This is a genomic window from Streptomyces tirandamycinicus (assembly GCF_003097515.1).
In the GTDB taxonomy this organism is placed as follows: Bacteria; Actinomycetota; Actinomycetes; order Streptomycetales; family Streptomycetaceae; genus Streptomyces; species Streptomyces tirandamycinicus.
This window is the reverse complement of record NZ_CP029188.1, coordinates 4,597,948-4,713,290: the sequence shown is the minus strand read 5'-3', so window position 1 is coordinate 4,713,290 and position 115,343 is coordinate 4,597,948. Positions and strand designations below refer to the sequence as shown.

The 115,343-nt window shown below is 72.3% G+C and carries 93 protein-coding genes, 4 pseudogenes and 1 riboswitch; of the genes and pseudogenes, 57 read left to right on the top strand and 40 right to left on the bottom strand.

The features are described from left to right. Window positions 1-32: 32 nt before the first annotated feature. The 10 genes and pseudogenes from DDW44_RS20930 to sbnA all read left to right on the top strand — a co-directional run. A pseudogene (locus DDW44_RS20930) lies at window positions 33-224 on the top strand (DNA-binding protein); the annotation flags it as partial. Between the two features lie 310 nt (window positions 225-534). After that, on the top strand, window positions 535-1,281 hold the full coding sequence (locus DDW44_RS20925; protein WP_244224075.1) for a DsbA family protein: 747 nt from the start codon (window positions 535-537) through the stop codon (window positions 1,279-1,281). 114 nt (window positions 1,282-1,395) lie between these two features. Then, window positions 1,396-1,509 (top strand): annotated as a pseudogene (locus tag DDW44_RS32885) (DNA-binding protein); the annotation flags it as partial. A gap of 335 nt (window positions 1,510-1,844) precedes the next feature. Then, complete coding sequence (locus tag DDW44_RS20915; protein ID WP_108907357.1) at window positions 1,845-3,200, top strand: DUF2254 domain-containing protein; 1,356 nt, start codon at window positions 1,845-1,847, stop codon at window positions 3,198-3,200. Window positions 3,201-3,570: 370 nt separating this feature from the next. Then, a complete protein-coding gene (locus DDW44_RS20910; RefSeq protein WP_108907356.1) occupies window positions 3,571-4,182 on the top strand; it encodes a hypothetical protein in 612 nt (203 codons plus the stop codon). 664 nt (window positions 4,183-4,846) lie between these two features. Next, window positions 4,847-7,423 carry a Pls/PosA family non-ribosomal peptide synthetase gene (locus DDW44_RS20905; protein ID WP_108907355.1) on the top strand — a complete coding sequence of 859 codons (2,577 nt, stop codon included), beginning with the start codon at window positions 4,847-4,849 and terminating at the stop codon, window positions 7,421-7,423. 12 nt (window positions 7,424-7,435) lie between these two features. Then, a complete protein-coding gene (locus tag DDW44_RS20900; RefSeq protein WP_108907354.1) occupies window positions 7,436-11,077 on the top strand; it encodes a non-ribosomal peptide synthetase in 3,642 nt (1,213 codons plus the stop codon). A gap of 22 nt (window positions 11,078-11,099) precedes the next feature. Further along, window positions 11,100-12,107 carry a TauD/TfdA family dioxygenase gene (locus DDW44_RS20895; protein WP_108907353.1) on the top strand — a complete coding sequence of 336 codons (1,008 nt, stop codon included), beginning with the start codon at window positions 11,100-11,102 and terminating at the stop codon, window positions 12,105-12,107. After that, window positions 12,104-13,219 (top strand): 2,3-diaminopropionate biosynthesis protein SbnB, encoded by a 1,116-nt coding sequence (gene sbnB, locus DDW44_RS20890; protein ID WP_108907352.1) that lies wholly within the window; start codon window positions 12,104-12,106, stop codon window positions 13,217-13,219. The genes DDW44_RS20895 and sbnB overlap by 4 nt, the downstream gene beginning before the upstream one ends. A gap of 140 nt (window positions 13,220-13,359) precedes the next feature. After that, window positions 13,360-14,451: a 2,3-diaminopropionate biosynthesis protein SbnA gene (gene sbnA / locus DDW44_RS20885; RefSeq protein ID WP_027734533.1), complete on the top strand. Its 1,092-nt coding sequence runs from the start codon at window positions 13,360-13,362 to the stop codon at window positions 14,449-14,451. A gap of 252 nt (window positions 14,452-14,703) precedes the next feature. Here sbnA and DDW44_RS20880 read toward each other — a convergent pair whose 3' ends face one another. Then, entirely contained in the window at window positions 14,704-15,789 is a 1,086-nt protein-coding gene (locus DDW44_RS20880) for a mandelate racemase/muconate lactonizing enzyme family protein (protein ID WP_017950064.1), read from the bottom strand. A gap of 106 nt (window positions 15,790-15,895) precedes the next feature. Next, the gene (locus DDW44_RS20875; protein WP_108907351.1) at window positions 15,896-17,155 is read right to left on the bottom strand and encodes a hypothetical protein; all 1,260 of its coding nucleotides are present in this window, start codon (window positions 17,153-17,155) and stop codon (window positions 15,896-15,898) included. Window positions 17,156-17,332: 177 nt separating this feature from the next. On the opposite strand from DDW44_RS20875, the gene DDW44_RS20870 reads away from it, so the two are divergent. Genes DDW44_RS20870 through DDW44_RS20860 form a run of 3 tightly spaced genes read left to right on the top strand, consistent with a single transcriptional unit; the run spans window position 17,333 to window position 19,979 of the window. Continuing rightward, a complete protein-coding gene (locus tag DDW44_RS20870) occupies window positions 17,333-18,466 on the top strand; it encodes a DegT/DnrJ/EryC1/StrS family aminotransferase (RefSeq protein WP_244224074.1) in 1,134 nt (377 codons plus the stop codon). Further along, complete coding sequence (locus tag DDW44_RS20865; protein ID WP_108907350.1) at window positions 18,463-19,239, top strand: amidohydrolase family protein; 777 nt, start codon at window positions 18,463-18,465, stop codon at window positions 19,237-19,239. The genes DDW44_RS20870 and DDW44_RS20865 overlap by 4 nt, the downstream gene beginning before the upstream one ends. Continuing rightward, window positions 19,239-19,979 (top strand): amidohydrolase family protein, encoded by a 741-nt coding sequence (locus DDW44_RS20860; RefSeq protein ID WP_108907349.1) that lies wholly within the window; start codon window positions 19,239-19,241, stop codon window positions 19,977-19,979. Before DDW44_RS20865 ends, DDW44_RS20860 begins: the two co-directional genes overlap by 1 nt. Window positions 19,980-19,998: 19 nt before the next feature. On the opposite strand, the gene DDW44_RS20855 is transcribed toward DDW44_RS20860, so the two are convergent. Beyond that, window positions 19,999-20,967, bottom strand: a complete 969-nt coding sequence (locus DDW44_RS20855) for a dihydrodipicolinate synthase family protein (RefSeq protein ID WP_108907348.1) — start codon at window positions 20,965-20,967, stop codon at window positions 19,999-20,001. An 83-nt stretch (window positions 20,968-21,050) separates the two neighbouring features. On the opposite strand from DDW44_RS20855, the gene DDW44_RS20850 reads away from it, so the two are divergent. Continuing rightward, window positions 21,051-22,019, top strand: coding sequence for an LLM class flavin-dependent oxidoreductase (locus DDW44_RS20850; RefSeq protein ID WP_108907347.1), 969 nt, complete (start codon window positions 21,051-21,053; stop codon window positions 22,017-22,019). A gap of 114 nt (window positions 22,020-22,133) precedes the next feature. Here the strand turns inward: DDW44_RS20850 and DDW44_RS20845 are convergent, their stop codons facing one another. From DDW44_RS20845 to ku, 4 genes are all read right to left on the bottom strand, one after another. Beyond that, complete coding sequence (locus DDW44_RS20845; protein ID WP_108907346.1) at window positions 22,134-23,036, bottom strand: carbohydrate ABC transporter permease; 903 nt, start codon at window positions 23,034-23,036, stop codon at window positions 22,134-22,136. After that, a complete protein-coding gene (locus DDW44_RS20840; RefSeq protein ID WP_108907345.1) occupies window positions 23,036-24,085 on the bottom strand; it encodes a carbohydrate ABC transporter permease in 1,050 nt (349 codons plus the stop codon). Before DDW44_RS20840 ends, DDW44_RS20845 begins: the two co-directional genes overlap by 1 nt. Next, the gene (locus DDW44_RS20835; protein ID WP_018892100.1) at window positions 24,082-25,344 is read right to left on the bottom strand and encodes an ABC transporter substrate-binding protein; all 1,263 of its coding nucleotides are present in this window, start codon (window positions 25,342-25,344) and stop codon (window positions 24,082-24,084) included. Before DDW44_RS20835 ends, DDW44_RS20840 begins: the two co-directional genes overlap by 4 nt. A gap of 543 nt (window positions 25,345-25,887) precedes the next feature. Then, complete coding sequence (gene ku / locus DDW44_RS20830) at window positions 25,888-26,991, bottom strand: non-homologous end joining protein Ku (protein WP_108907344.1); 1,104 nt, start codon at window positions 26,989-26,991, stop codon at window positions 25,888-25,890. 50 nt (window positions 26,992-27,041) lie between these two features. Between ku and ligD the strand changes: the two genes are divergently transcribed. The 8 genes and pseudogenes from ligD to DDW44_RS20790 all read left to right on the top strand — a co-directional run bounded on the left by ligD (window position 27,042) and on the right by DDW44_RS20790 (window position 37,547). Then, window positions 27,042-27,926 carry a non-homologous end-joining DNA ligase gene (ligD, locus tag DDW44_RS20825; protein ID WP_018892098.1) on the top strand — a complete coding sequence of 295 codons (885 nt, stop codon included), beginning with the start codon at window positions 27,042-27,044 and terminating at the stop codon, window positions 27,924-27,926. A 90-nt stretch (window positions 27,927-28,016) separates the two neighbouring features. Then, window positions 28,017-28,916, top strand: coding sequence for an ATP-dependent DNA ligase (locus DDW44_RS20820; protein ID WP_108907343.1), 900 nt, complete (start codon window positions 28,017-28,019; stop codon window positions 28,914-28,916). Window positions 28,917-28,985: 69 nt separating this feature from the next. Then, complete coding sequence (locus tag DDW44_RS20815; RefSeq protein WP_108907342.1) at window positions 28,986-29,417, top strand: nuclear transport factor 2 family protein; 432 nt, start codon at window positions 28,986-28,988, stop codon at window positions 29,415-29,417. A gap of 258 nt (window positions 29,418-29,675) precedes the next feature. Further along, window positions 29,676-31,772 (top strand): HEAT repeat domain-containing protein, encoded by a 2,097-nt coding sequence (locus tag DDW44_RS20810; protein ID WP_108907341.1) that lies wholly within the window; start codon window positions 29,676-29,678, stop codon window positions 31,770-31,772. 471 nt (window positions 31,773-32,243) lie between these two features. After that, a complete protein-coding gene (locus tag DDW44_RS20805; RefSeq protein WP_108907340.1) occupies window positions 32,244-32,957 on the top strand; it encodes a hypothetical protein in 714 nt (237 codons plus the stop codon). After that, a pseudogene (locus tag DDW44_RS20800) lies at window positions 32,954-34,285 on the top strand (ATP-binding protein); the annotation flags it as partial. The gene DDW44_RS20805 and the pseudogene DDW44_RS20800, both read left to right, overlap by 4 nt. A 326-nt stretch (window positions 34,286-34,611) precedes the next feature. Then, complete coding sequence (locus DDW44_RS20795) at window positions 34,612-36,081, top strand: FtsW/RodA/SpoVE family cell cycle protein (RefSeq protein ID WP_108907338.1); 1,470 nt, start codon at window positions 34,612-34,614, stop codon at window positions 36,079-36,081. Further along, window positions 36,078-37,547 carry a penicillin-binding transpeptidase domain-containing protein gene (locus DDW44_RS20790; protein ID WP_108907337.1) on the top strand — a complete coding sequence of 490 codons (1,470 nt, stop codon included), beginning with the start codon at window positions 36,078-36,080 and terminating at the stop codon, window positions 37,545-37,547. Before DDW44_RS20795 ends, DDW44_RS20790 begins: the two co-directional genes overlap by 4 nt. Window positions 37,548-37,658: 111 nt before the next feature. Here DDW44_RS20790 and DDW44_RS20785 read toward each other — a convergent pair whose 3' ends face one another. Both DDW44_RS20785 and DDW44_RS20780 read right to left on the bottom strand, forming a co-directional pair. Then, window positions 37,659-38,267, bottom strand: a complete 609-nt coding sequence (locus DDW44_RS20785; RefSeq protein WP_108907336.1) for a Uma2 family endonuclease — start codon at window positions 38,265-38,267, stop codon at window positions 37,659-37,661. A gap of 136 nt (window positions 38,268-38,403) precedes the next feature. Continuing rightward, on the bottom strand, window positions 38,404-39,564 hold the full coding sequence (locus DDW44_RS20780; RefSeq protein ID WP_108907335.1) for a ferritin-like domain-containing protein: 1,161 nt from the start codon (window positions 39,562-39,564) through the stop codon (window positions 38,404-38,406). Window positions 39,565-39,693: 129 nt separating this feature from the next. Between DDW44_RS20780 and DDW44_RS20775 the strand changes: the two genes are divergently transcribed. The 4 genes from DDW44_RS20775 (at window position 39,694) to DDW44_RS20760 (ending at window position 43,315) form a co-directional block, all read left to right on the top strand. Next, the gene (locus DDW44_RS20775; protein ID WP_017950043.1) at window positions 39,694-40,629 is read left to right on the top strand and encodes an AurF N-oxygenase family protein; all 936 of its coding nucleotides are present in this window, start codon (window positions 39,694-39,696) and stop codon (window positions 40,627-40,629) included. Between the two features lie 287 nt (window positions 40,630-40,916). Continuing rightward, window positions 40,917-41,648: a TetR/AcrR family transcriptional regulator gene (locus DDW44_RS20770; protein ID WP_018892087.1), complete on the top strand. Its 732-nt coding sequence runs from the start codon at window positions 40,917-40,919 to the stop codon at window positions 41,646-41,648. Window positions 41,649-41,762: 114 nt separating this feature from the next. Then, window positions 41,763-42,038 (top strand): hypothetical protein, encoded by a 276-nt coding sequence (locus DDW44_RS20765; protein WP_027734513.1) that lies wholly within the window; start codon window positions 41,763-41,765, stop codon window positions 42,036-42,038. A gap of 389 nt (window positions 42,039-42,427) precedes the next feature. Next, window positions 42,428-43,315, top strand: coding sequence for a coiled-coil domain-containing protein (locus DDW44_RS20760; RefSeq protein WP_108907334.1), 888 nt, complete (start codon window positions 42,428-42,430; stop codon window positions 43,313-43,315). A 276-nt stretch (window positions 43,316-43,591) separates the two neighbouring features. On the opposite strand, the gene DDW44_RS20755 is transcribed toward DDW44_RS20760, so the two are convergent. The 5 genes from DDW44_RS20755 to DDW44_RS20735 all read right to left on the bottom strand — a co-directional run bounded on the left by DDW44_RS20755 (window position 43,592) and on the right by DDW44_RS20735 (window position 49,726). Beyond that, the gene (locus DDW44_RS20755; protein WP_018892086.1) at window positions 43,592-44,833 is read right to left on the bottom strand and encodes a styrene monooxygenase/indole monooxygenase family protein; all 1,242 of its coding nucleotides are present in this window, start codon (window positions 44,831-44,833) and stop codon (window positions 43,592-43,594) included. A gap of 64 nt (window positions 44,834-44,897) precedes the next feature. Continuing rightward, window positions 44,898-45,521 carry a GTP-binding protein gene (locus DDW44_RS20750; protein ID WP_017947052.1) on the bottom strand — a complete coding sequence of 208 codons (624 nt, stop codon included), beginning with the start codon at window positions 45,519-45,521 and terminating at the stop codon, window positions 44,898-44,900. Then, window positions 45,502-45,915 (bottom strand): DUF742 domain-containing protein, encoded by a 414-nt coding sequence (locus DDW44_RS20745; protein ID WP_017947053.1) that lies wholly within the window; start codon window positions 45,913-45,915, stop codon window positions 45,502-45,504. The genes DDW44_RS20750 and DDW44_RS20745 overlap by 20 nt, the downstream gene beginning before the upstream one ends. Beyond that, complete coding sequence (locus tag DDW44_RS20740; protein WP_026165155.1) at window positions 45,912-46,394, bottom strand: roadblock/LC7 domain-containing protein; 483 nt, start codon at window positions 46,392-46,394, stop codon at window positions 45,912-45,914. Before DDW44_RS20740 ends, DDW44_RS20745 begins: the two co-directional genes overlap by 4 nt. Continuing rightward, on the bottom strand, window positions 46,391-49,726 hold the full coding sequence (locus tag DDW44_RS20735) for a sensor histidine kinase (RefSeq protein ID WP_108907333.1): 3,336 nt from the start codon (window positions 49,724-49,726) through the stop codon (window positions 46,391-46,393). The genes DDW44_RS20740 and DDW44_RS20735 overlap by 4 nt, the downstream gene beginning before the upstream one ends. A gap of 373 nt (window positions 49,727-50,099) precedes the next feature. Between DDW44_RS20735 and DDW44_RS20730 the strand changes: the two genes are divergently transcribed. Further along, on the top strand, window positions 50,100-50,915 hold the full coding sequence (locus tag DDW44_RS20730; RefSeq protein ID WP_108907332.1) for a protein phosphatase 2C domain-containing protein: 816 nt from the start codon (window positions 50,100-50,102) through the stop codon (window positions 50,913-50,915). A 59-nt stretch (window positions 50,916-50,974) separates the two neighbouring features. Here DDW44_RS20730 and DDW44_RS20725 read toward each other — a convergent pair whose 3' ends face one another. Together DDW44_RS20725 and DDW44_RS20720 are read right to left on the bottom strand one after the other, a co-directional pair. Then, window positions 50,975-51,484, bottom strand: a complete 510-nt coding sequence (locus DDW44_RS20725) for a MarR family winged helix-turn-helix transcriptional regulator (protein WP_018892083.1) — start codon at window positions 51,482-51,484, stop codon at window positions 50,975-50,977. A gap of 185 nt (window positions 51,485-51,669) precedes the next feature. After that, entirely contained in the window at window positions 51,670-54,513 is a 2,844-nt protein-coding gene (locus DDW44_RS20720) for a M4 family metallopeptidase (RefSeq protein WP_108907331.1), read from the bottom strand. 150 nt (window positions 54,514-54,663) lie between these two features. Here DDW44_RS20720 and DDW44_RS20715 point away from each other — a divergent pair, with 150 nt between their 5' ends. Next, window positions 54,664-55,692 (top strand): helix-turn-helix domain-containing protein, encoded by a 1,029-nt coding sequence (locus DDW44_RS20715; protein ID WP_108907330.1) that lies wholly within the window; start codon window positions 54,664-54,666, stop codon window positions 55,690-55,692. 464 nt (window positions 55,693-56,156) lie between these two features. Here DDW44_RS20715 and lon read toward each other — a convergent pair whose 3' ends face one another. Next, entirely contained in the window at window positions 56,157-58,559 is a 2,403-nt protein-coding gene (gene lon, locus DDW44_RS20710) for an endopeptidase La (RefSeq protein WP_108907329.1), read from the bottom strand. A gap of 512 nt (window positions 58,560-59,071) precedes the next feature. Here lon and DDW44_RS20700 point away from each other — a divergent pair. From DDW44_RS20700 to DDW44_RS20685, 4 genes are all read left to right on the top strand, one after another. After that, on the top strand, window positions 59,072-59,767 hold the full coding sequence (locus tag DDW44_RS20700; protein ID WP_108907327.1) for a spermidine synthase family protein: 696 nt from the start codon (window positions 59,072-59,074) through the stop codon (window positions 59,765-59,767). Between the two features lie 83 nt (window positions 59,768-59,850). Then, a complete protein-coding gene (locus tag DDW44_RS20695; protein ID WP_017947063.1) occupies window positions 59,851-60,594 on the top strand; it encodes a response regulator transcription factor in 744 nt (247 codons plus the stop codon). Further along, window positions 60,591-61,682 (top strand): HAMP domain-containing sensor histidine kinase, encoded by a 1,092-nt coding sequence (locus DDW44_RS20690; RefSeq protein WP_108907326.1) that lies wholly within the window; start codon window positions 60,591-60,593, stop codon window positions 61,680-61,682. Before DDW44_RS20695 ends, DDW44_RS20690 begins: the two co-directional genes overlap by 4 nt. Window positions 61,683-61,973: 291 nt before the next feature. Further along, window positions 61,974-65,807 carry a multifunctional oxoglutarate decarboxylase/oxoglutarate dehydrogenase thiamine pyrophosphate-binding subunit/dihydrolipoyllysine-residue succinyltransferase subunit gene (locus DDW44_RS20685; protein WP_108907325.1) on the top strand — a complete coding sequence of 1,278 codons (3,834 nt, stop codon included), beginning with the start codon at window positions 61,974-61,976 and terminating at the stop codon, window positions 65,805-65,807. Window positions 65,808-66,004: 197 nt separating this feature from the next. Here DDW44_RS20685 and DDW44_RS20680 read toward each other — a convergent pair whose 3' ends face one another. The 3 genes from DDW44_RS20680 to DDW44_RS20670 form a co-directional block, all read right to left on the bottom strand. After that, window positions 66,005-66,775: a class I SAM-dependent methyltransferase gene (locus tag DDW44_RS20680; RefSeq protein WP_208647990.1), complete on the bottom strand. Its 771-nt coding sequence runs from the start codon at window positions 66,773-66,775 to the stop codon at window positions 66,005-66,007. Continuing rightward, window positions 66,772-68,244 carry an asparagine synthetase B family protein gene (locus DDW44_RS20675; RefSeq protein WP_208647989.1) on the bottom strand — a complete coding sequence of 491 codons (1,473 nt, stop codon included), beginning with the start codon at window positions 68,242-68,244 and terminating at the stop codon, window positions 66,772-66,774. Before DDW44_RS20675 ends, DDW44_RS20680 begins: the two co-directional genes overlap by 4 nt. 472 nt (window positions 68,245-68,716) lie before the next feature. Further along, window positions 68,717-68,944 (bottom strand): hypothetical protein, encoded by a 228-nt coding sequence (locus DDW44_RS20670; protein WP_244224073.1) that lies wholly within the window; start codon window positions 68,942-68,944, stop codon window positions 68,717-68,719. Between the two features lie 149 nt (window positions 68,945-69,093). Between DDW44_RS20670 and DDW44_RS20665 the strand changes: the two genes are divergently transcribed. Continuing rightward, on the top strand, window positions 69,094-70,434 hold the full coding sequence (locus DDW44_RS20665) for a tetratricopeptide repeat protein (RefSeq protein WP_244224072.1): 1,341 nt from the start codon (window positions 69,094-69,096) through the stop codon (window positions 70,432-70,434). A gap of 422 nt (window positions 70,435-70,856) precedes the next feature. Next, window positions 70,857-71,039 carry a DUF6104 family protein gene (locus DDW44_RS20660; RefSeq protein ID WP_018892073.1) on the top strand — a complete coding sequence of 61 codons (183 nt, stop codon included), beginning with the start codon at window positions 70,857-70,859 and terminating at the stop codon, window positions 71,037-71,039. A 30-nt stretch (window positions 71,040-71,069) separates the two neighbouring features. Here the strand turns inward: DDW44_RS20660 and DDW44_RS20655 are convergent, their stop codons facing one another. Beyond that, window positions 71,070-71,843, bottom strand: a complete 774-nt coding sequence (locus tag DDW44_RS20655; protein ID WP_108907323.1) for a hypothetical protein — start codon at window positions 71,841-71,843, stop codon at window positions 71,070-71,072. Between the two features lie 140 nt (window positions 71,844-71,983). On the opposite strand from DDW44_RS20655, the gene DDW44_RS20650 reads away from it, so the two are divergent. Both DDW44_RS20650 and DDW44_RS20645 read left to right on the top strand, forming a co-directional pair. Continuing rightward, on the top strand, window positions 71,984-72,832 hold the full coding sequence (locus DDW44_RS20650; RefSeq protein ID WP_017947073.1) for a DUF4097 family beta strand repeat-containing protein: 849 nt from the start codon (window positions 71,984-71,986) through the stop codon (window positions 72,830-72,832). Between the two features lies 1 nt (window position 72,833). Then, window positions 72,834-73,772: a PadR family transcriptional regulator gene (locus tag DDW44_RS20645; RefSeq protein ID WP_108907322.1), complete on the top strand. Its 939-nt coding sequence runs from the start codon at window positions 72,834-72,836 to the stop codon at window positions 73,770-73,772. Window positions 73,773-74,134: 362 nt separating this feature from the next. On the opposite strand, the gene DDW44_RS20640 is transcribed toward DDW44_RS20645, so the two are convergent. Then, window positions 74,135-75,100, bottom strand: coding sequence for a zinc-binding dehydrogenase (locus tag DDW44_RS20640; protein WP_018892069.1), 966 nt, complete (start codon window positions 75,098-75,100; stop codon window positions 74,135-74,137). A gap of 405 nt (window positions 75,101-75,505) precedes the next feature. Beyond that, complete coding sequence (locus DDW44_RS20635; RefSeq protein WP_018892068.1) at window positions 75,506-76,726, bottom strand: NAD(P)-dependent malic enzyme; 1,221 nt, start codon at window positions 76,724-76,726, stop codon at window positions 75,506-75,508. A 564-nt stretch (window positions 76,727-77,290) separates the two neighbouring features. Here DDW44_RS20635 and DDW44_RS20630 point away from each other — a divergent pair. From DDW44_RS20630 to DDW44_RS20620, 3 genes are read left to right on the top strand one after another with little or no spacing between them, the layout of a single operon-like run. Further along, complete coding sequence (locus tag DDW44_RS20630; protein WP_108907321.1) at window positions 77,291-78,262, top strand: ABC transporter substrate-binding protein; 972 nt, start codon at window positions 77,291-77,293, stop codon at window positions 78,260-78,262. Window positions 78,263-78,309: 47 nt separating this feature from the next. Continuing rightward, a complete protein-coding gene (locus DDW44_RS20625; protein ID WP_017947078.1) occupies window positions 78,310-79,254 on the top strand; it encodes an amino acid ABC transporter permease in 945 nt (314 codons plus the stop codon). Continuing rightward, window positions 79,251-80,012 carry an amino acid ABC transporter ATP-binding protein gene (locus tag DDW44_RS20620; RefSeq protein WP_017947079.1) on the top strand — a complete coding sequence of 254 codons (762 nt, stop codon included), beginning with the start codon at window positions 79,251-79,253 and terminating at the stop codon, window positions 80,010-80,012. Before DDW44_RS20625 ends, DDW44_RS20620 begins: the two co-directional genes overlap by 4 nt. Window positions 80,013-80,093: 81 nt before the next feature. On the opposite strand, the gene DDW44_RS20615 is transcribed toward DDW44_RS20620, so the two are convergent. Further along, window positions 80,094-80,861: a class I SAM-dependent methyltransferase gene (locus tag DDW44_RS20615; RefSeq protein ID WP_108907320.1), complete on the bottom strand. Its 768-nt coding sequence runs from the start codon at window positions 80,859-80,861 to the stop codon at window positions 80,094-80,096. A gap of 91 nt (window positions 80,862-80,952) precedes the next feature. On the opposite strand from DDW44_RS20615, the gene DDW44_RS20610 reads away from it, so the two are divergent. Further along, window positions 80,953-81,582, top strand: a complete 630-nt coding sequence (locus DDW44_RS20610) for a CGNR zinc finger domain-containing protein (RefSeq protein WP_017947081.1) — start codon at window positions 80,953-80,955, stop codon at window positions 81,580-81,582. Here DDW44_RS20610 and sodX read toward each other — a convergent pair. Next, entirely contained in the window at window positions 81,486-81,905 is a 420-nt protein-coding gene (sodX, locus tag DDW44_RS20605) for a nickel-type superoxide dismutase maturation protease (protein ID WP_018892065.1), read from the bottom strand. The two genes, DDW44_RS20610 and sodX, sit on opposite strands and share 97 nt — an antisense overlap. Before the next feature lie 149 nt (window positions 81,906-82,054). Between sodX and sodN the strand changes: the two genes are divergently transcribed. After that, window positions 82,055-82,450 carry a superoxide dismutase, Ni gene (gene sodN / locus DDW44_RS20600; RefSeq protein WP_017947082.1) on the top strand — a complete coding sequence of 132 codons (396 nt, stop codon included), beginning with the start codon at window positions 82,055-82,057 and terminating at the stop codon, window positions 82,448-82,450. 286 nt (window positions 82,451-82,736) lie between these two features. Here sodN and DDW44_RS20590 read toward each other — a convergent pair whose 3' ends face one another. Next, a complete protein-coding gene (locus tag DDW44_RS20590; RefSeq protein ID WP_018892058.1) occupies window positions 82,737-83,648 on the bottom strand; it encodes a LysR family transcriptional regulator in 912 nt (303 codons plus the stop codon). A gap of 132 nt (window positions 83,649-83,780) precedes the next feature. On the opposite strand from DDW44_RS20590, the gene DDW44_RS20585 reads away from it, so the two are divergent. Both DDW44_RS20585 and DDW44_RS20580 read left to right on the top strand, forming a co-directional pair. Next, complete coding sequence (locus tag DDW44_RS20585; protein WP_108907318.1) at window positions 83,781-85,049, top strand: pyridoxal phosphate-dependent aminotransferase; 1,269 nt, start codon at window positions 83,781-83,783, stop codon at window positions 85,047-85,049. Window positions 85,050-85,267: 218 nt separating this feature from the next. Next, the gene (locus DDW44_RS20580) at window positions 85,268-85,678 is read left to right on the top strand and encodes a hypothetical protein (protein ID WP_108907317.1); all 411 of its coding nucleotides are present in this window, start codon (window positions 85,268-85,270) and stop codon (window positions 85,676-85,678) included. Between the two features lie 103 nt (window positions 85,679-85,781). On the opposite strand, the gene DDW44_RS20575 is transcribed toward DDW44_RS20580, so the two are convergent. From DDW44_RS20575 to DDW44_RS20565, 3 genes are all read right to left on the bottom strand, one after another. Beyond that, on the bottom strand, window positions 85,782-86,228 hold the full coding sequence (locus DDW44_RS20575) for a hypothetical protein (protein WP_244224071.1): 447 nt from the start codon (window positions 86,226-86,228) through the stop codon (window positions 85,782-85,784). Window positions 86,229-86,434: 206 nt separating this feature from the next. Continuing rightward, on the bottom strand, window positions 86,435-86,881 hold the full coding sequence (locus DDW44_RS20570) for a DUF6304 family protein (RefSeq protein WP_208647988.1): 447 nt from the start codon (window positions 86,879-86,881) through the stop codon (window positions 86,435-86,437). A 214-nt stretch (window positions 86,882-87,095) separates the two neighbouring features. Then, the gene (locus tag DDW44_RS20565; RefSeq protein ID WP_108907314.1) at window positions 87,096-87,680 is read right to left on the bottom strand and encodes a dihydrofolate reductase family protein; all 585 of its coding nucleotides are present in this window, start codon (window positions 87,678-87,680) and stop codon (window positions 87,096-87,098) included. A gap of 164 nt (window positions 87,681-87,844) precedes the next feature. On the opposite strand from DDW44_RS20565, the gene DDW44_RS20560 reads away from it, so the two are divergent. Further along, window positions 87,845-88,420 (top strand): TetR/AcrR family transcriptional regulator, encoded by a 576-nt coding sequence (locus DDW44_RS20560; protein ID WP_018892052.1) that lies wholly within the window; start codon window positions 87,845-87,847, stop codon window positions 88,418-88,420. A gap of 168 nt (window positions 88,421-88,588) precedes the next feature. On the opposite strand, the gene DDW44_RS20555 is transcribed toward DDW44_RS20560, so the two are convergent. The 3 genes from DDW44_RS20555 to DDW44_RS20545 form a co-directional block, all read right to left on the bottom strand. Beyond that, window positions 88,589-89,230, bottom strand: a complete 642-nt coding sequence (locus DDW44_RS20555) for a GNAT family N-acetyltransferase (protein WP_166802770.1) — start codon at window positions 89,228-89,230, stop codon at window positions 88,589-88,591. 87 nt (window positions 89,231-89,317) lie between these two features. Then, window positions 89,318-90,367, bottom strand: coding sequence for a family 2 encapsulin nanocompartment cargo protein polyprenyl transferase (locus tag DDW44_RS20550; protein ID WP_108907312.1), 1,050 nt, complete (start codon window positions 90,365-90,367; stop codon window positions 89,318-89,320). A gap of 121 nt (window positions 90,368-90,488) precedes the next feature. Beyond that, a complete protein-coding gene (locus DDW44_RS20545; protein WP_134407425.1) occupies window positions 90,489-91,922 on the bottom strand; it encodes a family 2B encapsulin nanocompartment shell protein in 1,434 nt (477 codons plus the stop codon). Window positions 91,923-92,158: 236 nt separating this feature from the next. Here DDW44_RS20545 and DDW44_RS20540 point away from each other — a divergent pair, with 236 nt between their 5' ends. After that, complete coding sequence (locus tag DDW44_RS20540; protein ID WP_170812724.1) at window positions 92,159-92,749, top strand: N-acetylmuramoyl-L-alanine amidase; 591 nt, start codon at window positions 92,159-92,161, stop codon at window positions 92,747-92,749. Between the two features lie 36 nt (window positions 92,750-92,785). On the opposite strand, the pseudogene DDW44_RS20535 reads toward DDW44_RS20540, so the two are convergent. Continuing rightward, a pseudogene (locus DDW44_RS20535) lies at window positions 92,786-93,052 on the bottom strand (IS110 family transposase); the annotation flags it as partial. A gap of 137 nt (window positions 93,053-93,189) precedes the next feature. Here DDW44_RS20535 and DDW44_RS20530 point away from each other — a divergent pair. Continuing rightward, complete coding sequence (locus tag DDW44_RS20530) at window positions 93,190-94,104, top strand: 1-aminocyclopropane-1-carboxylate deaminase/D-cysteine desulfhydrase (RefSeq protein ID WP_108907310.1); 915 nt, start codon at window positions 93,190-93,192, stop codon at window positions 94,102-94,104. Here the strand turns inward: DDW44_RS20530 and DDW44_RS20525 are convergent. Beyond that, a complete protein-coding gene (locus DDW44_RS20525; RefSeq protein ID WP_108907309.1) occupies window positions 94,083-95,681 on the bottom strand; it encodes a Na+/H+ antiporter in 1,599 nt (532 codons plus the stop codon). The genes DDW44_RS20530 and DDW44_RS20525 overlap by 22 nt on opposite strands. A gap of 43 nt (window positions 95,682-95,724) precedes the next feature. Here DDW44_RS20525 and DDW44_RS20520 point away from each other — a divergent pair, with 43 nt between their 5' ends. From DDW44_RS20520 to DDW44_RS20510, 3 genes are all read left to right on the top strand, one after another. After that, a complete protein-coding gene (locus tag DDW44_RS20520) occupies window positions 95,725-95,985 on the top strand; it encodes a UBP-type zinc finger domain-containing protein (protein WP_026165167.1) in 261 nt (86 codons plus the stop codon). A gap of 241 nt (window positions 95,986-96,226) precedes the next feature. Beyond that, the gene (locus DDW44_RS20515) at window positions 96,227-96,640 is read left to right on the top strand and encodes an ATP-binding protein (RefSeq protein WP_017947099.1); all 414 of its coding nucleotides are present in this window, start codon (window positions 96,227-96,229) and stop codon (window positions 96,638-96,640) included. Then, window positions 96,637-97,656, top strand: coding sequence for an RNA polymerase sigma factor SigF (locus DDW44_RS20510; RefSeq protein WP_018892044.1), 1,020 nt, complete (start codon window positions 96,637-96,639; stop codon window positions 97,654-97,656). Before DDW44_RS20515 ends, DDW44_RS20510 begins: the two co-directional genes overlap by 4 nt. Window positions 97,657-97,725: 69 nt before the next feature. Here DDW44_RS20510 and DDW44_RS20505 read toward each other — a convergent pair whose 3' ends face one another. Continuing rightward, a complete protein-coding gene (locus DDW44_RS20505; RefSeq protein WP_108907308.1) occupies window positions 97,726-98,160 on the bottom strand; it encodes a hypothetical protein in 435 nt (144 codons plus the stop codon). Between the two features lie 106 nt (window positions 98,161-98,266). Between DDW44_RS20505 and DDW44_RS20500 the strand changes: the two genes are divergently transcribed. Beyond that, window positions 98,267-99,235 carry a diacylglycerol/lipid kinase family protein gene (locus DDW44_RS20500; protein ID WP_108907307.1) on the top strand — a complete coding sequence of 323 codons (969 nt, stop codon included), beginning with the start codon at window positions 98,267-98,269 and terminating at the stop codon, window positions 99,233-99,235. Between the two features lie 315 nt (window positions 99,236-99,550). Then, on the top strand, window positions 99,551-99,808 hold the full coding sequence (locus tag DDW44_RS20495; protein WP_003953983.1) for a WhiB family transcriptional regulator: 258 nt from the start codon (window positions 99,551-99,553) through the stop codon (window positions 99,806-99,808). A 226-nt stretch (window positions 99,809-100,034) separates the two neighbouring features. On the opposite strand, the gene DDW44_RS20490 is transcribed toward DDW44_RS20495, so the two are convergent. Next, complete coding sequence (locus tag DDW44_RS20490; RefSeq protein ID WP_017947103.1) at window positions 100,035-101,501, bottom strand: sensor histidine kinase; 1,467 nt, start codon at window positions 101,499-101,501, stop codon at window positions 100,035-100,037. A gap of 743 nt (window positions 101,502-102,244) precedes the next feature. Here DDW44_RS20490 and nagB point away from each other — a divergent pair. Further along, on the top strand, window positions 102,245-103,030 hold the full coding sequence (gene nagB, locus DDW44_RS20485) for a glucosamine-6-phosphate deaminase (protein WP_018892042.1): 786 nt from the start codon (window positions 102,245-102,247) through the stop codon (window positions 103,028-103,030). A gap of 347 nt (window positions 103,031-103,377) precedes the next feature. Here nagB and DDW44_RS20480 read toward each other — a convergent pair whose 3' ends face one another. The 4 genes from DDW44_RS20480 to DDW44_RS20465 all read right to left on the bottom strand — a co-directional run bounded on the left by DDW44_RS20480 (window position 103,378) and on the right by DDW44_RS20465 (window position 108,129). Beyond that, on the bottom strand, window positions 103,378-104,889 hold the full coding sequence (locus DDW44_RS20480; protein ID WP_108907306.1) for a glycoside hydrolase family 3 protein: 1,512 nt from the start codon (window positions 104,887-104,889) through the stop codon (window positions 103,378-103,380). An 8-nt stretch (window positions 104,890-104,897) separates the two neighbouring features. Then, window positions 104,898-105,761, bottom strand: a complete 864-nt coding sequence (locus DDW44_RS20475) for a carbohydrate ABC transporter permease (protein WP_108907305.1) — start codon at window positions 105,759-105,761, stop codon at window positions 104,898-104,900. Next, window positions 105,758-106,774 (bottom strand): carbohydrate ABC transporter permease, encoded by a 1,017-nt coding sequence (locus DDW44_RS20470; RefSeq protein WP_108908894.1) that lies wholly within the window; start codon window positions 106,772-106,774, stop codon window positions 105,758-105,760. The genes DDW44_RS20475 and DDW44_RS20470 overlap by 4 nt, the downstream gene beginning before the upstream one ends. Window positions 106,775-106,848: 74 nt before the next feature. Further along, the gene (locus tag DDW44_RS20465; protein WP_108907304.1) at window positions 106,849-108,129 is read right to left on the bottom strand and encodes an extracellular solute-binding protein; all 1,281 of its coding nucleotides are present in this window, start codon (window positions 108,127-108,129) and stop codon (window positions 106,849-106,851) included. Window positions 108,130-108,422: 293 nt separating this feature from the next. Between DDW44_RS20465 and DDW44_RS20460 the strand changes: the two genes are divergently transcribed. The 5 genes from DDW44_RS20460 (at window position 108,423) to DDW44_RS20440 (ending at window position 115,292) form a co-directional block, all read left to right on the top strand. Then, the gene (locus tag DDW44_RS20460) at window positions 108,423-109,190 is read left to right on the top strand and encodes a GntR family transcriptional regulator (protein WP_108907303.1); all 768 of its coding nucleotides are present in this window, start codon (window positions 108,423-108,425) and stop codon (window positions 109,188-109,190) included. 394 nt (window positions 109,191-109,584) lie between these two features. Next, window positions 109,585-111,780, top strand: coding sequence for a carbon starvation CstA family protein (locus DDW44_RS20455; RefSeq protein ID WP_206307305.1), 2,196 nt, complete (start codon window positions 109,585-109,587; stop codon window positions 111,778-111,780). 14 nt (window positions 111,781-111,794) lie between these two features. After that, window positions 111,795-112,001, top strand: a complete 207-nt coding sequence (locus DDW44_RS20450; protein ID WP_206307306.1) for a YbdD/YjiX family protein — start codon at window positions 111,795-111,797, stop codon at window positions 111,999-112,001. A gap of 89 nt (window positions 112,002-112,090) precedes the next feature. After that, window positions 112,091-112,591: a GNAT family N-acetyltransferase gene (locus DDW44_RS20445; RefSeq protein ID WP_108907301.1), complete on the top strand. Its 501-nt coding sequence runs from the start codon at window positions 112,091-112,093 to the stop codon at window positions 112,589-112,591. A gap of 54 nt (window positions 112,592-112,645) precedes the next feature. Continuing rightward, window positions 112,646-112,788, top strand: a riboswitch (cobalamin riboswitch). 125 nt (window positions 112,789-112,913) lie between these two features. Continuing rightward, entirely contained in the window at window positions 112,914-115,292 is a 2,379-nt protein-coding gene (locus DDW44_RS20440) for a ribonucleoside-diphosphate reductase subunit alpha (RefSeq protein ID WP_108907300.1), read from the top strand. Window positions 115,293-115,343: the final 51 nt, after the last annotated feature.

Here is a 115,343-nt window from a genome sequence, read left to right as displayed (position 1 = left end):
AGCGAGCAGACACGGCGTCGAGCGAGCGCCGCGTGACCCGGTCCCCCGCAACCCCCGGCGGCGCTCTGGTCCTCGACAGCGAAGGACCGGCCAGAGCCGTGCCGCGCGACCGTATGGTCACCGGCCGGCTCACCCTGGGCCGCGCCGACGACCTGCGCGTGATCATCTCCGCGACCACCCTCGTTGAAGTGGCCCACTCCCGTATCAACCGCCCGGCCCTGGAATAGGCGCTCTCCCGTGTGGTCATCGAACCGATCACCGAACCGTGATGAGAATCCTTGCAAACGGCCAGGGCTGCTCTTCGCCCCACTCGTTCCGGTGTTCAACGGAGTGGCGAGCTTCACGCGCCTTGTGAGCCGGGGCCGCCTGTGCTGTTCCCAAGCCCTGGAGAGAGCACTCCGGTGAACCGATGAGTGAGAAGGAGCGTGCTCGGCGCGCCGACAACCCAAAGCCTGGTCCAGCGGCCGAATTCGCTGTTCGATTCGTGACCTGGAGCGTCTAGAGTCTGCGCGGTCAAGGGGAGGGAATCCGCAGGTGAGAAACGTAAGAGGGCTGGCCGCTACAACGGCGGTCGGAGTTGCTGTGCTCATGGTGGCGGGCTGCGCACCGAAGGCACAGTCTACGGATGGCAAAGGCGCTGGCGCACCTCGGCCAGCGTCCTACGCAGGTGTCGAGGAACTGCCGGAGAATCTGGCTGCCGACGGCACGACGATCGTGGTGGGCGACCCGGCCGCGGCAACCACGGTTCGGCTGTACGAGGACCCACGCTGCCCGGTCGTCGAGGAGTTCGAGGCGACCGGTGCCCCGGCGCTGCGCGAGATGACGCTGCGCCGCGAGGCCAAGACCGAGTACACCTTCGCGTCCTTCAGGGATGACCGCATGGGAGGCGACGGCTCGAAGAGGGCAGTCAACGCCCTTCGTGCGGCGCTGGACGCGGGCAAGTTCACCGAGTACCACGCCGTGCTCTTTGACAGCATGGCCGAGAACGAACTCGCAGGCGGCTACACCACTGCCTCCCTGCTGGAACTGGCCGGCCAGGTCGAGGGGCTGCGGAGCGAGACCTTCGACTCCGCCGTGACGACGATGAAGTACAGAGACTTCGTCACCGCATCTGAAAGGACGTACGAGGCAGCCGGTGGCGACGATCCACGCGGCCCCGGCACCCCCACGGTCGCCATCAACGGCACCCAGATCACGGGTGACCAGTACGGCTGGCTCTTCGAGGAGAAGTTGTTCGGCCTGCTCCTGAACTCAGCTCACAACCAGCCACAGACCGGGTGACACAGGGCGGGGCCGCCCCTCGGGGCTGCCCTCCCTGTGGGTGGGGAGATCCACTGAGCAGGTGTGGGGTCAGCCTCGAGTAGGGCATGGTCGTTCTCAATGAGCGCCATCAACGTGGCCCGTCACGCCGCCGCTCTCCTCGCCGACGCCGGTCTCCACGGTCACAAGCACGCGATCGACGCCATGCTCGCGGCCACCGCCCTCGCCGCGCCGGGGCCGGTGCAGGTTTGCGGACGGGAGCGGACACGGTCGGGTGCGCGACGAGCGGAGCGCCCTCGGCCCTGGCGATGCCCCAGCCTCCGCCGCCAGAAGCACGGACGGTGACTGCCATCCGCAGTTCGGTGCCCCGCGTTCCCCGGCGACGGCCATGCCGGGCGCTTCTGCAACACCTGCGGAGCCGCTCCTGCCGCAGAGCGTGAAGATGCGGCCAGAGAGCAGAAGGTGCCCCATTTGCCGTATTCGGTAGCCTGATCTTGTGCTGATGCCGAAGCGCTCCACCCGTCTCCACGCATCGGGGACCTGCTCCGCCCCGGTCGGCTCCCCCGCCCGCGGGTGTCGCACCGATGCGTGACAAGCTCCGGGTCCAGCTGTGGCCGCTGCCGACACTGGGCGTCGCAGTCGCCGTCGTCGCCGGTGTGGGGCTGCCCCTGCTGGACGGGCGGTTCCAGGGCGACATGCCGTCGTGGCTCAGGACCTACCTGTACAGCGGCACCTCGGACTCCGCGCGCTCGGTCCTGGCGGCGATCGCCGGCTCGCTGGTCACGGTCACGGCGCTGACGTTCTCGCTCACCGTGCTGACGCTGCAGCTGGCGAGCAGCCAGTTCTCCCCGCGTCTGCTGCGCACCTTCACCGCGGACCGGTACGTGCAGACGACCCTGGCGCTCTTCCTCGCGACGTTCACCTTCGCCCTGACCGTGCTGCGCAGCGTCCGCACCGGCGAGGAGGACGGGCGGAGCGAGTTCGTCCCCCAGGTGTCGGTCACCGTGGCCCTCGTGCTCACCCTGGCGAGCCTGCTCGCCCTGGTGCTGTTCCTGTCCCACCTGGCCCGCGAGATCCGGGTCGAGACGATGATGACAAGCGTCCACTCCGATGCGGACCGCACCCTTCACCGGCTCCTCCCGGAGAAGCGGGAGGCCGACTCCGGGGACCCCGCAGCCGGGAACCCCCCGGTCGCACCACCGGAACCGCCCGCGAGCGCGCTCACACTGACCGCCGGTGCCTCCGGCTTCCTCACCCAGGTGGACGAGGCGGCCCTGCTGAACCTGGCCGTCGAGACCGACGCCGTCGTGGTCGTCGACCGCCACCCCGGAAGCTCGCTGATCGCCGGCACACCCATGGGTGCCGCCTGGCCTCGCTCCGGAGAGCCGTTCTCCCCCGGCACACGGACGCGTCTGGCCGAAGAGGTCTCCGGGGCGGTGCGGACCGGTGCCGAACGCACAGACCTCCAGGACGTCGGCTTCGGGCTCCGGCAGCTCACCGACATCGCCGCCAAGGCGCTCTCCCCCGGGATCAACGACCCGACCACCGCCGTGCACGCCCTGTCCCACTCCTCCGCCCTGCTGTGCGAGATGGTGGGCCGCGACCTCGGCCCCCGGCTGCTGCGCGACGACCACCAGCAGGTCAGAGTGGTGCTGCGGCGCCCGGACCTGGGCGACCTGCTGGGCCTGGCGGTGGACCAGCCCCTGCGTTACGGCGCCGCCGAGCCCGCCGTGCTGGCCCGCATCGCGATGCTGCTGCGCGAACTCGCCTGGTGCAGCACCCCCGAGCACAACCCGCCGATCACCGCCGCACTCGCCCGGCTGCGCGCCACCATCGACGCCGGGGACCTGGACGCGACCGAGCGCCACCGGCTCGCCGGGCTGACCGAGTCCGTCGGCGAGGCCCTGGCCGGACGATGGGCTCACGGCCGCGGGCACTGACCACGGACGCTGACCCCCGGCACTGACCGCGGGTCGGCCTGCCGCGACCACTTTCCCGGTCCCGCGCTGAGCCGAGGACGTGACCGGGTTCAGCGCCGGAACCACCGCGCTGCCGCCGGTCCGCGGGCAAGGATCGTCCACGGCGGTCACGGCTCCGTGGCCCGTTCGGATCCCGGAGCCGCTGTCAAGTCCCGAAACCCCCCTGCCACGCGATCTCGGGTCATGACGTCCGCCGGCCGTCCCGGCGTAATGGAGGTGCGGGCCCAACCGGGACGGATGGACCGCTCGGCCCGTCGGTCGGCGCTTCGCCGACCGCCCCGGGTCGCTTCCGACTCGTCCCTCGCCACCCCTCCCGACGGAAGTGATTCTCATGTCCCCCACCATCCGGAGCGGGCGCCTGCTGGTGTCCGCCCTCGCGGCCGCCGCGGTCACCGGAGGCGTGGTCGCGTCCTCCACCGCCGGCGCCGCTCCCGTCACACCGCGTGCCGGTGCCGTCACCGAGATCCGGGCCGAGCTTCGCGCGGGGTGGGTGAAGACCACCGACGCCCCCACGGGGATCACCGTGGACCTGCCCGGCAAGGCGACCGTCGAAAAGCACACCGAGCGCGTTCTCGGCCACGACGTGACCAGCCGCGGGTACCTGGTCCAGACCGGGGAGGGCTTCGTGGTCTTCGCCGTCACGGATGTCCCGGACTCCTACGACATACGGCTCGAGGCCGAGCTCCAGGCCTTCGTGGAGGGGATGAAGCAGGAGACCGGTGCCTCGCTGATCAGCACGGGCGCCGAGATGACGACGGTCGAGGGCCGGCCGGCGCTCGATGCGCGGATCGCCACGGACGAAGGGGAGCGGATGACCGGGTCCACCCTTCTCGTCGACGGCGACCGGTACCTCGTCCAGGCCGTGACCGTCGGCCCGGAGGCGAACGAGAAGGCACTGGACAAGACGCACCGGGAGATCGTCGACAGTATGCGGATTCCCTAGGCGCCCCCGGTCGGCGGCCGCTCAGGGCCGCGGTACGCCGTTCGTGCGACGGCCGTCAGGGGCTTCCTCCGGCAGGTGGCCGATGCCGGGGTACGCAGTGTCCCCCCCTCGCCCCCCTGGTACGCCCCGGGGGCAGGGGCGCCCGAGCCTGAGTGTCCGGCCTCCTCCCCACCCCGGGTGCGCCTCACTCGACCCGGCCGGCTCGTCTCCCACCCGGATCTCACCCGTCCGGCCGAAATCCTCCCCGAAACTTCGAAGACATTTGATTGAAAAATTTCCCATCCGTTCGGGTGCTGGTGCCGAATACCAGACGGGTGCGATTCAAGCGCCTCCGGGGCGGCCGTGACCAGCGGTCGGCACGGGAGACGTCGCCTCCTGCCGACGATGACAACAGCTTTGATGCGGTGACCGGACTGCCGGTCACCGGCGGTTCCGTGGCCGGGAGTCATCAGCCTTTCCGTCATGTCGAGGGCAGTCCGCCGAGAGCAAGTCCAAGTGGCAGCACCGTGATACACGGCGGAGACTGTGATCGTGATTGTGACCGGAGAAGAGCTCACGACCGCGTGACTTCCGGATTGCTCGCTCCGGCCATCCACCGGAGCGTGAGGACAACGAGTGCCGGGCGCAGGGACGATGGCGACCGGCATTTCCTCAAGGAGCTCGCATGGTGGAAAAGTCTGTCGAGGTCCTGACGCCCGAGCCGGATGATTCGGCGCTCACCCAGCGCCGATTCGACGGCCCGGCGACGGGAACGGGAACGGCAGGTGCCGAGAAGGACTTCGCCGAACTGCTGGCCGGCCTGGTGAAGGCCGAGCGGATATCGGTCGACAGCCACTTCTTCGAGGACCTGTGTGCCAACTCGCTGGTCATGGCACAGTTCTGCGCCCGGGTCAGGAAGTGCGACGGCCTTCCCTCGGTGTCGATGAAGGACATCTACCGGTACCCGACGATCCGCAGTCTGGCGACCGCACTGGTGGACGAGGCGCCCGCGGCCGAATCGATGCCGGCGTCCGAACCAGCCGAGACCGTCACACCGGTGAGCAGGAAAGCGTACCTGCTGTGCGGTACGGCGCAGACCCTGGTTTTCCTCGGCTACTGCTTCGCCATGGGCACCGTCACCGTCCGCGGCTTCGAGTGGGTTTCCCGGGGCTCCGGCCTGCTGCACCTCTATCTGCGGTCCCTGGTCTTCGGCAGCGCCGCGATGCTGGTGCTCTGCCTCTTCCCGATCGCCGCCAAATGGATCCTGGTCGGCCGCTGGAAACCACAGGAGTTCCCCGTATGGGGACTGGCCTATCTGCGGTTCTGGACCGTCAAGGTACTGGTCAACGCGAACCCGATGAGGTTCTACGTCGGGAATCCGCTGTATGTGCTCTATCTGCGTGCCCTCGGCGCCCGTATCGGAAAGGGCGTCACCATTCTCTCCCAGAGCGTTCCGGTGTGCACCGATCTCGTGACGATCGGTGCGGGCACGGTCATCCGCAAGGAGTCCCACTTCGCCGGCTACCGCGCCCACGCCGGACGCATCCAGACCGGCCGGGTCGCGATCGGCCGGGACGCGTTCGTCGGTGAGAAGACCGTGCTCGACATCGACACCTCGATGGGCGACCGCAGCCAACTGGGTCACGCGTCCGCCCTGCAGAGCGGTGACGCGGTCCCGGACGGCGAGCGCTGGCACGGTTGCCCGGCCGAGCGCACCGACGTCGACTACGTGCGCGTCCCGGCGGCGCGCTGCGGCAGCCTGCGGCGGACGCTGTTCGGACTCGGCAGCGTGCTCCAGCTGTTCGCGTTCTCGATCCCGCTGGCAATCGGCGGCGCGTACATCGTGGTGACGGAGATCCCGTTGCTGAGCCGGCTGCTCGACCCCGGCGCACAGCTCACGTCGTCGACCCTGTACGTCGACGCCCTGATCCTGTCCGTCGTCCTCTTCTTCGGGGCGATCGTCCTGGGCCTGGTCTGGCAGTTCACCGTGCCGAGGCTGCTCAGTCTGACGATCAAGCCGGACAAGGTCTATCCGCTGTACGGCCTGCAGTACTCGCTGCACCGGATGATCGCGCGGATGACGAACGTCAAGTTCTTCGGCTGGCTCTTCGGAGACAGCTCGTACATCGTCCACTACCTGCGCTTCCTGGGCTACGACCTGTCCAAGGTGGAGCAGACGGGGTCCAACTTCGGCACCCATGTGCAGCACGAGTCCCCGTACCTCACCACCGTCGGCAGCGGCACGATGGTCGCCGACGGGTTGTCCGTCATGAACGCGGAGTTCTCGGGGACCTCGTTTCGCGTCTCGCGGGCCGTCATCGGCCCGCGCAGCTTCCTCGGCAACAGCATCGCGTATCCGGCGGGCGGCAGGACCGGTGGGAACACCCTGCTCGCGACGAAGGTGATGATCCCGCTCGACGGCGAGGTCCGCGAGGGCACCGGCCTGCTGGGCGCGCCGTGCTTCGAGGTCCCGCGGACCGTCGAGCGCGACACCCGCTTCGACCATCTGCGAACCGGCGAGGAGTTCCGCCGCAACCTGGCCGCGAAGAACCGGTACAACCGCCGCACCATGGCCTTCTGGCTGTTCCTGCGCTGGGTGCACGCGTTCGTGCTGACGGTGTGCGGACTGGCGACCCTCGATGTGTTCGGCGTGTTCGGCTCGGTGGTGATCGCTCTGTATCTCGCGATCGCCCTGGTGTTCACGGGGTGCTACTTCACCCTGTCGGAACGACTCATCACCCGCTTCCGCCCGCTGGAGCCCAAGATCTGCTCCATCTACGACCCGTACTTCTGGTGGCACGAGCGCCTCTGGAAGGTTCCCGAGCAGTACCTCAAGCTCTTCAGCGGCACGCCGTACAAGACGCTGCTGTGGCGGATGCTGGGCGTGCGCATGGGCAAGCGGGTCTTCGACGACGGCGCGGGCTTCACGGAGCGGACGCTGACCACGGTCGGCGACTTCTGCACGCTCAACCAGGGGAGCACGATCCAGTGCCACTCGCAGGAGGACGGCACGTTCAAGTCCGACCACAGCGTCCTCGGCACCGGCTGCACCCTCGGCGTCAACGCCCTCGTCCACTACGGCGTGACGATGGGCGACCACGCGCAGCTCGCCGCCGACGCCTTCCTGATGAAGGGCGAGGAGGTGCCCGCGCACGCACGGTGGGTCGGGAACCCGGCCGCCGAGGCACGCGGGAACGCCTACCGGCCCGCCGCGCTGAACGGCAGCGCGCAGCACGGGCAACCGGCGCCCGGGCGAGGCTGAGGGAGCTCACCGATGGAGACGCAGGCGGCACACACGGCACGGACGGACGCCGGCCGGGAGTTCTGGCGCGCGGTCCTGGGGCCGGGCGGCTTCACTGCGGTGCCGCGGTGGGTGGCGGCCGCTCCGGCGCCCGGAGCCGGTGAATTCGGAACGTACGAGCTGGCCGTCCCCGATGAGTTGGTGGGTGGGTTGCGGGGGTTGGCCGGGGTGTTGGGTGTGCCGGTGTCGTCGTTGTGGTTGGCGGCTCATGCGCGGGTGCTGGCGGTGTTGTCGGGTGAGGACGAGGTGGTGACGGGTTGGGTGCCGGTGGGGGGTGGGCGGGGGTTGCCGTGCCGGGTGGCGGCTGGTGGTGGGCGTTCCTGGCGGGAGTTGGTGGGGGATGCGGATCGGGTGGCTTCGGGGGTGGTGGGGCATCGGGAGTTCCCGGTGGAGGGGCTGGCGGAGGAGTTGGGGTTCGGGGGGTCGTTGTTCGAGGTGGAGTGTGATGCCTGTGGCGCGGACGGGGACGCGGACGGGGCCGGGGCCGGGGGCGGGGGCGGGGGCGGGGTTGAGGCTGTGGGTGGGGTTGGGGTTGGGGTGGTGTTGCGGGTGTCGGTGAGGGGTGCTGATGGTGGTGGGGGTGGGGTGGTGTTGGGGTTGCGGTATCGGGTGGATGTGTTGGATGGGGAGGCTGCGGGGCGGATTGCCGGCTATCACGTGGCGGCGTTGGGGCAGTTGGTGGCGGGTGTGGATGGGGTGCCGGGGTCGTTGGTGTCGGAGGGGGAGGTGGCGTTTCAGGTGGGGGGGTTGGCGGGGCGGCGGCGGGAGTTGCCGGGGTTGCGGGTGCATGAGTTGTTCGAGGAGCGGGTGCGGGCGCATCCGGATGCGGTGGCGGTGGTGGATGGGGGTCGGGTGTGGACGTATGGGGAGTTGAACGGGCGGGCGAATCGGTTGGCGCGGGCGCTTGGGGTGCGTGGGGTGGAGGGGGAGGGTGTGGTGGGGGTGGTGTTGGAGCGGAATGCGGACTGGTTGGCGTCGGTGCTGGCGGTGTTCAAGGCGGGTGGGGTGTATCTGCCGATCGAGCCGCGTTTCCCGGCGGGGCGGATCGCGGCGGTGCTGGCGCGGGCGGGGTGCCGGGTGGTGCTGAGCGAGGCGGGGAGTACCGGGACGCTGGACGAGGCGCTGGCCCTGCTCGATCAGGCCGATCAGGCCGATCCCGCCGATCCGGCTGATCCGGCGGGCTCAGCGGATCAGGCCGATCCCGCCGATTCGGCTGATCCGGCCGATCCCGCTGGTGGGGCTGGTGGGGTTGGTGGGGTGGTGCGGGTGTTGGTGGAGGAGGCGTATGCGGAGGGGCATGGGGAGGGTGATGTGGGGGTGCCGGTGGGGGCGGGGCAGTTGGCGTACATCTACTTCACGTCGGGTTCCACGGGTGAGCCGAAGGGGGCGATGTGTGAGCACGCGGGGTTGGTGAACCATCTGCTGGCGAAGATCGAGGATCTGGGGATCGCCGAGGGCAGCGTGGTGGCGCAGGTCGCGCCGCAGTGTTTCGACATCTCGTTGTGGCAGTTGCTGGCGGGTCTGCTGGTGGGTGGGCGGACGGTGCTGGTGGAGCAGGACGTGGTGCTGGATGTGCCGCGGTTCGTGGACACGGTGGCCGGTGCCGGGGTGAACGTGCTGCAGGTGGTGCCGTCGTATCTGGAGGCGGTGGTCAGTGCGCTGGAGCACGCGCCGCGGCGGTTGGAGGGGTTGCGGTGTGTGTCGGTGACGGGGGAGGCGTTGAAGCGGGAGTTGGTGGAGCGGTGGTTCGCGGTGCAGCCGGGGGTTGTGCTGGTGAATGCCTATGGGCTGACCGAGACGTGTGACGACACCAACCACGAGGTGATCACGGGGGTGGTGGAGCGGGTGCTGGTGGGGCGGCCGGTGGCCAATGTGCATGTGTATGTGGTGGACGAGTGGTTGCGGCCGGTGCCGCTGGGCGCGCCGGGGGAGATCGTGTTCTCCGGGGTGTGTGTGGGGCGGGGGTATGTCAATGATCCGGAGCGGACGGCGGCGGCGTTCGTGGCGGATCCGTTGCGGCCGGGTGAGCGGTTGTATCGCAGTGGGGACCGTGGGCGCTGGGATGTGTCGGGGAGGCTGGAGTTCCTCGGGCGGCGGGATGCGCAGGTGAAGATCCGCGGGTTCCGGATCGAGCTCGGTGAGGTGGAGAACGCGCTGCTGGGTGTGGCGGGGGTGCGTGATGGTGCGGTGGTGCCGGTCGCCGGGCCGGCCGGTACGCGGCTGGTGGCGTTCTACACCGCACCCGCGGCGCTGGACGGCGCGGTCCTGGCCGAGGGGCTGGGGCGGGTGCTGCCGTCGTACATGGTGCCCGCGGTGTTCCACTGGCGGCCGGAGCTGCCGCTGACCGCGAACGGCAAGGTCGACAAGAAGGCGCTGACCACGCTCGCCCGCACCCTGGAAACCACCCCCACCACCGGCCACCACGACCACCACGGCCACGGCCACGGCGACGGCGGTGGCGGCGGTGGCGGCGGTCGGCAGGCACCCACCACCCCGGCGGAACGCCGGCTGGCGGCGGCCTGGTCGGCCGTGCTCGGTATCCCGCCGGAGCAGATCGGCCGGGGCGACCACTTCTTCGACCGCGGAGGCACCTCCCTGTCCGCGGTCAAACTCGCCATCGCCCTCGACCGCGCCATCACCCTCAAAGACGTCACCCGCCACCCCGTCCTCACCGACCTCGCCACACTCCTCGACCCCCAACCCACCACCCCCAACACCCCCAACCAACCCACCCCGAACACCCCGAGCGCTGAGACCGCCGCGAGCACCGCGAAGCCCCCGAGCATCCCCAGCACTCCCAGCACCCCGAGCACGACACACGGCACTCGCCGCACCGCCGCGGACGGCCTGCTGGAGCGCCTGTCGGAGTCCGGGGACGCGCAGGCAGGCACCCTGGTCTGCTTCCCGCACGCGGGCGGCAACGCGGTGAACTTCCACCCGCTGGCCCGGGCCCTGGGCGGCCGCGGACCCGCCGTGTACGCGGTCGAGCCGCCGGGCCACGACGTGGCGGCCGCCCGTGAGCCGTTCGCTCCGCTGGAGCAGGTGGTCGACCGGGTCGTCGACGAGATCATCGGGCTCGGCCTGTCCCGGGTGCTGCTGTGGGGCCACTCCTCCGGCACCGCTCCGGCCGTCGAGACGGCGCGCAGGCTCGAGCAGCGCGGTGTCGGGGTCGGGCGGGTGTTCCTCGCAGCGCAGCTGCTCGGCGGGGCGGCGGAGCGGCGCGCCGCCGTCGAGCGGCTCTCGCGCGGAAGCGATGCCGAGATCGCCGCCGGGCTGAGCACCGACTTGGGCCACACCGCACTCGGCGAACTGGACGCCCAGCGCGCCGAGCACATCGGCGCCGCCTACCGCCACGACTGCGTGGCCGCCCACCGCTACTTCGCCGGCCTCCTGGAGGCCCCGCCCGCCGTGAAGCTGTCCGCGCCGGTCACCGTCGTCGTGGCCGCCGACGACCCGTTTACCGCATCCCCCGAACGGCGCCGCGACTGGGAGCTGCTGGCCGACCGTGTCGACGTGTACGAGCTGCCCGACGGCGGCCACTGGTTCCTCCGCACCCGTCCGGCCGAGGCGGCGCGCGCCGTGCTCCGCGCCACCGTCCTGCCGGCCCCCTCCTGAGCTTCGACCGAAAGGAAAAGAGATGTCCTCCTCATCCCAGGCGTCACTGCTCGACGTGGAGTCGCGGCCGGGCAGGCCCCCGGTCCTGCGCGTCGAGTCCCCCGGGGACGCGGCGAGCTGGGCGGCCGGGCAGCGGGACGCGCTGCGCTCCCTCGTCGCCGAGCGCGGCGCGGTGCTGGTGCGCGGTCTGGGGCTGCGTGAGGCGGACCAGGTCGGCGCGGTGTTCCAGCAGCTGGCGGGAGGGCCGCTGATGAGCGAGCGGGAGGCCTTCGCCGCCCGGGAGCCGTACCGGGACGGGGTGTACTCCTCCACCACATGGCCGCCGAACCAGCCGATGTGCATGCACCACGAACTCAGCTACGCGCTGACGTTCCCCGGCATGATGATGTTCGCGTGCCTGACCGCTCCCGGCTCCGGCGGGGTGACGGGGGTCTCGGACGCCTCGGCCGTACTGGAGGCCCTCCCCGCGGCGATGGTGGAGCGGTTCGAGCGCGAGGGCTGGCTCCTCACCCGCAGCTACAACGACGAGATCGGCGCCTCCTGGGCCGAGGCCTTCGGCACCGCCGACCGCGGCGCCGTCGAGGAGTACTGCCGCGCCAACGCCATCGACTTCACCTGGCAGGACGACGGCGGACTGCGCACCCGCCAGCGCCGCAGCGCCGTCGTGCGCCACCCGGTCACCGGAGCGCGCTGCTGGTTCAACCAGATCGCCTTCCTCAACGAGTGGACCCTGGCCCCCGAGGTCCGCGAGTACCTCATCGACGTCTACGGCGAGGACGGCCTGCCCTTCAACACCCGCTACGGCAACGGCGACCCCGTCGGCGAGGACGTCGTACAGACCCTCAACGAGGTCTACGAGGCCCACACCGCCCGCGAACCCTGGCAGCCCGGCGACCTGATGATCGTCGACAACATCCGCACCGCCCACAGCCGCGAACCCTACGAAGGACCCCGCGAGATCCTCGTGGGTCTGGCCGATCCGGTGCCGCTGTCCGGCTGCTCGCCGACCGTCGAGGTGAGAACCCGGTGAACACCATCCGATCCAGCGGGACGGAGTCCGCCATGGAATCCGCGAAGCACCACCCCCACGACCCGGGCGTGCCGGACGCCGCGGAGGCCGCGCCCTCGTTCGCGGTGATCCCGGGTGAGCAGGTGCAGCGGGCGCTGCGCGGCCACGAGAAGCGGATCGTCGAGCTCGTCGAGGCCACCTACCGGCTGCACGGCCAGGGCCGTACGGACAGTTTGCCCTCGTACTTCCTGCGTCTCCCCGATCGGCCGGGTTCGCGGATCATCGCGCTGCCGGCGTCGCTCGGCGGGCAGGCGGGCGTGGACGGCATCAAGTGGATCTCCAGCTTCCCCGACAACGTGGCGGCGGGCTTCCCCCGGGCCTCGGCGGTGCTGATCCTCAACGACCACGACACCGGCTACCCGTTCGCCTGCCTGGAGAGCTCGATCATCAGCGCGACCAGGACGGCCGCCTCGGCTGCGCTGGCGGCGGACCGGCTCAGCCGCGGACGGGCGGCGGGGCGGCCGGCGCGGGTCGGGTTCTTCGGCACCGGCCTGATCGCCCGCTACATCCACACCTTCCTGGCCGGCACCGGCTGGTCCTTCGACGAGATCGGGGTGCACGACATCGCGCCGGAGAGCGCGGCCGGGTTCCGCTGCTATCTGGAGCAGTCGGGCACCGCGGGCCGGATCAGTGTGCACGAGGATCCCGAGGAGCTGATCCGCTTCAGCGACCTGGTGGTCTTCGCGACCGTCGCCGCGCGACCGCACGTCGGCGATCCGTCCTGGTTCGCGCACAACCCGCTGGTGCTGCACGTCTCGCTGCGCGATCTGGCCCCGGAGGTGCTGCTCGCCTCGGCCAACGTGGTGGACGACGTCGAGCACTGCCTCAGGGCCGACACGTCCCCGCACCTGGCGGAGCGCCTGACGGGCGGCCGCGCCTTCCTGAACGGCACGCTCGACGACGTGATCGCCGGGCGGGTGTCGCTCCCGGCGGACCGGCCGGTGGTCTTCTCGCCGTTCGGACTCGGGGTGCTGGACCTCGCGGTCGGCAAATGGGTCTACGACGAGGTGGCGCGCTCCGGCGGGCTGCACGTCGTCGACGGCTTCTTCCACGAACTGCGCCGGTACGGCTGAGCGGCCCGGACCGATGAGGAGGCTCATTGCAGGACTGGTCCCAGGAGAGATCAAGGGTCAGGTCTCCGTAGCTGCTACGGACGACACCACGGCCGCTGACGCAGGGGCCCCACGGGCCCGCTGCAGATGAGGAGGCCATCGTGCCTGTCATTTCCGTTCCCCAGGACTTCAACGAAGACGATCTCTACATCGACCTCGAGTCCATATTCGGGCATGCGCTCTTCCTGAAGTGCGAGGGCTTCAACTTCGCCGGCTCGATCAAGCTGAAGGCCGCGATCGAGATGGTGGAGGCCGCCGAGCGGGACGGAGTCCTGACGCCAGATTCGATCCTGGTGGAGTCCTCCTCGGGCAACCTGGGCGTGGCGCTGAGCATGATCGCGGCGAGCAAGGGCTACAAGTTCCTGTGCGTCACCGACTCCCGCTGCAACCTGACGACCCGGCTGATGATGGAGGCCCTGGGCAGCCAGGTGCACGTCATCGCCAGTCAGGAGTCGAGCGGCAGCTTCCTGGGCGCGCGGATCGACTACCTCCGTGCGCTGTGCGCCTCCGACCGCCGGTACGTGTGGCTCAGCCAGTACACGAACCCGGGCAACTGGAGGGCGCACTACCGCAGGACGGCGCCGGAGATCGCGCGCCGGTTCCCGGAGCTGGACACGCTGTTCGTCGGCGCCGGGACCACCGGCACGCTGATGGGCTGCGCCCGCTTCTTCCGGGACTGGCACCGGCCGGTGCGGATCGTCGCGGTGGACAGCGTCGGCTCCGTGACCTTCGGCGGCGAGGCGGGACGCAGGATGATCCCCGGGCTGGGAATGAGCATCCGTCCCCCGCTGCTCGACGAGTCCTACGTGGACGAGGTGATCCGCGTCGAGGAGCGGGACACCATCCGGACCTGCCACCGGCTGGCCCGCCGCGGGTTCCTGTTCGGCGGCTCCACCGGCACGGTCGTCAGCGGCGCGATGGGCTGGCTCGCCGAGCACGGCGACGGCCCGCGCACGGCCGTGGCCATCGCGCCGGACCTGGGCGAGCGCTACCTCGACACCGTCTACCAGACCAACTGGCTGCAGGGTCTCTACGGTGACGACGTCCTCGACCCCGAGCTGACGGCCACCGGGTCCTGGTCCCTGCCCACTGCGCCCCCTCCGGCACCGTCACCGGGCGGGCGGCGCCCGCACCTGCGGGCGGGCGGCCGCGGGGGCCGTCGGCGCCACCGGCGCAAGAGCAGCGGGGAGTGATGAGCACGCGGAGGGAACGGGAGGTTTTGGGGTACCCCGGAAGGCGCGTGTGAGCCGATTGCGGCACCGCTCACGGCTCGCGCGCCGGTGGCGCCCCGCACGGGAGGCGTGCGCGGTGCCGTCAGTCGGACGGGCAGCCCGGCGCCCGGGCGGCGCGGGCGGCGGGGCGGGCTGCGGGGCGCGTGAGCGGCGTCCGCGGCCGGAGGCGGCGGACCGGCCCGCCGCCGGCACCCGGGCGCGGGGCGGCTCCGTTCACAGCGGCGCCAGCCGGTGTCCCAGCCCTGGCAGGTCCGGGAGCTGGACATGGCCCGTGCCGTCCGTCGCCGCGAAGGTCTCCGGGGCCAGCGGCTCCTGTTCGACGAGCAGGGGGCCGACCAGGTCGGGCGGGACCGTGGCGTGCGGGAGGGCCGCGGCGAGATGGGCCGCCGCGAGGGTGGCGACGCCCAGCTCCGGCATGGTGCCGATCTTCACGGCGAGCCCGGCGGCCTCGGCGACGGCGGCGATCTGACGCGCCCGGTGGAGGCCGCCGACCTTCAGGATCTTGATGTTGAGCACGTCTGCGGCCCCGCGGCGGACGATCTCCAGCGCGTCGTGCAGCGACTGGAGCGACTCGTCGGCCATCACCCGGGCGCCGCCCTGGGCGCGCAGTGCGGCGAGCCCGGCCAGGTCCCAGCGGGGCAGGGGCTGTTCGACGAGGTCGAGTCCGGCGTCGGAGAGGCGCGCGACCGTACGGAGCGCGCTGCCTGGCGCGTACCCCTCGTTGGCGTCGAGGGAGAGCGCCACCGAGTCGGGAACGGACTTGCGTACGGCGGACACGAGTTCGACGTCCCGGTCCGGGTCCTCACCGCCCTTGAGCTTGATGTGGGGGAAGCCGCACTCGGCGTACCGCGCGGCCTCCTCGGCGCTCTCCGCGACACCGCCGAGCCCGACGACCCAGGTGGTGGGCACCCGGCGCATCACGGCCCCGCCCAGGAGGAAGTGCGCGGGCCAGCCCGCCGCGCGGGCCGCCAGGTCGTGCAGGGCGAGGTCGAGCGCGGCCTTGGCCAGGTGCTGGCCGCGGATCGCGGCGTCCATGGCGGCGTGCGCCCCGGCCAGATCGCGCGGGTCCCGGCCGATGAGGGCGGGCGCGGCGTGCTCGGTGAGGGCCGCCCGCAGCCCGGCCAGGGTCTCCCCCGTGTACGGGGTCATCGGCGAGGCCTCGCCGAAGCCCGACGCCCCGTCGGCGGTGCGTACCTCCACCAGCAGGCTGACGAGCTCGGGGCTGGTTCCGCTGCTGATCGCGAACGGGCGGCGGTAGGGGGCGCGGACCACTCGGGTGTGGAACGAGGCGATCTTCAAGCCGGCTCAGCTCCTTCGCAGGTTTCGTTTCGGTCCGGACCGTAACTTCCCGCACGGCGGCCGTACGCAAACGGACGGCGGTGGAGGGCACGGCCGTCCTCCCGGGCTACAGCCGCACCCGGTAGACGATCGGCGGCCGGCCCGTCTGCCCCTCCTGGCGGATGCCGGTGGGGACCGCCGCGCCCGCCCGCTCCAGCCGCTTGAGTATCCGGCGCGCGGTGCGCTGCTGCACGGACAGGTACTCGGCCACCGCATGCGCCGTGAGCCCCTCCCCCCGGTCCCCGGAGGCGAGTTCACGCAGCCGGTCGAGGGTCTGCGGGCTGATGCCGGCCCGGCGCGCCAGCAGGGCCGCTCCCCCGGGCGGGGCGGTCCCGCCGCCCGTCTCCCCGCCGCCGTCCGCGGCGGCGCCGTCGATGACGATGTCGACGTCGTCGGTCATCGACACGACGCCCGCGGCGGGCCCCACCGACCGGGCCCGGTTCACCGCGCGGCGCGCGAGGGCCTCCGCCTCGGCCGCGGTGCGGCCGACGCCGAAGCCGATGTGGGCCGTGCCGTGCCGGGCGGCGAGGCCGTCGAGGAAGGGTATGCGGGTGAACCGGTCGGTCGCCTTCTCCAGCACACCCCGGGTGGTGACCACGAGCCGCCGGCCGTCGGGCAGGGCGGCGAGGCTTCCGCCGAGGACGCGCACGTCGTCGGCCAGCCGGTCGTCGGCCGACCGGTCGTCCGCGCCGGGCAGGTCGATGACGCCGAGGGCGACCTGGGCGTCGCCGCTCTGCCGACCCGCGGTGGCGAGGGCGAGCGCCTGGAGGGTCGCGAGGATCGAGTGCCGCGAGGGGGCGAGCCGTACCGCGTGGGTCCGCTGCTCCAGCACGTGGAACGCCGAGCCGAGGCAGGTGATCGCGACCCGGGCCCCCCTGGTGTCGCGGGCGCCGAGGTGGAAGTCGACCAGGTCCTGGGAGGTGAGGCCGGGCCGGTGCGGCAGCACCCGTATGTGCTCGGTGGGGAGCTTGGCCTCGGTGAGCGTCTCCAGCACCTCGTCGCGGCGGAGGGTGTCGATGGAGACGCGGGAGACGTCGTGGCCGAGGCGGAGCAGTTCGACCAGGGCCCGCAGCAGGGTGGCGCCGCTGTAGGGCACGTACATCGCGGGGCGGTCCAGGACGCCGGCCGCGACGGCGAGGCCGTGCGGGACGACTCCGGTGAACAGCAGGGCGTCCGCGGCCGAACCGGCGCCGGTGACGATGTCCGTGGTCTCGTCCTCGTGGCGGTACGGGAGCGGCAGCAGCCGGCCCCGCCCCGCCTCGCCGCCGACCGCGACCACCTTGTGGACCAGGTCCTCGGGACCTATCACGCCGACCGTGAGCGGCATGGCCCGGTCTCCGTTCTGCTGAGGTCGCGCGGACGACCTGCGGGGGCCGGCGCGCCTGCCGGCGGGGCGGCCGGGGACGCGTCCCGCGGCCGGTCCGCGCGTGATTGACGGCCGACCACCGGGGTTCTAGTTTCGGCCCAGGCCATAATCGTGTGCTGCCGAGAGGATAGTCCCCCGATGCCGCAACGGGAAATGCCACTGCCCACGGTTCTCGAACCGCGCGGCAGGACCTTCGGCGAGGAGGAGCGCGCCGCGGTGCTGCGGGTCCTCGACTCGGCGGTCCTGTGCGGGGCGTTCGGCCGGGAGGCCCGCGAGCTGGAGGCGGAGATGGCGGCGCTGTACGGGCGCGCCGAGGCCGTGTCGTCCAGTTCCGGCACGGCCGCCCTGCATCTCGCGCTCGCGGCCGCCGGGGTGGGCCCCGGGGACGAGGTCGTCACCACCCCCATCTCGGACTTCGGGACGGTCGCGCCGATCCTCGCCCAGGGCGCCCGGGTGGTGTTCGCGGACGTACGGGCCGACGACGGCACCCTCGACCCGGACGCGGTGGAGGCGGCGATCACCCCCCGCACCCGGGCGGTCGTCGCGGTCCATCTCTTCGGCGGCGCGGCGGACGTGGCCCGGCTGCGGGAGGTCTGCGACCGGCACGGGCTCCTCCTGGTCGAGGACTGCGCGCAGGCGTGGCTGGGCGAGGACGAGGACGGCCGGCTGCTCGGCACCGTCGGCGACATCGCCTGCTTCAGCCTCCAGCAGTACAAGCACATCACGGCGGGCGACGGCGGTCTGAGCATCACGGACGATCCGGAACTGGCGCGCGGGATGCGGCTGTTCATGGACAAGGGCTGGGACCGCGCGGAGGGCCGCATCCACCGCACGATGGGACTGAACTACCGGATGACGGAGCTCGTCGCGGCGGTCGCGCGGGCCCAGCTCGCCAGGGTCTCCGAGGTCGTGCGGGTGCGGCGGGAGCGGGCCGCCCGGTTCGCGGCGGCCGTGGAGCGGCTCGGCCCGTCCGCCGGGGTCCGTCTCCCGTCGCGGCGGGCCGGGCACGCCTGGTGGGTGATGCCGCTGCTGGTGGACGACAACTCCCGCTGGGCGAAGGGTCTTCAGGCCGTGGGCGTACCCGCGCTGCCGGGCTATCTGGAGCGGCCGCTGTACGCCAATCCGGCACTCTCGGGGCATCCGCCGGGCCCGTGTCCCCGGGCGGAGACGCTGATCGGCCGTACGCTGCTGGTGCTCCAGTGGAACGAGGGGTACACCGAGGACGACGTCGACCGGATCGCCCGGGCACTGGGCGGGGTGGGAGCGCGATGAGCACGAGCACGGCCGTGGACCGCGACCGGACGCCCGCGTACGACTGGCTGACACCGTCTCCGCGGGAGCAGATCGGCTGGGACGTGGACGTGCTGTACGGGCCGTGGCCCCGGCACCACCGGGACGTCACGCTCGCGGAGGTGCGCCGGCGCCTCGACCGCTCCCCCGTGTGCGGCGCCCTGGCCCTGTCCACGCGCGGGCCGCTGTTCGACGACCGGGCGGGCAACGAGGAGACGCTGCGCGACCTGGCGGACTGCCCGGAGCTGCTGCCGGTGGGAACCGTCGACGTCCGGGACGCGATGACCGCCGAGGACCGGCTGGACGAGCTGGCGGCGGCGGGGGTGCGCTTCCTGCGGCTGTTCACCGTCGAGCAGGCCGCCGACCCGGGCTTCCCCGGCTACCGGCGGGTGGTCGGCCTGGCCCTGGAGCGCGGGATGGTGCTGCTCCACGACGGCGACCCGCGGCGCTACGGCCCTGCGCTGATGGACCGGGGCGCCGATGTGGTCTTCCTGGACCTGCACGCCTATCTGCTGGCGGACTTCCTGCTGATGGCGCGTGAGGAGCCGGGGTTCCGGGTCACCACACGGATGCTGTCGGGGCCCGACTCCGTCGAGCGGGTGGTGCACTCGGTGGGGGCCCGCCATCTCGTCTTCGGCTCGCGCACCCCGTTCATGGACATCTCGCCGGCGACCCTGCGGTTGCGGTACGCGGACATCTCCGACGACGAGCGCGACGCCGTCGCCACGGGGAACATCGAGGAGCTGCTGAGCTGATGCCGATCATCGACGTGCACGCCCATGTGGGGCGCTGGCAGTTCCACCTCACCTGCGGCGACGCCGACGACAACCTGCGTCTGATGGACCGTTACGGCATCGACCTCCAGCTGGTCTCGGCGTCGGAGGCGGTGGTCTACGACGCGGTCGCCGGGAACGCGGCGCTGGCCAAGGAGCTGGCGTCCCGGCCGCGTCTGCACGGGTACGCCGTGGTGAACCCGAACCGGATCGAGGAGAGCGCCGCGGATCTGCGCCGCTGCCTGGACTCCGGGCGGTTCGTCGGGGCGAAGATCCACACGCACTATCCGGGGCGGCTGCCCGGCTCGCGGGAGATGGCCGAGGCGTTCGACGTGGTCGCCGAGGCGGGCGTACCGCTGCTGCTGCACACCTGGGGGCGCGAGGTCCTGCAGCTGCCCGAGATGGTGGCCTCCCGCCCGGGACTCCGGGTGATCATGGGCCACGCGGGCGGCGACGCCTGGCGCGAGGCGGCGCACGCAGCCGCCTCGTGCGAGGGGCTGTACCTGGAGCACTGCCGAACCGCCGCCGACGCGGGCCGGGTCGCCTACGCGCGGGAGGCCGGGGTTCCGGTGGAGCGGATGCTGTTCGGCACGGACGCGACGCTGATCGACCCCTGCTGGTCGCTGGGCGTGCTGCGGGACGCCGGGTTCACCCCCGCGGAACTGGACCGGGTGCTGTGGCGGAACGCGGCGGACCTGTTCGGACTCCAGGTCGCCTCCTGAGGTGCCGGGGCCGCCCGCCTCAGCGGGGCGTGTCAGGCTCCTTCGCGAGCCGCTCCAGGCACTCGACCACCGCCCGCCGCTCGGCGTCCGGCAGGTCCGGGCCGTACGGGTCGTGGGCCGCCTCCTCGGGCAGGACGCCCTCCCAGACCGCCGCCCACAGCATCCGCTGGACATAGCCCTCGATGGGATCGAGGAACGTGGCCCCGGCGAATGCGTCGAGCCGCGCCGAGGCCCGGACGAACGCCCCGTGGTCACCGGCGCGCCAGGCGTCCAGCACCGCGGTGGTCAGCGGTACGCGGGCCGCCGCGATGCCGACGAGCGCCGCGTCGGCGCCCCACATCAGCGAGGGGCCGAACATCCGGTCCTCACCGGTGACGACGAGCTTCCCGGTGGGCCGCGCCGCCCGGATCGCGTCCTGGCAGGCCATCGCCCGGTCCAGGGTGGCGAGTTTGAGCCCGGCCGCGGACGGCAGACCGAGCAGTCTGGCGACCAGCCGGGGCGGATAGGGGTACCCGCCCGCCTCGCCGTGCAGAAGGAAGCCGAGCACGGGAAGCCCGCTCGCGGCGGCCGCCGCCTCGTGCAGGGCGACGGCCGCGTCGTCGTCACCGGCCAGCAGGGCCGACGGATAGACCATGACGGCGTCCGCTCCGCCCTCGGCCGCCCGTACCGCCATCGCGACCGTGGCGTCCACCACGTCCCGCGGCCGCTCGGCCCGTACGGACCGCGGCACGCCGACGCCCGCCACCACCGGCCCGTCCACCGCGGACCGCCACACCGCGAGCACCCGGCCGCGGTCCTCCTCGGAGAGGTACAGCCCGCGGCCCGTGTGCGCCCAGACGGCGACGCCGCCGACCGGCAGGCCGGCGACGTACCCGGCGTAGCCGCGCAGCGCCGCGAAGTCGACGACTCCGCGCTCGTCCATGGGCGTTGCCACCGCGGGCAGCACGGTGCCGCGGAGCCGGCGCACCAGCAGATCCGTCGCCGACATGGGCGTCCTCTCCCGTCTGTCGCGGTCGTCGCGGCTACGCTAGCCTTTACGGTCCGGACCGTAAAGGAAGGGATTCCGCCCCGATGCGCCTCGGCCTCTACGTCAACCTCTACGCGGACAAGGCCGACCGGCCCCGGCTCGCCGACGCGGTGGAGCAGGTCCGGCTCGCCGAACAGGCCGGCTTCTCCTGGGTGGTGCTGGGCGAGCGCCATCTGCACCGGCCGGGTTACCACGAGGCGATCACCTCCCTGGCCTATCTCGCCGCGCACACCGAGCGGATCGGGCTGGCGACGGCGGGGCTCATCGCACCGGTCCACCAGCCGGTGTGGCTCGCCGAGGCGCTCGCGCACATCGACGTCCTGTCGGGAGGCCGGCTCACCGCCGGGTTCGTCCTGGGCTACCGGCCCGAGGAGTTCACGCTGTTCGGCACCAGGCCCGAGGAGCGCGTACCGCGGTTCGAGGAGTGCCTGGAGCTGCTCACCCGGCTGTGGACCGAGGACGAGGTGACGTTCGAGGGCCGCTGGACCCGGGTCGACGGGGCGTACCTGTCGCCGCGGCCCGTGCAGGACCCGCGGCCCAGGATCTGGAACGGCGGCCGGGTGCCCGCCGCGCTGGAGCGCACCGCCCGGATGTGCGACGGCTGGACCACGTCCTTCAACGAGACGGACGAGGAACTGCCGGAGAAGATCCGCGCCTACCGGTCGTTCCCGCAGGGACCGGGCTCGCTGGGTGCCGAGGTCATCGTCTGCCGCGAGGGGTACGCGGCCGCCACCACCCAGCGGGCGCGGGAGGCGCTGGAGCGGCCGCTGCGGGGGCTGTACGACGCGTACGGCGACTGGAAGCGCACCTCGGCGGACGCGGCGCGCTACGCGCAGCAGTGGGACGACATCGCGGCCCGTTCGGTGATCGGGTCACCGGACGAGTGCCGGGAACGGATCGGCCGGTACGCGGAGATGGGCGCGGACGGGCTGGTGCTGCGGGTGCAGCCGCCGGGGATGCCGCAGGCGGACGCGCTGCGGGCCATCGAGGCGTTCGGAGAGCTCGGCGGCTGACCGGCGGGGCGGGGCCCACCGCCGGCACGGCGAGGCCGGGAGAGGCCGGGCAGGGGCAAGCCCGGTCGGGCGGGACCGAGCAGGATCGAGCGCAGCATCGAGCGAGGCCGAGCGTCACGACTTGAGCCCGGAGGTGGCGATCGAGTCGGTGAGGTAGCGCTGGAGCAGTCCGAAGACGAGCAGACAGGGGATGACGGTGATGGTCGCTCCGGCCATCACCTGGTTGATCGCCACGTTCTCGCCCTCCAGGGTGGCGAGTCCGACGGTGAGGGTGCGCATCTCCTCCGACTGGCCGATGACCAGCGGCCAGAGGAAGTCGTTCCAGTGCCACAGGAAGACGAACACGCCCAGCGTGGCGAGCACCGGCCGGATCAGCGGCACCACGACCGTCGTGTAGATCCGCCATTCGGAGGCACCGTCGATCTTCGCCGCCTCGAACAGCTCGTCGGGCAGCTGCACGATGAACTGGCGCATCAGGAACACGGCCTGCGAGTTCGCGAGCGTCGGCACGATCAGGCCCCAGTACGTGTCCACGCCGCCCAGTTCCGAGACGAGGATGTAGTACGGGATGAGGGTGGCCTGGAACGGCACCATCAGCGTCGCCAGGAACGACCAGAAGAGGATCTCCCGGCCGGGGAAGCGCTTCTTGGCGAACGCGTAGCCGGCCATGGACGCGAACAGCAGGATGAGCAGCACCGACACCAGCGAGTAGACGAGCGAGTTGACGGCCCAGCGGGTGATGTCGGCGCTCTGCAGGACGTCGGCGAAGTTCTCCAGGGTGGCGCGGCTGACGTCGAGGGCGCCCGGCAGGGTCTGGCCGCCGGCGGGTGCGAACGCCACCAGCACCATGACGGCGAACGGTGTGACGGTCACGACGGCGACCAGCACCAGCAGCACGGGCAGGCCCAGCCGGGCCGCCGCCCGCCGCGGGGGCCGCGCGGCCCCGGCCGGGTGCGGGGAGACGGGCGCGGGCCCGGGGGCCGCGGCCCGCTCGGCGGATGTGGACGAGGTCGCCATCAGTCCGCGTCCCTTCCGATGAGTCTCCGCTGGACGAGCGAGAACACGAGGACGATCAGGAACAGGACCAGGCCGACGGCACTGGCGTAGCCGAAGTCGAAGAACTTGAAGCCGGAGTCGTAGAGGAAGTACACCAGCGAGTAGCTGGCGCGGACCGGGCCGCCGGCCGTCATGACGTACATCGCGTCGAAGACCTGGAAGCCGAGGATCGCCTCGATCACGAGGACGAAGAACAGCACCGGCCGCAGCAGCGGCAGCGTCACCCAGCGGAAGCGCTGCCAGCCGCTCGCGCCGTCGATGGTGGCGGCCTCGGTGACCTCGCGCGGGATGGACTGCAGTCCGGCCAGCAGGATGAGCATGGAGTAGCCGAAGCCCTTCCACGCGGAGGCGGCGGCGATGGACGGCAGGACGAGGGAGTCGCTGCCGAGGAAGTCGACCGGACCCGCGCCGAGGAGGCCGAGGGAGGCGTTGAGCAGCCCGTCCTGGACCTCGTAGATCCACTTCCAGATGACAGCGGCCAGCACGATGCTGGTGACGTACGGGAGGAAGAACAGGCCGCGGAAGAAGCCGCGCATCCAGAGCGTGCGGTGGAGCAGGACGGCGGTGCCGAGGGCGAGGGCGACGGTCATCGGCACGTACAGGGCCGTGTAGACGACGGTGACGCCGAGACTCTCCCAGAACAGGTCGTCGCCGAGGAGCCGGGTGTAGTTGCCCGCGCCGATGAACGTCCATTCCCCGCTGAGCCGGTAGTCGGTGACGGAGAGGAACGCCGCCCCGAGTGTCGGCCCGAAGCGGAACACGATGAACAGCAGCAGCATCGGCGCGACGAACGCGAGGCCGGTGAGCGCCTCGCGCCGCCGCGCGATCCCGCTCCGTGCCCGGGCGGTTTTGGCGGCGGGCCCGGCGCCGCGGCCGGAGGGGCCGGAGGGGCGCGGGTCGCCTTGGGCGCCCGCGGGCGGGCCACCGCTCGCCCCCGGAGCCCCGTCGCCCTCGCGCCGCGGCCCGTCGCCCTCGTCCGGGGCGATCTCGTCGGTGGCGGCCTTCCTCAACGCTGACGCGCCAGCAGTTCGTCGGCCTCGGCGGCGGCCGCGTCCAGCGCCGCCTTGGGGCTCTTCTTCCCGGTCAGCGCGGCCTGGATCTCCGGGCTGAGCAGCGCCATCAGCTGGCGGGCCGCCGGATTCGGCTCACCCGGATAGGTGTGGTCCAGGGCCTGCTCGTACTGCTTCGCGTACGCGCTGTCGTTCGGCACGGTCACATCGGTCCGCGGGGAGAAGAAGCCGCCCGCCCTGCCCATGGACTCGATCTGAGCGGGCTGGACCATGTAGGCGATGAACTTCTCGGCGCCCGCGACGTTCCCGGACTTGGCATTGATGCCGAGCCCGCCGGGCATGCCGAAGCAGACCTGCTTGCCGGGGCCGGTGAGGGCGGGGCCGACGATCACGTTGTCCTTGCCCCAGGCCTTCTCGGCCAGCACGGCGTCGGCCGGGGTGTTGGTGAAGCCCATGGCGACCTGCTGCCTGCCGAGTGCCTGGTCGGTGAAGAGGTTGGCGTTGTTCATGGCGGACCTCGGCACGGCGCCGCTCTTGTAGAGGTCGACGAGGAAGGTGAGCGCCTCGACGCCCTCGGGGCTGTTGAACGCCGCCTTCTTGCCGCCGTCGGCGAAGACCCTGCCGCCCGCCTGCCAGAGCAGCGGGTAGAAGCTCATGTTGAGCGAGGCCTCGTTGCTCGCGGAGTAGTCGAGCGTGGACGCCCCGGCCTGCTTCAGCTTGGGGGCGGCGGCCCTGACGGCGTCCCAGGTCGCGGGCGGCTCGGTGATTCCCGCCTTCTCCAGCAGCTTCCTGTTGTAGAGGGTGCTGGTGACGGTGTGGTAGATCGGGGCGGCGTACACCTTGCCGTCCTGGCTCATGGCCTCCAGGGCGTTCGGGCGGAAGGCGCTCCGGGCCTCCTCGATGGCCCGGTCGACCGGGCGGAGCGCCCCGGTGGCCTGGTACTGCGGGATCTGGTCGGGCCCCAGCAGGACCACGTCCGGGCCCTTGCCGCTGCCGAAGGCGGTGGCGAGCTTCTGGTCCCGGTTCTCCCAGGGCAGCTGTTCGATGCTGAGGTCGACGCCCTTCTCCTTCGCCTCGAACCCCTTCTCGATCCCGTCCCAGTAGGCGGCGTTGGCCTTGGGATCCATGATCACCGGGTACATCCACACGGTGACCTTGCCGGACCCGGCGCCGCCGTCGCCGCCGCAGCCGGCGGCCGTGAGCGTGGTGAGGATGAGCAGTGCGAGAGGAACGGTGGCGCGCTTGAACCCTGTCTTCATGGGGGCCTCCGGAAGCCCTGGGGACCTGGGGAAACGAGCGAAGAGCCCGGCACTTTCGGCCTGGGCCGAAAGTAACCGCGCGGTTTGGGGGTGTCAATGCTCCCTCAGCACCCCCTCCGCGCGGGGGTGTTACGGCATCGGCCGAAAGGCGTAGTGCGGCTGCCCGGCGGCCGGGGCGGACGCGGGCCCGCCGGGTCCGCGCCCGTGCCGCGCCGGACGGGCGCGGGACGAGCGGCGGTCCGGGCAGGGCGGGGCGCGGCCCCGGGGGCGTGGCCGGGTGTCAGCACTGGGGACATGGCCGGTGCCGGTGCCGGTGACGTGGCCGGGTGCCGGTGCCGGGGGCGTGGCCGCGCGGGGCCCCTGATCCGGTCCGCGCGCCGGGGGGGGCCGGCCGAACCCTGCCCGGGGTCCGCGGCACCCGCGCGCACCGGTACGGGCGGCCCCAACGTCCCCGGCATCCACGCGCACCCGGTACGGGCGGCCCCGGCGCTCGACCGCGCCCGGTCAGGGCCTCCTCGAAGCCCACGGCCGCGGTACGGGCTCTCAGGACGCGCGCTTGCGGGCAGCGGTCTTCTTCGCGGCCGCCTTCCCGGACGCGGGCTTCGAGGCGGCCCGCTTCGAGGACGTGGCCGACGTGGCCGACGCCTTCTTGGCTGTGGTTCTCTTGGCGGTCGCCTTCTTGGCCGTCGCCTTCTTGGCCGTCGCCCGGTCGGCGGTCGCCTTCCCCGCGGTCGTCTTCCGGGCGGCCCTCTTCCCGGGCGCCGGCTCCGCGGCCGTCCCTGCCGCCTCCTTCGAGGCGGTCTTCCGCGTCGCCGCCTTCCCGCGGGGCTTCAGCTCCGTCACCGGCGCCGAGACCTCCGCCGCCTCGTCGCCGCGGGCCTCCTTCGCCGCCCGCACGCTGCTCTCCAGAGCGGCCATCAGGTCGATGACCTTGCCGCCGCCCGCCGGCGCGGGCTGGGGCTCCAGCTCGACGCCCTCCGCCTTCGCGGCGATCAGCTCCTCCACCGCCTGCCGGTAGTCGTCGTGCAGCGATTCGACGTCGACGTCGCCGAGCGTGTCCATCAGCGCGTCGGCCAGATCGAGTTCCGCGTCGCGAATCGTGACGTCCGCGTCCGGCGCGACCCCCTCCGGCCGGCGGACCTCGTCCGGCCAGAGCAGTCCGTGCATCGCGATGACGTCGTCGACGACGCGGAGCATGCCGAGCCGTTCACGCCCCCGCAGGGCGAACTTGGCGAGTCCGACCTTCTTGCTCCGTTTGAGTGCCTCCCGCAGCAGTGTGTACGGCTTGGCCGCGGGCACGCCGTTCGCCGCGAGGTAGTACGCGCCGTCGATCTGGAGCGGGTCGATCTCCGAGGCCGGGACGAAGGCGACGATGTCGATGGTCTTCGTGGTCGGCAGCGGCAGCGAGGCGAGGTCCTCGTCGGTGATCGGGATCATCGTCCCGTCCGCGTCCTCGTACGCCTTCCCGATCTCCGCCTGAGGCACCTCCTGGTCGTCCAGCTCGCAGACCTTGCGGTACCGGATGCGCCCGCCGTCCTCGGTGTGGATCTGGCGGAAGGAGACCGAGCGGCTCTCCGTGGCGTTCACGAGCTTGATCGGAATGCTGACCAGCCCGAAGGAGATCGCGCCGTTCCAGATGGATCGCACCTTTTCATCCCTTTCATCCAATATGGAGGGATTCATGGGATTCTCATCGTATGACGCCCATCACCGAGGTGGAGGGGCGGCGTCTGGCCCTCAGCAATCTGGAGAAGGTCCTCCATCCGGCCACCGGGACCACCAAGGGCGAGGTGCTGCACTACTACGCCACCATCGCGGACGCGATCCTCACGCATCTGCGGGACCGGCCGCTGTCCTTCCTGCGCTACCCCGACGGCCCCGAGGGGCAGCTGTTCTTCACCAAGAACCCGCCCCCCGGCACACCCGACTGGGTGGAGGTCGCCGACGTGCCGCGCTCCTCCCGGGAGACCGGTGAGCAGGTCGTCGTCCAGGACCTGCCCTCGCTGATGTGGGCGGCGAACCTGGTCGTGGAGTTCCACACCCCGCAGTGGCGGACGGACCGGCCCGCCCTGGCCGACCGGATGGTCCTCGACCTCGACCCCGGTGCCCCCGCCACCGTCGTGGAGTGCTGCCGGGTGGCGCTGTGGCTGCGGGAACGGCTGGCCGCCGACGGCCTGGACGCGTACGCGAAGACCTCCGGGTCGAAGGGGCTGCACCTGCTGGTGCCGCTGGACCCGGCACCCTCGGCGGAGGTCTCGGCGTACGCCAAGAGCCTGGCCGTGGAGGCCGAGGCGGAGCTCGGGGGGCTGGTGGTGCACCGGATGGCCCGCGCCCTGCGCCCGGGGAAGGTCTTCGTCGACCACAGCCAGAACGCCGCGGCCAAGACCACAGCCACGCCGTACACCCTGCGCGCCCGCACCGAGCCGACCGTGTCCGCACCCGTCACCTGGGACGAGGTCGAGGGGTGCGGGTCACCCGAGGACCTGGTCCTCCGTCTGGGCGACATCCCGGGCAGGCTCGACCGGCACGGGGATCTGCTCGCGCCCCTGGCCGACCCGGCGGCGGCGGGTGTGCTGCCGTGAGCCCGCGCATCACGGGTGTGCTGCCGTGAACCCGCGCGCCACGGGCGGGCTGCCGTGAACCCGCGTGCCACGGGCCCGCCGAGGCCCCCGGTGAAGCCGGCGCTCGCCGAGCCGGTGGCCACACTGCCGCGCGGCGAGGGGCTGGCGTACGAGCCGAAGTTCGACGGCCACCGGATACTGCTGTTCACGATCGACGGCAGCGCCGTGCTCCAGGCCCGCTCGGGACGCATCGTCACCGCCGCCTTCCCCGACCTCGCGGAGGCCGCGCTCGCCCTGCCGGACGGCACGGTCGTGGACGGCGAGGTGGTCGTCTGGACCGGGGGCCGGATCGACTTCGCCGCCGTACAGCGCAGGGCGGCCGCCACCCCGGCACGGGCCGGGCTCCTCGCCCGCCGGATGCCCGCCTCCTACGCCGCCTTCGACCTGCTCTGGGAGCGGGGCGAGGACCTGCGCCCCGCTCCCTACGAGCGGCGGCGGCAGCGGCTGACCGCACTGCTCGAACCCCTCGGGCCGCCGCTCCAGCCGGTGCCGATGACCACGGACCCCGAACTCGCCGCGACCTGGTTCGAGACGCTCGTCGAGGCGGGGATCGAGGGGCTGGTGGTGAAGCACCTGGCCCGGCCGTACCGGCCCGGGGCGCGCGACTGGCGCAAGCTCCGCCACACGGATGTGCACGACGCCGTGGTGACCGGCTTCACCGGGCCGCCGGCCCGCCCGGCCGCACTGGTCCTGGTGCTTCCCGACGACGACACCCCGGTGGTGTCCAGCCCGCTGCCGCCGGCCCTGCGTTCACACGCGGGGCGACTGCTCGCGGGCCGTACGGCGGAGAATCCGCGGGGGGCGCCCCGGACGGCGACGGCGATCGGGATCGGCGAGGTGCCCTACCGCGCGGTGGAGCCCGGGCTGCTGGCCGAGGTCGAGCGCGGTACCACCCGGCACGCCGTCGTCACGGTCCACCGGCTCCGGGACGACCTCATTAATCAAGTTTGACTACATGAGGGGCAGGGAAGTACCCTCCTCCACTGGTCAAGTTTGACGAGTCCTCTCGAAGGAGCCTGCGTGCCCCAGCTTCCCGACACCGGATACCTCCCGACCGCCGACGAACTCGCCTCGATCGAGGCGTGGTTCGCCGAGTACGACGCAGCCGCCGCACACCGCGACATCGAGCGGATGGCGGATCTGGCCGTCTTCCCGCTCAACCTGGTCAGCGACGACTCCGCGGGCAGTGGCGCCTCCGCCCAGTGGGACCGCGAGCAGTACGTCCGGACCATGACCGAGGTCATGGGGGACGGGGGCGGGGACGTCGCCTTCGAGTCGGTGCGCACCCCGGTCTTCCTCGGACCCGCGATGGCGGTCGTCTTCACCGACTCCACCATGACGGCGGGCGGCACCACCCAGCAGCTGCGGTACGCCGACGTCCTGATCAAACGGGACGGGCGATGGGCGTTCCAGACCATGCTGCAGAGCGGCTGGGGCGACAGCCTGCGCTGAGCCCGCCGTGGCCCCACATCCCTGCGGCCCCGCCCGCAGCCGTCCGACGCGGCTGCGGGCGGGGCCGTACGCATGCGGTCGCGGGCGGGGCCGTACGCATGCGGTCGCGGCGGAGGCTGGCCGGCCGTGACCCGGAAGGGTGGCGTACCACGCGGCACGCCCGGGAACGGCCGTTCATCCGGCTCACTTGCGCGGGGTGGGTTACCGCAGTCCTGGTGCACACTCTCCCCAGGCATCCGGCTCACGGAAGGGAACGGCGTGTTCACGGGGATGGACGAGGTCGACTGGGCCTCGATGGGACATGCGTACGGTCCGGCTGACGACGTACCGGGGCTGCTGAGGGGGCTCGCCTCCCCGGATCCGGCCGAGCGGGAGACCGCGCTCGACGGGATGTACACCGCGGTCCACCACCAGGGCGACGTGTACGACTCCACACTGGCCTGCATTCCCTTCCTCCTGGAACTCGCCGCCAGCCCCGAGGTCCAGGACCGGGGCGCCATCGTGGAGTTGCTGACCAGCATCGGCGGCATCGACCTCGACGACGACGAGCTCGACCCGGAGGACGAGGAGTTCGAGGACGCCGCGAACTACGCGATGGCCGCCGCCGCGGTGGCCGCGGGGGCCGACGTCTTCGTGGGGCTGCTGGAGGACCCGGACGCCGGTGTCCGGCTCGCCGCGCCGTGCGCCCTGGCGATGCTGCACGGCGACCCGGCCCGGGTGCTGGCCCTGCTCCGCGAACGGCTGGAGGGGGAACAGGACACGGAGGTACGGCTCGCACTCGTCGAGGCGGTGGGCCGGATCGCGCTGCGCCACGAGGCGCTGCGAGCCGAGTCGGTCACCTGGCTGACCACACTGCTCGCCGCGGACCGGCCGCCCGGGCTGCGGCTGTCCGCCCTGACCCAGCTGGCGCGCTGCGCCCCCGGCCTGCTGCCCGACGACGTGGCGTCCACGGCGACCGCTCTGCTGCGGGCCGCGGACGGGACCGGCGCCGGCCCCGCGACCGGGTCGGCGACGAGGCCCCCAGGGTCCGGGACGAGGGCCGCCGGGTCCGAAACGAGGGCCGCCGAGTCCGGGACGAGGGCCGGGACTGGGGCCGAGGCCGCACAGGGCCACGGCGGCGGACCGGGCGCGCCGTGGGCGGACGACCTGCTCCGGACGCTCCACTCCGCGCTGGGCGACCGCGTCGACGACCGGATCGCGCTGCTCACCGGCCAGCTGAGCAGCGCCGATCCGGCGCAGCGCACGGACGCCGTATGGATGTGCCACGGGCTGATCCGGGCCTGGCGCGGGCCGTACGACGAGGTGGTACGGCTCGTCGGGGCACAGCTCGACGACCCCGACCCGCTGCTGCACGGCGCTGCGGTCAGCCTCCTGGAGAGCCTCTTCGGGCTGGCGCTGCCCGCGGCCGACGCGCTCGCCGAGCGGGTGGGGACCGCCGGCGCGGACCGGCCGTCCGACCGCCGCGCGCTCATCGCGCTCGCCCGGCTCGGCGACCCGCGCGCCGTCCCGGCGCTCGCCCGGGTGCTGGAGCTGCCGGATCTGCCGCGCGACGTGGCGTTCGCCGTGCCGTACCTCGGCGAGCGGGCCGCGCCCCTGGTGCCGGTGCTCCGGCGGCGGCTCGCCGAGGTGGCCCTGGACGAGCGGCTCCACGACCGGGCGGTGCCACTGCTGACGGGGCTCGCCGGGGTGCGTGCGGCCGATGCGCTGCCCGAGGTGCTGAGGGTCCTGCGCGGGACGCCGGCGCGGGGCGGCGAGTGGGTGACCGAGGCGGCGCTGCGCGCCCTCACGTCGTTCGGGGCCGCCGCCCTGCCGGCGGCGCCGGAACTGCGCGCGCTGCTCGGCGGCGCGCCCGCGTATCCGTCCTCGTCGGTCGTCGCGGCCGCCGCGCGGGCGCTGTGGGCGGCGACGGGTGACGCCGCCGCGGTGCTGCCGGTGCTCCGCGAGCTGCTCGCCGCGGACGGTCCCGACGAGCGACGCGCGGCAGCGGCCGCGCTGGGCTCGGTGGGCCGAGCGGCGGCCGACACGGCCCCCGCTCTCCGCGAGCTGCTCGCCTCGCCGGAGCGCTGGCTCCGGATGGACGCGGCGGTGGCGCTGTGGCGGGTCACGGGTGCGGCCGGGGAGTCCCTGCCGGTGCTGCGGACCGCGTGGGAGGAGAACCGCTACGGACGGGTCGAGATCGCCGAGTGCCTCGCCGAGATGGGCCCCTCGGCGGAACCGGTGATGCCGCTGCTGCGTGCGGAGCTCTCGCGGCCGCGGCGGCACAACGTGCTGGACGGAGGTTCCGGGAGCCACGACATCGAGCAGGACGAGCGCCTGCTCGCCCTCTGCCGTTCGGCGCTCCGCGGCCGTCCGTGACGCCACGGCGGGCGGGGTGCGTCGCGCTCGGGCACGGCGACGCGGGCACGGCGACGCGGGCACGGCGACGCAGGGGCGAGGGGGCACGGGGGCACGGGGGCGCGGGGGCGGCGTCCGGGCGGGACCCGGCTGCGCCTGCGCGGCGTCACGGCGGGTCCCAGCGGCCTCCCGGCGGCCTCCCGGCGGCTGTTCCCGGCCGGCCGTGCGCCGCCGTGCCGGGCCCGGCACGGCAGGTGGGGGCACAGTGCCGCGGACCCCGGGACCGCGCAGGCACCGTCGCCGAGCACCTCCGGCGCGCGCCTCGGCACCGAACGCCGCAGCCTGCCGCGGGACACCGTACGCACGCACCACCGCAAACCACCCGCAGGCCACCCTCAAGGAGCAAAAGGGACTTCCGTACCCTGGAGGACGGCCCGCACGCGAATCGCCCCTCCCAGCACCCCAGAACCCCCAGAACTCCCAGGACCCCTCGTGCCCCGTCACCGCACGCCCCGCTCCAGGCTCGCCGCCGTCGCCATCGCCGTCACCGCCGCCGCGCTGCTGCTCGCCGGCTGCGACGACGCGGGCGGACTGGAGAGCGCGGGGCCCACGCCGACCGCTGTCGGCCCGGTGCGGCTGTGGCCGGAGCTCCCGGAGATATCCGCGCCCCCGATCGACTACGGCGAGAACCACACGGAACGCGTCGACGGCATCGCGGTCCCCGGCGGCGACGTGCACGCCGTGGACCCGGTCGCCGTCGTGCGGGCGGATGTGGCCGCCCATCCCGGCCAGGTCACCGGGCCCGACGGGCTCTCCGAGCAGACGGCCCGGCAGATCCGGGAGTGCGGCACCGAACCGGGGCGGTGCCCCGTGCTGAAGCCGTACTACCGGGACCTCACCGGCGACGGGAGGGACGAGTTGATCGTCGGCATCACGGTGCCCGAGCAGCAGACGGCGATCCGGGTGTACATGCCGGAGAAGGGCGGGCTGACGCGCATCATGTCGGACACCGAGGCGATCGTCGGCGTGGAGCTCGCCGGCCGCGACCTGATCGTCCGCGCCGTGTCCGCGGGCATCCCCGGCTACGAGTACCGCACGGTCTGGTCCTGGGACGGGCAGCAGCGGGCGATGCTCCCCGCGCGCGACGAGATCGTCCACGTCGGGTCGCCCCGTCCCGCACCCGATCCGTCGGCGGACACGCCATGACACGCCCCACCCCGAGCCACCCCGCCCCGGTCCGCGCCCGGCGGCCGCGACGCGGCCCCCGGCTGCGCAGGCCGGCCTGGACCGCCACCCTCACCTGGAAGGCCGCGGTCTTCATCACCGTGATGTGCTGCGCCCTGGCGGCGCTGCTCGGTGCGCTGGTGCACGTCTCGGTCACCCGCCAGACGGTGGACCAGGCCCGCGAGAAGGCGCTGTCGAAGCTGGAGGACGTCACGGACGCGTACAAGGCGGGCGAGCCGACGGACGGTTCCGGTGCGGTGGACCCACCGGGGCTGCCGCCCGGGCTGCGCGAGCTGGCACTCGGCGGAGAGCGCGGCACGATGGTCGCGAAGGTCGGCGGCCGGCCGACGATGTGGGCCGCGGGCCCGGCGGACGGCCGTGCGCTGGCGGTGCGGATCGACTACACGCTGAGCGCGCAGACCATCATGGGCCTGGACCGGGCCATCGTGGGCTCCTCCGCGCTGGCGATCGGCGCGACGCTGCTGGCGGGGGCCTTCTCGGTGACCCGGGTGACGCGCCGGCTCCATCTGACCGCCCAGGTGGCGCGGCGGATCAGCGCGGGCGACCTGGACGCGCGCGTCAACGACCCGCGTACCAAGGACCCCACGCGCGGCGAGGACGAGGTGGCCACGGTCTCCGGCGCGTTGGACACCATGGCCGCCACCCTGCAGGGGAAGCTGCTGAGCGAGCAGCGGTTCACCGCCGATGTGGCGCACGAGCTGCGCACCCCGCTGACCGGCCTGTCCGCGGCGGCCGAGCTGCTGCCGCCGGGGCGCCCGGCGGAGCTGGTGCGGGACCGGGTCCGCAGGATGCGGGCGCTGACGGAGGACCTGCTGGAGATATCGCGGCTGGACGCCGGCCGGGAGACGGTCGACCTCGACGTGCACGAGCTGGCGCCGCTGGCCGAGCGGGTGGTGCGGATGGCGAGCACCGCCGGTTCGGAGACGGATCTGGTGGTGCTCCGCGACACGAGCGTGGAGACGGACAGGCGGCGGCTGGAGCGGGTGCTCGGCAATCTGATCACCAACGCGCACAAGCACGGTGCGCAGCCCGTGGTGGTCTCCGTGGACGGGCCGGTGGTGTCGGTCCGGGACCACGGGGCGGGGTATCCGGAGTATCTGCTGGAGCACGGCCCGCAGCGGTTCCGCACCGAGTCGGGCGGCAAGGGCCACGGCCTCGGGCTGACGATCGCGGTGGGGCAGGCGGCGGTGCTGGGGGCCGAGCTGGAGTTCGCCGACGCACCCGGCGGCGGGGCGCTCGCCCGGCTGACGCTGCCCGAGTACGTCCCTCTCGCCGGCGACCGCCCGGACGCCGGCGCTCCGGCCGCAATCGCCACGGACGGCGCCGCCCCTTCGATGGCCACCACGCACCGTGGCGCCACGGACGGCGCCTCGGCCGGACCCGCCACGGACGGCGCCTCGGCCGGACCCGCCACGGACGGCGCCCCGGCCGCACCCGGCACTCACCGCGGTGCCTCGGCCGCACCCGGCACCGACGACTCCGCCCCGACCTCATCCGCCTCGGACCCCGGCGCCCCGCCCCCACCCGCCTCGGACGCCGACCAGGGCACCGACATGCCGCACACCAGGTCCACGGATAAGCGGACATAAGACCCCTGCTTGCTACGTTGCGTCGCATGACCGCAACGGCAGCGGAGGCTCCCCCGCCCGAACGGCCCCGTCCGGCGCGACGGCGGGGTGTCGAGCTCTCGCTCCTGGTGTGCGCCGTCCTCATCTCCGTCTACGGCTACGCCGACGTGGGTCTGGCCAGGAGCGGAGCCGTTCCGCGCGATGCGCTCGCCTACGGTGCGGGACTCGGTCTGCTCGCCCTGCTCGCCCATCTCGCCGTACGGCTGAGAGCTCCGTACGCGGACCCCCTGCTGCTGCCGATCGCGGTCCTGCTGAACGGCGTGGGCATCGTCCTCATCTACCGCCTCGACCTGGAGACCCCGGGCGACCGGGCCGCCCCGGCCCAGCTGATCTGGTCCACCCTGGGCGTCGCGCTGTTCATCGCGGTGGTCGTGCTGCTGCGGGACCACCGCGTGCTGCAGCGCTACGCGTACATCTCGGTCGTCACCGCACTCGTCCTGATGATCGTGCCGATCCTCTTCCCTGCGGTGAACGGCGCCCGCATCTGGATCCGGGCGGGCGGCCTCTCCTTCCAGCCGGGCGAGTTCGCCAAGATCCTGCTGGCGGTGTTCTTCGCCGCGTACCTGGCCGCGAACCGCCACGCCCTCGCCCACACAGGCCGCAGGATCGGCCCCCTGCAGCTGCCCGCGGGCCGGGTGCTGGGACCGGTGGTGGCCGTCTGGCTGATCAGCGTGGCCGTACTGGTGCTGGAGCGTGACCTCGGTACCTCGCTGCTGTTCTTCGGGCTCTTCGTGGTCATGCTCTACGTCGCCACGGGCCGGACCGGATGGATCGTGGTGGGGCTGCTGCTCGCGGGTTCCGGGGCGTTCGCCGTGGGCACCCTGGAACCGCATGTGCGCGGCCGCGTCGAGTCCTGGATCGATCCGTACGCGTCCATCGCGGCGGGCGACGGGCCGAGCCAGCTCGCGCAGTCGATGTTCTCGTTCGCCTCGGGAGGGGTCCTCGGCACCGGGCTCGGCGCGGGACACTCCATCCTGATCGGCTTCGCCGCGAAGTCCGACTTCATCCTGGCGACGGCCGGCGAGGAGCTGGGGCTGGCCGGACTGACGGCGCTGTTCCTGCTCTACACCCTGCTCGTGGCGCAGGGCTACCGCGCGGGGCTCGATCTGCGCGACCCCTTCGGCCGGCTGCTCGCCGTGGGCCTCGCCGCGATCCTGGCCGTCCAGGTCTTCGTCATCGCGGGCGGGGTGACCGGACTCATCCCGCTGACCGGGATGGCCATGCCGTTCCTGGCGCAGGGCGGTTCGTCCGTGGTCACCAACTGGATCATCGTGGCGCTGCTGATCCGGCTCGGCGACTCGGCCCGTGAGCCGCACCCGGAGACGGTCGAGCCGGGGGTGATCGCGCGCGCCCCGGGCCCCGCGGGGCACGGAGGACCGGCCGACCCGGCAGGGCACGCAGGGTCGGGAGGATCGGCCTACCCGGCGGGGCCGTCCGCGGCGGAGGAAGCACGATGACGCGGTACATCCGTCGCGCGGCCGCACTGAGTCTGTTCCTGCTCGCCGCGCTGTTCGTGAACGCGGTACGCGTCCAGGTACTGCAGGCCGACGGCCTCAACGGCAGTCCGGCGAACCGGCGTCCGGCCATCGCGCGCTACGACGAACCGCGCGGGGACATCGTCGTCGACGGCAGGGCGGTCACGGGTTCGAAGGACACCGGCGAGCAACTGCGGTACGAACGCATCTACCTGGACGGTCCGCTGTACGCTCCGGTGACCGGCTACTCCTCGCAGACGTACGGCACGACCCTGCTCGAGCACGCGGAGGACGGTGTGCTGTCGGGCACCGACCCGGCGCTCGCCCCGCTGCCCTTCTGGAACGAGTTCACCCGCTCCGAGCGGCCCGGCGGCAGGGTGCTCACCACGATCAGGCGGTCCGCGCAGGAGGCCGCGTACCAGGGCCTGGCCGGTAGGCGCGGCGCGGTCGCGGCGATCGAGCCGGCCACGGGGAGGATCCTGGCGCTGGTCAGCAGTCCCTCGTACGATCCCGGGCTACTGTCGGGCAACAGCCCGGCGGTCACCGAGGCGTGGCGGCGGCTCAACGGGTCGGCGAGCCACCCGATGCTCAACCGGGCGATCCGGCAGACCTATCCGCCCGGCTCCACCTTCAAGATCGTGACGGCCGCCGCCGCGCTGGAGGCGCGGGTGGTCACGGACCCGGACGCCCCCACGGACACGGCGGACCCGTTCGTCATCCCCGGCACCAGGACGACGCTGCCCAACCCCGTGCCGGGCTGCCACCGGGCGTCCCTGGTGTACGCGATCAAGTGGTCGTGCAACACGGTGATGGCGAACCTGGGCGTGAAGGTGGGCCTTGAGGGGATGCTCGCGACGGCGGGCCGCTTCGGCTTCAACGACGACTCGCTGCGCATCCCGTCCGGAGTGGCGGTGTCCAACGTCGACCGGCGGATGAGCGTGGACCAGCTGGCGCTGTCGTCCATCGGTCAGTTCGACACCACGGCCACCCCCCTGCAGATGGCCATGGTGGCCGCGGCGGTCGCCAACGGGGGCGAGCTGGCCCACCCGTATCTGGTGGACCGCACGACCACCTGGGACGGGGACACGGTCCGGGAGACACCGCGCCGGTCCTACCGCCGCGCGATGTTCCCGGCGACCGCGCACGAACTGCGGCGGATGATGGTCGAGGCTGCGGAGCGGGGCACGGGGACGCGGGCGCTGATCGCGGGGGTGACCGTGGGCGGCAAGACCGGGACCGCGCAGCACGGCGTCGGCAACACCGGTACGCCGTACGCCTGGTTCATCGCCTGGGCACAGGAACGCGACGCGCCCCGGCCGGCCGTGGCGGTCGCGGTGGTCGTCGAGGACCCGGAGGCGGCGGGCGGCGAGATCAGCGGTGGCGGCGACGCGGCGCCGATCGCACGGGCGGTGATGGTCGAGGCGCTGAAGCCGGTGCCGAGGCGCTGAAGCCGACGGCGAGGCGCTGAAGCCAGCGGCGAGGCGCGGAAGCCGGCGACGTCCTGGGCGACGGGCCCGGCGCGGGCCACCGCGTCCGACCGGCTGACCGGAGCGGGCCGCTCAGGCGCGGGGCTCGCGCCGATTGATCGCGGTCAGGTCGATCTCGACGGGGAACGGACGGTCGACCTTGAGCCGCTGGTGGAAGATGTCGACCGGCATATACGCCAGGGTGGCCGGGTCGAGTTCGTACACGTACACCACGGGCAGTCCGTCCCTCTGCTCGACGCGCCAGAAGTGCGGCACGCGGGCCTGGGCGTACTTGCGGGGTTTGACCTCGCGATCGCGCTCCAGGGAATCGGCCGAGACGACCCCGACGGCAAGGAGAACGTCCTCGGGCCTGAACCAGGTCTGAGCGGGACCGGTGTCCGCCTCGACCGGAACCACCAGGACATCGGGCTCCGGCCGGTTCCGCCGGTCCAGTTTGACGGTCATCTCCCGGATGGCCTCCAGATCATCCGGCGCTTGGTCCATGAGCGCGTTCTCCAGAAGACGCATGGCACGCGTATGGAATCGAGTCTGCGGACTCATGAAGACGAGGCTCCCGTCGATCAACTCCGTGTGCGGAGGAAGATTCGGAAGCCTGTCCAGGTCGTCCGCCGTCCACCCTCCGGCCGGCGGGCGGGCCCACTCGTACTGGTCGTCCGGCCCGTACTCACCCGCGGCGCTCATGGCTGCTCCATGTGGTGCAAAGCTGCCCGGCGCAACCAGCGTGCGCAGCGGGTTCCCCCGGCCTTCCCCCGAACGAGTGATCAACGCTCGCCGGCGGCGCCCGGCGCAGGTCCGGCCGGTCCGGCCCCGCCCCCGTTCATGCCCCCGCCCCCGTTGATGCCCCGTCCGCGGCCGGGTCCGCGCCCCCGCTCCCGCTCCCGCTCCCGGCGGCGATCGCCTCCGCCACCTCGGCCACCCGTGCCGCCTCCTCGGCCGCGAAACGCTCCCGGTCCAGGTGTTCGGCGAGTTCCTCGTCCTGGGTCATCAGCAGGTCGAGGTTGGAGTCGCCGAGTTCGAAGACGCCCATGTCGACGTACGCCTTCTGGAGCCTCTCGCCCCAGAGCCCGATGTCCTTGACACAGGGCACGATCCGGCTGAAGAGCAGCTTGCGGAAGAGGTGCAGGAACTCGGACTGCTCGGTGTACTCCTCGGCCTCCTTGGCAGGGATGCCGAAGTCCTCCAGCACCTCCAGACCGCGGATCCGGTCCCGCATGAGGTAGCAGCCCTCGATGACGAACTCCTCGCGCTCGCGCAGTTCGGCGTCCGTGAGCTGCCGGTAGTAGTCGCGCAGCGCCATGCGCCCGAAGGCGACGTGCCGGGCCTCGTCCTGCATGACGTAGGCGAGGATCTGCTTCGGCAGCGGCTTGTCGGTGGTGTCGCGGATCATGCCGAACGCGGCGAGCGCCAGGCCCTCGATGAGCACCTGCATGCCGAGGTACGGCATGTCCCAGCGGGAGTCGCGCAGGGTGTCGCCGAGCAGGCCCTGGAGGTTGTCGTTGATCGGGTAGAGCATCCCGATCTTCTCGTGCAGGAAGCGGCCGTAGACCTCGGCGTGCCGGGCCTCGTCCATGGTCTGGGTGGCGGAGTAGAACTTCGCGTCTAGGTCGGGGACCGACTCGACGATCCGCGCCGCGCACACCATCGCGCCCTGCTCCCCGTGCAGGAACTGGCTGAACTGCCAGGAGGCGTAGTGCCGGCGCAGTTTCCCCTTGTCCTTCTCGGTCATCTTCGCCCAGTGGCGGGTTCCGTAGAGGCTGAGGGCCTCGTCGGGGGTGCCGAGGGGGTCGTACGGGTCGACCTCGAGGTCCCAGTCGATGCGCTTGGCGCCGTCCCACTGCTTGTCCTTGCCCTTCTGGTAGAGGGCGAGCAGGCGGTCGCGGCCGTCGTCGTACTCCCAGCTGAAGCGGGCGTGGCCGGCTGCCGGAACGGACCAGACGGGTTCCTGGGGCGGGTTGGTGTAGTGGTCATACGTCGACACGAAAGGCTCCCTCGCCTCGCACTGACGAACTGACGGTCTGTTGGCAGGCTCACACGTTGGTAGACGCGCAGTCAACAAGTGGCGCACAGGGGATTGACGGCCTTGCTGACGCGCAGTCTCATAAGTCGCATGACGACCGTGACCCAACGCGATCTCACCCGTCTCCGCGACGCCCTCGGGCCCCTGCGGGACCGCGAACAGGTCGCCGCGCGCCTGCTCGAGTCCTCGGCCAAGCACTCCTTCGACCCCGACCGGGAACTCGACTGGGACGCCCCGCTGGAGGAGGGCAAGTGGTTCTGGCCGCCGGAGCTGGTGTCCCTCTACGACACCCCGCTGTGGCGGCGGATGCCGGAGGAGCAGCGGATCGACCTGGCCCGGCACGAGGCCGCCTCCCTCGCCTCCCTCGGCATCTGGTTCGAGATCATCCTGATGCAGCTGCTGGTACGGCACATCTACGACAAGTCCGTGACCAGCAATCACGTGCGCTACGCGCTCACCGAGATAGCGGACGAGTGCCGGCACTCGATGATGTTCGCCAGGCTGATCCAGAAGGGCGGCGCCCCCGCCTACCCGGTGCCGCGGGTCTACCACAACCTCGCCCGCGTCCTGAAGACCGTCTCCACGACCCCGGGCTCCTTCGCGGCCACGCTGCTCGGCGAGGAGATACTCGACTGGATGCAGCGCCTGACCTTCCCCGACGAGCGCGTCCAGACCCTGGTCCGCGGTGTGACGCGGATCCACGTGGTGGAGGAGGCGCGGCACGTCCGCTACGCGCGCGAGGAACTGCGCCGCCAGATGGTGACCGCGCCCCGCTGGGAGCAGGAGCTCACCCGGCTCAGCTGCGGCGAAGCGGCCAGGGTGTTCTCCGTGTGCTTCATCAACCCCCGGGTCTACGGGAGCGTGGGCCTGGACCCGCGCGAGGCCGTCGCCCAGGTGAAGGCGAGCGGGCACCGCCGCGAGGTGATGCGGTCGGGCGCCAGGCGCCTGACGGACTTCCTCGACGACATCGGCGTCCTCCGTGGCCCGGGCCGCCGGCTGTGGAAGAGCTCGGGGCTCCTCGCCTGACTGCGCCCCGGCATCTCGCCCGAGTGTGCTTCGTCGTCTCCGCCTGAGTGCGCTTCGCCGTCTCGCCCGAGTACGCCCCGGCGGCCCGCCCGAGTGCGCCCTGGCGTCTCTCCCGCGGGCGCCGGTGCCGGACACCGGGCGGGATCCGGTGCGGGACACCGGGCCTGATCCGGATACGCCGCGGGGACGGCGCCGCCGGAACGGGCCCCCGCCCGTGCCCGGCAGGTCCCCGCCATCGCCGCCGGAGACGGGCCCCCGCGCCGGGAGGCGGCGGTTAGGCTGCCGGTATGACCTCCAGTGCCCCCGAGACGCAGCGCGCGTACCGGCGCCTGAGCGTGGAGGAGCGCCGTGGCCAGCTCCTCCGTGCCGCCCTCACGCTGTTCGCACACCGGGCGCCGGAGGACGTGTCACTCGACGACGTGGCCGAGACCGCCGGGGTGTCCCGGCCACTCGTGTACCGGTACTTCCCGGGCGGCAAGCAGCAGTTGTACGAGGCCGCCCTGCGCAGCTCCGCCGACGCGCTCGTGCTGTGCTTCACGGAACCGGCCACCGATCCGCCGACCGAGCGGCTGGGCCGGGTCCTGGACCGCTACCTCGACTTCGTCGACCAGCACGACGCCGGGTTCAGCGCGCTGATGCGCGGCGGCAGCGTCGCCGAGACGTCCCGTACCAGCGCGATCGTGGACGAGGTGCGGCGGGCGGCCGCCGAGCAGATCCTGGTGCACCTCGGCGTCCCGGAACCCGGCGCGCGCCTGCGCATGATGGTGCGCACCTGGATCGCCGCCGTGGAGGCGGCCTCGCTGATCTGGCTGGACGAGGACAAGCACCCGTCCGCCGGGGAGCTCAGGGACTGGCTCATCGGCCATCTCGTCGCCCTGCTCGCGGCGACGGCGGCCACCGACGGGGAGACAGCACGCGTCGTCCGGGAGCTGCTGGCCCTGGAGACCGCGTCCGGCCCGGTGGGCACGCTCGCCCGGCAAGTGCTGCCCCTCACCGGCGACGCGGGCCACCTCCTCTGACGGACGGGCTCGACGGGCGCGACGGGCACGCCGCGCCCCGCCGCGCCCTGGGCCCGCCCGGCACCGGTCCGCCCCGGAAGGGACGGGACGGCGGCGCTGCGCGAGACTGGACGCGTGAGAAGCGAGAACACCCCCTTCGTCGGAGGGCCGCTCGACGGGCGCGTCCTGCCCGTCCTGGTCGGCCCCACCGGCAACCCTCCCCTCTGGTACGAGGTGCCGGTGCCGGCCGAGGACGGCGGTCCGCACACCGTGTACGCCTACCGGCGGGTCACCGCCGGGCACACCAGGCGACTGGGGCTGCCGCGCGGCTGGAGGTACGAGTACGCCCCCGAGGGGCGGGAGCGCCGCAGACTCAACTGGCCCTGGTCGAAGCCGAAGCGGGCCGAGTAGGCGCGACGGCGTGCGCGGTGGCGTGCGGGCACCCGGCCGCGGCGGCTCCGGTACGCGGTGACCTGCGGACGGGCACCGGCCGCGGCGGCTCCGGTACGCGGGGCACAAGGTCCGGAGTCCGGTGACCGGTGATCGTCGACCGGTGACCGGCTGCCGGGGCTGATGACCGGGCAGCCGGTCACCGCAGTGCCGTGGTGCGGGCGGGCCTGCTGCGAACCGCCCGCCGGACGACGACGGACCCTCGGGACGGCCAGCCGCCACGCCGCACCCCGGGCGGGTACACCCGCGGCGGGTGACGGGATTGGTCCGTTCCGGCCACCCGGACTGCCGGCGTACGGGCCGCGCCGCACCATCGCCGACGGAGGCCGTGCACAACCGGAGGTGATGACGTGTCGGGCAGAACGCTGCGGGCTCTCCGCACGACGGCACTGGTGGCGGTGGTGACGGTGGTGACGGTCGGGGCCACGGACCTCGGGCCCGGGGCACTCGCGGACCCGGCGTCCCGGGCGGCGGAGGCCGGGGGAACGCCCGGCGGACGGGTGTCCGCCGCGCCGGGTCCGCCCGCGGATCGCGACGGAGCGGGCTCCGGCGCCGCCGTGCCCCTGCCCGGTGCGCCGGGGAGCGCGCTCCGGGCCCCGGGCGGTGCGGCCAGGGCACCGCGGAAGCCCGCGCTCGGGCCGGTGGCCGGTGCGGTGCCCGCGAGGGTCTCCCGGGCCCTCACCCGGCTGCAGGGCCTGTTCCGGCAGGCGGCGGAGGCCAGCGAGGCGTACGACGCGACCCGTGACGTGCTCGCCGGCCGGGCAGCCGAGACCAGGCGGCTGAGCACCGCTCTCGCCGATGCCCGCAGCGCCCTCGCCCGCAGCCGCGACGAGGCCGGACGGCTGGCCCGGCGGCAGTACCAGGGCCGGACCGAACTGTCCCCGTACCTCGGGCTCCTGCTGGCGCGCGACCCCCGCAGCGCGCTGGACCAGGGCCGGCTTCTGGAGCGTGCGGCGGACGGCAGCCGCGCGGTGATCACTCGGATGGAGAGGCGGACGCGCCGGGCGGACGCACTGGCGGCGGCCGCCCGAAGGGCCTTCGAGGAGCAGCGTGCCCTCGCCGAGCGGCAGCGTGAGCAACGGGACACGCTCCGGGGCCGCCTCGACGACGTGGAGGAGGTGCTGGCCTCGCTCTCACCGGAGGAACTCGCCGCCCTGACCGCACTGGGCCCGGCGGCCCCGGCCCCCGCTCCGGTCGCTCCGGTCGCTCCAGTCGCTCCGGCGCCGCCGTACCCGTGACCGGCTGCCGCCCGGCCGCCGATCGGGCGGTCCCCACCTCCGCGCGTGCCCGCACCACGCCGCAGCGGGAGGGTGCCGGGCGCGGGTGGAGCCCCGTCGGCAGGCGCCCCTCCCCCGGCGGTCCCGGTGCGGTCTCTCGTACGGGCCCGGCAACGGGCTCGGTCGCGCGGCCGGTCACTGGCCCGGCAACGGGCTCGGTCACGGACTCGGTCACGAGCTCGGCATATGGCTCCGCCCCGGCCGCGCACATCGCAGGCCGGGGCGGAGCCGCCGGCGTCAGGCGGCCGTGCCGCCGACCGAGGCCAGGTACGCCGAGGTCTTCTCCGGGTCGAAGAAGAAGTTCTCGAAGTCCGACGGGTCGTTGAAGCCGTTGGCGAAGCGGTCGGCGACCGGCTGGAGCTGGCCCGCCGCGCCGATCAGGTTGAGCACGTGCTCGGGCGGGACGCCCAGCATCGCGTTGGTCCACTTGGTGACGTGCTGCGCCGTCTCCCAGTAGCGGTCGAACGCCGACCGCATCCACTCCTCGTCGAAGGGCCGGTCGCCGTGCTCCACGATCGACGCCAGGTAGGCGGCGGCGCACTTCGAGGCGGAGTTGGAGCCCTGCCCGGTGATCGGGTCGTTCGCGACGACGACGTCCGCGACTCCGAGCACCAGGCCGCCGCCGGGCAGCCGTCCGACCGGGTTGCGCACGGTCGGGGCGTAGCGGCCGGCCAGCGTGCCGTTGGCGTCGGTCAGTTCGACCTTCGTCGCGCGGGCGTACTCCCACGGCGTGAACTTCTCCATCAGCTCCAGCGTGAGGGAGAGGTGCTCGGCGGGGTCCTTCACGCCCTGGAAGACGTCGAGCGGGCCGCCCGGCACGCCCTCCCAGAACAGGATGTCCGCCCGGCCCGAGAGGGTCAGCGTGGGCATGATGAACAGCTCGCCGACGCCCGGGACCAGGTTGCAGCGGACCGCGTCGAACTCGGGGTGCTCGGGGCGCGGGCCGAGGCCGTGGACGTAGGCGACCGCGAGGGCGCGCTGGGGCTCGCTGTACGGGGAGCGGGAGGCGTCGCGGCCGAACATCGACACCAGCTCGCCCTTGCCCGCCGAGACCAGCACCAGGTCGTAGGTGCGCGCGAAGTAGTCGAGGTCGGACACGGCCGCGCCGTGGATGACGAGCTGGCCGCCGCGCTGGGCGAAGGTCTCCATCCAGCCGGCCATCTTCAGCCGCTGGTCGACGGACTGGGCGTAGCCGTCGAGCTTTCCGACCCAGTCGACGACTCGCTGGGACTCCGGACCGGACACGGAGACGCCGAGGCCCTGGATCTTCGGGGCCTGCGACTCCCAGAAGTTGATCTGCAGATCGCGCTCGTGCTGGAGCGCGGTGTGGAACATGCACTGCGTGGACATGACCCGGCCGGCCCGGATCTCGTCCGCCGTGCGGTTGGACATCAGGGTGACTTCGTAGCCCTGTGCCTGGAGGCCGAGGGCGAGCTGGAGTCCGGACTGACCGGCGCCGACTATGAGGATCTTCCGCATGGCGCGTCTCTTTCTGGACGTACGGGAATGGAGACGTACGGGACTTGGGGGGGACGACGGGAGGCTATTCGGGCGTGGCGTCGAGCGCGTGGCCCACGAGGGCGAGCAGTGACTCGACCACCGTGATCCGCTGGCGCGCGTCCATGATCACAACCGGGACGTGCGGCGGGACGGTCAGGGCCTCCCGTACGTCGTCGGCCTCGTAGGACGGGGTCCCCTCGAAGTGGTTGACGGCGACGACGTAGGGGAGCCCGCAGCTCTCGAAGTAGTCGAGTGCCGGGAAGCAGTCCTTCAGCCGCCGGGTGTCGGCCATCACTATCGCGCCGATCGCGCCCCGTACCAGGTCGTCCCACATGAACCAGAACCGCTGCTGGCCCGGGGTGCCGAAGAGGTACAGGACGAGATCGTCGTCCAGGGTGATCCGCCCGAAGTCCATGGCGACGGTCGTGGTCTGCTTCTCCGGCGTGGCGGTGAGATCGTCGGTCTCCTCGCTCGCCTGTGTCATCAGCGCCTCGGTCTGCAGGGGCGTGATCTCGGAGACCGACCCGACGAAGGTCGTCTTGCCCACGCCGAAGCCCCCCGCGACGACGATCTTGGTGGCGATCGGTGCGCGGGTGTGGTCGTTCTGCCAGGGCTGTACGTTCTCGTCCTCCGCGGCGGTGGGGAGGTCAGAGACGACGGAGTCCACTCAGCACCCTTTCGAGCAGCGCGCGGTCGGGGCGGCCGTCGCCGTGCCCGGTGCCGTACACACGTATCATTCCTTGGTCCGCGAGGTCGCTGAGCAGCACCCGGACCACGCCCAGGGGCATCTTCAGCAGCGCGGAGATCTCGGCGACCGTCCGCATCCGGCGGCAGAGTTCGACGATGGCCCGCATCTCCGGCATCACACGGGAGGTGAGGTTGCCGTTCGTCAGCTCCTTACGTTCGTCGCCCGCCTCCAGGGCCGCGACGAACGTCTCGACGAGGAGGACGTGGCCGAAGCGGGTGCGGCCTCCGGTGAGCGAGTAGGGGCGGACGCGGGCGGGACGTTTTCCGTCCCCCCGTACCGGGAGCCGGGGGGCGGGCTGGGCGGCGGACGTCACTTGGCGCTCTCCAACGATTTGCGCAGCTCACTGCGGACTTCGGGGGTGAGTACGTGTCCGGCGCGGCCCACGAAGAGCGCCATGTGGTACGCGACGACGCTCATGTCGCAGTCCGCGGTGGCGTGCACGCCGAGCAGCGAGCCGTCGCTGATCGACATCACGAAGAGGCTGCCCTCCTCCATCGCGACCATGGTCTGCTTGACGCCACCGCCGTCCATCAGCTTGGCCGCGCCGATGGTCAGGCTGCCGATGCCGGAGACGATGGTGGCGAGGTCGGCGCTGGAACCGCGCGGGCCGTCCTGGCGCTGCGTCGCGCTGGGTGCGGTGTTGTGCGCCGGGTCGGAGGAGAGCAGGAGCAGCCCGTCGGACGAGACGACGGCGACGGAGCGTACTCCCGGTACCTCCTCGACGAGGTTGCCCAACAGCCAGTGAAGGTTACGGGCTTCGCTGCTCAGCCCGAAGGTTCCTGTCGCGGTCAACTGTGTGCCTCCTCGACGGTGTCCCCCGATTCCTCGCTCTGTGACGTCTGTTCCGTGCCGTGTGCCCGGGCGGGGTCGGCGAACTCCGCCTCCACGTCGCGGCGGCCGTCCTTGGCGCCCTGGTGGAAGCCGCCGAGCCGGCGGCGGAGTTCCTCGGCGTCGACGGACCCGCGGCGCTCCTTGGGCGCGCCGAGCGGTGCGACGACCTTGGGCGTCCGCTTGGGCAGGCCCTTGTCGGTGACGATCTCCGCGGGGTCGCCGGGCTGCGCGGCAGCCTCGGGTTCCGGGGCACGGTGACCGGTCGGGTCCGCGCCGCCGGGACCGGAGTCGGGGCCGGGGCCGGGGTCGCTCGCCGCGTGCGCTCCGCCGGGTGCGGCCCCCGTCACGCCGCGCCCGTGGGCCTCCGGCTCCGGCGCGGGGTGGGGCAGACGGACCTGGAGGGTGGTCTCCGGGGCGGTGGCGGCGGGCTCCCCGGCGGCCTCGCCGTCGGGCCCGTGCTCTCGCCCGTACTCGCGGTCGTGCCCGTACTCTCGCCCGTACTCGCCGTCGGGCCCGTACTCGCCGTCGCGGCCGTACCCGCCGTCGCGGCCGTACCCGCCGTCGCGGCCGTACGCCTCCCCGGTCGTGGCCCCGGCGCCGAACTCGGCCGGGGTGTCCGACGGGCCGGGCGCGAAGGGCGAACGCCCGGGAGCCGCCCCGGCGTCGGGGCCCACCTGCTCCACGCCCGGCTGCGGCGCGAAGGATCCGGCTCCGGAGGTCGTGGCCCCGTACTCCGTGCCCGAACCGCTCGCCGCACCGCTCGCCGCACCGCTCGCCGAACCGCTCGCCGCACCGGTCGCCGAACCGCTCGCCGTCGCCGTCACCGTGTCATGTCCCGTGTCCGTCCCCGCGTCCGTGCCCGTCTCCGGGGACTGCCGGGGCCCCGGCACGGCGGGCGCGGGCCCGTCCACTCCGGCGTCCTGGACGGCCTTCTCAGCGGCGGCGACCAGGGGGTCACCGGCGGGAACGCGACGGCCGGGCAGCGCGTTGGAGTTGGCCTCCGCGACCGAGCCGGGGAGGTTCACCGCCGGACCGGCGCCGGGCACGGGAGCCGCCTGCGGGGAGGCGGTCGCCGCGCCCTCGGGCAGCAGGCCCTGCGGAAGGACCACGACCGCGGCGATGCCGCCGCCCTTCTGCTCGCGCAGCTGGACGCGCACTCCGTGGCGGCGGGCCAGCAGACCGGCCACCTTCAGGCCCAGTCCCTCGCCGCCCGCGGCGGGGTCGAGGTCGTCCACCCGCTCGGTGGACGCCAGGCGCGTGTTGAGCTCCTCGAGCCGGTCGGGGGCCATCCCTATGCCCTCGTCCTGGACCGAGAGCATGATCTCGCCGCTCTCCAGCAGCCAGCCGGAGAGCTGGACCTGGGCGTCCGGAGGCGAGAAGGACGTGGCGTTCTCCAGCAGTTCCGCCACGAGGTGGCTGAGGTCGTCGGCTGCGAACCCGGCGACGTGGGCGTGCGGCGGCAGGGACTGGATGACGACGCGCTCGTACCGCTCGATCTCGCTGACCGCGGCGCGCATGACGTCGACCAGCGGCACCGGGCCGGGGTGGCTGTGGCCGTGCTCGGCTCCGGCGAGGACCAGCAGGTTCTCGCTGTGCCGGCGCATCACCGTGGCCATGTGGTCGAGCTTGAAGAGGGTGGCGAGCCGGTCCGGGTCCTGCTCGCGCTCCTCCAGGCCCTCGATGACACCCAGCTGGCGCTCGACGAGGCCGAGGGTGCGCAGCGCGAGGTTGACGAAGGTGTGGCCCACCGTGCGGCGCAGCTTGTCGAGCTGCTCCGTGACCTCCGCCGTGCGCTCCTGGAGCTCGGCCCGCCGGGCGGCGAACTCCGCACTCGCGGAGGTCAGTTCGCCGCGTTCGGCGTCCAGGTGGCGGCTCCGCGCGGCGAGGTCCACCAGCTTGCCGTGCAGGGTGTTGAGCGACCGTACGACCTGGGCGAACTCGTCGTTGCGGCCGGTGAAGCGGATCGGCTCCTCGCCCTCGGGCGCCCCCGCGAGGCGGGCGGCGCCGATGCGGAGCACGGCCAGCGGGCGCGTGAGGGTGCGGGCGACGGCCGCGGAGATGCCCACGACGACGAGCAGACAGCCGCCGAGCAGCGCGATGCGCAGTTCCAGGGCGGTGACGTCGTCGTCGCGGAGCTGCTCCAGGCGTTCGACCTGGGCGGAGGCGAGCGCGGACTCGACGCCGCGCATCTGCTCGATCCTGGCGGACAGCGAGTCCTCGAGCTTCTCGCGGCTGGACTCGCGGTCCTTCTCGGAGAGTTCGGGCTGGTCGGTGAGACGGGCGAGGTAGGCCTCGGCCGTCTTGACGTCGGGACCGGTGACGGTGCCGGTGAGCCGGGCGCGGGCCGCGGTGCCCGCGGCCTGGTCGAAGTCGGCGAGCGCGGCGAGCTCGCGGACGCGCGCCTGCTGCGCGGCGGCGCTCAGGACGTTGCGGGCCTCCTCGGTCCTGGCGTCGCCCTCGTCCTCGACCGGCAGCCCGGTGACCGGGTCGAAGGAGGGGCCGTCGTTCGCGGGGCCGGGCACGGACAGCGCGGCGAGCAGCAGGCCGCGGGTGGCGGACGCCTGCTCGACGGCGAGGCCGAGGGCCGCCGGCGCGCGGGTGGCCTCGGCGGCGCGGGCCGGGGTCCTCTCGGCGAGCTCGTCGGCGAGCGCGTGCAGCCCTTCGATGATGTCGGTGTACGCCTTGTACGCCTCCAGGGCGGTGCCCTTGCCGGTGAGCGCGGTGCGTCGGACGGAGTTCACGGTGCCGAGACCGCGGCGCAGGTCGGCGTGGTCGGCCGGGACGTTGCCGCGGATCTCGTCTATCTGCCGGTCGACCCGGGCACCTCGGTTGCCGGAGATCTCGCGGCGGTCCTTCTTGTCGCCCTGCTGGTCCTCGCGGCCTGCCGCGATGTACGCGGTGACCTCGTCGCGCTCGTCGGCGAGGGAGTGGGCCAGCGTGACGGCCTGGCGGTTGAGCTCGGCGAGGGTGACGAGCCGCTGGGACTCGCTGAGGTCGTCGGAGGCGAGGAGGATCGCCGGAGCACCGGCGGCCGCCACCGTGAGGGTGACCGCGGCGACGCCCGCGACCAGCCGGCGGCGTACGCGCACGGGGCGCCCGCCGGGGAGGAGCGTGGGGTCGGAGGCCGCGCGGGCCTCGGCCGAGGGTTCCGTGTACGCCGGGGGTACGGGAGCCGCACGATCGTCCGACGTCGCCGAGGGGATCGCGGGCGACGGGGGTACCTGAGGTGCCGCGGGCCCCGAAGAGGCCGTGCCGTCCGTGCTGCCCTTGCCCCGAGGCCGCTTCTTCTGCACCGGTGCTCGCATTCCTGACTCGTCCGCCCATGAAGCAGAGGTGACGGCCGGTCATCACGCGAGTCCCCCACCTCTGGCACGATCCACGACCATCCCAGCGGCTTCAAGAGGGGGGCGCACATCGGCCGCTCCGCCACACGAACGAGTGAACATCACTCCGGAGTTGGCAAACAACCCGTTCGCAATTGCACTTTCCCTGCGCACAGGGGATCGGTTGGACCTTCGGCCCAGGCTTTGGCAGGATGCCCGCCCGCAGCTCGGCGGGGCCGCCGATTCCGCCGAGAAGGCCCAGGTCGAGCGGCTGGTGGAGACCAATTCTCCACCCTTGCAGGCTTCGTGAAGAAAGCGTGTCGGCTCGTGCAGACTGGGGACCATGCGCTTCGAGCTCGCCACCGTACCCGGCACCGCCGAACGCCCGAACGAGGACTGGGCGTCACTCGCCCTCCCGGCCTCGGGCCAGGGCGGATCGCTGGTGGTCCTCGACGGGGTGACGCCGCCCCGGGGCGGCGACGGTTGTGTGCACGGCGTCCCCTGGTTCACCTCACATCTGGGCGGAGCCCTGCTCGAACTGTCCGGTTCGCGGAGGGATATGCCCCTGGCCGAGGCGCTGGCCCTGTCCATCCGGCGCACCGCCGACGCCCACCGCGACAGCTGTGACCTTTCTCACGTCCGCACGCCCCAGGCAACCGTGGTGGCGGTTCGCTGGAACGGGGAATCGGTCGAGCATCTGGTCCTCTCGGACTCGACGCTTCTGCTGGAGGCGCCGGACGGGGTGGTGCACGCGGTGCTGGACGACCGGCTGGACCGCATCCCGAGGGAGGTCCTCCGCTCGCTCAGCGCGACGGACGCCCTGCGCAACCGGGACGGCGGCTTCTTCACGGCGGCCGCGGACCCGGCGGTGGCGGCGCGCGCGGTCACGGGCACGACTCCGCGTGCGGACGTGCGGGCGGTGGTCGCCCTGACCGACGGGGCGTCCCGCTGGACCGACCTCTTCGCGGAGGGGAGCTGGGCGGACCTCATGGAGCTGCTGCGCAAGGAGGGGCCGAACGGGCTGGTCGGCCGGGTGCGGGCGCTGGAGGCCGCGGACGCCCGTCGGGGCGGCGAGACCCGCTGGAAGACCCACGACGACGCGACCGCGGTGTACGCGGAACTCCAGGCCCCCTCGGATCCGCCGCTCCCCGGGTCCTGACCCGTCGGACGGCGGCGTGCCGGGACTCCTCAGCCGTCCTCAGCTGTCCTCAGCCCTCCTCAGCCCTCCTCGGAGCGGGCGTTGAGCTGGTGCAGCAGCCGGGCCAGTTCGGCGACCTCGCCGCGGTCCCAGCCGGCCAGCTTCCGCACGTACCGCTCGCGCCGGGCCTTCCGTACCGCGCGGAAGCGGGTGAGTCCCTCGTCGGTCAGCCGGACGAGCCAGGCGCGGCCGTCGGCCGGGTCGGGCTCGCGGGTGACCAGGCCGAGTTCGTCCAGCGCGCGCAGCTGCCGGCTCATCGTCGCCTTGCCGACGCCGAAGTACCCGGCGAGATCGGTGGCGCGCTGTGCCCCGCACTCCTCCAGCCGTACCAGCAGGCCGTAGGCGGAGGGCTCCAGTCCGGGGTGGACCTCGCGGGCCATCTCGCCCGAGCTCGCCCGGGCCCGGCGCAGGAACACGGCCAGCTCCCGCTCCAGGGCGAGGAACTCCCGGAACTCCTGGTCCGCACCGCTGCCTCCGTTCGGCCCGGTGTCGTTCCCCGTACCGCTTCCGTGCACGTCAGCACCCTTCACACGCGTTCCCGGCCATGGGTTTCCCGGGGTCTCCCGGCCATGAGTTCCCCTCGGCGGCCCCCGTCGCCGCGGCTCGCCCAGTATTTCGCAGGGGCCGGCGGGCGGCGGGCACCGGCGCCGGTACCGGCGCACGGAGCCCCCGGCGCGGCGGTGCCGCACCGGGGGCTCCGGTCAACAGGCGGTGATCAGCCGCAGAGGCCCGCGGGGCGGGTGCGGGTGACCAGGTCCGTGAAGCCGGTCGTGCCGTCCAGCCACACCACCTGCCTGCCGGACACCGCGGCGGGCGACAGCTGCTCACCGCGGTTGCAGGAGACGCGGTCCAGCCGGCTGCCGTCCGTGGTCAGCTGCCACAGCTTCGACAGCGTCTCGTTGCGCCACTGGGTGTCGGGCGTCTGGCTGGTGACGGTGACGGCGTCCTCGGACACGGTCAGGTCGACACCGTGCAGGGCCCGCGGCTTCGCCTCGGGGGCGATGTCGAAGACGTTGCGGCCGTCGAGGTCGGCACGGCGCACACCCGCCTGGCCGGTGTCGGCGAGGTTCTCGTCGGTCAGCCAGAAGACGTGCTGCGAGTTGATGCCGGTCTGACCGAGGCTCTGCGGCTCGCCGAGTTGCCCCGTCAGCGTCTTGGTGCCGGTGCCGAGGTCCAGGACCTCGACGCCGAGCCGGTAGCCGGTCTCGCCCGGGTAGAGCTTGGCGTAGGCGATCCTGCCCTGCGAGATCGACGGGAGTGCCGTGGCCAGGAAGAAGCTGCCGCCGTCGGCGTAGGTCGGCCTGGTATCGCCGGGCCGGAGGTAGCCGACGTGGCGGTCGCCGAAGATGCCGTAGCTCTCGAAGACCACGACGCCGTTCTCGACCCGCAGCCCCGAGATGTCGCTGGTCGTGGTGTACAGCTTCTTGATGGGACCGCCGGCGAGCGGGCGGGAGAGGACGTCCAGGCTCGTCGCGCCGTACGCCGCCCAGACGACGGTCTTGCCGTCCGTCGCCGGGGAGACGTGGAAGCGTCCGTCGTTCGGGCTGATCAGCTTGGGATGACCGGAGCCGTCCGCCCGTCCCGCGTAGACCGAGTACGGCTCGGAGCCGTCGTCGTTGGACTGCGACGCGGTCCACCAGCCGCCGCCGGCCTGCACTCCCGTGCCGCTGGTGTTCAGCTTGCCGAGGAGCCGGTCACTGTCGGCGCCGAGCGCGTCCTCCCAGCCCGGCACGATGCCGTGAGCACTGAAGGATCGTTTCACCACGTTCCGCTGCTTCGCGGTGGCGCCGAGGTCCCGGGCCGCGGCCAGCACGGCGTTGCGGCCCTCCGTGAAGCCGTCGAGCGGCGTCATGTACTCGGACAGCGCCTTGTAGACGATCCGGTCGGCGAGTTCCCCGCCGAGGTCCTGGCGCATGTCCCACAGCGCGCCCGAGAAGACGGTGGAGTTGAGGTGGACACCGCCGTTGTCGGTGGCGAAGGTCACCCCGAGGAAGTTCTTCGAGGTGGTCGCGCCGTCGTCGAGGTCACGCAGCGCGCAGTCCCGCGGGCCCTTGGTGCGGCACAGGTCCTCGCCGATGAGGCCCGCGTCCGGGTCGTCCATGGACCGGCCCGAGGCGGTGACGTCGATGGCGTTGCCGAAGTAGTCGGCGACGGCCTCGTTCAGAGCGCCGGACTGGCCCGCGTAGACGAGGTTGGCGGTGTTCTCCACGATTCCGTGGGTCATCTCGTGGCCCACGACGTCGAGATCGGCGGCCAGCGGCTTGAACTCCTCGTCGCCCGAGCCGTACACCATCTTCTGGCCGTCCCAGAAGGCGTTGACGTAGGAGCCGCCGAAGAGGGTCACGCCGACCAGTGAGTTGACACTGGAGCCTCGGCCGTCGAGACCGTTCCGGCCGTGCTGCTTCCTGAAGTAGTCGTAGACCTGTCCGGCCGCCCAGTGGGCGTCGACGGCACCGGCGTCGGTGGCCGCCTTGCCGAACTCCGCGGTCGCGGACTCGAACACCCTGATGCCGCTCGGCCACCGGCCCGCGACGTCGCCGACGTCGTGGCTGGAGGCGTCCCAGGTGCCGAGCGTGTTCTTGGTGGTGTCGGCCATGCGGGCGCGGTCGGTCATGCCGTACCGGCCGGTGGCCCCGTCCAGGGTGAGTTCCAGATCGACCTTGCCGCCGTCGAGGCGCAGACCGCTGCCCTTGGCGGCGGAGACGGCGGGCTCGTCGGCCGCGGCGGCCGCCGGTGCGGCGCCCGCCCGCTCGGGCCGGGTGGCGGCGCGCGACGCGCCGGTGACGGACTTGATGCCGCTGTACCGGAGCACCGGGAAGCCGGATCGCGCGTCGACGTACACCTCCTCCAGCACCGGCTCGCCCGTCACCGGGTCCGTACCGCGTACCGTCACATGGCGCGCCAGCACGCCCTCGCCCCGCGGGATGACGACGAGGCCGCGCGCGGTGCCGGTGAGCGACCGCGCCTTCTGCGACTTCTCGCCCTCCTCGCGGACCGCGTCGGCCTCGGTGAGCCGGGATCCGCCCAGCCGGGCCGCGGTGGCGCTCACCGCGCGGCGCACCGCCACGTCCTCGGCGACCGTCGCCTCGGTGCCGGTGGTCAGCCCCGTGAAGTACTTGCCGGAGGTGCCGGTGACGACGCGTTCGCCGCCGGACTTCTCCATCCGCACCACGTACTGGCCGCCGAGCACCGGTACCCCCCGGTGCCGCTGCTGCAGCCGTACGGTCTCGTCGGCGCCCCGCTTGAGCGTCCGCACGGGAGTCAGGTCCCGCCGGGGCTCGGCGATGCGGTAGCGGCTCTCCCTGGCCTCGAGGTGCCCGCGGGCCGCGTCCGCGGGAGCGGCCTTGGCGTCCACGGGCTCTTTCAGCCCTTCGACGAGAGCGGGTGTCGCGGTGTCCTCCCCGGGGACGACCTCGACGGGCGGCGCCGGCGGCGGGGTCGCCGCCTGGGCCGGAACCGCGGTGATCAGGAGGCCGGCAGCGGCCAGGAGCGCCGCGGCCCCCGTCCCCCTGGTGATGCCGTGTGCCGGTCTTCCCTGGTTGTGCCTGGGCTTGCGCACAGTACGTACCCCTCCCACGTGCTGGTCAGCCGGTTCAGGTGGTCATGGCCATGCAACCCGTGGGGCCTCAACCGGGCAATGCGGCGGGTGGGTTGAGAAGTGGACATGCCCACTTGTGTGTTCTGTGAAGCCGGAGTGAGAATCCCCGGCATGATCGAGGCGGAGTTGCCCTACCTCGGCCTGGGGGCCACCGAGGAGCGCGTGTACGAAGCCCTGCTGGAGGAACGGGCCGAGGGCGCGGAGGAGTTGGCCAGGCACCTCCGGCTGCGGAGGGACGACGTGGACGCGGCGCTCGGCCGGCTCGTGGAGCACGGTCTCGCACTGCCGCCGCGCGGGAGCGGGACGCTGCCGCGCCCGGCCGCACCGGCCGCCGCGATCCGCAGCCTCATCCATCGCCGCCAGGCCGAGCTGCACATGAAATCAGCCGAACTCGAGCGATTACGGATGACCGCCGATCAGCTCGCCGGTCGGCTGACGGCGGGAGCACCGGCCGCTCCCGGAAGCGGCATCGAGGTCATCACGGGGCAGCGGGCGATCGAGGAGCGCGCCGACGACCTGCTCGCGTCCGCGGAGCGCGAAGTGGTCGTCCTGGACCGCCCCCCGTACGTCAGGGACCGGCGGGGGTACGGGACCTTCCGCCTGCCGGGGGCGGGCGTCGAGGGACTGCTGGACCGCGGGGTGACCGTACGGACCGTCCTTGACCGGGACGGCCTCGCCGCCCCGGAGCGGATCCGGACCCTCAACGCGCTGGTGGAGCGGGGGCTGCGGGCCCGGGTCGCCCCGGCCGTACCGACCCGGCTGATCGCCGTCGACCGGCGGACCGCACTGCTGCCCCCGGGCGACGCGGCGGACCCGAAGGCGTCGGCGCTGCTGGTCGGAGACGCGCTGCTGCGCCACGCGCTCGTACCGCTCTTCGAGACGGTGTGGGACCGGGCGGCCCCGGTGGGCGGACCGCCGGCGGAGCCGCCCCCCGCGGGCGGGGCGCTGCCCCCGGAGCAGAGGGAACTGCTGGCCCTGCTGGCCGCCGGCCTCAAGGACGAGGCGATCGCACGCCGGCTGGGCGTCCATGTGCACACCGCGCGGCGGCGGATCAGCAGACTGCTGGAGTCGCTCGGCGCGGAGACCCGCTTCCAGGCCGGGGCGCGGGCGACCCTGCGGGGATGGCTCGACGGCGACTGACGTCTCACGTCCTCCTCTCCCCGGTGGCGGGAGGGGAATCCCGGCGCAGGCTCCCGCCGGAGCAGCGCCGGCTGAGGTCCCGCGTCCCGGCGGCGCTGCTCCGGCGGGGGTGAGAGGTGCGTCCCCGGTGGCCGGGGGCCCGCCTCCGCGAGCGGTCGCGACGGCGCGCGGGTACGCGAGGGCGGGGACACGGCGGGAGCGGGGGCACGGGAGCGGAGGGACGCGGCAGCGGGGGCACGGGAGTGGGGACACGGCGGGAACAGCAGCCGCCGTTCGCGCGGGGCCGGGAAGGGCGGTCGCCGTCCACGCGGCACGGGGAGCGGCAGTCGCGCCGTCCACGCCGGGCCGGGGTACGGCAGCCGTCCACGCGGCGCCGGGAACGCCAGTCGCCGTACACCGCCCCGCCGGAACGGGGTGGCATACGGCGACGGCGACCGTGGGGAAGGCGGCAGGTATCCCGCGGCTCAGGCCGCGGCCGGCACCGTCACCTCGGCCGGGGACAGCGCGATCCGCAGGACCTGGCGGACGTCCGTCACGGGGTGCACCTCCAGCTTCTCCAGCACCTCGGCCGGGACGTCGTCCAGATCGGCCTCGTTCCGCTTGGGGATCACGACCGTGGTGATCCCGGCGCGGTGCGCGGCGAGCAGCTTCTGCTTCACACCGCCGATGGGCAGCACCCGCCCGGTCAGCGACACCTCACCGGTCATCGCCACGTCCGTGCGGGCCTGCCGGCCCGAGAGCAGCGACGCCAGCGCGGTCGTCATCGTGATGCCCGCGCTCGGCCCGTCCTTCGGGACCGCGCCCGCCGGGAAGTGGATGTGCACGCCGCGGTCCTTCAGATCGCCGACGGGCAGCTCCAGTTCCGCGCCGTGCGAGCGGAGGAAGCTCAGTGCGATCTGTGCGGACTCCTTCATCACGTCGCCGAGCTGACCGGTGAGGGTCAGTCCGGAGGCACCGGTCTCCGGGTCGGCCAGCGACGCCTCGACGTAGAGGACGTCGCCCCCGGCGCCGGTGACCGCGAGCCCCGTCGCCACGCCCGGCACCGCGGTACGGCGCTCCGCCGGGTCCTGGGCGGACTCGGGCACATGGTGCGGCCGGCCGATCAGCGCGCGCAGGTCGCCGTCGCCGACGGTGAACGGCAGCTCCCGCCGGCCCAGTTCGTGCTGGGCCGCGACCTTGCGGAGCAGTCTGGCGATCGCGCGCTCCAGGTTCCGCACGCCCGCCTCCCGGGTGTACTCGCCCGCCAGCCTGCGCAGCGCGGACTCCTCGAGGGTCACCTCGCCCGGCTCCAGACCGGCCCGCTCCAGCTGGCGCGGGAGCAGGTGGTCCCGGGCGATGACGACCTTCTCGTCCTCGGTGTAGCCGTCGAGCCTGACCAGTTCCATGCGGTCGAGCAGCGCCTCCGGAATGGCTTCCAGGACGTTGGCCGTCGCCAGGAAGACCACGTCCGACAGATCGAGCTCGACCTCCAGGTAGTGGTCGCGGAACGTGTGGTTCTGGGCCGGGTCCAGGACTTCGAGCAGCGCCGCCGCGGGGTCGCCCCGGAAGTCGGAGCCCACCTTGTCGATCTCGTCGAGGAGGACCACCGGGTTCATGGTCCCGGCCTCCTTGACGGCGCGGACGATCCGGCCGGGCAGCGCGCCGACGTAGGTCCGCCGGTGACCGCGGATCTCCGCCTCGTCCCGGACGCCGCCCAGCGCGACACGGACGAACCTGCGCCCCATCGCGTGCGCGACGGACTCGCCGAGCGAGGTCTTGCCGACACCGGGCGGGCCGACGAGGGCGAGGACCGCGCCGCCGCGGCGGCCGCCGACCACGCCGAGGCCCCGGTCGGAACGCCGCTTGCGGACCGCGAGGTACTCGGTGATCCGTTCCTTCACGTCGTCCAGGCCCGCGTGCTCGGCGTCCAGGACGGCCTTGGCCCCGCGGATGTCGTAGGCGTCCTCGGTGCGTTCGTTCCAGGGCAGTTCGAGGACGGTGTCGAGCCAGGTGCGGATCCAGGAGCCCTCGGGGTTTTGGTCGCCGGCGCGCTCCAGCTTGTCGACCTCCTTGAGCGCGGCCTCGCGGACCTTCTCCGGGAGGTCGGCGGACTCGACCCGGGCGCGGTAGTCGTCGGACTCCTCTCCGTCGGACTCGCCGTGGAGCTCGCGCAGTTCCTTGCGGACCGCGTCGAGCTGGCGGCGCAGCAGGAACTCGCGCTGCTGCTTGTCGACGCCCTCCTGGACGTCCTTGGCGATCGACTCGGCCACGTCCTGTTCGGCGAGGTGCTCGCGGAGCTGTTCGGTGGCGAGCCTGAGCCGGGCGGCCGGGTCGCTGGTCTCCAGCAGCTCGACCTTCTGCGCGGTGGACAGGAAGGGCGAGTAGCCGGCGTTGTCGGCGAGCGCCGCCACGTCGTCGATCTGCTGGACGCGGTCCACGACCTGCCACGCCCCGCGCTTGCGCAGCCAGCTGGTGGCGAGGGCCTTGTACTCCTTGACGAGTTCCGTGACCGAACCGGGCAGCGGGTCGGGCAGGGCCTCGTCGATGAGGGTGCCGTGGATCCAGAGGGCGGCGCCGGGACCGGTCGTACCGGCGCCGACGCGTACCCGGCTGTGACCGCGGATGAGGGCGCCGGGGTCTCCGTCGGAGAGCCGCCCGACCTGCTCGACGGTGCCGAGCACACCGGTCGCGGCGTAGGTGCCGTCGATCCGGGGGACGAGCAGCACCCGCGGCTTCCCGGGCTCCGCTCGTGCTGCTGCCTGGGCGGCTTCCACCGCGGCCCGTACGTCGTTGTCGGACAGGTCGAGCGGCACCACCATTCCGGGCAGCACGACCTCGTCGTCGAGCGGAAGCACAGGCAGGGTGAGCGGTGTGGGCGTCGAAGCCATGATCTCCCCTTCGGCAGTCAAGTTGAGTTACATCGACTCAATGCAAAGGGTGTCCCCGATGTTCCCGGGGTGGTGTTCGCTGTGAGCGATCCCCCTCGTCACGTCCGCGACGACAGGTGCACCGGCCGGGCGGCGGGTTCATCGACCACGTGGACGGCCTCGGCCACACCGGCGAGACCTCGGTCACACCGGCGGGACCCCGGTCACACCGGCGAGGCCGCGGTGCCACGCCACGACCACGGGTCCACGCCGAGGCCACGGTCAGCGGGGCCGGCTCCCCGGCCAGGGTCTCCGGCCGGGCCTGCGGCCGGTTCTCCGGCAGGGCTCTCCGGCCGGGGTCTGCGGCCCGGTTCTCCGGCGGCACGGCGACGACTCTCCCCCGTGGCGCCGCGCGCCCACCGCCGGGGCCGCGCAACACCGACCGGACCGCGGAACACCGCCGGGGCCGCGCAACACCGACCGGACCCCGGAACACCGCCGGGGCCGCGCAACAGCCCGTAATCTGAGGGTCCATGGACCCCCTCAGCCACGCCACCGGCCCCCGGACCCTCGACCGGCGGGAAGGACCGTACGGCGAGGTGGTCCTGCGCGAACGCCGCGGCCCCGACGGGGAGATCCACGAGATCATCGCCAACGGCTGCTTCCTGATGGACACATCGGACGGCCGCTCGGAGCGGCTGCTCATGGACGCCGCGTACGCGGCCCTCGCCGGCCGCCCGGACCCGTCCGTGCTGATCGGCGGGCTGGGAGTCGGCTTCTCCCTGGCCCGCGCGGCCGCCGAACCCGGCTGGTCCCGGATCGCCGTCGCCGAACGGGAGCAGGCGATCATCGACTGGCACACCACGGGCCCGTTGAGGCACCTCTCCGCCGCGGCACTCGCCGATCCGCGCACCACCGTCCTGCACACGGACCTGGTGGCGCATCTCCACAGCACCTCGGACACGTACGACGCGCTCTGCGTCGACATCGACAACGGCCCCGACTGGACCGTCACCGAGGGCAACGGCGGCCTCTACGCACCGGACGGACTGAGGGCCTGCGCGCGGTGCCTGAACCCCGGCGGGGTGCTCGCCGTCTGGTCGGCACAGCCCTCCCGGACATTCGAGCAGACGTTGCGGAATGCCGGATTCAGCGGGGTAAGAACCGAAGAGGTCGTGGTTGCCCGAGGCGTACCCGACGTGGTCCACCTGGCAGTTCGCCCTGCGTAGCCGGGACCTGCTCGGTGCCTTTACGCTGCCTACCTGACACACCGATCTACACGCAGCTCGCAGTGCGCGACAGGGGCGGGGCGATGGAGCAGACACACACCAGCAGCAACGGCGCGGCGGTGCACCCGACCGGAAGCGCCCAGCGCCGGGTGCTGGTCGTCGAGGACGACACCACCATCGTCGACGCCATCTCGGCCCGTCTGCGCGCCGAGGGCTTCCTGGTCCAGACCGCGGCCGACGGCCCGTCGGCCGTGGACGCGGCCGAGGCCTGGCAGCCGGACCTGATGGTCCTCGACGTGATGCTGCCCGGCTTCGACGGTCTCGAGGTGTGCCGCCGGGTCCAGGCGCAGCGCCCGGTCCCGGTACTGATGCTCACCGCGCGTGACGACGAGACCGACATGCTGGTCGGGCTCGGCGTGGGCGCCGACGACTACATGACGAAGCCGTTCTCGATGCGCGAGCTGGCCGCCCGGGTGCACGTGCTGCTGCGCCGGGTGGAGCGCGCCGCGCTGGCCGCGGTGACACCGCGCAGCGGGATCCTGCGCCTCGGCGAGCTGGAGATCGACCACGCCCAGCGGCGCGTACGGGTCAGGAACGAGGACGTGCACCTGACACCGACCGAGTTCGACCTGCTGGTCTGCCTGGCCAACACGCCGCGCGCGGTCCTCTCCCGCGAGCAGCTCCTCGCGGAGGTCTGGGACTGGGCGGACGCCTCCGGCACCCGCACGGTCGACAGCCACATCAAGGCGCTGCGGCGCAAGATCGGCGCCGAGCGGATCCGCACGGTCCACGGCGTCGGGTACGCCCTGGAGACCCCGGCGCCATGACCCGGCGGAGCCGGCCCCGCTCCCGGCTGGGCGCGGTGGAGATCTCGATCAAGACCAAGCTCGGTGCGCTGGTGGTCATGGCGGTGCTGATCACGACCGGGCTGGCGCTGGTCGCCTTCCGCACCGGGGCGGAGCTGCGCTACATCACGGTCTTCGCGATGATCACCACGCTGCTGATCACCCAGTTCGTGGCGCACGGGCTGACCGCTCCGCTGGACGAGATGAACACCGTCGCGAAGTCGATCTCCCACGGCGACTTCAGCCGCCGGGTGCGCGGCGACGGGCGCCGCGACGAGCTCGGCGACCTCGCCTCCACGATCAACCGCATGGCGGACGACCTGGAGGCCGTGGACCGGCACCGCAAGGAGCTGGTCGCCAACGTCTCGCACGAGCTGCGCACCCCCATCGCGGCCCTGCGTGCGGTGCTGGAGAACGTCGTGGACGGCGTCTCGGCCGCCGACCCCGAGACGATGCGCACCGCCCTGAAGCAGACGGAGCGGCTGTCCCGGCTGGTCGAGACGTTGCTCGACCTGTCCCGGCTGGACAACGGGGTCGTCGCGCTCAAGGCCCGGCGCTTCGAGGTCTGGCCCTATCTGTCCGGGGTGCTGAAGGAGGCCAATCTCGCCGCCGGGCAGCGCCGGCTGCCCTCGGGTTCCGGCAACCACACCCGGAAGGACGTCCATCTGCACCTGGACGTGTCGCCGCCCGAGCTGACCGCGCACGCGGACGCGGAGCGGCTGCACCAGGTCGTGGCGAACCTGATCGACAACGCGGTCAAGCACTCCCCTCCGCACGGCCGGGTCACGGTTCGCGCCCGCCGGGGCGCCCTGGCCGAGTCCCTGGACCTGGAGGTCCAGGACGAGGGGCCCGGGATCCCCGAGTCGGAGTGGCACCGGGTCTTCGAGCGGTTCAACCGGGGCAGCGCCCCGTCGAAGCACGGCCCGGGCAGCGACGGGGGCACCGGCCTGGGCCTGGCCATCGCCCGCTGGGCGGTGGAGCTGCACGGCGGCCGCATCGGAGTGGCCGAATCGACGCGCGGCTGCCGCATCCGGGTCACCCTCCCGGGAATCCCCTCGTCGCACGGTTGACGTAGGGTTCGAAGAGGAGCGAAGCCCGTGGCGAACCGGACGGGCGCGTCCTGCGTCCCTGTGCCCGGGGAGCAGGGCACGGGTGCGGCCGGGTGGCCGCAGCCGCGCTCCGCCGTACCCGGTCCGCAGGGGAACCGCGCTTGTTTCCCGCCAATTCCTACGCCGAAACCGGTTGCCAGGTGTGACTTAGGCGACGAAGACCACGCCCGGCCTGCACCTCCCCACCGCGTAGGCGTAGCCTTTATTTCCGCTGTCCATCACCTTGTGAAGCGGAAGAGGGCGGTTGCCGCCGTGTCGTCTCAGTCCCCCAGTAACTCGAGTACGTCGACCGACCCCGACGGGCAGGGGAAGAACCCCGCTGCCGCGTTCGGGGCCAATGAGTGGCTCGTCGACGAGATCTACCAGCAGTACCTCCAGGACCCGAACTCCGTCGATCGCGCGTGGTGGGACTTCTTCGCCGACTACAAGCCGGGCGGCGGGGCCACCAGCGAGGCCGCGCCGACGCCGCCCGCTCCGACGAACACGACGGCCGCGACGGCCACGCAGACGCCGGGCACCGCACAGGCTCCGGCGCCCGCGGCCCCCGCCGCGCAGACCCCCGCCGCACCGGCGCCGGCACAGGCCGCCCCGGCACAGGCCTCGGCGCCGGCACAGGCACCGGCGAAGCCCGCCGCGGCCGCGAAGCCGGCCGCCGCTCCGGCCAAGCCCGCGGCCCCGGCCGCCGACGCCGGCAAGGCTGCCGACGGCCCGGAGATGCTGCCGCTGCGCGGCCCCTCCGCCGCGGTGGCGAAGAACATGAACGCCTCGCTGGAGCTGCCGACGGCCACGTCCGTCCGCGCCGTCCCGGTGAAGCTGCTCTTCGACAACCGCATCGTGATCAACAACCACCTGAAGCGCGCCCGGGGCGGGAAGATCTCCTTCACGCACATCATCGGGTACGCGATGGTGCAGGCGATCAAGGCCATGCCGTCGATGAACTGGTCGTACGGCGACAAGGACGGCAAGCCCGTCCTGGTCAAGCCCCCGCATGTGAACCTCGGCCTCGCCATCGACCTGGTGAAGCCGAACGGCGACCGGCAGCTCGTCGTCGCGGCCATCAAGAAGGCCGAGACCATGAACTTCTTCGAGTTCTGGCAGGCATACGAGGACATCGTCCGCCGCGCCCGCAGCAACAAGCTGACCATGGACGACTTCAGCGGCGTCACCGTCTCGCTGACCAACCCCGGCGGCCTCGGCACCGTCCACTCCGTGCCGCGGCTGATGCCCGGGCAGTCGGTGATCATGGGTGTCGGCTCGATGGACTACCCGGCCGAGTTCCAGGGCACCTCCCAGGACACCCTGAACAAGCTGGGCGTCTCCAAGGTCATGACCCTGACCTCCACGTACGACCACCGGGTGATCCAGGGCGCCGCGTCCGGCGAGTTCCTGCGGATCGTCGCCAACCTCCTCCTCGGCGAGGACGGCTTCTACGACGACATCTTCGAGGCGCTGCGCATCCCCTACGAGCCGGTCCGCTGGCTCAAGGACATCGACGCCTCGCACGACGACGACGTCACCAAGGCCGCCCGGGTCTTCGAGCTGATCCACTCCTACCGGGTCCGCGGCCACGTGATGGCCGACACCGACCCGCTGGAGTACCGCCAGCGCAAGCACCCCGACCTGGACATCACCGAGCACGGGCTCACCCTGTGGGACCTGGAGCGCGAGTTCGCCGTCGGCGGCTTCGGCGGCAAGTCGATGATGAAGCTGCGCGACATCCTCGGCGTCCTGCGCGACTCGTACTGCCGCACCACCGGCATCGAGTTCATGCACATCCAGGACCCGAAGCAGCGCAAGTGGATCCAGGACCGGGTGGAGCGCCCGCACGCCAAGCCGGAGCGCGAGGAGCAGCTGCGCATCCTGCGCCGGCTGAACGCCGCGGAGGCCTTCGAGACCTTCCTGCAGACCAAGTACGTCGGCCAGAAGCGCTTCTCGCTGGAGGGCGGCGAGTCCGTCATCCCGCTGCTCGACGCGGTCATCGACTCGGCCGCCGAGTCCCGCCTCGACGAGGTCGTCATCGGCATGGCCCACCGCGGCCGGCTCAACGTCCTGGCGAACATCGTCGGCAAGTCGTACGCGCAGATCTTCCGCGAGTTCGAGGGCAACCTCGACCCGAAGTCGATGCACGGCTCCGGCGACGTGAAGTACCACCTCGGCGCCGAGGGCACCTTCACCGGCCTGGACGGCGAGCAGATCACGGTGTCGCTGGTCGCCAACCCGTCGCACCTGGAGGCGGTCGACCCGGTCCTCGAGGGCGTCGTCCGCGCCAAGCAGGACATCATCAACAAGGGCGGCACGGACTTCACCGTCCTGCCGGTCGCCCTGCACGGCGACGCGGCCTTCGCGGGCCAGGGTGTCGTGGCCGAGACCCTGAACATGTCGCAGCTGCGCGGCTACCGCACCGGCGGCACGGTCCACATCGTCATCAACAACCAGGTCGGCTTCACCGCCGCCCCGGAGTCGTCGCGGTCGTCGATGTACGCGACCGACGTGGCCCGCATGATCGAGGCGCCGATCTTCCATGTGAACGGCGACGACCCGGAGGCGTGCGTCCGGGTGGCGCGGCTCGCCTTCGAGTTCCGCCAGACGTTCAACAAGGACGTCGTGATCGACCTCATCTGCTACCGCCGCCGCGGTCACAACGAGGGCGACAACCCGCAGTTCACCAACCCGCAGATGGTGAACCTGATCGACAAGAAGCGTTCGGTGCGCAAGCTCTACACCGAGTCGCTCATCGGTCGCGGCGACATCACGCTGGAAGAGGCCGAGCAGGCGCTGCAGGACTTCCAGGGCCAGCTGGAGAAGGTCTTCGCGGAGGTCCGCGAGGCCACCAGCCACCCGGCCCCGGCCCAGGTCCCGGACGCGCAGGCCGAGTTCCCGGTGTCCGTCACCACGGGGATCTCCCAGGAGGTCGTCAAGCGGATCGCCGAGTCCCAGGTCAACGTCCCCGAGAGCATCACCGTCCACCCGCGGCTGCTGCCGCAGCTGCAGCGCCGCGCGGCCTCGGTCGAGGACGGCACGATCGACTGGGGCATGGGCGAGACCCTCGCCATCGGCTCGCTGCTGATGGAGGGCACCCCGGTCCGGCTCGCCGGCCAGGACACCCGCCGGGGCACCTTCGGCCAGCGCCACGCGGTGCTGGTGGACCAGGAGACCAACGAGGACCACACCCCACTGCTCTACCTGTCCGAGGACCAGGCCCGCTACAACGTCTACGACTCGCTGCTCAGCGAGTACGCGGCGATGGGCTTCGAGTACGGCTACTCGCTGGCCCGCCCCGAGTCGCTGGTCATGTGGGAGGCCCAGTTCGGCGACTTCGTCAACGGCGCCCAGACCGTCGTCGACGAGTTCATCTCCTCGGCCGAGCAGAAGTGGGGCCAGACCTCCGGCGTCACCCTGCTGCTGCCGCACGGCTACGAGGGCCAGGGCCCGGACCACAGCTCCGCCCGCCCTGAGCGCTTCCTCCAGCTGTGCGCGCAGAACAACATGACGGTCGCCATGCCGACCCTGCCGTCGAACTACTTCCACCTGCTGCGCTGGCAGGTCCACAACCCGCACCACAAGCCGCTCATCGTCTTCACCCCGAAGTCGATGCTGCGTCTGAAGGCCGCGGCGTCCAAGGTGGAGGAGTTCACCACCGGCGGCTTCCGCCCGGTCATCGGCGACACCGGGGTCGATTCGGGAGCGGTGAACGCGGCCGACGTCCGCAAGGTCGTCTTCTGCTCCGGCAAGGTCTACTACGACCTCGAGGCCGAGCGGCAGAAGCGCGGTGTCACGGACACGGCGATCATCCGCCTGGAGCGCCTGTACCCGCTGCCGGGCGCGGAACTGCAGGCCGAGATCGCCAAGTTCCCGAACACCGAGAAGTACCTGTGGGTCCAGGAGGAGCCGGCGAACCAGGGTGCCTGGCCGTTCATCGCGCTCAACCTGATCGACCACCTGGACCTGGCGGTCGGCGCGGACATCCCGCACGGCGAGCGCCTGCGCCGCATCTCCCGCCCGCACTCCTCGTCCCCGGCGGTGGGCTCGGCGAAGCGGCACCAGGCGGAGCAGCAGCAGCTGGTCAACGAGGTCTTCGAGGCCTGACCCCGCCTGAGCACCGCTGCGGCGGTACGCACCGGACGGAAGGGCCCGGCCCCACGCGAGCGATCGCGTGGGGCCGGGCCCTCGGGCGTACGCGGCGACCGCTACGGCGTGTGCCGCGCGGGACCGCGAGCCGGTCTACGCGCTACTGCAGTCAAGAGCCGGGCGGCTGGTGCTGGTGCCGTTGCTCGCACCGCTGGTCACCGCGGCGTTCGTCGGGCCACCGTGTACACGGTGGGGCCGGTCAGCCCTGCCCCTGCGCCGTCGCCGTCGCCGTCGCCGTCGCCGTCGAGCATGTCCAGGACCTCGAAGCCGGCTCCCTCGGCGTAGCGTTCGAGTTCCCGGGGGAACAGGACGCGCCTGCGGATCTCGTCTCGGGCCTCGTCGCCCGAGGGGAGCATCCAGTGCCGGTGCATGGTGTTGATCTGGGTCCGCAGGTCCCACGTGTGGCGGATGGTGACGGTCGCGGGTCCCGTCGGGGTGTCGACCGTGGCGGTGGTCGGCTCGGTCCGGGTGATCGGGGCGACGGGGGAACACAGCACGAGCAGCGCTCCTGGCTGGGCGTGGGCGGCGAAGGTGGCGAAGACCTGGCCGACATCGTGGTTGTGGTGCGCGTACGCGAGGCTGTTGCCCATGCAGGTCACCACGTCCATGCGCTTGCCGAGTCGTACGGTACGCATGTCGCCGGTACGGACGTCCAGTCCGGGCCGGGCCTGCTGGGCGTAGTCGACCAGACCGGGCTGAAGGTCCACACCGATGCACTCGTAGCGCTTGGCGAGCATCTCCAGGTCCCGGCCGGTACCGCATCCGAAGTCGACGAGGGTCCTGGCGCCCGGCTGGTGCAGCTCGATCAGGGTCTGGCACATTCCGGCGCTCGTGCTGTCGGACTGGACCACGTCGTAGAGTGCCGGATCGCGATAGAGGAGGTTGGTGGCTTCCACGTGCTCGGCTTCCGTGTCGGGGCTGGTCACACGAGGCTTCGCAGCCCGACCTCCAGGGCGAGCACATCGCACAGCAGATCGGGGACGACCGGCGCGGAGTCGGCGTTCCTCCGTGCCTGGGCGAGAACCTTGCCGTCAACGTAGCCGAGGTCCACCAGGATGGACTCCTTGAGCATGCTGTCCAGGACGGGCAGCCCGCAGGACCGCAGCCCCTTCTCCAGGACGGCCAGGAAGTTCTCCGGTTCGGCCGGCGCGGCCACCCACTCGGGCAGCCCAGCCCGTCTGATCCGCTCGCGGAACAGCGCCTTGCCGCGCTTGTACTCGTGTGGCAGCTGCTCCATGAACCGCACGATCCGCGGGTGGGCGAGCGGGCTCACCGGCCAGATTCCGGCCCGGAGGAATCCGGGGTTGTGCATCCCGAACGCCATCAGGGTCGGTACGGGCAGCACCGGGATGGGGGCCAGGTACTCATTCGCCTCGGAAAGCGCTCGGACCGCCTTCTTGCCGAGCCACGGCACGGGTTCCGGCGTCGGCAGTTCGACCTGCGTCCTGGAGTGGTGTGCGTTGATCTCGTCCCCGCCGCTGCCCGTGAACATGACCTCGCATCGCCGGGCGGCTGCCTGCTCGCGTACGACGTCGAACGCCTCCTGGTAGAAGGCTCCGGCCGGATCGTGCGGCTTGCACAGGGAGCGTACGCCTCCAGGGCAGAAGGGTGGGTGCTGCATGGCGGGGGTGGCCGTGTCTCTGAAGCCGCAGTGCTCCACAAGGACCCGACGCCGCTCGCGCTGTTGCCTGCCGGTGCTTCCTCCCACCAGCAGGCCGAAGCTGTACACATCCGGGAAGCGGGCCGCCTTCACGGCCAGGGCGACGTTCCCGGAGTCCGCGCCGCCGGACAGTTCGACGCCCACGCATCCGGTTGCCGTCGGCGCCTGACGGATCACGTCGGTCAGCAAGTCGTCCAGTGCGGCTAGCGGATCAACCCCGAGCCGGAGCATACGTGGTTCAAGTACGTGTTCGGCGGGCTCGGGGTAGTGAATGTTGAGCCCGTGAGAGGTCAGGGTGGCCGCTGCCCGTTCGGTGAGGCGGTAGACGCCTTCGAAGAGCGTCTCGGACGTGTAGCGGTGCTGCCTCGTCAGCGTGCGGGCGACAACGCGCGGCACCAGGCGGTCGGCCCGCAGATGCAGTCGCAGCAGCGTCAGGTCCCAAGAGGCGTGGAGCTCGCCGGCCTTCTCTGCCAGGTAGAGCGGGGCTGTGCCGAAGACGCCCGCCGCCAGGCGGGCTTGTCCGGGCTCCATGGTGAGTTCGACGAAGTCGGCCTCGTCCCCCCTGCACTCCTTCACGCGGACCCGTACGCGCGGCGCTCGGTCGTCGTTGACCTCCATGACCAACGTGGACACGTTCGCGGGCTCGATCCAGCTCTCGCCGTTGCCCCAACGGCCGCCCTCAGACCGCCACTTCGGCTCCTGGAGATCGGCCAGGCGCAGACGCATCGACAACATACAGTCCCCTTCCGATGTCGTGCGGCGGGGCGGGGCCGCGCACGGCCCCGCCCCGCCTGGCGTCAGCCCTGGATCACTTGCTGCAGTGGTCGCCGTTGTTGTCGCCGCCGCCCGGCATCTTGTCGAGCAGCACGGCTTCGACGGCCGGGACGCCGGTGATCAGGTCGCCGGTGAACAGCTCGTCCACGTTCATCGTTTTCTCCCTTACGGTTTCAGTGGACTCCGCAGCTGGTGCTGCGGAGTTGGACCCGTCCGGCTGCCGGACCCTTGCGAAGATGGCAGCCGGACGGGGCGCCCACCGCTTCCGGCGGCGGGCCCTCCCTCGTCACGGGTGGGGAGCCTGGATGCGTGACGGGGAGGAGTCAGGTGGGTGTGGGTGCGGCGGCGACACCCAGGACGAAGCCGACCGATACCGAGATGGTGATGATCAGGACTGGTCCGGCGTAGCGGCCGACGGCTGCGGCCAACCGGTTCACAGCCGCTCTCCACGGCTGCGCTGGTTGGCTTCGCGTACTGCGACGCTCAGCTTCTCCGCGCCGTACTCGGGCGTGGCACTGCGGTGCTGCGGGCAGAGACACGGCGAGAACCGGCTCGAACCCGGTGGCAGGTCCGCGCCCTCGTAGGTGTTGATCCTCAACACCCCGTCCATGCCCCGTTCCTCGGTCATCCGGGCCAGACGGGCCCGTGCTTCGCTTCTCATCCCTCAGCCCTTCAGACGACGGCTGCGGCGAGGACTCGCCGTTGCCTGCTGTCTCTACGCAACCGCACGACCACGCTCAGCGGTACCGTTGCCGCAGCGTCAGGATTTGAAAGCCTTGAAAGTTCGCAAGAGCAGGGGGAGTTGAGGGCATGGCCAAGCGCGAACCGAACGTGGCGCTCGGGCGCCTGCTCACCGAGAGCCGTTGGACTCACCGCCAGTTCGCGCGGGCCGTCAACCGCATCGGCACCGAGACCGGAATCCCTCTGCGCTACGACGAGTCGGCGGTGAGCCACTGGCTCGGCGGCACCATCCCCCGCGGTGCGGTGCGCGGATGCATCCTCGAAGCTCTCTCCCGCCGCCTCGGCCGCCCAGTCACCCATGCCGAGGCCGGGCTGCCCGTTCCACGCGATCGCTCCTCCGACGGTGCGGATACCGTGGAAGGGGTGATCGACCTGGGGAGGCTGGATATGGACCCGTCCCGCCGCAGTGTCCTGGGTGCCGGCCTGTTCTCCGTGGCCGTCACCATTCCCGGCTGGCCTGATGTAGTCGGGCGTGCAGATGCCGTCCAGTCCGGCCGCACAGCACGCATCGGCATGAACGAAGTGGACATGGTCGTCGCCATGACCGAGCGTGTCTCGGAGCTGGACGACGAGTTCGGCGGCCGTCACGCACGTCCTATGGCGGCCTCGTTCATGGTCAACACCGTGGCCTCCTACCTGCGCGCCGACGCACCCGAGGACGTACGCAAGGCGATGCTGTCCGCCGCCTCGGACCTGCTCTACCTGACCGGCTACATGGCCGTGGACGAAGGGCTGCACGGTCTCGCGCAGCGCTACTACGTCAAGGCCCTGGAGCTGGCGGGCGCGGCCGAGAACCACCTGACGTACTGCACCACCCTGCGGGGCATGAGTGTCCAGGCAGTTGACCTCCGCCACGGGGCGAAGGCCATGGAGCTGGCCGACGCCGCTGCCGCCGCCTCCCCGAAAGCCGGCCCCCGGATGCTGGCCTTCCTCGTCGGCCAGCAGGCGCACGCCGCCGCGCAGACCGGCGACCGTACGGGCGCGCTGCGCTACATCCGGGACGCCGAGGCGGCCATGGACCGCGCCGAGTCACGCGGAAAGGCGTTCGGCTCGTACAACTCCTCCTCACTCAACTACCACGTCAGCCAGGTACGTTACGAGCTCGGTGACAAGGCCGGAGCCGTCGAGGCCATGCAGCAAGCGGACCGGCTTCGCCCCAGCGTGTACCAGCGCACACGAGTACACCGTCGTGGCCTGCTGGCAGAGCGGCAGTTGGAACTCGGCCACCTGGAAGCGGCCTGCGCCACCTGGCACCAGGCCCTCGACGACTACCCCAAGGTGCAGTCCGGCCGCGCCGACGAGCGCGTGAAGACGATGTTCGGTCTCTTGCGTCCTCACCTGAAGAACGCGGCGGTCCGCGACCTGTACGACCGGGCACGGACCTTCGCACCACCGTCGCAGGTCACCTGAATCCCCTCGCACCCTCAACCTCAGCCGCAGGCATCCAGCCACGACGGCGCAGGGGCGCCGAGAGATCAGGCGCCACCTGGGTCGAGATCCCGGTGCGGCGGCCGGTTCCGTGGACCGGCGGACACCGTGGGGACGTGCCGGGCTCGAAGCGCCGCCGCGAGGTCGCGGGGGACCTCGGCGTCCCACCTCGCGCATCAGATGCTCCCGTGCCGCCCGCCGGCCATGACCGGCCGCCGCCGGTCGGCACGGCCCGCCCGGATACGCCGGTCCGTCCGGGTGCACCGATCCTTCCGGACACGCCGATCCCTCCGGATGCCCCGCTCCGCGCCCGGCGCCCGCCGGAGACGTTCATGGAGACGCCCACACGGACGCCGGACGCACCACCGCCGGACCACCGCCGGGGCCGCATTAGGCTGGTGGCCATGTACTTCACCGACCGTGGCATCGAGGAGCTGGAGAAGCGGCGCGGCGAGGAGGAGATCACCTTCGAGTGGCTCGCCGAGCAGCTGCGTACGTTCGTCGATCTCAACCCGGACTTCGAGGTGCCGGTCGAGCGGCTGGCCACCTGGCTGGCGCGGCTCGACGACGAGGACGACGAGGAGTAGCGGGGGCGGTTCCGGCCGTCGGCCGTGCCGTCACCGCGCCGGTGCCCGGTCGCGGGCCAGCGCCAGCAGGCCGTGGGCGAGCAGTACGGCACCGGCGGCCGTCCACCCCGCGCTGCGGCGGGCGAGGCCCCAGATCGTCAGGGGGAAGCCCGCGGCGATCTGCACGAGGGCGGGCACGCCGGACCGCGGTGGGCGGTGGCCGACGGCGTGCGCGGTGTGCCCGTGCCCCTGCCGCGCCGCGGCCCCTTGCCGTACGGCGGCGGTGCGGGCCGCGGCGCGGAGGCCGTCCGGTTCCGCGCCCGGTGCGACGCCCTCGGGCAGGGCGAGACCGGTCCGGGTCAGGACGGCGACCAGTCCGACCAGCCGCGTGCGGGCGCCGGTGTCCGGCTCGGGGCGGATGAGCGTCTCCAGGGCCTGCAGATCCAGGACGGGGTCGAGTGCCAGCCTGGCCGCGAAGGTGTGCATCGCCTCGTCCTCCCCCGCCGGTGTGCCGTCCGCGAGCCAGACGTAGCCGACCGGGCGGCGGAACCCCGTGGCGAGTGTGAAGCCCGCGCGGTCCGCGTCCCACCAGAGGGCGAGCACGGGGTGGTTCGTGGCGACGGCGAGGGCCGCGGCCCAGCCGGAGAGCACCCGGTCGACGGGTTCCGCGTCACTCAGCCACGGTTCCCCCTCCGGCACGAGCACGCTCCAGCCCCGGCCCGCCGGGGCGAGGAGGAACGGCTCACGCAGCAGGGGGATCGAGGGCCGGACGATGCCGTACTCGGCCCGGCAGAGCAGCAGCGCTCCTGGGGAGGTCGCGTTCATGCGCCTCACGCTAGGGCACTTTGACCGCATTTGCCGCCACCCTTCGCGGACACCCCTTGACTTCCCGTGTCCGCGATATATCGTGTTAGCGACAAGACGCGATATGTTGCGTCCCAGGCAGGCCCCGGGAGGTCAGCACCATGCCCGACTCCACATGGGAAGTCGCCGAGCCGACGAAGCTCTCCTTCGACGAGCCGGTGACGTCCCTCAGCGTGCGCATCGTCAACGGGACGGTGAACGTCGTCGGCACCGACGAGGGTTCCGCCCGGCTGGAGGTCTCCGAGATCGAGGGCCCGCCGCTGGTCGTGACCAGGACCGGCGCCACGGTCTGCGTCGCCTACCAGGACCTCCCCTGGAAGGGCTTCCTCAAGCTGCTCGACCGCAGGGAACGGCAGCGGCACGCGGTGGTGTCGCTCGCGGTGCCCGCCGACGCGTCCGTCGAGGTCGGTGTCGTCGGCGCGGGTGCGGTCGTCTCCGGCATCCGCGGCCGCACGGACGTACGCGGCGTCACCGGCGACACCACGCTGGTGGGACTCTCCGGCACCGTCCGGGCCGAGACCGTCTCCGGCAGCCTGGAGGCCCAGTCCGTCACCGGCGACCTGCGCTTCCACTCCGTCTCCGGCGACCTGACGGTGATCGAGGGCGCCGGTTCGTCCGTACAGGCCGACTCCGTGAGCGGCGACATGGCGATCGACCTCGACGGAACGCCGACCGACATGCGCCTCACCAGCGTCTCCGGCGAGGTCGCCATCCGGCTGCCGCACCCCGCGGACGCACGCGTCGAGGCCAACACCGCGAGCGGCGCGGTCTCGAACGCCTTCGAGGACCTCCGCGTCAGCGGGCAGTGGGGCGCCAAGAAGATCACCGGCACGCTCGGCGCGGGCAGCGGTTCCCTGCGCGCCACCACCGTGTCCGGGTCGATCGCCCTCCTGCGCCGCCCGCCCCGCGCGGACGAACCGCACGAGGACGAGACAGGAAAGGCCCTCTGACATGCCCCCCGTATTCGCCCACGGCCGGCTCCGGCTGTATCTGCTGAAGCTCCTCGACGAGGCCCCGCGCCACGGGTACGAGGTCATCCGCCTGCTGGAGGAACGCTTCCAGGGGCTCTACGCACCGTCCGCCGGCACCGTCTACCCGCGCCTGGCCAAGCTGGAGGCCGAGGGGCTGGTCACCCACGCCACCGAGGGCGGCCGCAAGGTGTACTCGATCACCGACGCCGGGCGCGAGGAACTCGCGGGCCGCAGCGGCGAACTGGCCGACCTCGAACTCGAGATCCGCGAGTCCGTCTCCGAACTGGCCGCGGAGATCCGCGACGACGTGCGCGGCGCCGCCGGCAAGCTGCGCAGCGAGATGCGCGCCGCGGCGACCGAGAACCGAAGTGCCACCGGCCCGGGCGCCGCCGACGACGCCTGGCGGGCGACGAAGGAGGAGATGCGCCGCGCGAAGCAGGAGTGGAAGGAGCAGGCGCGCCGGGCCAAGGACGAGTCCCGCCGGGCCCGTGAGGAGGCGCAGACCGCGCGCCGCCAGGCCAGGGAGGCGCAGGACCGGGCGCGGGACGAGGTCCAGCGGATCGCCCGCCAGGTCCAGGACCAGGTCCAGGGGCACTTCGCCCGCGGCGACTGGCCGACGGGCGTACGGGAAGGGCTCTCCGAACTCACCGCGCAACTGGGGGGACTGGCCGCGTGGGGCACGGCGGGCCAGCCGCACACCAAGCCCGGCCCGGCCGGTGAGGCGCCCCGGTGGGCGAAGGACACGGCGGAGTCCGGCGACCCGGCGCGCGACCTCGAACGCCTCCTGGACCACTTCCGCGACGACGTCCGCGACGCGGCCCGCGACCACGGTGTGACGGCGGCCCAACTCGCCGAGGCGCGCCGCCACCTGTCGACGGCGGCGGCGCACATCTCGGCGCTGCTGCGCGGAGGCGGCTGAGCGGCCCGCCGCGTTCCCGCGGTGCAGCCGCTTCCGCGGTCCACCCGTTGCCGCGGTCCAGCCGTTCCCGCGGTCCAGCCGCCTCAGCGTTCGCCTGTTCCCGGGCTCCCGCGGGCGGAAGCCGACACGGCACTCCGCCGACGGGAACGGGCGGACGCGGGGCGCCGCAGCGTGCCAGGCCGGGCGTCGCGGTCCCGTGCGGGGCGCCGCCGTGAGCCGTCCGTCCGGCGCGGCCCGGCGGGTGCTCCCGGCCGGAGGGTGGCGCGGGTGGACGAGTACGGCGGTCGGGTGGCCCGTACGGGACCTCCGGCACGGCGCGAAAGGGCCGTGCCGGAAGCCGCGTCAACGGAACTGACGGATGGTCAGGAACCGGTCAGCACGATCTTGCCGAAGAGCTCGCCGGAGGCCATCTTCTCGAAGCCCTCACGCGCCCGGTCCAGCGGCAGCACCTCGTCGATCACCGGCCGCACGCCCGTCGCGGCGCAGAAGGAGAGCAGGTCCTCCAGTTCGTCCTTGGTGCCCATGGTGGAGCCGACGACCTTGAGCTCCAGGAAGAAGATCCTGGTCAGTTCGGCGTGCGAGGGCCGGTCGCCGCTGGTCGCACCGGAGATGACCACGGTGCCCCCGGGGCGGAGCGACTTGACCGAGTGCGACCAGGTGGCGGCGCCGACCGTCTCGATGACCGCGTCGACACGCTGCGGCAGCCGGGCACCCGGCTCGAACGCGTCGACCGCGCCCAGGTCCACGGCCCGCTTGCGCTTCGCCTCGTCGCGGCTGGTGGCGAAGACGCGCAGCCCGGCCGCCTTGCCGAGCACGATCGCGGCGGTGGCGACTCCGCCGCCGGCACCCTGGACGAGCAGCGAGTCCCCCGGTCGCACCCCGGCGTTGGTGAAGATCATGCGGTAGGCGGTGAGCCAGGCGGTCGGCAGGCAGGCGGCCTCCTCGAAGGAGAGCTCCTTCGGCTTGCGCAGGACGTTCCAGGTCGGGACGGCGACCTGCTCGGCGAAGGTGCCCTGGTACTTCTCGGTGAGGATGGAGCGCGGCTCGTCCGGGCCGACCCCGTGGCCGCTCTGGCCGATGACCGAGTGGAGCACCACCTCGTTCCCGTCCGCGTCGACGCCGGCGGCGTCGCAGCCGAGGATCATCGGCAGCCTGTCCTCGGAGAGCCCGACTCCCCTCAGGGACCACAGGTCGTGGTGGTTGAGGGAGGCGGCCTTGACGTTGATGGTGGTCCAGCCGGGACGGTCCCCGGGGGCCGGGCGGTCACCCAGCTCCAGTCCGTTGAGCGGCTGGTCGCGGTCGATGCGGGCGGCGTATGCGGCGAACATGACCGTGAGCGTAGGGCGGGCCGGTGCGCGGGCGGAACCGCGCACCGGTGTGACACGCGTCCCTGGGCCGCCGCCCGGTCCGGGGAAGGCCTCCTGGTCCGGCCGGTCACGGTCGTCGGCCCCCGGTCCGGCCGGTCCCGGTCGTCGGCTCGCGGTCCGGCCGGTCCCGGGGACGGCCGCCGGTCCGGCCTACCGGTCCCCGCGCCACTGGGCGGGCGAGTCCTTCGGTCGGTACGGGCGTCGTGCGGTACGGCAGCCGACGCGGTGCGCTCCAGCAGTGCGTTGCGGGACCCCTGCGCGAGCGCACCGCTCCCGCGCGGGCATGCCGCGGCCCCGGACGCGTCGAGCGCGTCCGGGGCCGCGAGGAGGGATCCTCCGGGGGCTTCGCCCCCAGGGCGAGGGGCGTCAGCGCCGGGCGACGCCCTCGGCCCGTGCCGCCGCCGCCACGGCCGCGGTGACCGCCGGGGCGACCCGCTCGTCGAACGGCGACGGGATGACGCAGTCGGGGGCGAGCGCGTCACCGACGACGTCGGCCAGCGCGTTCGCCGCGGCGATCTTCATGCCCTCGGTGATCCGGGAGGCCCGCACCTGCAGCGCGCCCGCGAAGATCCCCGGGAAGGCGAGGACGTTGTTGATCTGGTTCGGGTAGTCGCTGCGGCCGGTGGCCACGACCGCGGCGTACTTGTGCGCCACGTCCGGGTGGACCTCGGGGTTCGGGTTGGCCATCGCGAAGACGAAGGCGCCCGGCGCCATCGAGGCGACCGCGGTCTCGGAGACCGTACCGCCGGAGACGCCGATGAAGACGTCCGCACCGGCCAGGGCCGTCTCGAGCGAACCGCTGAGGCCGGCCCGGTTGGTGATCTCGGCGAGTTCCCGCTTGACCGGGTTCAGGTCGTCGCGGTCACGGCTGACGATGCCCTTGCGGTCCGCCACCGCCACGTCGCCGAGCCCCGCCGCGAGGAGGAACTTGGCGATGGCCACGCCGGCCGCACCCGCGCCCGAGATCACCGCGCGCAGGTCGCCCAGGGCGCGGCCGGTCAGCTTGGCCGCGTTGCGCAGGGCCGCGAGGGTGACCACGGCGGTGCCGTGCTGGTCGTCGTGGAAGACCGGGATGTCCAGCCGCTCCTGGAGCTTGCGCTCGATCTCGAAGCACCGCGGTGCCGAGATGTCCTCCAGGTTGACTCCGCCGAAGGAGGGCGCGAGCCGGACGACCGTGTCCACGATCTCGTCGGTGTCCGTGGTCGCGAGGGCGATCGGGACGGCGTCGACACCGCCGAACTGCTTGAAAAGGATCGCCTTGCCCTCCATCACGGGGAGCGAGGCCTCCGGTCCGATGTCACCGAGCCCGAGGACCGCCGTGCCGTCGGTCACGACCGCGACCACCTGCGATTTCCAGGTGTAGTCGTGGACGAGTTCCGGCTGCTCGGCGATGGCGGTGCACACCTTGGCGACACCGGGTGTGTACGCGAGGGACAGGTCGTCCTTGTTCCGGACCGGCACGGTGGCCTGCACGGCCATCTTGCCGCCGCGGTGCAGCGCGAAGGCCGGATCGAAGGGTTCCCCGGATTCCCCGGGTGAGCTCTCCGTCCCGCCTGCGCTGCCGGGATTGACGATCTCCGCTGCCATGTTCGTTTGACCCCTTAAGTCTTCATCAGTTGAGGGTGGCCACTCCTGGTTGAGGAGGGGTGGGCGGGCACCGCGTTCGCTCCCTGTCCCGGGCGGTTGGCCCGCCGTGGCAGGGGGAGGTACGTACGCGCGGGCGCGCCGCACAACGCGCCCTGAGCCCCGGATGAGGGGTGTAAGGATCCTTCTTACCGGACGGACCGCACCGGAGACGAGTCCATCGGGCCGCCCGCGGCCGCCCGGTGACCTGATTCATGGCGACACACGGCGACATACGCTGACAAGACGGCAACACTTGGAGGAAACCACCATGAATGCCGTCCTCGCCGCGAGGCGATCAAGAGATCTTCCGGTCGGAAGAAGGAAAAACCGCAGATGATGCGGCGGGTCCGGTCCGGATGTACCGGCCTGTGGCGCTTCGGGGGGTCACCCGTTATCCGATTTTGACATGCGTAGCCCACTGAATGGGCTAGTCCGAATGGCAAGATGCCGGAAACACACAAGGTCGACACTCGAAGACGAGTGCGCGACGCCTGGCAATCCCACACCTGCCGGAGGACCACGATCATGACCGCAAGCACCACCCGCCGCTCGACCGCCGCCAGGTCCCGGATCGCCGCGGTCAGCGCGATCGCGGTCGCCGGCGCCCTGCTGCTCACCGCCTGCGGTGACCAGACGACTTCCGGATCGGGCACCAAGGAGAAGGACTCCGCGGCCACCTCCGCCGCCCCGCTGGCGGACAAGCTGCCGCAGTCGATCCGCGACAAGGGCGTCATCAAGGTCGGCTCCGACATCGCCTACCCGCCGGTCGAGTTCAAGGACGCCTCGGGCAAGGTCGTCGGCATCGACCCCGACATCGCGGACGCCCTGGGCAAGCAGCTCGGCGTGAAGTTCGAGTTCGAGAACGGCACCTTCGACACCCTGATCACCGGTCTGCGCTCCAAGCGGTACGACGTCGCCATGTCGGCCATGACCGACACCAAGGCCCGCCAGGACGGCGTGGACTCCGAGACCGGCAAGAAGGTCGGCGAGGGCGTCGACTTCGTCGACTACTTCACCGCCGGTGTCTCGATCTACACCAAGAAGGGCGACGACCAGGGCATCAAGACCTGGTCGGACCTGTGCGGCAAGAAGATCGTCGTGCAGCGCGGCACGGTCTCCGAGGACCTCGCCAAGGCCGAGAACGCCAAGTGCCTGAAGGCCAAGAAGGGCAAGATCACGATCGAGCCCTTCGACAACGACCAGCAGGCCCAGACACGTCTGCGGGCCGGCGGCGCGGACGCCGGTTCCTCCGACTTCCCGGTCGCCGCCTACGCCGTGAAGACCTCCGGCGGCGGCAACGACTTCCAGCTCGTGGGCGAGCAGGTCGAGGCGGCCCCGTACGGCATCGCGGTGGCCAAGAACAACACCGAGCTGCGTGACGCGCTCCAGGCCGCGCTGGACGCCATCATCAAGAACGGCGAGTACGAGAAGATCATCGCCAAGTGGGGCGTCCAGGCCGGCGCGGTGACCGAGGCAAAGATCAACGGCGGTTCCTGACCCGGATCGGGACCCAACCTCGGCACTGAAGCACGGAAAGGCTCCACGTGACTGTCGACATCGACAAGACGGGTCCGGAGGACACCCCTCCGACGCCGAAGGCCGGACCGGAGGCCATCAAGGCCATCCCGGTGCGGCACTACGGCCGGTACGTCGCCGCCGTCGTGGCGATCGCGCTGCTCGGGGCGATCGTCGTCGCCTTCTCCCAGGGCAAGATCAACTGGGGGGCGATCCCGCAGAACTTCTTCGACCCGCGCATCCTGGAAGGCGTCGGGAACACCCTGCTGCTGACCGCCCTGTCGATGGCCATCGGCATCGTCGGCGGCATCCTGCTGGCGGTGATGCGCCTGTCGAAGAACCCGGTGACCTCGTCGATCGCCTGGTTCTACATCTGGTTCTTCCGCGGCACCCCGGTCCTGGTCCAGCTCATCGTCTGGTTCAACCTGGGCCTGGTCTTCGAGTTCATCAACCTCGGACCGTTCTACAAGGACGAGTGGTCCGACTTCATGACCCCGTTCCTGACCGCGCTGCTCGGCCTGGGGCTGAACGAGGCCGCCTACATGGCCGAGATCTGCCGCGCCGGCCTGCTCGCGGTCGACGAAGGGCAGACCGAGGCCTCGCACGCGCTGGGCATGAGCCACACCAAGACCCTGCGGCGCGTGGTGATCCCCCAGGCCATGCGCGTCATCGTGCCCCCGACGGGCAACGAGGTCATCAACATGCTGAAGACCACCTCGCTGGTGTCGGTGGTCCAGTACTCCGAGTTGCTCCGCCAGGCCCAGGACATCGGCCAGACCTCCGGCGCCCCGGTGGAGATGCTCTTCCTCGCGGCCGCCTGGTACCTGATCATGACCTCGGTGCTCAGCGTCGGCCAGTACTACCTCGAGCGCTACTACGCCCGCGGCTCCAGCCGCAGCCTGCCGCCAACCCCCCTGCAGAAGATCAAGGCCACCGTCTTCTCGGTGCGCCGCCCGAAGGGAGCTGCGGCATGACGGCCATGGTCAAGGCCGAAGGCGTCCACAAGTCGTTCGGCCACATCGAAGTCCTCAAGGGCATCGACCTCGAAGTCGCCCCCCGTGAGGTGTTCTGCCTGATCGGGCCCTCGGGCTCGGGCAAGTCCACCTTCCTGCGCTGCATCAACCACCTGGAGAAGATCAACGCGGGCCGGCTCTGGGTGGACGGCGAACTCGTCGGCTACCGCCAGAAGGGCGACAAGCTCTACGAGCTCAAGGACAGCGAGGTCGCGCTCAAGCGCCGCGACATCGGCATGGTGTTCCAGCGGTTCAACCTCTTCCCCCACATGACCGCCGTCGAGAACGTCATGGAAGCACCCGTGCAGGTGAAGGGCGAGACCAAGGCCGTCGCACGCGAGCGGGCCCTCAAGCTGCTGGACCGCGTCGGGCTGTCCGACCGGGCGGGGAACTACCCCTCCCAGCTCTCCGGCGGCCAGCAGCAGCGCGTCGCCATCGCCCGCGCCCTGGCGATGGAGCCCAAGCTGATGCTCTTCGACGAGCCCACCAGCGCCCTCGACCCCGAGCTCGTCGGCGACGTCCTCGACGTCATGCGCGGCCTCGCCGAGGACGGCATGACCATGGTGGTCGTCACCCACGAGATGGGCTTCGCCCGCGAGGTCGGCGACAGCCTGGTGTTCATGGACGGCGGCGTCGTCGTCGAGTCCGGCAACCCCCGTGACGTGCTGACCAACCCCCAGCACGACCGCACCAAGGCCTTCCTCTCCAAGGTGCTGTAGCACTCGGTGGAAGGCCGTACCGAACGCCGGAGGCGGCAGGGCATGCCCTGCCGCCTCCGGCGTTCGCCCGTCCGGGCCGGGTCACTTCAGCGCGAGCACCAGCGCGTCGGAGGGGGACGCCCACACCGGCCGGACCTCGGCGAAGCCCGCGTCGCGCAGGGCGTCGGCGTGCCACCGGACGGACGGGGTGTCGCCCTCCGCGTGCTCGCCGTAGATCTCGAAGCGGCGGGCGGTGGGGGCGGCCAGTACGGGGTCCTCGGCCGCCAGGGCCCACCAGTCGCTCCAGTCGAGCGCCCCGGCGGCCTTGGCCCGGTCCCTGGCGGCCTGGCGGTGGGCGCGCTCCGCGGCGTTGATCCGCGGGGTGGTGTCGTCCCTCATGTGGTCGGCGTTCATGAACACACCGCCGTCCGCGACCAGGTCGGCGAGCTGCCCGTAGAGGGCGGCGAGGGGTTCGGCGCGCAGCCAGTGCAGCGCGGTGGCGGTCAGCACCGCGTCGTACGAGGTGTGCGGGAGCGCCGCGGTCCAGTCCGGGTCCGTGAGGTCGGCGGTGACCAGGGTGACCCGCCGGTCGCCGGCGAAGTACCCCTCGGCGATGGCCAGCAGGGCGGGATCGAGGTCCACGCCGACACTCTCCGCTTCCGGGCACCGCTTGAGCAGTCTGTCCGTGATACTTCCGGTACCGCAGGCGAGGTCCAGGACCCTCGGCGCGGGGCCCGCGAAGGCCTCGACCATGTCCAGCATCACCCGGAACCGCTCCTCACGGTCGGGCATGTACCACTCCTGCTGGCGGTCCCAGCTCTCCTGCCAGGCACGCCAGTCGGTACCGGTCGCGGCCGTGCTCTCGGTCATCCGCACTCCTCCGATCCGTAATACCCTCGAACTGAGAGCATCACTTACCTCGTCCCTCGCCGACACTAGACCTCATCCGTAAGGACTACAAGTGGAACTGGCCTCTTACTCGGACTACGCCGTGCGTCTGGTCAACACCGAGGAACCGGCCCGCAGCAAGGACACGCTCACCTCGGTGGAGGCCGTCCGAGAGCTCTTCGGCGCGTCCTCCCAGATGGCGCGCCGGGCCACCGACGCGGACGTCACCCGGTTCCGGTCGGTACGGGCCAGGCTCCGCGCGGTCTTCACCGCCGCGGACTCGGGCGACCAGACACAGGCCGTCGACCTGCTCAACTCGCTGCTCCTGGACTTCCCGGTGAGCCCGCAGATCTCCGGCCACGACTTCCTCGACGAGGAGGGCCGGCCGCGCTGGCACATGCACCTCGCCGACCATCCGTCCAACGCGACCTCCGGCTACGCCGCGATCGCCGCGATGGGGCTCGCCTTCCACCTCACCGAGTACGGCGTCGACCGGCTCGGCCTCTGCCAGGCCGCGCCCTGCCGCAACGCCTACCTGGACACGTCCACCAACCGCTCGCGCCGCTACTGCTCCGACCGCTGCGCCACCCGCGCCAACGTCGCCGCCTACCGGGCCCGCAAGCGCCAGGAGACCGAGCGGTCGGAGAGCACGGGCCGCACGGCGGAGAACGCCCAGGCCAGCAGACCCGGCACCGACCGCTGACCCTGCGGGCGCGGACGGTAGCGCGCCCGTACCCGGCCCAGCAGCAGGTCCTCGGGCACCGCGCCGAACACCCGGCTGTCCCCCTCCGCGTACGGGTTGTCGCCCAGCACCCACCAGCCGTCCTCGCGCCGCTCGGCCACCCGCTTCACGATCAGCAGGTCCTGCTGCAGCGGATGCCTCAGCACGGCCACGTCGCCGGTCCGCACGGCGGCGCCGTAGTGCACGAGCAGCCGGTCCCCGTGCGCCAGCGTGGGGTGCATGGAGGGCCCAGTCACCTCCGCGACGCCGAAGGGCGCACCCGGCTCCCGCCCTTGCCCCGTCATGAGCCACCTCCGGTCCCTCGGTATGTTCCGCCGCACGTCCCACGATCACCCTGGACTTTTGACCTAAGCCCCAGGGGGCACCCGCGAAAACGCGCCCCTCACGGAGTAATGTCCCACCTGAGAAGACGATCACGAGGAAGGACAGCTCAATGCTCTCCCGCCTGTTTGCCCCCAAGGTGAAGGTCAGCGCACACTGCGACCTGCCCTGCGGCGTCTACGACCCGGCCCAGGCCCGTATCGAGGCCGAGTCGGTCAAGGCCGTGCAGGAGAAGATGGCCGCCAACGACGACCCGCACTACCAGGCCCGTGCCACGGTGATCAAGGAGCAGCGCGCGGAGCTCGCCAAGCACCACGTGTCGGTGCTCTGGAGCGACTACTTCAAGCCCCCGCACTTCGAGAAGTACCCGGAGCTGCACCAGCTGGTCAACGAGACCCTGAAGGCGCTCTCCGCGGCCAAGGCCTCGACCGACCCGAAGACGGGCGAGAAGGCCCTGGAGCTCATCGCCGAGATCGACCGGATCTTCTGGGAGACCAAGAAGGCCTGATCTCCACCCGGGCTGCCCGATCCGCATGCTCGCGATCGGCGCCGCCCGGCTGTCCGCACCCGGCCCGCAGGCCGCCGAGCACGGCGTCCACGGCGGACCGGGTGCGGTCGTCTCCGCCCGGCCACGGGGGCGCGGAGATCCGCAACGGGATGACGGCGGGCGCGGGCGCTTCGAGCAGGAAGTTCGAGCGGCCCTCCCCGAACCGACCGTCGTGCCACACGGACCGGCTCACATGGATCACGGCCTCACTCGCCCTGCCCGCTGGACGGCGTGAACTCGTGCGGGCTCAGTGCCCGCTGCCGAGGGCCTGCTTGGCGGCCTGGAGGCAGGCGGCGATGGCCGGGTCCTCCCGGGTGGTGGTCCGGGTGAGCGCCAGGATGGTGCGCTGCATGCGGGGAACGGGGCGCAGTCCGGTGACGCCCGCTTGCTCCCGGGCGATGCCGGCGGGCAGGAAGGCGACCCCGGCACCGGCGGCGACGAGTGCGGCCAGGACGTGCAGCCCCTCGAACTCCCAGCGCCGCGGGGGTACGGCGCCGACGGAGGTCAGGCGCTGGTCCCCGGCGGCCCGGGAGAGCTGCCCGGCAGGGGCGCACAGCCATGTCCGGTCCCCGACGATCTGCCGTAGTCGAGCGGCGTTGGCCGGGCCGGGCTGCTCGGCGAGCGGATGTCCGGAGGGGAGCGCCAGGACGATGTCCTCACGGCGCAGCCGGTGGACGGACAGACCGGTGCCCTCGGCGGGTGGATGCGCGGACCAGTCGTCGATGACGGCCAGGTCGTAGCGGCGGTCCAGGACGGCTGCGGCGGCGGTGGTCGAACCGGTCTCGTGCGCGACGACGGTCAGTTCGGGGTGGCCGCGTTGCAGCTCGGCCAGATGGGGAGCGAGAGCGGGGGCCAGCGCGGGGATGCAGCTGACGGTCACCCGGCCGCCGATGGCGCCCACCCGGGCGCGCATACGGCTCTCGGCGGATTCCACGGCATCGAGGATGCGCGCGGCGTGCTCGGCCAGTTCGCGTCCCGCGTCGGTCAGACTGGCCCGCCGGGCGGTGCGTTCGATCAGCGCGATGCCGGCCTCCCGTTCCAGAGCGGCCAGTTGCTGGGAGACCGCCGACGGCGAGTACCCCAGGTCGGCGGCCGTGGCGGTGATGGTGCCCCGGGCGGAGAAGCGGTGCAGGATCTCCAGCCGCCGCAGATCCAGCATCAGATCTCCTTAACCAGTCCACCGCCTTTTCGCGCTGTTGCCGATGCTACGCCTCGGGCACGCTGGATGGGCCCGGCAGAGCGCCGCGGCTCCACGGCACCGCAGTTCAGTACCCGCACAGGACGGTTCTCCATGACGACCCATTCCGCCACGCTCGCCGTCGACGAGGCCGTCCAGGCCCGCCGAGCTGCCGGGCACGATGTGCTGCATCTGGGATTCGGGGAGGCCGGGGTACCGGTCGCTCCGGGCCTGGCCGAGGTGCTCACCGACGCCCACCTGCGCAACGGTTACGGCCCGGTCGCCGGCTCACCACAGGTCCGGGCCGCCGCGGCGGGCTGGTTCACCAGGCGCGGCCTGTCCACCGAACCGGGCCAGATCCTCTTCGCTCCCGGCAGCAAGCCTCTGCTGTTCGCCCTGCTGGCCGCAATCGGCGGTGACGTGGTGCTGCCCTGCCCGTCATGGGTCTCCTACGCGGCGCAGGCCGCCCTGCTCGGCCGCCGCGTCGTCTCCGTGCCCGTCCCCGCCGAGGCCGGCGGCATTCCCGACCCCGAGTTGCTGGAACGGGCCCTGCGGCAAGCCCACGCGGACGGGGCCCGGCCGGGTGCGCTGGTCCTCACCGTTCCGGACAACCCGACCGGGACCGTCGCCCCCGCCGAACAGGTCGAGGCGGTCTGCGCGGTCGCCGGGCGCCACGGCCTCGCGGTCATCAGCGACGAGATCTACGCCGAGCTGAGCCATCACGGTACGGCCCCCAGCCCGGTGCGGTACCTGGCCGAACGCACCGTCGTCACCACCGGGCTGAGCAAGTCCCTGGCCCTGGGCGGTTGGCGGATCGGCTTCGCCCGCACCCCGGCGGGCAGCTGGGGGCGGCGCCTGCAGCGGGAGCTGACCGGGGTCGCCAGCGAGATCTGGTCCAGCCTGGCCGCACCCATGCAGGCCGTGGCCGCCCACGCCCTGGACGACCCACCGGAGGTCACCGCACACATCGCCGCGGCCCGCCGGCTGCACGCCCGCATCGCCGCCGAGGTGCACACCCGGCTTCGCGCAGCCGGAGCGCTCTGCCGCCCGCCGCAGGCCGGCTTCTACCTCTACCCCGACTTCGGCCCCGCCCGTGAGGCGCTGCGCGCCCAGGGGATCACCACCGGCACCGATCTGGCCACCGCTCTCCTCGACCGGCACGGCATCGCCACCCTGCCCGGCAGCGCGTTCGGCGAACCCGGCACCGCCCTGACTCTCAGGCTCGCCACCAGCCTCCTGTACGGCACCACCCCGCAGCAACGCCACACGGCGCTGAGCGCGCGAGAACCGGAGACCCTGCCCTGGATCTCGCCCGCCCTCACACGCCTCAGCGCCGCACTGACCGAACTCACCGCCGGCCGGCACCGCCGCCCCCGGAGCTGATCGCTATCGGTGGCCCCGCCGCACAGCCTCGCCCATCGACGGCCGCCTCCGGCGCACACGTCCCCCGGCCGCGCGACCCCGTTGGAGGAGTGGCCGCAGCGAACGGGTGTGATGAGGACGAGAGCGGGCGGCGCCTTCCGACTTCTCGCGCGGGCCGAGGGGAGGTAGTCGTCGGACGGGGCCGCGCGGCGGCGTCAGCACCCCCGTAGGGTGGTCCGATGTTCGATCGCTTGGAGATCAGGGTGCTGCCGCCGGGCTCCCGGTTCGCTGCCCAGGTGCGGTTCTGGGTGAACGACGAGGACCTTGTGGAAGAGGCGGTCGACGAGGGCGGCCGCGGACCGTACGCCGCGGATGTGCTGCCGGCGGGGCGGCCCAGCCCTCTTCGGGCGACCGAAGCGGCCCGCCGCTTGGAGCTGGGGGAACCTGAGTGCACCGGTGGCTGCTGCGGCTCTCTGACCGTGGTCGTGCAACGGTTCGGGCAGATCGTGCAGTGGTCGGACTGGGAAGTTCCGTGGGGGGCGGGGACCACCATGCCGTACCCCCCACCGGAGCTCCACTTTGATGCGGGTCAGTACGACGCCGAAGTGGCCCGCGCTGAAGCAGACCCCTGGTGGCTGCTGCACCCGTAGGCCCGGCGGGGCTGAACCCCGCCCGGCTGCGCAGGCAAACCGGCCCCCGAGGGAGGGCGTTCCGGGTCGACAGGACCCACTGCGGCTGCTCTCCACCCACCGCTCACCCGCCCGCCCCGTCCGCTCCGGTTGCCTCGCTCAGCAGCGCGGCGAGACGGACGGCGGTCTTCTCTCCGGCTCGCTGCCTGATCAGGCCCTCTTTGGCAGCTGCACGAAGCAGGATCTGCGAGTTGTCCTCATCGGCCTTCAGCACGCGCGCGGTCACCACTACGGGATTCAGACCGGCGGCGCCGCCGCCGGCGACGACCCGGATCGTCACGTCCTCGGCAGAGCCGACCGGCGCGGTCCCGACTGCGCGGCCCGCCCTCCCGAGCACGCCGGAGACGCGCTGCACCGCATCGTCGAACGGCAAGGGAACGCGCAGACCGATCTCATGGACGTCTTTCCTCATCAGCTTGGCCACCATCCGGACCAGGCGACCGCTTCCCCCGCCCACCGCGCCGAGAGCAGCCAGCTCATCGGCCAGGATCCGGTCCTCGCTCTGATCCACGGAACCCGCCCTCATCGATCGATCGCCCCCACCAGGGCGCCGCATTTCCCGCCCGGCAGACCATGTCGACGTACGCCGACCGATGAGGCGTGCCCCCGCTCCCCTCCCCCGGATCAGGCGGACGACGTGACGTGTCGATCCCCTGAGATGTCCCACGAGGCGGTGAGGGAAGCGTGGGCCGCCCGAGTCCGGAGCCGGCGGGCCGCTCAGGCGCTTTCCAGCAGCCTGCCGCCCAGTTCGGCGCCCTCCGGCAACTGCCGCCGGATCCGCCCGAGTGCCTCGTCGAAGTCGCCGTCGGCCACCCCGGACTCGTACGCCGTCCCGCCGAAGAGCAGGGTGAGGTTCAGATCCACCCGGCCGGGCGTGCCGTCCGGCCCGGGTTCGCCCAGGGTCAGCAGACAGCCGAGCGTGGCCTGTTCCGGCGCTCCGTCGAGCGTGACGGGCAGCGGCATGTCCCACTCCAGTACGCAACCGGAGAGGCGTTCGCCCGACTCCACCGCGGCCAGGGTGGCGAAACCCGGCCCTGCGTACTCGACTCCCCTGATGCGGGTGCTCACGCTGTGCCCGCCCGAGGCGGTCGCCAGGGCGATCGCCTCCGCTCCACGGCGGTCCCGGTACCAGCCGGTCCACACGTCCGTCGACTCCGATGACATGGCGCGGACTGTAGCGGTACGAGGGGTCGCGTTGCACAGCCGGTCGGCTCTCGAACGGTTCTCCGCCGCTCCGTTCAGGCAAACGGGCCCCGTTCGGCTCCTCGTTCGGCCCTTCGTCGGGGCTTGTCGTTCGGCCCTTCGCCCGGCTCCTCGCCGGGCTCCGGGTGCGCCCGCTGCGCGCCGTGTCCGCCCCGCCGTCGCCCCACCGGCGCGGCTACCGCTTCCTGCTGTACCTCCGTACGAGTACGCCGTTGCCGAAGGTACGCACCCCGTCCAGTGTGAAGTCGGTGACGGCGAAACCGGATCCGAACATCGGCATACCGCTGCCGTAGACCTGCGGATAGGTCTTGATCACCAGTTCGTCGATCTCGTCGAGGAGTTCGCCGGCGATCCGTGAGCCGCCGCAGAGGTAGATGCCGAGTCCGTGCTCCTCGGCCTTGAGCGCGCGCACCCTGCCGACCAGGTCGTCGGCGATGATCTCCACGCCGGTGCCGGGGGCTTGCTCCAGGGTGCGTGAGGCGACGTGCTCCCGCAGGTGTGCGTAGGGGCTGGTGATGCCGGCGTCCAGCGCCAGTTGGTAGCTGGCCCGGCCCTGGACCACGGTGTCGAAGTGCTCGTTGGGCGCGTTCTGGATGCCCAGTGCCTCGCGCCCCTGGACCGGGATGGTCTCGGGGTACTCGGACTTCAGGAACTCCAGATAGTCGTCCGCCACGAAGCCGAACATGGACGAGGCGTCTCCGTCCGGGTCTCCGATGAAGCCGTCGATGGAGCAGGCGATGAAGTAGGTGAGCTTGCGCAAACCGGTCCTCTCGTTCCGTCGGTGAGGCGGCCCGGCCCGTACTCCACCGAACCACTGCGGCTATAGTGCTCCGGGTGTAGTGGTTGCGCAAGCGCCTTTTGCGGAGGGCGCGTCGGCAAAGCAGTCGGCAAGACAGCGGAAGGCGACGGAGGGCAGGAGACGGCATGGCCAGGAACCCGGAGCGCAGGACCGCGCTGGTGGACGCCGCCATCGAGGTGCTCGCCCGAGAAGGGGCCAGGGGCCTCACCTTCCGCGCGGTCGACAACGAGGCCGGGGTGCCGCCCGGAACGGCCTCCAACTACTTCACCGGCCGCGACGACCTGTTCACCCAGGCCGGAGCCCGGATCCAGGTACGGATGACCCCGGGGCAGGCCGACGTCGACGAGGCGCTGCGGCCCGCGCCGACGCGTGAGCTGTATGTGCGGCTGATGCAGTGGCTGGTGCGGCGCATGGCCGAGGAACGGACGGGCTACCTCGCGATGCTGGAGCTGCGGCTGGAGTCGACCCGCCGCCCCGCGCTCCGGGCGGAGCTGAACCGGGCGGTCGGCGCCGAACTGGAGGCCAATCTGCGCCACCACCTCGACGCCGGACTGCCGGGCGACGCCGACACCTTCCTCACTCTCTACCTGGCCATGACCGGGCTGCTGCTGGAGCACTTCACGCTGCCCGACGTGCTCTCCGGCCGGGAGGTGGACGAACTGGTGGAGACCGTGGTCAACCGGATCGTCCCCGCGGGTTGACCGACCCGGGCCCGAGCGGAACAGGTCCGGCGCGAACCGGCCCTCCTCGGGGTTCGGCGCGAACCGGTGCCTCGCGGGGTTCGAGACGACCCGGTACCTCGCGGAGTTCGGCGTACGGACCCGGATCCGCCCTATGGACCGTGTTCGGCGTACGGACCGGGGTCCGCGCTACGGAGCGGGGGTCCGCCCCGCGTCCTGCCCCACGCCCTCGTTCCCCCGCGCGCCGGGCTCCCGCCACATGGGCCACATCTGCGGGCCGTCGGGGAGCCGGATGGTGCGGTCCGTGAACGCGAAGCCCATCCGCTGGTAGAGGTGGCAGCTGCGGGCGCTGCTCGCCTCCAGGTACGCGGGCAGCCCCTCCCGGTCGCACCGCTCCAGGGCGGGCGCGAGCAGGGCCGTGCCGAGCCCCTCGCCCTGGCGATCCGGGGAGACGCCGATCAGCAGCAGGTACTCGTGCGCCCTGCCCTGCGGATGGACCGCTCCGGTCAGCCGGCCGATGAGTTCGGCCCGTTCGTTGTCCGGGTCGGCGATCTCCCGCATCCGGGCGGGGATGTCGTCCTCCTCCTCGGGCGCCTCCGCGGGCACCGGGAGCCAGAGTGCCGCCGCCGTCCCGTCCTCGATCAGGTCGACCCGCCCCTCGGCGAGCACGATGTCGAGGAAGACCCCGAGGAAGACTCCGTGCACCCGGCGGCGGTGGGCCTCGTCGGGGAAGACCCAGCTGCTGACCGGGTCGTGCATGAACGCCTCGTCGAGCAGCCGCACCACCGCCTCTCGGTCCCGCTCTCCCGCCTGCCGAATCCGTACGCCCATGTCCGGGCCGCCTCTCCGAGATCGTCAACTGGCCGCTGCGATCCTAGGTTTGCGGCCCGGACGGCGCACGCACCGGCCCGCCCCGGCTCAGCGGCTGCGGCGCGTGACGAACTCCGCCAGCGACAGCAGGTCCCCCGCCGCGTCGAGGTCCGGCACGGCACGGGAGAGCTGCTGCACGGCCCGGCCCATCCGGTCCGCCGCCTGCAGCTGGGCCCAGTCCCGGCCCCCGGCCCGCTCCACCGCGTCCGCGGCCCGGGCGACCTCCCCCGCGCCCATCGGCCCGGTGTACAGCTCGGCGAGCTCCGCCCCCGCCTCGGTGCCCGAGCTCAGGGCCGCCACCACCGGCAGCGACTTCTTGTGCGCGGCCAGATCGGCGCCCGCCGGCTTGCCCGTGCGGTCCGGGTCGCCCCAGATGCCGATGAGGTCGTCGATCAGCTGGAAGGCCAGTCCCGCCTCCCGTCCGAACGCGTCCATCGCGGCGGTCTCCTCCTCGCCCGCCCCCGCGTACAGCGCACCGAGGGCGCAGGCACAGCCCAGCAGCGCCCCGGTCTTGGCCGTGGCCATGGCGATGCACTCGTCCAGCGAGACCTCCCCCGGACCGCGCTGCTCGAAGGCGCAGTCCGCCTGCTGGCCGGCGCAGAGCTCGATCACGCAGGCCGCGAGCCGCGCGGCGGCCGCCGAGGCGGCCGGATGCCGGTCCTCGGCCAGCAGCCGCAGCGCCAGGGCCAGCATGGCGTCACCCGCGACGATGGCGTCCGGGGTGCCGAACACCGTCCAGGCGGTGGGCCGGTGACGGCGGGTGGCGTCCTCGTCGATGACGTCGTCGTGGAGCAGGGTGAAGTTGTGCGCGAGTTCCACGGCCGCGGCCGCGCGCAGCGCCTGCTGCGGGTCCCCGCCGAGCGCCCGGGCCGCGGCGAGCACCAGGGCCGGCCTGATCGCCTTGCCCGCCGGTCCGGCGGCGGGTGTGCCGTCGGCCTGCTCCCAGCCGAAGTGGTACATCGCGACACGGCGTATGGGGATGGGAAGGGACTCGACGGTGTCCCGCAGCCGCGGGTCGACGGCGCTGCGGGTGCGTTCCAGGAGCCGCGCCGCCTCGTGTGCGTCGGTGGCCGCGGTGTCCGCACTGGTCAAGGTCACGGTCTCGTCCTCTGCTGACGGGGGGTGCTGACAAAGGGTGCTGACGGGGGTGCTCATGGGGTGCTGACGGGGTGGGGCGGGAGCGGCGGCGGGCCGCCCCCGCCGGTGCCGGCGCCGGGTGTCAGCGCCAGCGGCTCACCTCGACGTTCTCCAGCACGCCCAGGGCGTCGGGCACCAGGACCGCCGCCGAGTAGTAGGCCGTGACCAGGTAGGAGATGATGGCCTGCTCGTCGATGCCCATGAAGCGGACGGACAGGCTGGGCTCGATCTCGTCGGGGAGGCCGGTCTGGTGCAGACCGATCACGCCCTGGTCGTCCTCGCCCGTACGCATGCAGATGATCGAGGTGGTCCGGGCCTTCGAGATCGGGATCTTGTTGCACGGGAAGATCGGCACGCCGCGCCAGGAGGGGATGCGGCTGCCCCCGATGTCCACGGTGTCCGGGTAGACGCCGCGCCTGCTGCACTCCCTGCCGAAGGCCGCGATGGCCCGCGGATGGGCCAGGAACAGCCTGGAGCCACGCCGCCGGGACAACAGCTCGTCCATGTCGTCCGGGCCGGGCACGCCGTCGTGCGGCTGCAGCCGCTGGCCGTAGTCGCAGTTGGCCAGGAGGCCGAAGTCCTTGTTGTTGACGAGTTCGTCCTCCTGGCGCTCGCGCAGCGCCTCGACCGTCAGCCGCAACTGCTGCTCGGTCTGGTTCATCGGCTGGTTGTAGAGGTCCGCGACCCGGCTGTGCACCTTCAGCACGGTCTGCGCGACGCTCAGTTCGTACTCGCGCGGTGCGGCCTCGTAGTCGACGAACGTGTGCGGGACGACCGCCTCTCCGACGTGGCCGGCCGAGAGGTCGATGGCGGCCTCGCCGTACTTGTTGGTCCGCTGCCGGGGGACCGACGCCACGGTCCGGAGCTGGCCGGCGAGGGACTCGGCGCGGTCCGCGAGGGTCAGCACGTCCTGCCGGGTGAGCTCCAGCGCGATGCACGCGGTGTCGGCCCGGACCGTGAACTCCCATACGGCGTCGCCGTCGACCAGCGACCTCTCGCCGAAGTAGGAGCCGTCGGCGAGGACGCCGAGCACGGCCTCGTCGCCGTAGGGGCCGGTGCCGATCTGCTCCACCCGGCCGTGCGCGAGGAGGAACACCCGGTCCGTCGCCTCGCCCTTCGCCGCCAGCACGTCACCCGGCGCGAACCGCACCTGGCGGCAGCGCTGGGCCAGTTCGCGCAGCACGGCCTCGTCGTCGTACCCGCGCAGGGCCGGCAGTTCGCCGAGCTCGCCCGGGATGACCTCGACCTGGCTGCCCGTCTGGACGAAAGTGACCCGCCCGTCGCCGACCGCGTAGCTGAGCCGCCGGTTCAACCGGTACGTACCGCCCTGCACCTGGACCCAGGGCAGCATCCGCAGCAGCCACCGGGAGGTGATCTCCTGCATCTGGGGGGCCGACTTGGTGGTGGTCGCCAGGTTCCGCGCCGCGGCCGTACCCAGACTCTGCTGCGGCGGTGCCGCGCCCTGGCCGCCCTCGCGCACCTCGTCACCAACCGGACCAACCGAACCAACCGACATGGGGCTCCTTCGCAATCATGGGTTGACCTGCGACGAAGAGCCTTCCAGCGCGGTGCGTGCGCGCGCCATTACACAAATGAGTGGGACTAGACGGGGATGTGCGAGGCGTGAGGTGCGTGTTCCGCCCGATCGGCGCACTGGCCGGATCGGCTCGCACACCGTGCGAACGGACCGCCCGGTCAGGACGTATGGGTAGAAGTTCCGTACCCACACATCCAGCCGTGAAGGAGTCGGTCATGGCCCCACCCATGTCCGCTGACAGCTTCCTCGCCGCCCTGCTCGGCGAGGGACTGACGATCGTTCAGGTCGGCGCCTGGCGCACCCACAACCGCAACCACAAGGGCCCCTGGGGCCCCGTGCACGGGGTGATGATCCATCACACCGCCACCTCGGGCACCGCGGACACCGTACGCCTCTGCCGCGATGGCTACGAGGGCCTGCCCGGCCCGCTGTGCCACGGTGTCATCGCCAAGGACGGCAGGGTCCACCTCGTCGGGTACGGCAGGGCCAACCACGCCGGGCTCGGCGACGACGACGTCCTGCGCGCCGTCATCGCCGAGACGGCGCTGCCGCCCGACGACGAGGCGAACACGGACGGCAACCGGCACTTCTACGGCTTCGAGTGCGAGAACCTCGGCGACGGCAAGGACCCCTGGCCGGAGGTCCAGCTGGAGGCGATCGAGAGGGCGGCCGCCGCGGTCTGCCGGCGCCACGGGTGGAGCGCCCGGTCGGTCATCGGGCACCTGGAGTGGCAGCCGGGGAAGATCGACCCCCGGGGCTTCACCATGAACGCCATGCGTGCCCGGATCGCCGAACGGCTCGCCTGATTCGAAAATCCACCGTCCCGTGTCTGTACCTGCTGGTCAGGCAGCTCCTTCTGTTTGGAGGGTCACTTGGTAGCCGAGTTGGTTGAGCTGGCTCACCAGGCGCCGGGTCTGCCTGGCCCGGCCGGTGCGTTCGATGAAGTACTGGCCGCCGAGGTCGGCGTATTCGGCGTCGTGGGTGAACATGTGCCAGACGGCGGTCAGGATCGAGTGCTCCAGGGCGACCAGCGCGCGTTTCTTGCCGCGGCGGGCGACGATGCGCCGGTAGCGGGCGGCGAGGTAGGTGTCCTTGGTCCGCGATGCGGACGGGGTGCGGCCCCGGCCAGCCCGCGCGCCCGCCCTCGGCCCCGCTGCCCGGGCAGGATGACCGCGCGGCGGGGAGCCTCGGCCGGCGGCGGCACCCGGATAGGCCGGTCCCCGGCCGGTGCGGCGAGAATGACGAGGTGAACGCATCCGACCCCGCCGCCCTCCGGCCCCGGCTCCCCTCCCCCCTGGAGCCGGTGGCGGACGAGCGCTTCGCGCGGCACGGGGTGCGGCTGCTGCTCAAGCGGGACGACCTCATCCATCCGGACCTGCCCGGCAACAAGTGGCGCAAGCTGGCACCGAACCTGCGCGCGGCGGCCGGCCGTACCGTGCTCACCTTCGGCGGCGCGTACTCCAACCATCTGCGCGCCACGGCCGCCGCCGGACGGCTGCTCGGCTTCCCCACGATCGGCGTCGTCCGGGGCGACGAGCTGGCCGGGAGGCCCCTCAACCCCTCGCTCGCCGCCTGCGCCGCCGACGGCATGCGGCTGCACTTCGTGGACCGCGCCACGTACCGCCGCGCCTCCGACCCCGGGGTGCTCGCGGGACTCCTGGAGCGCTGCGGGGCGCCGGAGGGGTGCCGGGTCGTCCCGGAGGGCGGCAGCAACGCCCTCGCGGCACAGGGCTGTACGGAGCTGGGCCGTGAGTTGCGCGGCGCGGCCGACGTGGCCGCCGTGGCGTGCGGGACGGGAGGGACACTCGCCGGGCTTGCCGCCGGACTCGGCGACGGGGCGCGGGCGCTGGGCGTGCCCGTGCTCAAGGGGGGCTTCCTGGGCGAGCGGACGGCCGCCCTGCAGAGAGAGGCCTTCGGCGGACCGGCCGGCGACTGGTCGCTGGACGAGCGGTTCCACTTCGGCGGGTACGCCCGCGTCCCACCGGCTCTCGAGGCGTTCGCGCGGGATTTCGAGGCCCGCCACGGGCTGCCCGTGGAGCGTCTCTATGTCGCCAAAATGCTCTACGGGCTCGTCGCCCTCGCCGGCGAGGGCGCCTTCCCGCCGGGAACGGCCGTCGCAGCGGTGATCACCGGGGGGCCTCAGCCCGCGGCCTCGCGGTAGGCGGCCGCCTCCTCGAGATCCAGCCGCCGCAGCAGCGCCCGCAGCATCTCGTCGTCGATCCGGCGTTCGTCGCGGAGCCGCACGAACACCTCGCGCTCGGCCTGGATCACTTCGCGGGTGAGGCGGCGGTAGGTGCCGTCGGCGGACTCGCCCGTGACGGGGTTGACCGCGCCGAGCCTCTCCCACGGCGAGTTCCTGCGGTGTTCGAGCACCGTGCGCAGCCGGTCGAGCAGCGGCTCCGGGAGGGCGTTGCCCGGGTCGGCGACGAGTTCCGCCAGCCGCCGCTCCGCCGCGCGGGACGCCTCGCTCTGGGCCTGCGCCTCGGCCAGGGTGACGCTCAGCGGGTCGCGCTCCGGGAGCTTCAGGGCGCGGATCAGCGCGGGCAGGGTGAGCCCCTGCACCACCAGGGTGCCGATCACCGTGGTGAAGGTGAGGAACAGGATCAGGTTGCGGGCCGGGAAGGGCTCGCCGCCGGCCGTGAGGATCGGGATGGAGAACGCGATCGCCAGGGACACCACGCCCCGCATCCCGGCCCAGCCGACGATCACCGGGGTCCGCCAGTCCACGCCGGGCTCGCGCTCCCGGATCCGCCGCGACAGCATGCGCGGCACGAAGGTCCCGGGGAAGACCCACACGAAGCGGGACGCCACCACGACGCCGAAGACCACGAGGGCGTACCCGGCGACCTCCCAGGGCGAGAAGGAGCCGATCTTCCCCGCGACATGCGCCAGTTGCAGGCCGATCAGCGCGAAGACGGCCGACTCGAGGAGGAAGGCGACCATCCGCCAGACCGCCTCCTCCTGGAGCCGGGTGGCGAAGTCGACCTGCCAGGACCGGTGCCCGAGGAAGAGGGCGACGACCACGACGGCCAGCACACCGGAGGCGTGCACGTGCTCGGCGGCGGCGTAGGCGACGAAGGGGATCAGCAGGGACAGGGTGTTCTGCAGCAGGGGTTCCCCGAGACGGGTACGCAGCCAGTGGATCGGCACCATCAGCACCAGGCCGACGCCGATGCCGCCGGCGGCGGCGACGAGGAACATCCCGACGCCCTCGCCCCAGCTGAGGCCCTCGCCGACGGCGGCCGCCAGGGCCACCCGGTAGGCGGTGATGGCGGTGGCGTCGTTCACCAGGGACTCGCCCTGGAGGATCGTGGTGATCCGGCCGGGCAGGCGGAGCTTGCGGGCGACCGCGGTCGCCGCCACCGCGTCGGGCGGGGCGACCACCGCGCCGAGCACGAGCGCCGCGGTCAGCGGGAGGCCGGGGATCACCAGGTGCGCCACCCACCCCACAACCAGGGTCGCGAAGAGGGTGTAGCCGACGGAGAGCAGGGCGATGGGGCGGATGTTGGCCCGCAGATCGAGGTACGAGCTGTCCAGCGCGGCGATGTGCAGCAGCGGCGGCAGGATCAGCGGCAGCACGATGTGCGGGTCGAGGGTGTACTCCGGGACTCCGGGCAGGTACGAGGCGACCAGGCCGGCCGCGACGAGGAGCAGCGGCGCGGGCACCGCCGTCCTGCGGGCGATCCCCGCGACCGCGGCGCTCGCCGCGACCAGCGCCACCACCGACAGCGCATCCATGATCCGCCCCTCAGCCGCTCACCCGCGTCGTAACCTGGCCATCATGAGCGAGTGCCCGCATGTTCTCGACCTGCCGCGCCCCGAACCCGAGCGGCTGAGCGACACCTGCCTCGTGTGCCGGGCCGAGGGGACGCACCCGGTGCAGTTGCGGATCTGCCTGACGTGCGGGCACGTGGGATGCTGCGACTCGTCGCCGGGCCGGCACGCCTCCCACCACTCCCAGCAGGAGGGACATCCGGTGATGCGTACCCTGGAGCACGGAGAGAGCTGGCGCTGGTGCTTCGCGGACGGTTCGATCGTCTGACGTCCGGGTACGTCAAAGCTCCGCCGACTTCTCGCAATTGAGGGCCGCAGAGCACTAGCCACTGTGCGTACTCATGGGCTTACCATGAGTGACAGCGCCGGGTAGGGGTCCCGGCGACACGGCACCATGGATCGCGATAGCGTCGCCAGTCCAGGTACTGGCTGCGCACCGACGCGCAGCACTCGGCTCCGGGACGCCCTCCCGGGGCCTCGATCGACCTTGTGCCACCTTGGAGGTGAGGGTGTCCGACATCGCAGGCGAGCCCGGGACCCAGGACTTCGTGGAAGTCCGGCTGCCCGCTGCGGGTGCCTACCTGTCCGTGCTGCGTACGGCCACGGCCGGCCTCGCGGCGCGCTTGGACTTCACCCTCGACGAGATCGAGGATCTGCGCATCGCGGTCGACGAGGCGTGTGCGATCTTGCTGCAGCAGGCCGTCCCCGGATCCGTCCTCAGCTGCGTCTTCCGGCTCGTCGACGACTCCCTGGAGGTCACGGTCTCGGCCCCGACGACCGACGGCCGCGCCCCGGAGCGCGACACCTTCGCCTGGACGGTGCTCTCGGCGCTGGCCGGCAAGGTCGACTCCTCCGTGGCGGAGGACCGCACGGTCTCCATCAGCCTGTACAAGCAGCGCGGCGCGGGACCCGGGCCGGCGTGAGGGACGGGGACGGTCCGGTGCGCGACGAGGAGCGGATTTCCGGAACGCGGAACGGCGGGCCCACGGCCCCGGCGGAGCCGGCCGGCGCGCCGGCGGGCATCCCGGAGCAGCAGGCCAGGCCGCACCCGGTGGACGAGCGTGACGGCCTCCCGGCCGCGGCGGAGCAGAAGCAGGCTGGGGGTACCTCCCGGGCGAAGCACTGGCAGAGGGCGGCCATGAGCGAGCACGAGCACGACCTCAAGGAACACGGGCACCACGCTCCGAACGACCGGAGCGAGGCGCGGTCGATGTTCATCGCGCTGCGCGGGCTCCCGGAGGGCTCCCCGGAGCGCGCCGAACTCCGGAACAAGCTGGTGCGGATGCACCTGCCCCTGGTGGAGCACCTGGCCCGCCGCTTCCGCAACCGCGGCGAGCCGCTCGACGACCTCACCCAGGTCGCGACCATCGGGCTGATCAAGTCCGTGGACCGGTTCGACCCCGACCGGGGTGTCGAGTTCTCGACCTACGCGACGCCGACCGTCGTGGGGGAGATCAAGCGGCACTTCCGCGACAAGGGCTGGGCGGTGCGGGTCCCGCGGCGGCTGCAGGAGCTGCGGCTGGCGCTGACCACGGCGACCGCGGAGCTGTCCCAGCAGTACGGCCGCTCCCCCACGGTCCACGAGCTCGCCGGGCGTCTCGGCATCTCCGAGGAGGAGGTCCTGGAGGGCCTGGAGTCCGCGAACGCGTACTCGACGCTCTCGCTCGACGTCCCCGACACCGACGACGAGTCCCCGGCGGTCGCGGACACCCTGGGCGCCGAGGACGAGGCACTGGAGGGCGTCGAGTACCGCGAGTCGCTGAAGCCGCTGCTGGAGGACCTGCCACCCAGGGAGAAGCGGATTCTCCTCCTCCGGTTCTTCGGCAACATGACGCAGTCGCAGATCGCGCAGGAGGTCGGGATCTCCCAGATGCACGTCTCCCGCCTCCTGGCACGCACGCTCGCACAACTCCGCGAGAAGCTCCTGGTCGAGGAGTGACCCTCCGGCCGCTGAAGACCCTCCGCGGTCGCGGACGGCCGTTCCCGCGCCTTCCCCGGCCGCCGGAGACTACGCGCGGCCGCGGATGCCCAGTGCCTCCGTCGTCCGCGGGTCGAGCAGCAGCACCAGCGCGGTGACGGCCACGAGGGCCAGCAGGATGCCCGCGGGGATCAGTGCGCCCGACGCGCGGAGCAGGGTCCAGGCCACCGGCAGCGCCATGATCTGGGTGATGATCGCGGGGCCGCGGCTCCAGCCGCGCCGCAGCAGCAGTCCGCGTGCCGCGAGCAGCGGGATGAGACCCAGCGCGATCAGCGTCACACCGCCCGTCTCGGCCTGCGACGTGCTCTCCGGGTCCCCGGTCAGGCCCGAGACCAGCATGAAGAGGCCACCGGCGAACAGGGCCACGGCCTGGACCCCGCACAGGGCGGCCGCCGCGGTCAGCCTGCCGGGCCGCTTCGCGGGGGCGCCGGGGACGGTCTCAGGGGTCTGCTCTGCACTGCTCACCCCTGCAGGGTAGCCCCGCGCCCGGCCCGCCCCCTCGGGGTGTACCGCGCCGGGGGCGCACGCCCCGGACTGGGCCGGGTACCGCGCGGTAGGTACCCTGGCGGCCATGCGCGCACTCCTCGTGGTCAACCCGGCGGCAACCACCACCAGTGCCCGCACCCGCGACGTCCTCATCCACGCACTCGCGAGCGAGATGAAGCTGGAGGCCGTCACCACCGAGTACCGCGGCCACGCGCGCGACCTCGGCCGGCGGGCCGCCGACTCCGACGACATCGAGATGGTCGTGGCGCTGGGCGGCGACGGCACGGTCAACGAGGTCGTGAACGGACTGCTGCACGCCGGCCCGGATCCCGACGCCCTGCCGCGCCTCGCGGTCGTCCCGGGCGGCTCCACGAACGTCTTCGCCCGCGCCCTCGGACTGCCGAACGACGCCGTTGAGGCCACCGGCGCCATCCTGGACGCCCTGGAGACCGGAAGCGGCCGCACGGTCGGCCTCGGCATAGCGGCCGGGACGCCGGACACGCCGGACGAGGGCGTTCCGCCCCGCTGGTTCACGTTCTGTGCCGGCTTCGGTTTCGACGCCGGAGTCGTCGGCAGGGTCGAGCAGCAGCGGGAGCGCGGCCGGATCTCGACGCACTCCCTCTACATACGCCAGGCGGCACGGCAGTTCCTCGCGGACCCGCACCGCCGCAGCGGGGCGATCACCCTGGAACGCCCCGGGGCGGACCCGGTGCGGGACCTGGTGCTGTCCATCGTCTGCAACACCTCCCCCTGGACCTACCTGGGGAATCGTCCGGTCTACGCGACCCCGGCGGCGTCCTTCGACAGCGCCCTGGACGTGCTCGGACTGAGCCGGCTGTCGACGCCCGCGCTGGCCCGCTACGCGACTCAGCTGCTCACCTCGACCCCGGACCGCGGGCCGCGCGGCAGGCACGTGGCCTCTTTTCACGACCTCACGGACTTCACCTTGCATTCGAAGGTGTCACTCCCCTTCCAGATGGACGGTGACCACCTCGGACTGCGCAGCAGCGTGACGTTCACAGGCGTACGCCGTGCACTGCGTGTGATTGTGTGAGCGGAAGAGGCAAAAGTCCTTCCACTCGAACGTTTAGGCGCGGATCCACCCCATGGAAGTACGGCTGTGACCTAGTCGACACCGAGGAATCAAAAAAACTTCCCGGAAGGGGTTGTATCCGCCGCCGAGGTTTGCGAATCTCTACATGGCGCTCAGGACGGCCCGCAGGACCGGCCTCCGCTGAGAGCCAGAACCCCTCCTCAACCAGGACCGCGACCAGTTCATCTGGATGCAGGCCCTTCCCTTGCGGGGGGATTCGTGAAAGCGTTCACATTCACAAGCAACCCGCACGTAATACCAAGAGAGGTAGCAGCCATGGACTGGCGTCACAACGCCGTTTGCCGCGAGGAAGACCCCGAGCTGTTCTTCCCCATCGGCAACACCGGTCCTGCGCTGCTGCAGATCGAGGAAGCCAAGGCCGTCTGCCGTCGCTGCCCCGTCATGGAGCAGTGCCTGCAGTGGGCGCTCGAGTCCGGCCAGGACTCCGGCGTCTGGGGTGGCCTCAGCGAGGACGAGCGCCGCGCGATGAAGCGCCGCGCCGCCCGTAACCGGGCGCGCAACGCCAGCGCCTGAGCCCCCTGCCAACAGCCTGAGCCCGGCGGCGCGTACGGCGAGTACGCATTCACCGCCCCCGAGCCGCAGCGCGCAGCAGTATCCCGCAGCTTTCGAGCCCCGGACCATCTCCAGCGGTCCGGGGCTCGCTGTCGTGCACCGGGTCGCGTACCGGGCCGTGCACCGGGGTGCCCGCAGCCGCCCGGCGGGAGGGAGCGTCCGGACCGCTCCCGCGAGGGCGCCCGAACTACTTCTGGCTCCGGACGGGGATGTCCAGGACCACCCGCGTCCCCCGCCCGGCGGCCGGCTTCATGTCGAAGGTGCCGCCCAGCTCCCCCTCCACCAGCGTCCTGATGATCTGGAGCCCCAGGTTTCCCGCCGTCTGCGGGTCGAAGTCCTCCGGCAGCCCCCGGCCGTCGTCCTGCACGGTTATCAGCAGCCGCTCGGCGGAGCGAGGTCCGCTGCGCACCGCCGACACCTCGACCGTGCCGTGCTCCCCCGGCGCGAAGGCGTGCTCCAGCGCGTTCTGCAGGACTTCGGTGAGGACCATCGAGAGCGGCGTGGCGACCTCGGCGTCGAGGATTCCGCAGCGGCCGCTGCGCCGGCAGTCGACCTTGCCGGGGGAGATCTCCGCCACCATGGCGAGGACGCGGTCCGCGATCTCGTCGAACTCGACCCGCTCGTCCAGGTTCTGGGACAGCGTCTCATGGACGATGGCGATGGACCCGACCCGCCGTACCGCCTCGTTGAGGGCCTCCCGGCCGCGCACGGAGTCCATCCTCCGGGCCTGGAGCCGCAGCAGCGCCGCGACCGTCTGCAGGTTGTTCTTCACCCGGTGGTGGATCTCCCGGATGGTGGCGTCCTTGGTGATCAACTCGCGTTCGCGGCGGCGGAGTTCCGTGACGTCGCGGAGCAGCACGAGCGAACCGATGCGGGCGCCCTTGGGTTTCAGCGGGATGGCGCGGAGCTGGATGACGCCCCCGTTGCCCTCGACCTCGGTCTCCCGGGGCGCGTATCCGCTGGCGAGCTTGACCAGGGCCTCGTCGACCGGGCCCCGGGACGGCGCGAGTTCGGCGGTGATCTGGCCCAGGTGCTGGCCCACCAGGTCGGCGGCGAGACCGAGCCGGTGGTACGCGGACAGCGCGTTCGGGGAGGCGTACTGGACGACACCGTCGGCGTCGAGACGGATCAGCCCGTCACCGGCGCGCGGCGAGGCGTCCATGTCGACCTGCTGCTCGGGGAACGGGAAGGCGCCGGCGGCGATCATCTGGGCGAGGTCGGACGCGGACTGCAGATAGGTCAGCTCCAGCCGGCTGGGGGTGCGCACGGTGAGCAGGTTGGTGTTGCGCGCGATCACCCCGAGGACCCGTCCGTCGCGCCGCACGGGGATCGACTCGACCCGTACCGGCACCTCCTCGCGCCACTCGGGGTCACCCTCGCGCACGATGCGGCCCTCGTCGAGCGCGGCGTCCAGCAGCGGGCGCCGGCCGCGGGGGACCAGGTGCCCGACCATGTCGTCCTGGTAGGAGGTGGGACCCGTGTTCGGCCGCATCTGGGCCACCGAGACGTAGCGTGTGCCGTCCAGGGTGGGGACCCACAGGACGAGGTCCGCGAAGGAGAGGTCTGAGAGCAGTTGCCACTCCGAGACCAGCAGGTGCAGCCACTCGAGGTCGGACTCGCTCAGAGCGGTGTGCTGGCGTACGAGGTCGTTCATGGAGGGCACGCTGTGAGCGTACCTTTGCCGAGAACCTGACGGGACGGGCCTCCGTAGGGGAGGATGGGCCCGGACAGCCGTGTGTGCAGACGGATGGACAGCACAGATGGTCTAGTCCAGAATGGCACCGCTGTGCCGGGACACGCCCCGGACGGCGGACGACAGAAGACCTCCACCCTCCCCGCACAGGAGGGTGGACCGAGGACCCGGCGCTCTCTGCCCTGACTGCGCCGAGGGCCTCCACACGGCCGACCGGGACCGCACACCCGCCGGCCGGGCAACTCCGGGCTGCGGTGCCGGACGGGTTGAGGGTCCCGTCCCGGCGCCGCGGCCCGCGGGTTTCCACGGGCCGGGGCGCATCGGGCGCACCCGTATCGGCCGGATCCCCTCCGCCACCTCTGCGACGGGTGACACAAGCCCGCCGGGACCCCCTCGGCCTTCACTCGGGCCCCGCCCCGAAGAGCCCGGCGCACTCCGAAGAGGCCCGCCGCCACCGCCGGGCGACCGGCCGAGCCCACCGGCCGAAGCACCCTGCCGCCACCCGGCCGCCCGAGGCACGCCCGGACGCCCTGAGGGGACGCGACGTACGCCTCCCCCGCGGTCCGGGCGCCGCGGGGAGCCGGCCGGCCACCGGCCGCACCCCCATGACCACACCCCCGCCGACCGGGATTCACCGGGCCGTCACCCCACTCTGCTAGATTGGTCTATACCACATGACCTTTCAATCGATCGGCAGGCCCAGAGTGGAAGTTGTCATCGTCCAGGACGCCAGGGCGGGCGGGGAGCTCGTCGCGCAGGGCATCGCGGACCTGCTCCGCCGCAAGCCCGACGCACTGCTCGGGGTGGCCACGGGGTCGACGCCGCTGCCCGTCTACGAGGCCCTGGCGGCGCGGGTGCGGGCCGGGAAGGCGGACGTCTCCCGGGCCCGGATCGCACAGCTCGACGAGTACGTCGGCCTGCCCGCCGGGCACCCCGAGTCGTACCGCTCGGTGGTGCTGCGCGAGGTCGTGGAACCGCTCGGCCTCAGCCCGGACGCGTTCATGGGCCCGGACGGCTCCGCGGACGACGTCCGCGCCGCCTGTGAGGCGTACGAGAAGGCGCTGGCGGCGGCGGGCGGTGTCGACCTGCAGCTGCTGGGGATCGGCACGGACGGGCACATCGGGTTCAACGAGCCCTGCTCGTCACTCGCCTCGCGCACCCGGATCAAGACGCTGACCGAGCAGACCCGGGCGGACAACGCCCGCTTCTTCGACGGCGACGTCGAGCAGGTGCCGCACCATGTCGTCACCCAGGGGATCGGGACGATCCTGGAGGCCCGGCACCTGGTGCTGCTCGCCACCGGCGAGGGAAAGGCGGAAGCGGTCGCGGCGACCGTGGAAGGCCCCGTCGCGGCGGTCTGCCCCGCCTCCGCGCTGCAACTGCACCCGCATGCGACGGTCGTGGTCGACGAGGCGGCGGCCTCGAAGCTGAAGCTGGCGGGCTACTTCCGCCACGCGTACGCCCACAAGCCGGCCTGGCAGGACCTGTAGACCTCCGTCCGCCGCCCGGGCCCCGGCGGCAGCCGGGGCGGGCACCCGGCTGCCGCCGCCCCGCGACCGCCGCCCGGTGCCCGGCACCCGCGGGCCGCCGGACAGCTGCCGCCGCCACCTGCACGCCCGGCAGGCGCACCGGCGCACGGTGATGCCGGTCCGCCCGCCCGGGCGGGCGGACCGGCATCACCGTCTTCGCGACCGGGCCCGACGGCCGGTGCACGGCCGTCCTCCTCCGGCGTCCGGTCGCCGGTGCGCCCGCCCGCGGAGCCCGGCGGCCGGACGGGGGCTCGGTGCCGGCCCGTCCGGCCGCCGGCCCGCCCCGCGGGTCCGGCGGGCGCGTGCGCTCAGGTCGCGGTGACGGCCTCCGCCGCCGCGATCCCGCAGACCCGGGCCGCGCCGTAGGTGGCCACGTGGAGGGCGCCCCGGGGCGGCCCGGCGTTGAGGCCCATCTCCACCACGATCGTGTCCGGGCGGGCCTCGACGAGCGCGTCCAGGGACCGCGACATCCACGGGTGGCGGTGGGCGTCGCGGACGACGGCCACGATGCGGCGGCCACCGGCCGCCCGGAGGACGTCGTCGACGGCGGCGTCCGCGTAGGTGCCGGTCTCCGTGCCCGGGAGGATGCGCGCCAGCTCCGCCGCGACCCCCCACGGGGTCTCGTCACCGACGGCGATGTTCGCCACGGGGGTGAAGGCGGCGACGTACGGTGCGGTGGTCAGCGGCTCGCGGCGGCGCTCCCCCACCGTCACGCGCACGGCCCGCCGGGCGGCCGCCAGACCGATCTCGGTGCCGGGCGCGGTCCCCTCCTGTGAAGCCGCGCCCGGCTCCGATGCCGCCCCCCTGGCCCCCCTGGTCCAGTCCGCCAGCGCGCGCACCCGCGCGGCCGCGTCGGCCAGCCGTTCCTCGGGCAGCTCGCCCTTGCGCACCGCGGCGACCAGCGCGTCGCGCAGCCGCAGCACGGTGCCCTCGTCGGCCAGGCCGCCGCCGACGCAGATCGCGTCGGCACCTGCGGCGATCGCGAGGACACTGCCGCGCTCGATGCCGTAGACGGCGGAGATGGCCTGCATCTCCATGCCGTCGGTGACGATCAGTCCGGTGTAGCCCAGCTCCTGGCGCAGCAGTCCGGTGAGGATCTGCGGGCTCAGGGTGGCCGGGCGATCCGGGTCGAGCGCGGGTAGCAGGATATGCGCGCTCATGACGGATTTGGAACCGGCCGAAACGGCCGCGCGGAAAGGCTGCAGCTCACGCGAGTGCAACGTGGCCGACTCCACATCGATCCGGGGCAGGGCGTGGTGGGAGTCGACGGCCGTGTCACCATGTCCCGGAAAATGCTTGGTACATGCAGCGACACCCGCGGACTGGAGGCCCCGGACGTACGCGGCGGTGTGCCGGGCGACCAGGGCGGGGTCCGCACCGAAGGAACGCACCCCGATGACTGGATTGTCCGGGTTTGAGTTGACATCAGCCGAGGGGGCCCAGTTGAGGTCGATCCCGCACTCGGCCAGCCGGCGGCCGAGTTCGGCGGCCACCGCCCGGGTCAGTTCGACGTCGTCCACCGACCCGAGGGCGTAGTTGCCGGGGAAGGAGGAACCGGTGCGGACCTCCAGGCGCGTCACGTCGCCGCCCTCCTCGTCGATCGCGACCAGGACGTCCTCGCGCTCCGCCCGCAGCCGGGCCGTGAGGGCGGCGAGCTGGCCGGGCGAGGCGACGTTGCGGCCGAACAGCCCCACGGAGGAGAGTCCTTCGCCGATCCTGCGCAGCAGCCAGTCGGGTGCGGTGGTGCCGACGAAGCCGGGCTGCAGCACGGCGAGGGCGTCACGGGTGAGCGTGTCGGTGCGGTCCACGAACGTGGTCATGGGAGGGGTCATCCCTTCACTGCGCCGGCCGTCAGGCCCGCGGCCATCTTGCGCTGGACGAGGAGGAAGAGGATCACGATGGGGACGGCCATCATCGTGGCGCCGGCCATCATCGGCGCGTACTCGGTGCCGTGCTTGGTGGTGAAGTTGCCGAGCCAGACGGTGGCGGTCTGGTTCTGCTGGCTCATCAGCATCAGCGCGTACAGGTACTCGTTCCACGCCTGGATGAAGCCGTACACGGACGTGGCCACCATGCCCGGGGCGAGCAGCGGGAGGACCACCCGCACGAAGGCGCCGGTGCGGGTGCAGCCGTCGACCATGGCCGCCTCCTCCAGCTCCTTCGGGATGTTGACGATGAACCCGCGCAGCGTCCACACCGTGAAGGGGAGGACGAAGGTGAGGTAGGTGATGATCAGGCCGGTGAGCCTGTCGTACTGGCCGAGGTCGTTCAGCAGCAGGAACACCGGAATGATCATCGCGACCAGCGGGACCATCTGGACGGCCAGGATGCCCACGATCACGACCCTGCGGCCGCGGAAGGCGAAGCGCGAGATCGCGAGCGCCGCCAGCATGCCGACCGTGATGCCGATGAGCACCACGACCAGTGAGACGGCGAGGCTGCGGCCGACCGGGCCCCAGAAGTCGGCGACCTCGAAGGCCCGCGCGAAGTTCTCCACGGTGAACGTCCGGGGGAAGAAGCGCGGGTCCGGGTCGATCGCGTCCTTCGCGGGCTTGAAGGCCGTGTTGAGCATCCAGTAGACGGGGAAGCCGGCGGTGAGGAAGACCAGCAGGCCGAGCAGGTTCCAGCCGAGCCGGCCGCGGCCGGGCCGCCGCGGGCGGCCCGGGGCGGCGGTCTTGGTCAGGGCGCTCACTCGACTTCTCCGATCTTGAGCATCTGGCGCATGTAGACGGCGACCACGCCGAGCAGCAGCACGACCGTGACCAGGGCGATCGCCGAGCCGCCGCCGTAGTCGTTGACCACGAAGGCCTTGTCGTACGAGTACGTCGTCAGCAGCTGGAACTCCGCCTCGGGATGGCCGTTCCGCATCACGAAGACCTGCGGGAAGACCCCCATGTCCCAGATCACGGAGAGCGTCGTGAGCATCACGATGATCGGCTTGAGGACCGGCAGGGTGACGTAGCGGAACACGCCCCACGAGCCGGCGCCGTCGAGCCGGGCGGCCTCCTCGAGCTCCTTGGGCACCTGGGTCAGCCCCGCGCTGAGCGTGATGGCCACGAACGGCACGGCGCCCCAGACGACGAGCAGCATGATGACGGCGAGGCCCTGCGGGCCGTCGGCGAACCAGTTGTGCCCGGTCATGTCGACGCCGGGCAGCCTGCTCAGCAGCCAGTTGAGCACCCCGTAGTCGGTGTCGAACAGCCACTTGAAGATGGCGGTGGCGACGATGACGGGCATGCCCCAGCTCGCCACCAGCGCGATGTTGACCAGCGTCTTCACCCAGCCGGAGACCCGCTGCAGCAGCAGGGCCGTCAGCATGCCGAGGACCATGGTCAGGATCACCGCGCCACCGGCGAAGACGACCGTGCGGACGACGACGGCCCAGAACTCCCCGTCGCCGAGGATCCTGGCGAAGTTGGCGAAGCCGACCTGCTCGGGCTCCTGGAAGCCCCACAGCTGGGGCTGCCCGAACTTCTGGAAGGAGAGGGTGACCAGCCGGGCCAGCGGATAGCCGAGGACCAGCAGCAGCACGAGCAGGCAGGGCGCGAGCAGCGCCCACGGGAGCGCGGCCGGGCCGCCCGCGCGCCGCCGCCGGGCCGGCCTCTCCGCTCCCCCGGCCCCTTCACCGGCCCCTCCACCGGCCCCCGGGGGTGTCGACGGCCGCGTCGGCGGCACCTTGGCAGTGGTTGTGTCTGCGGCACTCATCGGGCGCTCCCAGCGGTCCCTCTCCTGGTACGGGAGCAGGGCCCCGTCGTCGGTGACGGAGCCCTGCCGGAAGGTCACTTGGTGTTGATGACCTTGTCGATCGCCTCGTCGGCCGCCTTGGCGGCCTCCTCGACCGGCTTCTTGCCGGTGCCGATCTCCTGGAGCATGGTCTTCAGGATCTGGGCCTTCTCCACCTGGCCCCATCCCGGTGCCATCGGGACGAACCAGCTGGACTCGGCGGCCGTGGCCGGCACGGCGGTCTTCGGGTCGCCCTTCAGGGGCGCCAGGTCCGTCTTGTTGTTGGGCAGGTTGCCCTTGGCGATCAGGCCCTGCTGGCCCCGGGCGCCGGTGAAGGCGTTGATCCACTCGGCGGCGACGCCCTGGGCCTTGGACTTGACCGGGATGGCGAGGTCCGAACCGCCCAGGAAGACGGGCATGTTGCCGCCGGACGGGCCGGGCATCACGAAGTTCTCGAGGTTGCCCTTGAGCTTGCCGGTCTTGTCGTTCTTGGGGTCCTCGGCGGTCGCACCCTCCCAGGCCGCGCCGAAGATCATGCCGGCGTTGCCCTGGCCGTACACGATGTAGCGGTCCGACTCGTCCTTGGTCTTGTCGGCCTTCATGTAGGTGTCGAGCACCTTCTTGTACTCGTTCAGGCCCTTGAGGGACTCGGGCGAGGAGAGGGAGGCCTTCCAGCGGCCGCCCTCCTTCTCCGCGATGGCGCCGCCCGCGTCGTAGACGAAGGACATCGCGGCGTACCAGTCCGGCGAAGGCTGGTACCAGGCGCTGAACGTGGGGCCCTTCTTCTTCTGGATGGCGTCCAGTGCGGCGGTCAGCTCCGCGTACGTCCTCGGCGGGGCCTTCACCCCGGCCTCGGCGGCGACGTCCTTGCGCCAGTTGCCGACGCGGCCGCCCGCGTAGTAGGGGACACCGTAGGTCCTGCCCTCGTAGGTGACGGACTCCCGGAGGCCGTCGAGCCAGGCGTCGGACCGGTCGAAGCGCTTCGGGTCGACCTCGGCGAAGGCGCCCTTGACCATGTAGCCGAGCATCTCGGTGTTGCCCATCTCGACGACGTCGGGGGCCTTGTCGGTGGCGAGGACGGCGTCGAGCTTGGCGTTCTTGTCCGGCCAGCCGTAGTACTCGTGCCTGATCTTGAGGCCGGGGTGCTTCGCGGTGACCGCGTCGTCGGCCGCCTTCACCAGCTCGGGCCAGTTGTTCTGGGCGTCGACCGTCAGCCAGACGGTGAGCTCCTCGACGTCCGCCCCCGCCTTGTCCCCGCCGTCGCCGCCGGAACCGCACGCGGCAAGGCCGGCCATCATGCCCGCGACGCCGATCGCCGCGATGAGCTTGCGCTTCACGCCACCCTCCTCAGGGATGCTGCAACCCCCCGCCCACCGCGAGGACATACGGAGCCATACGCCGAGTACCGTCCGTGGGGCTGGGACATGGTCTCAAGTGGTTTAGACCAGTACCGGGAGCTTGGCCTAGACCTTTAGGGGTGTCAAGGGTGTATAAGAAGGGCTGTCGCGTCCGTTACCGGACCGACACCTGAGGGAGGGCGACGACCCGTGACCGGACCGTGCCACCATGTGAGCCGCAACCAACGGAGGAGCCGGTGACGGCAGCACCACACGAGTCGGGAAGGCAGGCCATGGCCACGGACGGGGCCGGCACCGAGCCGGAGAACGGGACGGCGGCCCGCACCGCGCGCGTGCCCAAGTACTACCGGCTCAAAAGCCACTTGCTCGACATGACGGAGACCCTGCCGCCCGGCACGCCCGTGCCGCCGGAGCGCACGCTCGCCGCCGAGTTCGACACCTCGCGCACCACGGTGCGCCAGGCACTGCAGGAACTCGTCGTCGAGGGACGGCTGGAGCGCATCCAGGGCAAGGGAACCTTCGTCGCCAAGCCCAAGGTCTCCCAGGCCCTCCAGCTGACCTCGTACACCGAGGACATGCTGGCCCAGGGCCTGGAACCGACGTCCCAGCTGCTGGACATCGGCTATGTGACCGCCGACGACACGCTCGCCGGACTGCTGGACATCGCACCGGGCGGACGGGTGCTGCGCATCGAGCGCCTCCGGCTGGCGAGCGGCGAACCGATGGCGATCGAGACCACGCACCTGTCCGCCAAGCGCTTCCCGGCGCTGCGCCGGTCGCTGGTGAAGTACACCTCCCTCTACACCGCCCTGGCCGAGGTGTACGACGTCCACCTCGCCGAGGCCGAGGAGACCATCGAGACCTCCCTGGCCACCCCCCGCGAGGCGGGACTGCTCGGCACCGACGTCGGCCTGCCGATGCTGATGCTCTCGCGGCACTCGCTGGACGCCGGCGGCGAGCCCGTGGAGTGGGTGCGCTCCGTCTACCGCGGCGACCGCTACAAGTTCGTGGCCAGGCTGCGGCGCCCGGACGCCCCCTGAGGCCCGTCCCGTGAGACCCGCGTCCCGTGTGAAGCCCGTGCGACCCGTCCCGTGAAGCCCGTGCGGCCCGTCCCGTGAGGCCCGCGGGGCCCGTCCCGCGGGGCCTGCCGCCGTCTGCGGTCGTCTGCGGCTGGGGCCGTCCTCCGGGCGGGTTACGGCCGACGGTTCCGGGCGGTTCCCGGTGGTTCCGGGCGGTTCCCGGTGGTTCCGGGCGGTTCCCGGTGGTTCCGGGCGGTTCCCGGTGGTTCCGGCCACGGGGTGGAGCGGCCCGAACCGCGGGACGCCGCCGCAGACTTTGCCGTACCGAGATGCGAGCCGGGGGTGACTCCCGGGGCGGCAGTCGCCTACATTGCCTGCGCGTTACATGCGATCACCACGGGACGGGAGCCACACCATGGCCGAGCCTGCACCATCGAGCACATCCCGGCGGAGCATGACTCCCCGGTCCATCGCCGTCTGGGCACTCGTCGCGCTGGTGGGCGCCGGCGGCTGGAGCGTGCTCGCCCTCGCGCGGGGTGAAGAGGTCTCCGCCGTCTGGATGCTGGCGGCGGCGCTCGGCTCGTACGCCATCGCCTACCGGTTCTACGCGCGCTTCATCCAGTACCGCGTCCTGCGGGCCGACAAGACCCGCGCCACCCCCGCCGAGCGGCTCGACAACGGTGTCGACTTCCACCCGACGGACCGGCGGGTGCTGTTCGGCCACCACTTCGCGGCCATCGCCGGAGCCGGTCCGCTGGTCGGCCCGATCCTCGCCGCCCAGATGGGATACCTCCCGGGCACCATCTGGATCATCGTCGGAGTGATCTTCGCCGGTGCCGTGCAGGACATGGTCACCCTGTTCTTCTCCACCCGCCGGGACGGCCGGTCGCTCGGCCAGATGGCGCGGGACGAGATCGGCCCCTTCGGCGGCGTGGCCGCCCTGATCGCGGTCTTCGCCATCATGATCATCCTGCTGGCGGTGCTGGCGCTGGTGATCGTCAACGCCCTGGCGCACTCCCCGTGGGGCGTCTTCTCCATCGGCATGACGATCCCGATCGCCCTGTTCATGGGCGTCTACCTGCGTACCCTGCGGCCGGGCCGGGTCAGCGAGGTGTCGGTCATCGGCGTCGCGCTGCTGCTGCTCGCGATCATCGCGGGCGGCTGGGTCGCGGACTCCTCGCTCGCGTCGTTCTTCACCCTGGAGCCGGGCACCCTGGTCGTCTGGATGGTGATCTACGGATTCCTGGCCTCCGTGCTCCCGGTCTGGCTGCTGCTGGCCCCGCGCGACTACCTCTCGACCTTCATGAAGGTCGGCACCATCGTGCTGCTCGCACTGGGCGTGGTCATCGCGATGCCGACCCTGAAGATGCCGGCCGTCACCGAGTTCGCGGGCAACGGCCAGGGACCGGTCTTCGCGGGCTCGCTGTTCCCGTTCGTGTTCATCACCATCGCGTGCGGCGCGCTCTCCGGCTTCCACTCCCTGGTCGCCTCGGGCACCACCCCGAAGATGATCCAGAAGGAGACCCAGATCCGGATGATCGGCTACGGCGCCATGCTGACCGAGTCGTTCGTCGCGGTCATGGCGATGATCTGCGCCTGCATCCTCGACCCGGGCCTGTACTTCGCGATCAACTCCCCGTCCGGCGTCATCGGCACGACGGTCGACTCCGCCTCCCAGGCGGTCGCCAACCTCGGCTTCACCGTCTCCCCCGAGCAGCTGACCCAGGCCGCGAAGGACGTCGAGGAGTCGAGCCTGCTCTCCCGCACCGGCGGCGCGCCGACCTTCGCGCTCGGCATGTCGGAGATCTTCTCCGCGGTCGTCGGCGGCGCCGGGATGAAGGCCTTCTGGTACCACTTCGCCATCATGTTCGAGGCGCTCTTCATCCTCACCACGGTCGACGCGGGCACCCGCGTGGGGCGCTTCATGCTGCAGGACACGCTCGGCAACGTCTACCCGCCGATGAAGCAGGTCAGCTGGAAGCCCGGCGTCTGGTTCGCCAGCGCGGTCGTCGTCGGCGGCTGGGGCTACTTCCTCTGGGTCGGCGTGCACGACCCGCTCGGCGGCATCAACCAGCTCTTCCCGCTCTTCGGCATCGCCAACCAGCTCCTCGCGGCCGTCGCCCTCGCCGTCTGCACCACGCTGCTGGTGAAGTCCGGACGCCTCAAGTGGGCGTGGGTCACGGCGGTCCCGCTCGCCTGGGACGCCACGGTCACCCTCACCGCGAGCTGGCAGAAGGTCTTCTCCGGCGACCCCAAGGTGGGCTTCTTCTCCCAGCGCGAGAAGTACCAGGCGGGCATCGACTCCGGCGAGGTGCTGGCTCCGGCGAAGTCGATGGACGACATGCACACCATCGTCACCAACTCCACCGTCGACGGCGTGCTCGCGGCGCTGTTCGCCCTGCTCATCGTGGTGGTCCTGGCGGACGCCGCCCGGGTCTGCTTCCGGTCGATCAGCAAGCCGGAGACCGTCCGGCTCGCCGAGGTCCCGTACGTCGAGTCGAAGCTCGTCGCGCCCGCCGGGCTGTTCGCCACCAAGGAGGAGAAGGCGGAGCTCGCGACGGCCGGCGCCGGCGCCGGCGGCCACGAGGCTGCCGGAAGCGGCAGGACGTGAGTACCGTGGCGGGTATGGCGATGGTGAGCGGCGTGCGGCGCGCGGTGGGCTGGATCCGCTGGTACGTGCGCGAGGTCTCGGGCGAGTCGGTGTACGACCGCTATGTGGCCCACACGCGGTCGCACGACCCCGACGCGGAGGTGATGTCCCGCCGCGAGTTCGAACGCCGCCGCACGGACGAGCGGGAGGCCGACCCCCGCAAGGGGTTCCGCTGCTGCTGACCACCCGGTCCGACCGCCGCCCACGGGCCTCCGCGCCCCCTCCGGGGAAAGCGGAGGCCTGCGCCGTACCCGTGGAGCACACTGCCGACATGGACATCACCATCAGGCGCGCGGAGCCCGGCGACCACGAGGCCCTCGGGGCGGTCACGACGCGGGCGTACCTCGACGGCGGGCTGCTGGACTTCGGCGAGGACGACCCCTATCTCGCCGTGCTGCGGGACGTCCCCCGGCGGGCCGCGGAGGCCGAGGTGCTGGTCGCGGCCGACCGCGGGGGGCGGATCGCCGGCGGGGTGACGTTCACTCCGTACGGCGGGCCCTGGGCCGAGGTCGCCGGCCCGCTGGAAGCCGAGTTCCGGATGCTGGCGGTCGACCCGGCGGCCCGCGGCCGGGGAGTGGGGGAGGCGCTGGTGCGGGCGTGCGCCGAGCGCGCCCGGGCCCTCGGCTGTCAACGGCTGGTCCTCTCCACCCATTCCGCGATGCACGCCGCCCATCGCCTGTACGGACGGCTCGGCTTCGCGCGGACACCCGGGCGGGACTGGACACCCGTGCCCGGCATGCCTCCCCTGCTGACCTACGCCCTGGAGCTCTGAACGGGCTCACGACACAACATGTGGGGGGTGCCGCAACTCGCCGCCCCTACATGTATGCTCGTGCTCGCTGTCGACGCAGGGGAATCCGGTGGGAATCCGGAACTGTCCCGCAACGGTGTACCGGCGTGCGCCGGTCCGAAACCAGGACCCGTACGCCCCGTGTGAGTCCGAGAACCTGCCGACGGTGCGCCCGGACCGTCCGGCCCGGGTGCCCAGACGTCCGGGCCTCGCGGAAAAGGCCGGTGGACGCGGTCCGCCCTGCCCGGGTGTGCGTCCGTGCCCCCGCCCCGCCGGCCCCCAGCCGAGCGAGGGAGAGCACCCCGTGACCATCGCGCCGCCCGATCCTGCTTCAGCGCAGCTCGCCGACGGACCAGGCACCGCGCTCCTGCGGACCCTGACCGAGCTCACCGCCGACCTGCCCGACGCCGACCCCGGCCGGGTGGCCGCGGCCGCTCTCCGGGGCCGTCACGCGGGCTCCGACGAGGCCGAACTGCGCGAACTGGCCACGGAGGCGGCCGCCGGGCTGATCTCCGAGGACCCGGCGTACTCCCGGCTCGCGGCACGACTGCTCACCCTCACCATCGCGGACGAGGCGGCCGGCCAGGGCGCGTCCGCGTTCTCCGGCTCGATCGCCGTCGGCCACCGCGAGGGGCTGATCGCGGACCGCACCGCCGCGTTCGCCGGGGCGCACGCCCGGCGTCTCGACGCGCTGGTCGACCCGGACGCCGACGACCGCTTCGGCTACTTCGGCCTGCGCACCCTCTACAGCCGCTATCTGCTCCGGCACCCGATCACCCGCAAGGTCATCGAAACCCCGCAGTACTTCATGCTGCGCGTCGCCTGCGGTCTCGCCGAGGACGACTCCCCGCGCGCGCTGGACGAAGTGGCGTCCCTGTACGGGCTGATGAGCCGCCTCGACTACCTGCCGTCCTCCCCCACGCTCTTCAACTCCGGCACCCGGCACCCCCAGATGTCGTCCTGCTACCTGCTGGACTCCCCGCTGGACGAACTGGACTCCATCTACGAGCGCTACCACCAGGTGGCACGGCTCTCGAAGCACGCCGGCGGCATCGGCCTGTCGTACTCCCGCATCCGCTCCCGCGGTTCGCTCATCCGGGGGACCAACGGCCACTCCAACGGCATCGTGCCGTTCCTGCGCACGCTGGACTCGTCGGTGGCCGCCGTCAACCAGGGCGGCCGGCGCAAGGGCGCCGCCTGCGTCTACCTGGAGACCTGGCACGCGGACATCGAGGAGTTCCTGGAGCTGCGGGACAACACGGGCGAGGAGGCGCGCCGCACGCACAACCTCAACCTGGCGCACTGGATCCCCGACGAGTTCATGCGCCGGGTGAACGCCGACGCCGACTGGTCGCTGTTCTCCCCCGCCGACGTGCCCGAGCTCGTCGACCTCTGGGGCGACGACTTCGACGCCGCGTACCGCAAGGCGGAGGCCGCCGGGCTCGCCCGCCGCACCATCCCCGCCCGTGAGCTCTACGGGCGCATGATGCGCACCCTCGCCCAGACCGGCAACGGCTGGATGACCTTCAAGGACGCGTCCAACCGCACGGCCAACCAGACCGCGGAACCCGGTACCGTCGTCCACTCCTCCAACCTGTGCACCGAGATCATCGAGGTGACCGACGACGGCGAGACCGCCGTCTGCAACCTCGGTTCGGTGAACCTCGGCGCGTTCGTCGTACCGGACGCCGCCGACGGCGAGGAGGTGATCGACTGGGCGCGGCTGGACGACACCGTCCGCACCGCCGTGACCTTCCTCGACCGGGTCGTCGACATCAACTACTACCCGACCGAGCAGGCCGGCCGCTCCAACGCCAAGTGGCGCCCGGTGGGCCTGGGCGCGATGGGCCTGCAGGACGTCTTCTTCAAGCTGCGCCTGCCGTTCGACTCCGCCGGGGCGAAGGCGCTGTCCACGCGCATCGCCGAGCGGATCATGCTGGCCGCCTACGAGGCGTCCTGCGACCTGGCCGAGCGCCACGGATCCCTCCCGGCGTGGGAGCGGACCCGCACCGCCCGGGGTGTGCTGCACCCCGACCACTACGACACGCAGTTCGCGTGGCCCGAGCGCTGGGCCGCGCTGCGCGAGCGTGTCGCCGCCACCGGCATGCGCAACTCGCTGCTGCTCGCCATCGCGCCGACCGCCACCATCGCGTCGATCGCCGGTGTGTACGAGTGCATCGAGCCGCAGGTCTCCAACCTCTTCAAGCGCGAGACGCTGTCGGGCGAGTTCCTCCAGGTGAACTCCTACCTGGTGGACGACCTGAAGCGGCTCGGCGTGTGGGACGCGCAGACCCGGGAGGCGCTGCGCGACTCCGGCGGCTCGGTGCAGGGCCTGAACTGGATCCCGGCCCAGGTGCGGGAGCTGTACCGCACCGCCTGGGAGATCCCCCAGCGCGGCCTGATCGACATGGCCGCGGCCCGCACCCCGTTCCTCGACCAGTCGCAGTCGCTGAACCTCTTCATGGAGACGCCGACCATCGGCAAGCTCTCCTCGATGTACGCGTACGCCTGGAAGCAGGGCCTGAAGACCACGTACTACCTGCGGTCCCGCCCCGCGACCCGGATCGCGCGGGCCGCCTCGGGCGCCGCTCCGGCCGCCACCATCCCCGTCCAGCAGGCCGCCGACCCCGAGGCCGTCGCCTGCTCACTGGAGAACCCGGAGTCCTGCGAGGCCTGCCAGTAACTCCGCCCCGCCATCCGCACCCCCCACCTCTGGAGGACGGCCCCCGCGCCG

Bases quoted from the DNA above. Each gene is read 5' to 3' on its own strand.
- DDW44_RS20915 (WP_108907357.1), top strand. From the start codon at position 1,845: ATGCGTGACAAGCTCCGGGTCCAGCTGTGGCCGCTGCCGACACTGGGC.
- DDW44_RS20910 (WP_108907356.1), top strand. From the start codon at position 3,571: ATGTCCCCCACCATCCGGAGCGGGCGCCTGCTGGTGTCCGCCCTCGCG.
- DDW44_RS20905 (WP_108907355.1), top strand. From the start codon at position 4,847: ATGGTGGAAAAGTCTGTCGAGGTCCTGACGCCCGAGCCGGATGATTCG.
- DDW44_RS20900 (WP_108907354.1), top strand. From the start codon at position 7,436: ATGGAGACGCAGGCGGCACACACGGCACGGACGGACGCCGGCCGGGAG.
- DDW44_RS20895 (WP_108907353.1), top strand. From the start codon at position 11,100: ATGTCCTCCTCATCCCAGGCGTCACTGCTCGACGTGGAGTCGCGGCCG.
- DDW44_RS20875 (WP_108907351.1), bottom strand. From the start codon at position 17,155: ATGCCGCTCACGGTCGGCGTGATAGGTCCCGAGGACCTGGTCCACAAG.
- DDW44_RS20870 (WP_244224074.1), top strand. From the start codon at position 17,333: ATGCCGCAACGGGAAATGCCACTGCCCACGGTTCTCGAACCGCGCGGC.
- DDW44_RS20865 (WP_108907350.1), top strand. From the start codon at position 18,463: ATGAGCACGAGCACGGCCGTGGACCGCGACCGGACGCCCGCGTACGAC.
- DDW44_RS20860 (WP_108907349.1), top strand. From the start codon at position 19,239: ATGCCGATCATCGACGTGCACGCCCATGTGGGGCGCTGGCAGTTCCAC.
- DDW44_RS20855 (WP_108907348.1), bottom strand. From the start codon at position 20,967: ATGTCGGCGACGGATCTGCTGGTGCGCCGGCTCCGCGGCACCGTGCTG.
- DDW44_RS20850 (WP_108907347.1), top strand. From the start codon at position 21,051: ATGCGCCTCGGCCTCTACGTCAACCTCTACGCGGACAAGGCCGACCGG.
- DDW44_RS20845 (WP_108907346.1), bottom strand. From the start codon at position 23,036: ATGGCGACCTCGTCCACATCCGCCGAGCGGGCCGCGGCCCCCGGGCCC.
- DDW44_RS20835 (WP_018892100.1), bottom strand. From the start codon at position 25,344: ATGAAGACAGGGTTCAAGCGCGCCACCGTTCCTCTCGCACTGCTCATC.
- ligD (WP_018892098.1), top strand. From the start codon at position 27,042: ATGACGCCCATCACCGAGGTGGAGGGGCGGCGTCTGGCCCTCAGCAAT.
- DDW44_RS20795 (WP_108907338.1), top strand. From the start codon at position 34,612: ATGACCGCAACGGCAGCGGAGGCTCCCCCGCCCGAACGGCCCCGTCCG.
- DDW44_RS20790 (WP_108907337.1), top strand. From the start codon at position 36,078: ATGACGCGGTACATCCGTCGCGCGGCCGCACTGAGTCTGTTCCTGCTC.
- DDW44_RS20785 (WP_108907336.1), bottom strand. From the start codon at position 38,267: ATGAGCGCCGCGGGTGAGTACGGGCCGGACGACCAGTACGAGTGGGCC.
- DDW44_RS20775 (WP_017950043.1), top strand. From the start codon at position 39,694: ATGACGACCGTGACCCAACGCGATCTCACCCGTCTCCGCGACGCCCTC.
- DDW44_RS20770 (WP_018892087.1), top strand. From the start codon at position 40,917: ATGACCTCCAGTGCCCCCGAGACGCAGCGCGCGTACCGGCGCCTGAGC.
- DDW44_RS20755 (WP_018892086.1), bottom strand. From the start codon at position 44,833: ATGCGGAAGATCCTCATAGTCGGCGCCGGTCAGTCCGGACTCCAGCTC.
- DDW44_RS20730 (WP_108907332.1), top strand. From the start codon at position 50,100: ATGCGCTTCGAGCTCGCCACCGTACCCGGCACCGCCGAACGCCCGAAC.
- DDW44_RS20715 (WP_108907330.1), top strand. From the start codon at position 54,664: ATGATCGAGGCGGAGTTGCCCTACCTCGGCCTGGGGGCCACCGAGGAG.
- lon (WP_108907329.1), bottom strand. From the start codon at position 58,559: ATGGCTTCGACGCCCACACCGCTCACCCTGCCTGTGCTTCCGCTCGAC.
- DDW44_RS20700 (WP_108907327.1), top strand. From the start codon at position 59,072: ATGGACCCCCTCAGCCACGCCACCGGCCCCCGGACCCTCGACCGGCGG.
- DDW44_RS20695 (WP_017947063.1), top strand. From the start codon at position 59,851: ATGGAGCAGACACACACCAGCAGCAACGGCGCGGCGGTGCACCCGACC.
- DDW44_RS20690 (WP_108907326.1), top strand. From the start codon at position 60,591: ATGACCCGGCGGAGCCGGCCCCGCTCCCGGCTGGGCGCGGTGGAGATC.
- DDW44_RS20675 (WP_208647989.1), bottom strand. From the start codon at position 68,244: ATGTTGTCGATGCGTCTGCGCCTGGCCGATCTCCAGGAGCCGAAGTGG.
- DDW44_RS20670 (WP_244224073.1), bottom strand. From the start codon at position 68,944: ATGAGAAGCGAAGCACGGGCCCGTCTGGCCCGGATGACCGAGGAACGG.
- DDW44_RS20665 (WP_244224072.1), top strand. From the start codon at position 69,094: ATGGCCAAGCGCGAACCGAACGTGGCGCTCGGGCGCCTGCTCACCGAG.
- DDW44_RS20660 (WP_018892073.1), top strand. From the start codon at position 70,857: ATGTACTTCACCGACCGTGGCATCGAGGAGCTGGAGAAGCGGCGCGGC.
- DDW44_RS20655 (WP_108907323.1), bottom strand. From the start codon at position 71,843: ATGAACGCGACCTCCCCAGGAGCGCTGCTGCTCTGCCGGGCCGAGTAC.
- DDW44_RS20650 (WP_017947073.1), top strand. From the start codon at position 71,984: ATGCCCGACTCCACATGGGAAGTCGCCGAGCCGACGAAGCTCTCCTTC.
- DDW44_RS20645 (WP_108907322.1), top strand. From the start codon at position 72,834: ATGCCCCCCGTATTCGCCCACGGCCGGCTCCGGCTGTATCTGCTGAAG.
- DDW44_RS20640 (WP_018892069.1), bottom strand. From the start codon at position 75,100: ATGTTCGCCGCATACGCCGCCCGCATCGACCGCGACCAGCCGCTCAAC.
- DDW44_RS20635 (WP_018892068.1), bottom strand. From the start codon at position 76,726: ATGGCAGCGGAGATCGTCAATCCCGGCAGCGCAGGCGGGACGGAGAGC.
- DDW44_RS20630 (WP_108907321.1), top strand. From the start codon at position 77,291: ATGACCGCAAGCACCACCCGCCGCTCGACCGCCGCCAGGTCCCGGATC.
- DDW44_RS20620 (WP_017947079.1), top strand. From the start codon at position 79,251: ATGACGGCCATGGTCAAGGCCGAAGGCGTCCACAAGTCGTTCGGCCAC.
- DDW44_RS20615 (WP_108907320.1), bottom strand. From the start codon at position 80,861: ATGACCGAGAGCACGGCCGCGACCGGTACCGACTGGCGTGCCTGGCAG.
- sodX (WP_018892065.1), bottom strand. From the start codon at position 81,905: ATGACGGGGCAAGGGCGGGAGCCGGGTGCGCCCTTCGGCGTCGCGGAG.
- sodN (WP_017947082.1), top strand. From the start codon at position 82,055: ATGCTCTCCCGCCTGTTTGCCCCCAAGGTGAAGGTCAGCGCACACTGC.
- DDW44_RS20590 (WP_018892058.1), bottom strand. From the start codon at position 83,648: ATGCTGGATCTGCGGCGGCTGGAGATCCTGCACCGCTTCTCCGCCCGG.
- DDW44_RS20585 (WP_108907318.1), top strand. From the start codon at position 83,781: ATGACGACCCATTCCGCCACGCTCGCCGTCGACGAGGCCGTCCAGGCC.
- DDW44_RS20580 (WP_108907317.1), top strand. From the start codon at position 85,268: ATGTTCGATCGCTTGGAGATCAGGGTGCTGCCGCCGGGCTCCCGGTTC.
- DDW44_RS20570 (WP_208647988.1), bottom strand. From the start codon at position 86,881: ATGTCATCGGAGTCGACGGACGTGTGGACCGGCTGGTACCGGGACCGC.
- DDW44_RS20560 (WP_018892052.1), top strand. From the start codon at position 87,845: ATGGCCAGGAACCCGGAGCGCAGGACCGCGCTGGTGGACGCCGCCATC.
- DDW44_RS20555 (WP_166802770.1), bottom strand. From the start codon at position 89,230: ATGGGCGTACGGATTCGGCAGGCGGGAGAGCGGGACCGAGAGGCGGTG.
- DDW44_RS20545 (WP_134407425.1), bottom strand. From the start codon at position 91,922: ATGTCGGTTGGTTCGGTTGGTCCGGTTGGTGACGAGGTGCGCGAGGGC.
- DDW44_RS20540 (WP_170812724.1), top strand. From the start codon at position 92,159: ATGGCCCCACCCATGTCCGCTGACAGCTTCCTCGCCGCCCTGCTCGGC.
- DDW44_RS20525 (WP_108907309.1), bottom strand. From the start codon at position 95,681: ATGGATGCGCTGTCGGTGGTGGCGCTGGTCGCGGCGAGCGCCGCGGTC.
- DDW44_RS20520 (WP_026165167.1), top strand. From the start codon at position 95,725: ATGAGCGAGTGCCCGCATGTTCTCGACCTGCCGCGCCCCGAACCCGAG.
- DDW44_RS20500 (WP_108907307.1), top strand. From the start codon at position 98,267: ATGCGCGCACTCCTCGTGGTCAACCCGGCGGCAACCACCACCAGTGCC.
- DDW44_RS20495 (WP_003953983.1), top strand. From the start codon at position 99,551: ATGGACTGGCGTCACAACGCCGTTTGCCGCGAGGAAGACCCCGAGCTG.
- DDW44_RS20490 (WP_017947103.1), bottom strand. From the start codon at position 101,501: ATGAACGACCTCGTACGCCAGCACACCGCTCTGAGCGAGTCCGACCTC.
- DDW44_RS20480 (WP_108907306.1), bottom strand. From the start codon at position 104,889: ATGACCACGTTCGTGGACCGCACCGACACGCTCACCCGTGACGCCCTC.
- DDW44_RS20470 (WP_108908894.1), bottom strand. From the start codon at position 106,774: ATGAGTGCCGCAGACACAACCACTGCCAAGGTGCCGCCGACGCGGCCG.
- DDW44_RS20460 (WP_108907303.1), top strand. From the start codon at position 108,423: ATGGCCACGGACGGGGCCGGCACCGAGCCGGAGAACGGGACGGCGGCC.
- DDW44_RS20455 (WP_206307305.1), top strand. From the start codon at position 109,585: ATGGCCGAGCCTGCACCATCGAGCACATCCCGGCGGAGCATGACTCCC.
- DDW44_RS20450 (WP_206307306.1), top strand. From the start codon at position 111,795: ATGGCGATGGTGAGCGGCGTGCGGCGCGCGGTGGGCTGGATCCGCTGG.
- DDW44_RS20445 (WP_108907301.1), top strand. From the start codon at position 112,091: ATGGACATCACCATCAGGCGCGCGGAGCCCGGCGACCACGAGGCCCTC.